Below are 115,343 nucleotides of genomic sequence, written 5' to 3'. Positions count from 1 at the left end.
CGATGAGGAAGGTGACCCGCTGTATGAAGACGTAGGACCGACCCCACGATTCCTCGCCCTGTCGCGCCGGCATCTGCACGAACTTTCCTCGCAGAACGACAAATCCAAACACTGATTCCCTTCACTCCAGGTTGCGGTTTTCCGGCGCGGGGCCTTTCCCACCTACGCCGGGAATACCGCTGCGCGCCTTGAAAGTTCAGCTTTTCTGCCGCTGACCGATCAGTCAGTAATTCTTTTGGCGAATGGCCATCCTCGCTGAACTTTTGAAAAACGCCTCGGGTCACACCGAGTAACCATACTGGAACGGTCGTTTAATAAACGCGCCTTGGCGCCAACACCAAACCAGACGTCATGGCTTCGGTCCCAGCATGGATTTGTCGTTTTTTCAGGAGTTTTCCAATGGAGTTGAAGCCTATGAATACCTGCACTGCCAAACCCTCATCCAGTGGCCTGCGCGGCTTGAAGTTGGCTGCCCTGGCGATCGGTAGCAGCTTCATTCTCGCCGGTTGCGCCGGTAACCCTCCTTCGGAGCAGTACGCGGTGACCCAGTCGGCGGTCAACAGCGCCGTCAGCGCCGGTGGTACCGAATTTGCCGCCGTGGAAATGAAATCGGCCCAGGACAAGCTCAAGCAAGCCGAAATCGCCATGCATGACGAGAACTACGAAGAAGCCAAGCGACTGGCCGAACAAGCCGAATGGGATGCCCGCGTCGCCGAGCGCAAGGCCCAGGCCGCCAAGGCCGAACAAGCCCTCAAGGACTCTCAGAAAGGGGTTCAGGAACTGCGTCAGGAAGGCATGAACAAGGTTCAGTAGACCGTTCACGCCACGACGTACTTCTCATTGATAAAAGGACGACAGACTATGATGCACAAACACTTGATGATGCCCGCCCTGCTCGCTGCCTGCGTAGCCCTGGCCGCTTGCTCCCACGACCCGAACGCCAATCTTGAACAGGCGCGGACCAATTACAACGGCCTGCAAGCCGACCCGGCGGCGACCAAAGTGGCCGCCCTGGAAACCAAGGACGCGGCGGATTTCCTGGCCAAGGCCGACAAGGCCTACCTGGACCGGGAAGACGAAGCCAAGATCGACCAACTGGCCTACCTGACCAACCAGCGCGTCGAAGTGGCCAAGCAGACCATCGCCCTGCGCAATGCCGAAGCCGAACTGAAAAACGCTGGCGACGAACGCGCCCGTGCCCTGCTCGACGCGCGCAACGCGCAGATCAAGCAACTGCAAGACAGCCTCAACGCCAAGCAGACCGAGCGCGGTACGCTGGTGACTTTCGGCGACGTGCTGTTCGCCACCAACAAGTCCGACCTGCGCACCAGCGGCATGACGAATGTGAGCAAACTGGCGCAGTTCCTCCAGGAAAACCCGGACCGCAAGGTGATCATTGAAGGCTACACCGACAGCACCGGCTCGGATTCCTACAACCAATCGCTGTCCGAACGCCGCGCCAGCTCGGTGCGTACCGCCCTGGTAAAAATGGGCGTGGACCCGGCCCGCATCGTGACCCAGGGTTACGGCAAGGAGTTCCCGGTGGCCGACAACACCAGCGTCTCGGGCCGCGCCATGAACCGTCGCGTGGAAGTGACCATCTCCAACGACAACCAGCCAGTGGCCCCGCGCTCGACCATGAGCGCCAACTGATCGGCTGAGTAAAACCAAAAAGCCCCGCCTGATTGAAGTCAGGCGGGGCTTTTTATCGGCCAACACAAATCCCCTTGTGGGAGCGGGCTTGCTCGCGAAAGCGTCCGGCCAGCTACCTATGCAGTGACTGACACACCGCCTTCGCGAGCAAGCCCGCTCCCACAGGAGATTTGTGGTGTCGTTGGGATTGGATTACGGCTGCAGTTTTTGTGGTGTTTCCTGCCCCATGCACCGCACCGCGCGTTTCTTCTCGTTGATCAACACACCGGTCAGGCCTTTCTGCTCGGTGTCGAACAACACCAGCACGCCATCAATGCACTGGGCGACCTGCGGCGCCGGTTCCAAGGAGACTTTGTAATCCTCCCCCGGCACGGTCTTGAGCATGGTGAACTGGTTGAGCAGCAACGCATCCTCGGGCTTGGCGAAATGCAGGTAGCCGTAGTACCACAGCACTGCGACGGTGCCCAGGATGCTGCAGATACCGGTGATGATCAGGGGGATGGCGTTACGTTCTTCGCTCATTGCGGGTTCTCTGGTGGTTCAACGGGTGATTTCGGGTAGTTCGGGACCTCGCCCAGGCGGCGCAGGCCGTCAAAGTGCCGGGGATCGTCGAGGTAGCGCAGCATCACGGTGCGCCACGTCGGGTCGGCGAAGGTCTGCACATGGCCGCCCCGCGTCAACTGCAGGACCCGCGGCGGCGGCGCAGCTTGATACAAGCGGATGCCATTGGAAAGGGGCACGATGGGGTCGTCGAGGCTGTGGTAGATCAACTTCGGCACGCCGTTCAACTGCGCCACGGAGCTGATCGCGCTGTCACCGTCCGGCACCAGCCAGGACAACGGCACCTGGAACGGCCAGGTCAGCCACGAGGTACTCAGGGCAAAACGCCCGACGTCGCGATAGCTGGCGGGCACGCCATCGAGCACCAGGGCCTTGAGCTGCCGTTGGCGCTGGGGATGTTCGACCAGGTAATGCACCGCCAGCGCGCCGCCCAGGCTCTGACCGAGCAGCACCAGCGGCTTGCCCTGGACCTCGGGCGACTGGTCGAGCCATTGGAACGCCGCGTCGATGTCCTGGTAGATCGCCGGCAGGCTCGGCTCGCCTTCGGATACGCCATAACCCCGATAATCGACCATCAACACTTGGTAACCCTGCTCTGGCAACCACCAGCTCCCGCCCAGGTGCCACGCCAGGTTGCCGCCGTTGCCGTGCAAATGCAGGACCGTGCCCTTGATCTCCACGCCTGGTTTGACGGGCAGCCACCAGCCCCGGAGCTTGAGATTGTCAGCGGTGGTCAGGGTGACGTCGCGGTACTCGAGCCTGGCCCGCTCCGGGGTAAACGGCAGGCCGCGTTCGGGGTAGAACAGCAGGGAGCTGCAACCGCCCAGGGCCAGCAGCAGGCAGATGATGCCGAGGGTTCGCATCCGGTGAAGCCTCGCAAAAAATCAGAGTTGGAACACCGTCCTTTGTGGGAGCGGGCTTGCTCGCGAAGGCGGTGTGTCAGTCAATATTATCCTTAGCTGACACACCGCTTTCGCGAGCAAGCCCGCTCCCACAGGGGGACGGTGTTGTGATTAAAGAATATTGGAATAATCCGCTTCGATCCGGTCCAGGCTCAGATGGTTCAGGAAGTTGGAGAAACACATCCAGGCCGACAGGGCGTTCATGTCACGGAACTGCTCGGGCAAATATTTAGGCGGTACGACCAGGCCTTCGTCCACCAACTGGCGCAACGTGCGCATGTCCTCCAGGGTGGTCTTGCCGCAGAACAGCAGCGGCACCTGCTCCAGCTTGCCTTTGCGCACGGCCAACTGAATGTAGTTGTAAACCATGATGAAGCCCTTGAGGTAGGACAAGTCTTTGGTGAATGGCAGCCCGGTGGGCACCGAGCCACGGAACACCCGACTGGCGTTGCCGTAGCTTTCGGCCATTTCAAAACCCTGCTCGCGGAAGAACTCGAAGACCTGCAGGAAATCGGCGCCCTCCTCCACCATATGAATGGCCCGGGTGCGGTTGGTGAGTTTGCGCAGGCGACTCGGGTAGGAGGCGAAGGTGATGATTTCCATCAGGATCGCCAGGCCTTCCTGGGTCACCGTGGACGAGGGCGGGCCCTTGGACAGGAAGGTGCAGATCGGCTGGTTCAAGCCGTTGAGGGTGGTGCCGACGTGCACCAGCCCTTCGTGGACCTCCAGCGCCCGTACGTCGCGCTCGTTGAACATCGCATCGGTGCGGATCTTGATGTAGTCGGCGCCCGCCGCCGCGTCGGCGACGATGCCGTCGGACTCGAACACGCGGATGGTTTCCTCGGCTTCGCCGAACACCCGGTTGAGGCGATGCTGCAACAGGCTGACGGCTTCCTTGGCGCTGAGGACTTTCGGCTCGTCCTTGAGGTCGCCACGGCCATCGATGTTGTTCAGGTAGTCGGAGAGCATCAGGCCTAGGTCGGCCAGGGTCGGGTCGCCGGCGTGGAAGGCATCGGAGGCAGCGCCATAGAGCTCCTGGGAAATCAGCCCGAAATCCTCGGTGCCACGCGCTTCGAGCATGCGCACCACCATGCGGTATTCCTTGCACATGCGACGCATGATCTGGCCCACCGGGTTGAACTGCCCCAGTTGGCGGGTGATGTCACGCTCGATGTTCTGGAACTCCAGCTTTACTTTGCTGGAATCAAAAGACAGGGGCCGGTTGAGGTAATAGTCGCGATCCACCGCAGGCATTTCCTTGCCCTTGGCCTTGAGGAACCCCTTGCGGATGTTCTCGTCCCACTTCACCGCGTCGAGAATGCGAATCGGCGTTTGCGCCAGCACAATGCGATCGGACAAGGTGCGTATCGTCTGCTGGTAATCGTCCACCGAAAACTCCTGTGAAAAAACGTCCGCTTGTTGCAATTATTGGGATTTGGCCAGTCGCTGGTAACGCACGGCTTCCGAAAACACATCGGAATTGGCCGGGTCGTCTAGGTAGTTGAAAACCTTGTTCATGTCGCTGTCCACCAGCACACCGTCGCCTTCTTCGCTCTGGTTCGGCTGGCCGCTGAGGATCTTCTGGTCGATGGCCTGGTTGATCTGCTCCAGGTCCAGGTTGTAGACCACCAGTTCCTGTTTATCGGTCAATTCGAAACCGGCGATCAGGAAATGTCCACCGTAGCGGGCCGGCACCTTGGCCGACAGGTACCAGCGACTGCCATGACGGGAGACGGTCAAGGGGATGGCTTCGCGCTCATGGGGCTGGGCCCTGAAGTAGCTGATGGCCTGGTAGCGGTGCTTGCCGACTTGCGTCAGCTCCAGGTTCAACGGTTCGCCCCAGGCATTGGTGCTGGTCCATTGGCCGAGCAGGCCTTCGGGCGCGGCTTCGCTGTTGGGTAACGGCGCCTTGAAGGACACAAGGCAACCACTGAGCAGTAGCAACGACGCGGCCAGTACAACGGCAGGCCAGGCTTTCATTTGAACTCCCTATGGCACAGGTCGCTTTATCCCCTGTGGCGAGGGAGCTTGCTCCCGCTTGAGTGCGCAGCGCTCACAAAAAAGGGGCTGCTGCGCAGCCCAGCGGGAGCAAGCTCCCTCGCCACAAGGGCTGTGGTGAACCCATCTGGATCACACCGACGCCAGTACCAGGTGCATGTAGCGGGTCAGGATGCCGAGCATGTCTTCATCGGCTACCGGCTCGGCGCCATTGAGCAAGCCCTGATATTCCATCCGTCCGATAATCGCCGTCAACACTTTGGCATCCTGTTGCGGTTCGCGGGAGCCTAAAACCTGGAAAAACTGACACGTGCCATGCAGCAAAATCTGCTGGTGGGAACGCACCAACTCCGCCAGGCGTGGGTTGAGCAGGGCTTCCTGGCGAAAGGCCTGCTCGGCCATCAGGTACTCGCGACGGCTGTCCAGTTGATGCCGCACGTAGTCGGCGGTCATCCGCGCGATGTCGTCCGCCAGTTGCGAGCGCGACTGGGCGCTGCCGTCACCATAGGCGACCATTTCCCGCAGAAGGCCTTCGTTGTTGGCCCACAGCTTGCCCATGAACGCCGCGCTGCGTTCCACATACTGGGCGAAGGTATCGGTGAGCAAATCGTCGATGTCCTTGAAATAGTACGTAGTGGCCGACAGCGGCACGCCCGCTTCGGCGGCCACCGCACGGTGACGCACCGCACGCACGCCATCGCGCACCACGATGCGCATGGCCGCGTCGAGAATCTCCTGGCGACGCTGCTCACTGCCCTGTCGGCTGGCCTTGCGGCCCTGGTACTGAACACTTTCAGCGACAGCCGTGGCGACGCCCGCTGCACCTTCTGAAGCCATTGCACGATTCACGACAGGTCTTCCTCGCTCTTTGAAAAAGTAACCAATTGATACGTTTGTACCAGACAGGCAATAAAAAGCCGCCCATCGAGGCGGCTTTTTATTTGAAACAATTACGCTTGGGGCCGCATGTGCGGGAAGAGGATCACATCCCGGATCGACGGTGAGTTGGTCAACAACATCACCAGGCGATCGATGCCGATACCTTCGCCAGCGGTCGGCGGCATGCCGTACTCCAAGGCGCGCACGAAGTCGGCATCGTAGTGCATGGCTTCATCGTCGCCGGCGTCCTTGTCGGCCACCTGGGCCATGAAACGCTCAGCCTGGTCTTCGGCATCGTTGAGCTCGGAGTAGGCGTTGGCGATTTCACGACCACCGATGAACAGCTCGAAACGGTCGGTCACGCTTGGGTTCTCGTCGTTGCGACGGGCCAGCGGCGACACTTCGAACGGGTACTGGGTGATGAAGTGCGGCTGTTCCAGCTTGTGCTCGACCAGTTCTTCGAAAATCATCACTTGCAACTTGCCCAGGCCTTCGAAGCCGAGGACCTTGGCGCCGGCCTTCTTGGCGATGGCGCGGGCCTTGTCGATGTCGTTCAGGTCATCGGCAGTCAGTTCAGGGTTGTACTTGAGGATCGAGTCGAACACCGACAGGCGCACGAACGGCTCGCCGAAGTGGAACACCTTGTCGCCGTACGGCACGTCGGTAGTGCCCAGGACCAACTGCGCCAGCTCGCGGAACAGTTCCTCGGTCAGGTCCATGTTGTCTTCGTAGTCGGCGTAGGCCTGGTAGAACTCGAGCATGGTGAACTCGGGGTTGTGCCGGGTCGAAACGCCTTCGTTACGGAAGTTGCGGTTGATCTCGAAGACTTTTTCGAAGCCACCGACCACCAGACGCTTGAGGTACAGCTCCGGCGCGATGCGCAGGAACATTTCCATGTCCAAGGCGTTGTGGTGGGTTTCGAACGGCTTGGCCGCCGCGCCGCCGGGGATGGTCTGCAGCATCGGCGTCTCGACTTCCAGGAAGTCACGCTTCATCAGGAAGCTGCGGATGTGGGCGATGACTTGCGAGCGGACGCGGAAGGTCTGGCGCACGTCTTCGTTGACGATCAGGTCGACGTAGCGCTGGCGATAGCGTTGCTCGGTGTCGGTCAGCCCGTGGTGCTTGTCCGGCAGCGGGCGCAGGGACTTGGTCAGCAGGCGCACGTTGGTCATCTCGACGTACAGGTCGCCCTTGCCGGAACGGGCCAGGGTGCCTTCGGCGGAGATGATGTCGCCCAGGTCCCAGGTCTTGACGGCGGCCAGGGTTTCTTCCGGCAGGGTCTTGCGGTTGACGTAGACCTGGATGCGCCCGGTCATGTCCTGGATCACCATGAACGAACCACGGTCGAGCATGATACGACCGGCCACCTTGACTGGAATCGCCGCCTCGGCCAGCTCTTCCTTGGTCTTGTCCGCGTACTTCTTCTGCAAGGCGTCGCAGTACGAATCGCGGCGGAAGTCGTTGGGGAAGGCCTGGCCCTTGGCGCGCTCGGCAGCAAGCTTTTCCTTGCGCAGGGCGATCAGGGAGTTTTCTTCCTGTTGCAGGGCTTGCGGGTCGAGTTCTAGGTCGCTCATGTCTTTAAGGATTCCATCACAGGTTCGTTGCCCCCGGCCCGGGCCGGAGTTTGCGGGCGAGCCGCGCTTTCTGTGCAAGCGTGGCCCGTCCGCCGCATGGGTGTCGCGTTACAGCCCTTGTTTGAGGCTGGCGATCAGGTATTCATCGATATCGCCGTCGAGCACCTTGTCGCAATCACTGCGTTCGATGCTGGTCCGCAGGTCCTTGATCCGCGAGGCGTCGAGCACGTACGAACGGATCTGGTGACCCCAGCCGATGTCCGACTTGGTGTCTTCCAGGGCCTGGGACGCCGCGTTGCGCTTCTGCACTTCCTGCTCGTACAGGCGGGCCCGCAGCATCTTCATCGCGGTGTCTTTGTTGGCGTGCTGGGAACGTTCGTTCTGGCAACTGACCACGGTGTTGGTCGGTACGTGGGTGATCCGTACGGCCGAGTCGGTGGTGTTGACGTGCTGGCCACCGGCCCCGGAGGAACGGTAGGTGTCGATGCGCAGGTCCGCCGGGTTGATCTCGATTTCGATGTTGTCATCGATTTCCGGCGAAACGAACACGGCCGAGAACGAGGTGTGGCGACGGTTGCCGGAGTCGAACGGGCTCTTGCGCACCAGGCGGTGCACGCCGATCTCGGTCCGCAGCCAGCCAAAGGCGTATTCGCCCTTGATGTGCACGGTGGCGCCCTTGATCCCGGCGACTTCACCGGCCGACAGCTCCATGATGGTGGCGTCGAAACCGCGTTTGTCGGCCCAGCGCAGGTACATGCGCAGCAGGATGTTGGCCCAGTCCTGGGCTTCGGTGCCGCCGGAACCGGCCTGGATGTCCAGGTAGGCGTTGTTCATGTCCATCTCGCCGCTGAACATGCGACGGAATTCCAGCTTGGCAAGGTTCTCGTCGAGGCGGGTCAGCTCGGCGACAACATCGCCGACCGCGCCTTCGTCGTTCTCTTCGACAGCCATGTCCAGCAGGTCGCGGCAATCGGCCAGGCCGCTGGACAGCTCGTCCAGGGTCTCGACGATCTGCGCCAGCGCAGAACGCTCGCGGCCCAGCTCCTGGGCGTACGAAGGGTTGTTCCAGACATTCGGATCTTCAAGCTCGCGATTGACTTCGGTCAGGCGCTCATGCTTTTGATCGTAGTCAAAGATACCCCCGAATAGTTTCGGAGCGCTCGGACAGGTCCTTGATGGTGTTAAGGATCGGGTTGATTTCCATGGCGGGCAGCACTCGTTGGCGAACTTTTGAAAGCCGGCGAGTATAACGTAATCAAGCGCCAGCGGCAGCCCGCCTGGCGGCTTTAGGGGCAATGAGGTTCAGCGTCCGGCCCCTGTGGCGAGGGAGCTTGCTCCCGCTGGGTTGCGCAGCAGCCCCAAAACGGCCCCCTCAATCGACCTGGCACACCGAGCCAACTGGTTTCAGGGCCGCTGCGCGCCCCAGCGGGAGCAAGCTCCCTCGCCACAAAGGCATCCCTGCCGACATTCAGATGGTTATTCGACCCCAACCCGATTACGCCCATTGTGCTTGGCCAGGTACAACCCCTTGTCCGCCGCCGAGATCAGCTGACGGCTGTCGCCACCCTGCTGGGGAGTGAAGGTCGAGACGCCGATGCTGATGGTCAGGTTTTCGCCGCCGTCGGGCGTGGCGTGGGGGATTTTCAGGGCGACGACGCTCTGGCGCAGTTTCTCGGCCATCAGCCGGGCGCCGCCTGGCGAGGTGCCGGGCAGCACCAGGGCGAACTCCTCGCCGCCGTAGCGGGCCGGCAGGTCGGACGGCCGACTGCACGCCTCGCGGATGGCCGTGGCGACCTTGCGCAGGGCTTCGTCGCCTTCCAAGTGGCCGAAGTTGTCGTTGTAGGACTTGAAGTAGTCCACGTCGATCATCAGCAGTGACAGTTGGCTCTGGTCGCGCATCGCCCTGCGCCATTCCAGTTCCAGGTACTCATCGAAGTGCCGGCGGTTGGACAGCCCGGTCAGGCCATCGGAGTTCATCAAGCGTTGCAGCACCAGGTTGGTGTCGAGCAATTGCTGCTGGCTGACCCGCAATGCGCGATAGGCCGCGTCGCGCTGCAATAGCATCATGTAGGAACGCGAGTGATAGCGGATGCGCGCCACCAGCTCGATGTTGTCCGGCAATTTGACCAGGTAGTCGTTGGCCCCGGCGGCGAACGCCGCGCTCTTGATCAGCGGGTCCTCCTTGGTGGACAGGACAATGATCGGGATATCGCGGGTGGACGGATGGTTACGGTACTCGCGCACCAGGCTCAGGCCGTCGAGGCCCGGCATCACCAGGTCCTGGAGAATCACCGTCGGCTTGATGCGCACCGCGTGGGCGATGGCCTGGTGGGGATCGGAGCAGAAGTGGAAGTCGATATTGTCTTCCTCCGACAGCCCGCGCCGCACCGCCTCGCCGATCATCGCCTGGTCGTCGACGAGCAGGACCATGGCGGCGTTCTCATCGCGCTTGAATTCGTCGAGCTGCAAATCAGTCATGATGGCTTACCTGGGTACGGCCTGGGGCAAGGCTCGCGGGGTTCTTCATGGGGTCACAATCTCCAACAGCCGTGGCGCAATGGCGTCCAGGGCAAGAATATGGACGGCGGCGTCGATGGCGGCCGCCGCTTTGGGCATGCCGTACACCGCGCTGCTGCGCTGGTCCTGGGCGATGGTCACATAGCCCTGCTGGCGCATGAGTCTAAGCCCTTGCGCACCGTCGCGGCCCATGCCGGTGAGCAATACGCCCACCGCGTCGCCGCTCCAGTACTGGGCGACACTTTCAAAAAACACGTCGATGGAGGGCCGGTAGATCTCGTTCACCGGCTCGGCGGTATAGGCCAGGGTGCCGTCCTTCAACAAACGCAGGTGATGGTTGGTCCCGGCCAGCAACACCGTGCCGCTTTGCGGCGTCTCACCTTGCCGGGCCAGGCGCACCGTGTGGCCCGACACACTGCCCAGCCATTCGGCCATGCCCGCGGCGAACACCTCGTCCACATGCTGGATCAGCACGATCGCCGGGGCAAAGTCTCGCGGCAGGGCCTTGAGCAACACCTCCAGCGCCGCGGGCCCGCCGGCCGACGACCCGATGGCCACCAGGCTCTTGCGCGACACCGCCGCACGCTGGGCCGTCGGGGCGGGGCGCTCACGCTTGTTGCGCTCACCGATCAGCCAACCGATGTTGGTGATCTTGCGCAGCAGCGGCGCCGCCGCGTCCGCCGGGTTACCGACGCCCAGGGCCGGGGTATCGACCACATCCAGCGCGCCATGGCCCATGGCCTCGAACACCCGGTGGACATTCTGCTGGCTGTCTCCCGTCACAATCACGATAGCGCATGGGCTGTCGGCCATGATCCGCCGGGTAGCCTCCACGCCATCCATGATCGGCATGAACAGGTCCATCAGGATCAGGTCCGGGGTGTATTCGGCGCAACGCTGCACCGCCTCGGCACCGTTGGCGGCGACCCAGACCAGTTGGTGCGTCGGCTCGAACGCCAGGGCGCGGCGCAGGGCCTCGACCGCCAGGGGCATGTCATTGACGATGGCGATCTTCAAGCGCGTGCCCCTCCGATCAATTCGACCACGGCGTCGAGCAAGGCGTCGTCGTGGAAACTCGCCTTGGCCAGATAATAGTCGGCGCCGGCGTCGAGGCCACGGCGACGATCTTCTTCGCGGTCCTTGTAGGACACCACCATCACTGGCAGCGATTGCAAGCGGTTGTCGCGCCGCAACAGCGACACCAGTTCGATGCCGTCCATGCGTGGCATGTCGATGTCCGTGATCAACAAATCGAAATCCTCCGAGCGCAATGCATTCCAGCCATCCATGCCATCCACCGCCACTGCTACGTCATAGCCGCGACCCCGCAATAACTTGCGTTGCAGCTCACGCACGGTCAGGGAATCGTCCACCACCAGGATCCGCTTGCGGGGTGCCTGGGCCTGGTTTTGCCGGGCGATGCGCTCCAGGCGCCCGGTATCGAGCAGCTTGTCCACCGACCGCAACAAGTCTTCGACATCGACAATCAACACCACCGAGCCATCGTCGAGCAAGGCCCCGGCGGAAATGTCCTGGACCTTGCCCAGGCGCTCGTCCAGGGGCAGGACCACCAGGGTGCGCTCGCCGATGAACCGCTCCACCGCCACGCCGTAGATCGTCTCGCGCTCGCGGATCACCACGACCTTGAGGGTCTGGCTGCCGTTCTGCGTCGATGGGCGATTGAGCAACTGGCTGGCGGCGACCAAGCCGATATGCCGGCCTTCGTGCCAGAAATGCTGGCGCCCTTCGACCTGGACGATGTCTTCCGGCGCCAGGTCGCACATGCGTTCGATGTGGGCCAGGGGGAAGGCGTACGCTTCACCGCCGACCTCAACCACCAGGCTGCGCACCACCGACAGCGTCAGCGGCACCTCGAGATGGAAACGACTGCCCTCGCCCGCCGTCTGCTCCAGCACCACCGCCCCGCGCAACTGCCGGACCATGTGCTGGACGGCGTCCAGGCCAACGCCACGCCCGGACACTTCGGTGACTGTGTCGCGCAGGCTGAAACCGGGCAGGAACAGGAAGGTCAGCAGTTCCTCCTCGCTCAGGCTGGCGGCGGTTGGCTCAGGAGAAAGGCCGCGCTCGACGATGCTGCGGCGCACCCGCTCCAGGTCCACCCCGGCGCCATCGTCCGCCAGCTCCAAGACCAGCAGGCCGGCCTGATGAGAAGCACGCAGGCGGATCAGGCCTTCGGCGGGCTTGCCGGCCAGTACCCGTTGTTCCGGGGTTTCGATGCCGTGATCCACGGCGTTGCGCAGCAAATGGGTCAATGGCGCTTCAAGCTGTTCCAGCACGTCGCGGTCGACCTGGGTTTTCTCGCCTTCGATTTCCAGGCGCACGTGTTTGCCCAGGCTGCGGCCCAGGTCACGGACCATGCGTGCCTGGCCCGACAGGACATCGGCGAACGGCCGCATGCGACAGGCCAGCGCTGTGTCGTACAGCACCTGCGCCCGCTGGCTGGCCTGCCAGGCGAACTCATCCAGCTCGGCGGTTTTCTGCGCCAGCAACTGCTGGGTTTCGGCGAGCAAGCGGCGAGCATCGCCCAGGGCTTCCTGGGCTTGCAGGCTCAGGGCGTGGTCCTTGAGGTGCAGGTTCAGCTCTTCAAGGGCGCGCAAGCCGGTGCCTTGCTGGCGCTTGAGCCGTTGCATCGCCGCCAGCCAAGGCTTGAGGCGCTGGGTCTCCACCAGGGACTTGCTCGACAGGTCGAGCAAGCTGTTGAGGCGTTCGGCCGTGACCCGCAAGACCCGCTCGCCGCCTTCGGTGACCCGTTTGCGCTTGGGGGCCGGCTCCGTTGCGGCGAGCGGTTCCGGCACGGACGGCTCGACGCTGACGGGTTCGACAGGCGTCTCGATTTTTGTCGGTACCTGCGCTGGTTGTTGTGCAGCGTTGGGATCGAGCAGGCGTCCCATCAACGCCACATAGGCGTCGATGTCCGGCGCGCCAACGCTGTTGCCGGGGGTGGCGATGCGCGTCAGTAAGTCAGTGCCTTGCAGCAAGGCGTCGATGTGCTCGGCGCCCAGCACCAGGCGCCGCTCCTGGGCGCTGACCAGGCAATCTTCCATCACGTGGGCCACGCTAACCCCGGCATCCACCCCGACAATGCGCGCCGCGCCCTTGAGGGAGTGCGCCGCGCGCATGCATGACTCAAGGTACTCGGCCTGGGTCGGATCGCGCTCCAGGGCCAGCAGGCCGGTGCTCAGCACCTGGACCTGGGCTTCGGCTTCCAGGCTGAACAGTTCCAGCAGCGAGGCGTCGCGCATTTGGTCGGGGGTCATGACAGGCTCCGGGCCACGGCGGTCAGCAGCTGTTCTTCATCCAACCAACGCAAGCTGCGCCCCTTATACGGCAGCACGCCACGGGTGTACTTGCCCGCCGACGGCGAAGCGTTCGCCAAAATACGTTCATCGATGGCGTGGATGCCGTCCACCTCATCCACCGGCACCACCACCGGCCCGCCCTTGGCCGCGACGATCAACATGCGCGGCATGACCCGTGTACCGGCCACCGCCGCCGCGCCGGGCTCCAGGTCCAGCAGCTCCACCAGCGACAGGCAGGCCACCAGCGCCCCGCGCACATTCGCCACGCCCAGCAGGGCCCGTGAGCGTTGGTGGGGCAACGAGTGAATCGGCTGCAACGGCGCCACTTCCACCAGGCTGCGCGTGGTCAGGCCCAGCCATTCCTCGCCGAGGCGGAACATCAGCAACGAGCGCGTGACCACATCGTTGTCCACCGGGGCCAGGGACAAATCCCGCTGATCCTGCGGCAAGGCATAACGGTCGAGCAGCCGAGTCGCGGCCGCCGAATACACCGAGCAATTGCGGCAATGAATATGCTCGACCAACAGCGGGCAGGATTTATCGCCATGCACGCCGATGCGGTTCCAGCAATCGTCGATGGCCTGGGCATCGTCATGGGTGATGGTGTAGGAAGCCGAACCGCTCATCGTTTGTGCTCACTGTCTGCCGTGCGCCCGCTGCGGGCGGCGCGTTCCTGCAACCGACGGGCTCCGGCCGCGTCTCCCTGGGAAGCCAGCAGCGCCGCCAGATGCACCAGGGCCTCGGCGTGTTGCGGTTCAAGATAAAGCGCCTTGCGATAAAAACCCTGGGCTTGCAGCGCGCTACCGGCCATGTCGCTGAGCAGGCCCAACCAATAGAACACCTGGGCGTTCGGCGCGTGGCTGCGCAGGTATTCTTCACATGCCGCGCGGGCTTCGGCGCTTTTGCCGCCGTTGGCCAGGGCCGCGATATTGGCCAGCAAGCTCGCGGCGTCGCTGCTCTTGGGTGGGGCAATCGGTGTCACGCTCGCGGCAAACGGCCGCGGCCGAACCACCGGCGGGATGACACGAGGCGCTGGCTGACGAATCGGTAGCGGCGGAGGTATCAAGACCGGCAACGGTTGTGGCTCCGGCGCCCCCTGACGGCTGAAAGCGAACGATTGGGCAATTCCGATCGAGCGCATGCCCAATCGCCCCAGCAGGCTGCCTTCGGCGGGGCCGATAAACAGCACGCCGTCCTGATGGGTCAAGCGCTTGAGCACCTCGAACACCTGCTGCTGGGTCGGCTGGTCGAAATAGATCAGCAGGTTGCGACAGAACACAAAGTCGTAGGGGGCCTCGTTCGCCAGCAAGGCCGGATCCAGCAGGTTGCCCACTTGCAAACGCACCTGTTCGCGCACCCGCTCGCTGAGGCGGTAGCCTTCGTCTTCGGCGTCGAAGTGCCGCTCGCGAAAACCCAGGTCGGCGCCCCGAAAGGAATTCCTGCCGTAACGCGCGTCCTTGGCCCGCGCCACCGACAGCGGGCTGACGTCCATGCCGTCCACCTTGAACTGATGGGCGCCCAAGCCGGCGTCGAGCAAGGCCATGGCGATGGAATACGGTTCTTCGCCGGTGGAGCACGGCAAACTGAGGATGCGCAGCGCACGCAGGTGCTTGATCTCCGCCAGGCGCTTGACGGCCAGCCTGGCGAGGGTCGCAAAGGACTCGGGGTAGCGGAAGAACCAGGTCTCCGGGACGATCACCGCTTCGATCAACGCCTGCTGTTCCGGGGCCGAATGCTGCAGGGCCTGCCAATACTCATCGGCGGTTCGCCCAGGCACGGCACTGATCCGTTGGCGCACGGCGCGCTCAATGATCGCGGTGCCGACGGAGGTCACATCGAGGCCGATGCGCTCCTTGAGAAAATCGAAAAACCGTTGGTCGTTGTTCATGGCGCTGCCTCGAGGTCGTCGAGGCTCAGCGGCGTAGCAGGAAACAGCAGCGCTCGAACGGATTCGTCGAGCAGGTCATTGACCCGCACCCATTGCAGCAACCCAAGGGCATCTTCGCGGACCGGTCCAAGGTACGGCGCCTGCCGATTGTCCAGGCCATAGGGTTTGAAATCGACCGGATCACAGCGCAGGGTGTCGGTCGCCTGTTCCAGGATCAATCCCAGGACTTGCCCGGTTTGTTGTGTATCGCCTTGATAACGCACCAGCACCAGACGCGTGCTGGTCCGGGGTTCGGCGCTCCGGCCGAACGTCAGGGCGCACAGGTCGATCACCGGCACCACGGTGCCGCGCCAGGCAAACACCCCCGCCACCCAGGACGGCGCCCGGGCGATCGGCTTGAGGGGCAGGCGCGGCAGCACTTCCACTACATCGGTGGCCTGCAGGGCGTAACGTTCGTTGCCGATGCAGAACACCAGGAACAACGTCTGGCGGGCCGTCGCTGCGACGCCACGCCGGGTCTCGAGCTCGCCCATCAGACTTTGAAACGCGAGACGCCGCTGCGCAGCCCCACGGCGACCTGGCTCAGCTCGTCGATGGCGGAGCTGGCCTGGCGCAGGGACTCCACGGTCTGGCTGCTGGCATCGCCAAGTTGCACCAGGGCGTGGTTGATCTGTTCGGCGCCAGTGGCCTGGGCCTGCATGCCTTCGTTGACCATCAACACCCGCGGCGCCAAAGCCTGGACCTGATGGATGATCTGCGACAGTTGCTCGCCGATCTGCTGCACTTCGGCCATGCCACGGCGCACTTCCTCGGAAAACTTGTCCATGCCCATCACACCGGCCGATACCGCGGATTGGATCTCGCGCACCATCTGTTCGATGTCATAGGTCGCTACGGCGGTCTGGTCGGCCAAGCGCCGTACTTCCGTGGCCACCACGGCGAAACCGCGCCCGTACTCACCGGCCTTCTCGGCCTCGATGGCGGCGTTGAGGGATAACAGGTTGGTCTGGTCGGCCACTTTGACGATGGTCACCACCACCTGGTTGATGTTGCCGGCCTTCTCGTTGAGGATCGCCAGCTTGGCGTTCACCAGGTCGGCGGCGCCCATCACCGAATGCATGGTTTCCTCCATGCGCGCCAAGCCTTGCTGGCCAGAGCCGGCGGCCACCGAGGCCTGGTCGGCGGCGGTGGAAACTTCGGTCATGGTGCGCACCAGGTCCCGGGAGGTGGCGGCGATTTCCCGGGACGTCGCGCCGATCTCGGTGGTGGTGGCGGCGGTTTCCGTGGCCGTGGCCTGCTGCTGGCGCGAGGTGGCGGCAATTTCGGTGACCGAGGTGGTGACCTGCACGGATGAGCGCTGGGCCTGGGATACCAGCGAGGTCAGTTCGGCCATCATGTCGTTGAAGCCGGTTTCCACGGCACCGAATTCGTCCTTGCGCGCCAGGTTCAGGCGTCCGCTCAGGTCACCGCTGCGCATGATCTCGAGGATCTCGACGATGCGGTTCATCGGCCCCATGATCGCCCGCATCAGCAGCAGGCCACAGAGTACCGCGACGATCAGCGCGACCAGGAACGACAGGCCCATGGCGACCTTGGCCGCCGTCACCGCATCGCCAATGGTCAGGGTGGCGCTTTGTGCCAGCTCGCGATTGCGCTCGATGATCTGGTTCAAGTGTCCGCGACCGTCGAGCCACGCCGTCGTCAGCTCGGTGTTCAGCGCCAGTCGCGCCCCGTCGTAATCCTTGCGCTGATACAGGTCCAGGACCTTCGCCAGGGCCTTGTTGAAGTCCTGGTGGTTGACCTCGAACTCGTCGAAAGAGACTTGGTCGGCCGGGTCCTGGATCAGTTTTTGATAGTTCTGTATTTCTTCGCGCAAGTGCTGCTCGAAACCCTGGTAGCGGGCCTTGTCCTCGGCGGTGATTTCCCGATTCCCGGAAAGGCCGAGGATTTGCTGGGTCAGGACGTAGCTGTCGACCCAGCCACCGCGGATCATCGAGCTGAAATACACCCCCGGAACCGCATCGGACCGGACCTTTTCTCCACTGTCCTGGATCTTCAACAACCGTGAATACGAGACAACCACCATCAGCAGCATAATGGCGATGATCACCGCAAAACTCGCCAGGATGCGTTGGCGCAATGTCCAATTCTTCACAGTAAAACCTCGGGCACTTGAAAATGCTGGGGAGTATAGCCGAGGGCGGCGCGGCGTCTGTATGGCGGCGTGGGAGGATTCTGATTGAGCCGAGGCTCACCGGTACTTGAAGAAATGGAACCCGCCCCTGTGGGAGCGGGCTTGCTCGCGAAAGCGGAGTGTCAGTCAACCATGCTGCGACTGACCGGGCGCCATCGCGAGCAGGCTCGCTCCCACAAGGAATAGCGTTGATGCTGCTTTATACAGTCGCCTGGCGCACCTGTTTTTCCAGTTCCACCTTCAACCCCGGCTCCAGCTTGAGTTGGCGCGCCAGTTCATCGAGGTAGGACTTCTCCATGAAGTTTTCCTCATCTACCAGCATCACGCTGGCGATGTACATTTCCGCGGCCATTTCCGGGGTGCTGGCGGCACGGGCGACGTCGGTGGGGTCCAAGGGCTTGTTGAGTTCAGCATGCAGCCAGTGTTGCAGCTCCTGGTCGTTGTCGAGCTTGGTGAACTCGCCTTCGATCAATTGCCGCTCGCGCTCGTCCACATGGCCGTCGGCCTTGGCCGCCGCCACCAGCGCCTTGAGGATCGCCTGGCTGTGCTGCTCGACCTGCGCCGGGGGCACGCGGTCGAGGGTCTGCGGTTCGGTTTTCGGCGCGTTGCCCTGCTGGGCCTGCCAGTTGCCATAGGCCTTGTAGGCGATCACGCCCAAGGCCGCCAGGCCGCCATAGGCCAGGGCCTTGCCGCCGAAGTTGCGGGCTTTCTTGTTGCCCAGCAACAGGCCCATGGCCCCGGCGGCCAGTGCCCCGCCACCCGCGCCGGAAAGCATCCCGCCCAGGTTGCCGGAGCCGCCGAGCAAACCGCCCAGGCCACCGGACGACTTGCCCTGTGAACCGCCAGCCTTGTTCTGCAACATTTCCTGGCCGGACTTGAGAAGCTGATCGAGCAATCCACGGGTGTTCATTTGTTGCCTCCACATTTTCGGGTCAACGTAAGGCCCCCAGCCTAGATCGAAAGTGCCCGACGCCGTTGGCGAGATTGCTTCCAGATGTTGCCTGACGCCCCCAGCGGTGCACGTTCCTTTCCTTCTAAAAAAACGATATACACTCCAGCACATCGATAAATCCGCCCACCGGTACGCGTCCATGATGACTCTGCGTCAGATCCGCCATTTCATCGCGGTGGCCGAAACCGGCTCCATCTCCGCCGCGGCGCAAACGGCGTTCATTTCCCAATCCACCTTGACCCTGGCCATCCAGCAACTGGAGCAAGACATCGGCGTCAGCCTGTTCAACCGCCACGCCAAGGGCATGACCCTGACCCACCAGGGCCATCAATTCCTGCGCCAGGCCCACCTGATCCTGGCCACGGTCGACAACGCCAAGCGCAGCCTGCAACAAAGCACCGACCAGGTGGCTGGCCAAGTCACCATTGGCGTCACCAGCCTGGTCGCCGGTTATTACCTGGCGGACCTGCTGACCCGCTTCCAGCGCGCCTACCCCAACGTGGAGATCCGCGTGATGGAGGACGAGCGGCCGTACATCGAACATTTGCTGGTCAGCGGCGAAATCGACGTCGGGGTGCTGATCCTGTCCAACCTGGAGGACCGCCACGCCCTGCAGACCGAAGTCCTGACGCATTCGCCGCACCGTTTGTGGCTACCGGCGCAGCATCCCTTGCTGGAGCACGACAGCATCCACCTGGCCGATGTGGCCCGCGAGCCGCTGATCCAACTGAACGTCGACGAAATGGACCGCAACGCCCAGCGCCTTTGGCGCGGCGCCGGCCTGCAACCCAGGGTCACCCTGCGCACCGCCTCGACCGAAGCAGTGCGCAGCCTGGTAGCGGCGGGGTTGGGCGTGTCGATCCAGCCGGACATGACCTACCGCCCCTGGTCGCTGGAAGGCGACATCATCGAAGCGCGACCGATTGCCGACCTCAACCAGACCCTCGACGTCGGCCTGGCCTGGCGCCGGGGCACGGCGCGACCGGCGTCGGTCGACCCGTTCCTGGCGGTGGCCCGGGAACAGCCTCATGGCGGACGCAAGCCATCTATTTAATCGAATGCAGCCTTGAGTATTTCGAATTTGTCGGCATTGTGGCTGAGCACTAGTCTTGCTGCATCGCCGCAATCCATTGTGGGAGCGAGCCTGCTCGCGAAGCGGTGATACAGATAGACCGCTATCGCGAGCAGGCTCGCTCCCACAGGTTTTATGTTGTAACTGATAGCAGTAGTCACCTCTAAAAAAGAGAAGGCGAACATGGCTGGCACGCAAACCCCGTTGTGCACCGCGTTGCTGATCGACGGGGAACTCGTTCCCGGTGAAGGCGTTGTCGAGCCGATCCTCAACCCGGCCACCGGCGAAGTCGTGGCTCACATCGCCGAGGCCAGTACCGAGCAGGTGGAAGCCGCGATCCTCGCCGCCCACCGCGCCTTCGACGGCTGGTCGCGCACCACGCCACAGCAACGCTCGAACCTGCTGCTGGACATCGCCAGCGCCATCGAACAGAACGCCGATGAGCTGGCCCGCCTCGAAGCCCTGAACTGCGGCAAGCCGCTGCACCTGGCGCGCCAGGATGACCTGAGCGCCACGGTGGATGTCTTTCGTTTCTTCGCCGGTGCCGTGCGCTGCCAGACCGGCCAGCTCAGTGGCGAATACCTGCCCGGCTATACCAGCATGGTGCGCCGCGACCCGATCGGCGTCGTGGCGTCCATCGCGCCGTGGAACTACCCGATCATGATGGCCGCCTGGAAAATCGCCCCGGCCCTGGCCGCGGGCAACACATTGGTATTCAAGCCCTCGGAGCACACGCCGTTGTCGATCCTGGCCTTGGCGCCGATGCTGGCCCGGCTCCTGCCACGGGGCGTGATCAATATCCTCTGCGGCGGTGGCGAAGGGGTGGGCAGCCATCTGGTCAGCCATCCTAAAGTGCGCATGGTTTCGCTGACGGGCGATATCGTCACCGGGCAGAAAATCCTCCAGGCAGCCGCAAAAACCCTCAAGCGCACACACCTGGAACTGGGCGGCAAGGCGCCAGTGATCGTGTGCGACGACGCCGATATCCAAGCCGTGGTCGAAGGCGTGCGCACCTACGGCTATTACAACGCCGGGCAGGATTGCACCGCGGCGTGCCGGATCTACGCCCAGGGCGGAATTCACGACCGGCTGGTGGCCGAGCTCGGCGCGGCGGTCAGCAGCCTGCGCTTTGCCGGCAAGCGCGACGCCGACAATGAGATCGGCCCGCTGATCAGCACCCGCCAGCGCGACCGCGTGGCCAGTTTTGTCGAGCGCGCCCTCGGCCAGCCGCACATCGAGCGCATCACCGGGGCGGCGGTGCATTCCGGTGCTGGCTTCTATTACCAACCCACCCTGCTGGCCGGCTGCAAGCAAAGCGATGAAATCGTCCAGCGCGAGGTGTTCGGCCCGGTCGTGACCGTGACCCGCTTCGACGAACTCAGCCAGGCGGTGGAATGGGCCAATGATTCGGAATACGGCCTGGCGTCCTCGGTATGGACCCAGAACCTGGACAAGGCCATGCAGGTGGCGGCGCGGTTGCAATACGGCTGCACCTGGATCAACAGCCATTTCATGCTGGTCAGCGAAATGCCCCACGGCGGCCTGAAACGTTCCGGCTACGGTAAGGACCTGTCCAGCGATTCGCTCCAGGACTACAGCGTGGTGCGCCATATCATGGCCCGTCACGGCCAGCATCTCTAGATAACAGCACTACTCTAATAACAGGCCAACCATGGCGTTTCATCCTGTTCGAACACTGCCCCGACCATAATTAAAGCAAGAGGGATTTCCATGTACGCGCACAAGACCGCATTGCTCAGTGCACTCACCACAGCGCTGCTGACCAGCGTCAGCCTCCAGGCCGCCGAGCCGCTCAAGGCCGTCGGTGCCGGCGAGGGCCAACTGGATATCGTCGCCTGGCCGGGTTACATCGAACGCGGAGAAAGCGACAAGGCCTACGACTGGGTCACGGGGTTCGAGAAGGAAACCGGCTGCAAGGTCAATGTGAAAACCGCCGCCACGTCCGATGAAATGGTCAGCCTGATGACCAAGGGCGGCTACGACCTGGTCACCGCCTCGGGCGACGCCTCGTTGCGGCTGATTGCCGGCAAGCGCGTGCAGCCGATCAATACCGCGCTGATCGCCAACTGGAAAAACCTCGACCCGCGCCTGAAAGATGCGCCGTGGTACGTGGTCAACCAGCAGACCTACGGCACCCCGTACCAATGGGGCCCGAACGTGCTGATGTACAACACCGAGGTGTTCAAGCAAGCGCCCACCAGTTGGAGCGTGCTGTTCAATGCCCAGGAATTGCCCGACGGCAAGCCGAACAAAGGGCGCGTGCAAGCCTACGATGGTCCGATCTACATCGCCGACGCGGCGCTGTACCTCAAGACCGCCAAGCCTGAACTAGGCATCAAGGACCCGTACCAACTCGACGAAGCCCAGTACAAGGCCGTGCTGGAACTGCTTCGGGCCCAGCAGCCGTTGATCCACCGCTACTGGCACGACACCACGGTGCAGATGAGCGATTTCAAGAACGAAGGCGTGGTGGCGTCCGGCGCCTGGCCCTATCAGGTCAACGGCCTGATGAACGAGAAGCAACCGATCGCCTCGACCATTCCGAAAGAAGGCGCCACCGGCTGGGCCGACACAACGATGCTCCACGCCGAGGCCAAGCACCCCAACTGCGCGTACAAGTGGATGGACTGGTCGCTGCAACCGAAAGTCCAGGGTGACGTGGCCGCGTGGTTCGGTTCGTTGCCAGCGGTGCCGGCGGCGTGCAAGGGCAGCGAGCTGCTGGGCGCCGAAGGCTGCAAGACCAACGGCTTCGATCAATTCGACAAGATCGCCTTCTGGAAAACCCCACAGGCCGAGGGCGGCAAGTTCGTGCCGTACAGCCGCTGGACCCAGGATTACATTGCGATCATGGGTGGGCGTTAAACCCCAGCACATAAATGGGAGCGGCCCTTGTGGCGAGGGAGCTTGCTCCCGCTGGTGTGCGAAGCACGCCCAAAACGGACCGACGCGGTATTAGCTGACACACCGCATCGCCTGGTTTTGGGGCGGCTGCGCCACCCAGCGGGAGCAAGCTCCCTCGCCACGGGATCGCCTGCCAATCGTTGAGATTTCATACCCGCCCCGCTTTCTGGAGCCCCGCACCATGACGCTTGCAGTCCAGTTCACCCAGGTATCCCGGCAGTTCGGCGATGTAAAGGCCGTAGACCGGGTCTCCATCGACATCCAGGACGGCGAGTTCTTTTCCATGCTGGGCCCGTCCGGCTCGGGCAAGACCACCTGCCTGCGGCTGATCGCCGGGTTTGAACAACCCAGTGCCGGCTCGATCCGCATCCACGGAGAGGAAGCCACGGGGCTTGCGCCGTATCAGCGGGACGTCAACACGGTGTTCCAGGATTACGCCCTCTTCCCCCACATGAACGTGCGCGACAACGTCGCCTACGGCTTAAAGGTCAAAGGCGTCGCCAAGGCCGAGCGCATCCAGCGCGCCGACGAGGCCCTGGAGATGGTCGCCCTGGGCGGCTACGGCGAACGCAAGCCGGTGCAGCTCTCCGGCGGCCAGCGTCAACGGGTGGCCCTGGCCCGTGCGCTGGTCAATCGGCCGCGGGTACTGTTGCTCGATGAGCCCTTGGGCGCCCTGGACCTGAAGCTGCGTGAACAGATGCAGGGCGAGTTGAAGAAACTGCAGCGCCAGTTGGGCATCACTTTCATTTTCGTCACCCACGACCAGACCGAAGCGCTGTCGATGTCCGACCGCGTGGCGGTGTTCAACAAGGGCCGCATCGAACAAGTCGATACGCCACGCAACCTGTACATGAAACCGGCGACCACCTTCGTCGCCGAATTCGTCGGCACCTCCAACGTGATTCGTGGCGAATTGGCACGGGAACTGAGCGGTTATCCACAGCCGTTCTCGATCCGTCCGGAACACGTGCGTTTCGCCGAGGGCCCGTTGGCCAATGGTGAGGTCGAAGTCCACGGCCTGCTGCACGACATCCAGTACCAGGGCAGCGCCACACGCTATGAGCTGAAACTTGCCAACGGCCAGACCCTGAACCTCAGCCAGGCCAACACACAGTGGCAGGACAACGCAGCCCCGCACCAGGCCGGCCAACAGCTGAGCGTTCGCTGGGCCCGTGAGGCGATGGTCACGCTGCACGACGCCGTCAGTGGCGAGGTGTGAGATGAACACGCTGGCCATCGCTCCAACGCCTGCACCCGGTTCGCCGCTGCGGCGTTTTTCCAACCTGCTGTACCGACGGCCCAACCTGTACCTGTCGCTATTGCTGGTGCCGCCGCTGCTGTGGTTCGGCGCGATCTACCTTGGCTCGCTGCTGACCTTGCTGTGGCAGGGTTTCTACACCTTCGATGACTTCACCATGGCGGTGACGCCGGACCTGACCCTGGCGAACTTCACGGCGCTGTTCCAGCCGTCGAACTTCGACATCATTTTGCGCACCCTGAGCATGGCCATTGCGGTGTCCATCGCCAGCGCCATCGTCGCGTTCCCGATCGCCTACTACATGGCGCGCTACACCCGCGGCAAGACCAAGGCGTTTTTCTACATCGCAGTCATGCTGCCAATGTGGGCCAGCTATATCGTCAAGGCCTATGCCTGGACGCTGCTGCTGGCCAAGGGCGGCGTGGCGCAGTGGTTCGTCCAGCACCTGGGCCTGGGGCCGGTGCTGCAGTTCGTGCTGGGGATCCCGGGCGTGGGCGGCAGCACCTTGTCCACCTCACACCTGGGGCGTTTCCTGGTGTTCGTCTACATCTGGCTGCCGTTCATGATCCTGCCGATCCAGGCGTCCCTGGAGCGTCTGCCGCCGTCGCTGCTGCAAGCCTCGGCGGACTTGGGCGCCAGGCCGCGCCAGACGTTCATGCAAGTGATCCTGCCACTGTCGATCCCCGGCATTGCCGCCGGCTCGATCTTCACTTTCTCGCTGACCCTGGGGGACTTCATCGTGCCGCAACTGGTAGGCCCACCGGGCTACTTCGTCGGCAGCATGGTCTACGCCCAGCAAGGCGCCATCGGCAACATGCCCATGGCCGCGGCGTTCACCCTGGTACCCATCGTGCTGATCGCGATCTATCTATCCGTCGTCAAGCGACTGGGGGCATTCGATGCACTCTGACTCTCAAGACCGAGCCTCGTGGGGCTTGCGGATCGCGGCGTGGGGCGGATTGGTGTTCCTGCACTTTCCGATCCTGATCATCTTCCTCTACGCCTTCAATACTGAAGATGCGGCGTTCAGTTTTCCGCCCAAGGGCCTGACCCTGAAGTGGTTCAGCGTCGCCTTCTCACGCCCGGACGTGCTGGAGGCGATCAAGCTGTCGTTGCAGATCGCGGCCATCGCCACGCTGATCGCCATGGTGCTTGGCACCCTGGCCTCGGCGGCGCTGTACCGCCGCGATTTCTTCGGCAAACAGGGCATTTCGCTGATGCTGATCCTGCCAATTGCCTTGCCGGGGATCATCACCGGCATAGCACTGCTGGCGACCTTCAAGACCCTGGGCATCGAACCGGGGATGTTCACCATCATCGTCGGCCATGCAACCTTCTGCGTGGTGATCGTCTACAACAACGTCATCGCCCGCCTGCGCCGTACTTCCCACAGCCTGATCGAAGCCTCGATGGACCTGGGCGCCGACGGTTGGCAGACCTTTCGCTACATCATCTTGCCTAACCTGGGGTCGGCCCTGCTGGCCGGTGGGATGCTGGCGTTTGCGCTGTCGTTCGACGAGATCATAGTCACCACCTTCACCGCCGGCCACGAACGCACCTTGCCGCTGTGGCTGCTCAACCAACTCAGCCGCCCTCGCGATGTGCCAGTGACCAACGTGGTGGCGATGCTGGTGATGATGGTCACGATGGTGCCGATATTGGGCGCGTATTACCTGACCCGTGGGGGTGAGAGCGTGGCGGGGAGTGGCGGGAAGTAAATGTCACTGTGGAACCGGATCCCTTGTGGGAGCGGGCTTGCTCGCGAAGGCGGTGTGTCATCCAACATTTGCGTCGACTGACACGCCGCCTTCGCGAGCAAGCCCGCTCCCACCCAGATCAAAAGCAAGAATCAAGAGGACATGGACATGCAAACCAAACTGCTGATCAACGGCCATCTGGTGAACGGCGAAGGCCCTGGCCAGGCGGTGTTCAACCCGGCGCTGGGCCGGGTGCTGGTGGAGATCAATGAAGCCAGCGAAGCCCAGGTCGATGCCGCCGTGCGTGCCGCCGACAACGCCTTCGAAGCCTGGTCGCAAATGCCACCCAAGGACCGCTCCTTGTTGCTGCTCAAGCTGGCCGATGCCATCGAAGCCCACGGCGAGGAACTGGCGAAGCTGGAGTCGGACAACTGCGGCAAACCCTTCAGCGCCGCGCTGAACGACGAGATACCGGCGATTGCCGACGTGTTCCGTTTCTTTGCCGGCGCCAGTCGCTGCATGAGCGGTTCGGCGGGCGGCGAATACCTGCCCGGGCACACCTCGATGATCCGTCGCGACCCGGTGGGGGTCATCGCCTCCATCGCGCCGTGGAACTACCCGCTGATGATGGTCGCCTGGAAAATCGCCCCGGCCCTGGCCGCCGGCAATACCGTGGTGCTCAAGCCGTCGGAGCAGACCCCATTGACGGCGTTGCGCCTGGCGGAACTGGCGTCGGAGATTTTCCCCGCCGGCGTGCTTAACGTGATCTTCGGACGCGGGCAAACCGTCGGCAACCCGCTGGTCACTCACCCGAAAGTGCGCATGGTGTCGCTCACCGGCTCCATCGCCACCGGCTCGAACATCATTTCCAGCACGTCCGACAGCGTCAAGCGCATGCACATGGAACTGGGCGGTAAAGCCCCGGTGATCATCTTCGACGACGCCGACATTGACGCGGCCGTGGAAGGCATCCGCACCTTCGGTTTCTACAACGCCGGCCAGGACTGCACCGCCGCCTGCCGCATCTATGCCCAGCAAGGTATCTACGACCGGTTCGTCGAGAAACTCGGCGCCGCGGTAGGCAGCATCAAATACGGCCTGCAAACCGCACCAGACACCGAGATGGGCCCACTGATCACCGCCCAGCACCGCGACCGCGTGGCCGCTTTTGTCGAACGAGCAATCGCCCAGCCGCATATCCGCCTGATCACCGGTGGCAAGGCCGTGGACGGCAACGGGTTCTTCTTCGAACCGACGGTGCTGGCCGACGCCCAGCAGGATGACGAAATTGTCCGCCGGGAGGTCTTCGGGCCGGTGGTGTCCGTCACTCCGTTCCTCGACGAAGCGCAAGTGCTGGCCTGGGCCAACGATTCGGACTACGGCCTGGCCTCATCGGTATGGACCGCCGACATCGGCCGTGCCCATCGCCTGTCGGCACGCCTGCAATACGGCTGCACCTGGGTGAACACTCACTTCATGCTCGTCAGCGAAATGCCCCATGGCGGTCAGAAACGTTCCGGCTATGGCAAGGACATGTCCATGTATGGGCTGGAGGATTACACGGTGGTGCGGCATGTGATGTTCAAGCATTGAGCCAATGCTAATTGCGATTACACCACGACCAAGGGGACGATACTGGTCGTGGTGAAGCGCATCTCACGATGGCACCACCAACTGCACCGAAGGAAAATAACTTCGGTAACGCTTCGCATCACGCGTAAGCAAAGGAAGACGCTTGACAGCCGCATGGGCACCGATGAAGAAATCGGCAAACACATTATTTTTGCTACCGCCCACCTTTCGATAACGCACAAAAGCCTTCCCTGCCAAAAACAACGCTGGACGAGGTACCTCCTGCATTAGCAGCCCCATCTCTTCGACAACCTCATTCAACGCTTCGAAGGTAGAAAATGTCTGGGACAGTTCAGCATAAATAACTGGATTGATTACCAAATTGTGAATTTTGGATTGGGCACGCATCTGCTCGATGGACCAATCAGCCCAAACCGGATCATCTTCCAGCACATCGATCAAGACGTTGGTATCGACCAATATCATCAGTCTTCACCACGCAACAGGGCCATTAGATCGTCTGTGCGCCATTTGATATCCGCCCTGCCACGGACAGCTTCAAAGCGATCACCGATAGCTGCCTCGGCTGTTCCGGGCTTACCTGCATGCAGCACTACCTCGCCCTGTGCATTGATGCTGAACTCTACCGCACAGCCAGGAATCAAGTGCAGCGCGTCGCGAATGGGTTTGGGAATGGTGACTTGTCCTTTGCTGGTCATAGTCGTCGGCACTGTATTCTCCTCAAAGTATTACTTCACATAGAAAAGTAATACTTCACGCTCAGGCCTGCAACCGCCGCTGACGGTAGGCCGATGTGCTTGGCCTCGTTTGAAAATTCCCACTCGTTGGTAGGAAAATTGCGAGGCCATTTAAAGGCTGCAGGGTCTCTGGTCAAAACCGCGAAACACTGCGCATCGCATCCACCAGGTAACGCATGGCGATGCGGTCGTTTTCCGACAACTCCCGATAACGCTCGACCAATCTCATTTCTTCCAGGCTGAGCCGGCGTGTCCTGCGCGGGTGGGTCAGGCCTGGAAAGATCCCCAGCATTTCGGTGATGCCCTGTATTTTTGTCATGAGTTGTCCTTCTTAACGTCGAGGTTGACCTGATAGCGCCGTCTGAAACCCGGGTTGGATCGTCTGTCACGCTAAAGAATAGGGAGGATTCAAAGCGTGAAAAGGGAGTTTTAGAGTAATTAGTCAAAAAAACAGGGAATCGGCATAAAAAAAGAAATAACTGTAAGAAAATTTAACCATGCCACGCTTTCCTATCTCTCCAAGCCTGTATTTCCCCTATGATTTTGCGCCTCGGTGAACCGATCCAGCTCTCAGGCATCTGTTCTAACGTTCGTCGCGTTTGGCCAAAGGCATGTCCGAACTCCTTTATCAGTCGCTGTGGCCAGGATCGGCTCGGGGCTGTTTCGAGAAAGGTTGTATTTATGCACCGCAGGAATCTGCTCAAGGCCTCCATGGCCTTCGCCGCCTACACCGGGCTATCGGCCTCCGGGCTCATGGCCGCACGCGCCTGGGCCGCCGAACAGACCGCCGACGGCGAAGCCCGTCCCTTCGACTTCAACGGTTTGAAGGAACAGGCCAAGCGGCTGGCCGAGAGCCGCTACGTCGACACCAAGCAAGTCCTGCCACCGACCCTGGCCCAGATGTCGCCGCTGCAGTTCAACGCCATCCAGTACGACGTCAACCATTCGTTATGGAATGATCTGGACGGGCGGCAACTGGATGCACAGTTTTTCCACGTCGGCATGGGCTTCAAGCAGCCGGTGCGCATGTACAGCGTCGATCCGAAGACACGTATGGCCCGTGAGGTGCACTTCCGTCCGGAGCTGTTCAACTATGAGAAAACCACGGTCAACACCTCGCAATTGACGGGTGACCTGGGCTTCGCCGGCTTTCGCGTCTTCAAGGCGCCGGAGCTGGATCGGCACGACATCGTTTCGTTCCTGGGCGCCAGCTATTTCCGCGCGGTGGACGCCAGTGGCCAGTACGGGCTGTCGGCCCGCGGCCTGGCCATCGACACCTACGCCAAGAAGCGCGAGGAATTCCCGGACTTCACTAAATTCTGGTTCGAAACCCCGGACAAGAACAGCACCCGCTTCGTGGTCTACGCCCTGCTCGACTCCCCCAGTGCTACCGGTGCCTATCGGTTCGACATCGATTGCCAGCCGACCCGGGTGGTGATGGAGATCGACGCACACGTCAACGCCCGTACCGCCATCGAGCAACTGGGTATCGCCCCCATGACCAGCATGTTCAGTTGCGGCACCGTCGAGCGGCGCATGTGCGACACCATTCACCCGCAAATCCACGACTCCGACCGTCTGGCCATGTGGCGCGGCAACGGCGAGTGGGTCTGTCGTCCGTTGAACAACCCCGCCACCCTGCAATTCAATGCGTTCGCCGACAAGGACCCAAAAGGCTTCGGCCTGGTGCAGACCGATCACGACTTTGCCAGCTACCAGGACACCGTGGACTGGTACAGCAAGCGTCCGAGCCTGTGGGTCGAACCGACGACGGCCTGGGGCGAAGGCTCGGTCGACCTGCTGGAGATTCCGACTACCGGCGAAACCCTGGACAACATCGTCGCGTTCTGGACGCCGAAAAAACCGGTGGCCGCCGGTGACTCGCTGAACTATGGCTACAAGCTCTACTGGAGCGCCCTGCCGCCGGTCAGCACCGACCTGGCCCATGTCGACGCCACCCGTTCAGGCATGGGCGGCTTCATCGAAGGTTGGGCACCGGGCGAGCATTACCCGACCGTCTGGGCACGCCGTTTCGCCGTGGACTTCAGCGGCGGTGGCCTCGACCAACTGCCGCCGGGCACCGGCATCGAACCGGTGGTGACCTGCTCCCACGGCGAAGTGAAGGACTTCAACGTGTTGGTGCTGGATGCGATCAAGGGCTATCGCATCACCTTCGATTGGTACCCGACCGACGACCGTGTGGACCCGGTACAGATGCGCCTGTTCATTCGCACCAAGGACCGGACCTTGAGCGAGACCTGGTTGTACCAGTACTTCCCGCCGGCGCCGGATAAGCGTAAGTATCCCTGAGCCCTGCTGCGTCAGGGATGACGCCTTCGCGAGCAAGCCCGCTCCCACAGTGGGCTTGTGTTATCCACAGAGTTTGTGAGCCACATCCAATCCCTGTGGGAGCGGGCTTGCTCGCGAAGGCGGCAGTACAAGCACCAACGATTCCAGATAAAACAAAAAAAGCCCCGGCCAATCGACCGGGGCTTCCTGTTTTATCGACCCCTTAGTCCCGCAAATCCGACTCATGAATCGGCTGGTCCCGATGGGTGGCCCGCTGGTATTGCGCCGGCCACGTGGCCTTGCGGCCGCCCAGATCATCATCGGCATGCAGGGCCCAGTACGGATCACGCAACAATTCCCGGGCCAGGAAAATAATGTCCGCCTGGCAAGTGCGCAGGATGTGCTCGGCCTGGGCCGGTTCGGTGATCATGCCGACGGTGCCGGTGGCGATTTCCGACTCCTTGCGCACCCGCTCGGCAAAGCGTGTCTGGTAACCCGGGCCGGTGGGAATTTCCGCATTGGCGGCCGTGCCGCCCGATGACACATCGATCAGGTCCACCCCCAGCGCCCTGAAGCGCCGCGCCAGTTCCACGGTTTCGTCCGGGTTCCAACCGTCCTCGACCCAATCGGTGGCGGAGACGCGCACGAACACCGGCAGTTCTTCAGGCCATACGGCCCGGATCGCCTTGGTGACTTGCAGCACCAGCCGGATGCGGTTCTCGAACGAGCCGCCGTATTGATCGCGCCGCTGATTGCTCAACGGCGACAGGAATTGATGCAGCAGATAACCATGGGCCGCGTGGACCTCGACCACCTTGAAGCCGGCCGTGAGGGCGCGCTTGGCCGCCTCCACGAAGGCCTGGATCAGATCGGCGATCTGCCCTTCGTCCAACTGCACCGGCTGGGTGTGTTGCGGATCGAAGGCAATCGGCGACGGGCCGACCGGCACCCAGCCGCCGTCCGCCGGTTTGACGCTGCCATGCTTGCCCAGCCAGGGTCGCCAGGTGCTGGCCTTGCGTCCGGCATGGGCCAGTTGTATGCCCGGCACGGCGCCTTGGGCGGTGATGAACCGGGTGATGCGTTGCAGGGGTTCGATCTGTTCATCGTTCCACAGCCCCAGGTCCTGGGCGGTGATGCGACCGTCGGCGGTCACGGCGGTGGCTTCGGTGAACACCAGGCCGGCACCGCCCACGGCGCGGCTGCCCAAGTGCACCAGGTGCCAATCGTTGGCCAGGCCATCGGTGCTCGAATACTGGCACATCGGCGATACCGCGATGCGATTGGGCAGGGTCAATTGGCGAAGGGTATAGGGTTCCAGCAGCAGACTCATGGGGCACCTCTCGAATCAGTGGGCAGGCTCCAGGGTTCTGTTTGAACAGTCGACGAGTGACAAAAGGTACAACACCCGCCCCCGCGGGCAAAAATTCGACAAGACGTCACAAGGGCTATCAAGCAGTGCTTAGAGCCTAGTCGACAACCCGCGAGGACGGAGGGTTCAGAACTTAAAAACCGACGGTGTGACGCAACGACGTTCGCTCAAGGCTGCTTGCATCTCGTGGCGAGGGAGCTTGCTCCCGTTGGGCTGCGAAGCGGCCCCCTGAGTTCCAGCCATCACATTGCAAGGGGACGCTGTCGCGTCCAGCGGGAGCAAGCTCCCTCGCCACAAAGGCCGATCGGCGTATCGCCTACCGCGGCTCGATATGGGCAATCATCAACTGCACCGTTTCCTGGCCGCGGAACTCGTTGAGGTCGAGCTTGTAGGCCAGCTCCACCCAGCGCACGGTAGGGTTGGGCCAGATCTCGCGGTCGATGCCGAAGGCAATGCCGTCGAGCTTCACCGAGCCGCATTCGCTCTTGAGGATGACCTTCAGGTGCCGTTCGCCCACCACGCGTTGCTCGACCAACTGGAACACGCCATGGAACATCGGCTCCGGGAAATGCTGGCCCCAGGGACCGGCATGCCGCAGCGCCCGGGCCAGTTCCAGATGAAACTCCTCCACCGCCAGGGTGCCATCCGACAACAGCCGGCCGGTCAGGTCTTCTTCGCGCAGTTGCCGGCGCACTTCCGCATCGAACGCTTCGGCGAACAATGGAAAATTCGCCTCCGGCAGCGTCAGCCCCGCCGCCATGGCGTGACCGCCGTACTTGCTGATCAGCGTCGGATGCTGCGCCGCCACGACGCTCAGCGCATCGCGAATGTGGAAGCCCGGCACCGAGCGCCCCGAGCCCTTGAGCAAGCCGTCGCCGGCGTCGGCAAAGGCGATGGTCGGCCGGAAATAACGTTCTTTCATCCGCGAGGCGAGGATGCCGATCACCCCTTGGTGCCACTGCGGATCGAACAGGCACAAGCCGAATGGCATCGACTCCACCGGCAGGTCCTTGAGCTGGGCCAGGGCTTCACGCTGCATGCCTTGCTCGATGGATTTGCGGTCCTGGTTCATGCCGTCCAGTTGCGCCGCCATTTCCCGCGCCAGGGCCGGGTCGTCGGTGAGCAGGCATTCGATGCCCAGGCTCATGTCGTCCAGGCGCCCGGCCGCATTCAGACGCGGCCCGAGGATAAATCCGAGGTCAGTGGAAGTAATCCGCGCTGCGTCGCGCTTGGCCACTTCCAGGATCGCCTTGATGCCGGGCCGGGCGCGTCCGGCGCGAATCCGTTCCAGGCCCTGGTGCACCAGGATCCGATTATTCGCGTCCAGCGGTACCACGTCGGCCACGCTGCCCAGGGCCACCAGGTCGAGCAATTCGCCAATGTTCGGCTGAGGGGTGCTGGCGTACCAGCCCAGGCTGCGCAAACGCGCCCGCAGCGCCATCAGCACATAAAAAATCACCCCGACACCGGCCAGGGCCTTGCTCGGGAACTCGCAGCCCGGCTGGTTCGGATTGACGATGGCGTCTGCCGCCGGCAATTCGAGGCCCGGCAAGTGGTGGTCGGTGACCAGCACCCGAAGCCCCGCCGCTTTCGCCGCCGCCACGCCTTCCACACTGGAAATGCCGTTATCCACGGTGATCAGCAATTGCGGTTCGCGGGCCAGGGCGACTTCGACGATTTCCGGGGTCAGCCCATAGCCATATTCGAAGCGATTGGGCACCAGGTAATCGACATGGGCCGCACCCAGCAGGCGCAAGCCCAACATGCCCACCGTGCTGGCCGTCGCGCCATCGGCATCGAAATCCCCGACGATCAGGATCCGCTGGCGTTGCTCCAGCGCCGTCACCAGCAGATCCACCGCGGCGTCGATCCCCTTGAGCTGCTGGAACGGAATCAAGCGCGCCAGGCTCTTGTCCAGTTCGGCCTCGGACTGCACGCCGCGTGCTGCGTACAGGCGGGTCAACAGGGGCGGCAGGTCACCGAGGAACGGCAGGGTGTCGGGCAGTTGGCGGGGTTCTATACGCATGGGGGACGGACATTTCTCTACTTTTTGGTCCTGGACCGTGGCGAGGGAGCTTGCTCCCGCTGGGCTGCGTAGCGGCCCCCTTGATTGTGGGCGCTGCGTACCCAAGCGGGAGCAAGCTCCCTCGCCACAATGAGTTCACTCAATACCTGTCAATGGCTCAACCGCGTTCGCCCAGCAACCATTGGAGCTGGACTTCATGCTGGCCACGGTCGTCAGTCACGAAAATCGTGCCTTCGCTGATCATCACATCCCACTTGATCACCCGGGGCATGTCCTTGGCCAGGGTTTCGAGCACTTCCTGGGGCACGGCGGCGATGTTGACGTTCTTCAGGTTCTTGACCGCCGGAATCACCTTGCCTTCCCACACCCGCAGGCTGCCGTAGGCCAGCAGGCTGGTGCGCTCGGTCCGGCGCGAGCACCAGGTCAGACGATCGGCATCCGGCTGACCGACTTCGATCCAGTGCAGCACCCGGTCATCCAGGCTTTTTTCCCACAGCGCAGGCTCATCGACGTCTGACAGACCACGACCAAACGCCAGCAGCTCGTTGTACCAGAACGCGTAGGCCAGCAGGCGCACGGTCATGCGCTCTTCGGTTTCCGAAGGGTGGCGGGCGATGGTCTGCTTCACATTCTCGTACACATTGCGGTCGAGGTCGGTGAGGTTCAGTTCAAACTTGTAGGTCGTGGACGGCTGGGCCATGAACGGGCTTCTTGATACGAGGAAAGGCGGCAAGTCTAACCGATGACGCGGGCAATCCACGAATTGCCGACCATCAACCTGCGGCGACCGGCCCTGGCCTATGATAAAACGCTCTATCCGTTCTGCTTTGTCCTACAGGAACCGTCATGTCGCTTACTGCCAAACCCCTTGCCGGCGTCAAAGTCATCGAACTCGGCACTTTGATCGCCGGGCCCTTCGCCTCGCGAATCTGCGGCGAATTTGGTGCCGACGTCATCAAGGTCGAATCCCCCGATGGCGGTGATCCGCTGCGCAAATGGCGCAAGCTGTATGAAGGCACATCCTTGTGGTGGTTCGTCCAGGCACGCAACAAGAAGTCCCTGACCTTGAACCTCAAGCACCCCGAAGGCTTGGCGATCCTGAAGAAACTGATCGGAGAAGCCGACATCCTGATCGAGAATTTTCGCCCCGGCGTATTGGAAAAGCTCGGCCTGGGCTGGGATGTGCTGCACGCACTGAACCCGAAGCTGGTGATGGTACGGCTTTCGGGCTTTGGCCAGACCGGGCCGATGAAAGACCAGCCGGGGTTTGGCGCGGTGGGCGAATCCATGGGCGGCCTGCGCTACATCACCGGTTTCGAAGACCGCCCGCCGGTGCGCACCGGGATTTCCATCGGCGACTCCATCGCCGCCCTTTGGGGCGTGATTGGCGCGTTGATGGCCCTGCGTCACCGCGAGGTCAACGGCGGAACCGGGCAAGTGGTGGACGTGGCTTTGTACGAGGCGATTTTCGCCATGATGGAAAGCATGGTGCCGGAGTTCGACGTGTTCGGCTTCATCCGCGAGCGCACCGGCAACATCATGCCCGGCATCACCCCCTCGTCCATCCACACCAGCGCCGACGGCAAGCACGTGCAGATTGGCGCCAACGGCGATGCGATCTTCAAGCGCTTCATGCAGATCATCGGGCGTGACGACCTGGCCAATGACCCGCAACTGGCCAGCAATGATGGCCGTGACAGCCGGCGCGATGAGCTCTACGGCGTCATCGATCGCTGGGTCAACGGGCTGCCGCTCGACAGCGTTATCGACCAACTGAACCAGGCCGGGGTACCGGCCAGCCGGATCTTCAGCGCCGAAGACATGTTCAGCGACCCGCAATTCCTGGCCCGTGAAATGTTCCTGCAGGCCAAGCTGCCGGACGGCAAGGCGTTCAAGATGCCAGGAATCGTACCGAAACTCTCCGACACCCCGGGCACCTCCGAATGGGTCGGGCCGGCATTGGGTGAACACAATGCCCAGGTGCTCGGCGAACTGGGCTACGACGCGCAGCAGATCGCCAAGCTGCGGAGTGATGGCGCCATTTGACGCACCGCAGGAGGGCAACCACTCAATCAAGCTCGCTCCCACAATTGGATTGGAGTACGACCGGGAGAGCCAGGTCGGCTGTCAGGCCGCCTTCGCGAGCAAGCCCGCTCCCACAATTGGATTGAAGTACGACCGGGAGAGCCAGGTCGGCTATAAAGCCGCCTCGCGAGCAAGCTTTGCTCCCACAGGACCTGCTCAAACAGATCTGAGGGGTGTACGACCATGAGAGTCAGGTCGGCTGTCAGGCCGCCTCGGGGTGGACGTTGATCTCGGGCGCCCCGTTAACCACGATGGCCGAACGCAGGCATTGCGCAGTGGGCATCCCGGCATGGATGCCGGGATAGCCGCGCTGGGCCATGGATGGCCCTTCGCGGCGGCCCACGGAGCAATGCCGGAGTGAGGGCACACCGAGCCTTAGCGAGGTGCCGAGTGGTGGGGCAGAAGCGTTTTGGTTACTTTTGCGCTCTTCAAAAGTGACCCGCCGTCAGGGCGGAACCCTAAGTGGCCGTTACCGCAGCAACGGATATGTATGCAGTCAGGCCGCCTCGCGAGCAAGCTTTGCTCCCACAACGGCGCCAATGCCTGACAAACCACGCTAAAACCACAAACACCGGGCAAAAAGAAACCCCGAGAAGTGGGGAGACGACTCGGGGTTAAACGTAACCAATCATGGTTAGTACAACAAGCGACAAGCACCGGAGCACAATGCTTGCTCTTGCTGGTAAAAGGTCTGACTCATCAGGACGTAGGAAGGTTCCCACAAAACCCGGTCAATTCGCCGCGACCATGACCTTGTCGCGCGCCAGATTGCGCAATGCCGCAATCACACAGGGCTCAAGGCGACCCTCGGCAATCAGCACATCGCGATGCAGGCCATCGACCACGTCGGTCAACTGACGCTTGTCGGCCAATTGGGCCTGATTGAACACTCGCTCGACGATGATGCTCCCGCTGGCATTCCTCAGCGTTACCCGGCATTCGCCCTTGGCACCGGAGGGAGTCAGCGAGACCTGGTACGGGCTCAAGGCTTCATTCAGCAATAGGCTGATACTTTCCATTCGCTCACCCTTCAATAGTCCGAAACAACTGCATGTACACAGTCAATGACCGTGGGCCGCAGCAGAAAGTTCGTCAGCGCACCGAACCGGCACGCCTCAACCTGTTCAACCGAGCATGCGCGTCCAATATGACAGTCAAACAACAGCCTTCTCCGGGCGCCGTTACGGGCTGACGGCCGGCACAGCCAAGCCCCTGTCGCAACGGCGCCACCGGCGCCCGACATCGGTCCAGCCCCCCAGAATGCCACGCAGGTGCCCATCGGCCCCATAGAACGGCACCGACCAATGATAGATTTCCCGCAATCCGCCGCTGAACATCAATTGCCGGTCGACGAACCGAGACTGGCCGGTGCGCAATTGATCCATCACTTCCCCATGCAGCAGCTCGGCGGTGGCCGGCGGGAATGATGCCGAGTCGGTCAGCCGCGTGCCCCGCAGTTTTTCGAAGCGGGTCGCGAACTGCTCTTCATAGCTTTTGTTGCACATGATCAGGCGGCCTTCCAGATCACGGATGAAAATCGGGTCGGGAATGGCATCCATCAAGGCCCGCTGGAGCATCAACTGATCCTTGAGGACCGCTTCGGCGTTGAGGCGTTGGTCGATCTGTATCTGCAGGCGACGGTTCCACAGCAGGGACAAGAGGCCAAACACCACGACCACGGTCACACACCAGTAACCCCAGCTGGACATCCGCGTCCAGATCGTGGGCGCCTGGACTGGGGTCGTGCCGGACAACCATTTCGAACGCAGCGCACGCATGTCCTCGGCCGGGAAGGCTTCCAGGGCTTTATTCAAGATACTCAGCAACACGGTCAGGTCCTGGCGTACCGCCAGGTAATCCGGTTCCCACTTGCCCTCAAGGCCGCTGCCGACCTGCAATTGCCCGGCCGGGTAGAGATGCACCCCGGTTTCATTTTCGATAGTGGCAAAGGCTTCCCGACTCTCTACCAGCGCCCGTGCCTCGCCAGAGGTCTTGGTCGTGCGTAATGTGATCGTCGGGTAATCGCGCCGGATTTCCGCTTCCAATGCATGGCGTGCCGGTAATGCCAGGACTTTCCCTTCGAGCTGCCCCAGCGAATGAAGGGACGATTCCCCGTCTCGGCCGACGAATACCCAGCCGAAACCACCGAACGCATGGCTGAAACTGAGGAAATCCCGACGTTCTTCATTCATCGCCAGCAGGGTCGTCATGTCGGCCTCGCCATTCTCCAGCATCGTCAACAACTCACCGGGGGAGAACGACTCCCGATGCACGAACTCGAGGCCGCTCAGGTGCGCGATACGCTGGAGAATATCGTGGTTCAACCCACTCCACTGTCCCTGCTCATTCTTGAACAAGTACAACGGAAACTGCATGGTGGCCACGATGACCCGGGGGTTCTCCTTGACCCACTTCAACTCTTGCGCGTCCAGCACCAGCCGTTCGCCAGGGTTGCGCGGTGGCGTTTCGAAAGCGCTCAGCGGCGCCGCACCGCCCCCCTGCGTCCAGTACATCAGGGCCAGGACCATTACCCAGCCCAGGGCTGGCTTGCCTTTGATAAAAAACGACATCTGCATTTCCTTCGAGATGACTCGCCCATCCCTCCAAGGGCGAAAACCCGGCCAGTTTGGCATGCAGAAACAAGAAAGCCCGTCAGGAGACGGGCTTCAAAATGTGACAGATTTAAGCGGTCAGAGTGGCTTGCCGCGATTGCCATGCAGGCTGACAAAGGCCTGCACGGCTTTCAAGTCGTTGGGCAACACGGTGCATCGCTCATCTCGCTCAAACAAATCAGAAAGATGCGCAGGCAGTTCGAGCGCTTTTCCTACACCAGCTTTCTCCACCGCTTCCGGGAACTTGACCGGGTGAGCCGTGCCCAGGATCACCATCGGGATGTCCAGGCTGCGACGGCACTCACGAGCGGCCCTGACACCGATGGCCGTGTGCGGATCGAGCAACTCACCGCTCTGCTCGAACACCTCGGCGATGGTTTCGCAGGTCTGCTCATCGTTCACGGCCAGGGAGTCGAACAACTTGCGGGCTTCGGTCCAGCGCTCAGGCTCGACGCTGAAACCGCCGCCCTGCCGGAAGCTGTCCATCAGGCCGGCGATCGCCGCGCCGTTGCGACCGTGCAGGTCGAACAGCAGGCGTTCGAAGTTCGACGACACCATGATGTCCATCGAAGGCGACAGCGTGGCGTGCAGGGTTTCCTTGACGTACTGGTTGCCGCTCATGAAGCGGTGCAGGATGTCGTTGCGGTTGGTGGCGACGATCAATTGGTTGATCGGCAGGCCCATGTTGCGCGCCAAGTACCCGGCGAAGATATCGCCAAAGTTGCCGGTCGGCACCGAGAACGATACGGAACGGGCCGGACCGCCCAGTTGCAGGGCCGCATGGAAGTAATAGACGATCTGGGCCATGATCCGCGCCCAGTTGATCGAGTTCACCGCCACCAGCCGCGTGCCCTTGAGGAAGCTCTGGTCGGCGAAGCTGGCCTTGACCATTTCCTGGCAGTCATCGAAGTTGCCTTCGATGGCGATGTTGTGGATGTTATCGCCAAAAATGGTCGTCATCTGCCGACGCTGCACTTCCGAGACCCGGTTGTGCGGGTGCAGGATGAAAATGTCGACGTGCTCGCAATGCTTGCAGCCTTCGATGGCCGCCGAACCGGTGTCGCCAGAGGTGGCACCGACGATCACCACGCGCTCGCCACGCTTTTGCAGCACGTAGTCCAGCAGGCGACCGAGCAGTTGCAGGGCGAAGTCCTTGAACGCCAGGGTCGGGCCGTGGAACAGCTCCATGACCCATTCGTTACCGTTGAGCTGACGCAGCGGCGCGATGGCATTGTGGGAAAAGACGCCATAGGTCTCTTCCAGGATCTTTTTAAAATCGGCGTCCGGGATGCTGCCGGTGACAAACGGGCGCATGACCCGGAACGCCAGCTCGTGATACGGCAGGCCGGCCCAGGAAGCGATTTCTTCCTGGGTGAAACGCGGCAGGTTTTCCGGCACATAGAGACCGCCGTCCGTGGCCAGGCCGGCCAGGAGGACATCTTCGAAATTCAGGGCCGGTGCCTGGCCGCGGGTGCTGATATAGCGCATAGGGGCAAACCTTCGGTTTGAGCTGCGAGCTGTAAGCTACAAGCTGCAAGTAAAAGCGGATCTGCTTTGACTTGGAGCTTGCAGCTTGAAGCTTGTAGCTGCTTAGTTCAAATGTTCAACGCGGATACGGACCACCGGCCCAACGACACCCTGGAGCGCTTCCAGCGCCGCGATCGCGTCGTTGATGTTCTGCTCGACCACACGGTGGGTCAGCAGGATCATCGGCACCAGGCCGTCGTGTTCCTCGACTTCCTTCTGCATGATCGACTCGATGTTGATGCCGCGTTCCGAGAGGATACTCGCCACTTGGGCCAGCACACCCGGATGGTCCTTGGCCTGGATGCGCAGGTAGTAGGAGCTTTCGCACGCCTCGATCGGAAGAATCGGGTGAGCCGACAACGAGTCTGGCTGGAAGGCCAGGTGCGGCACGCGATTTTCCGGGTCGGAGGTCATGGCGCGAACCACGTCCACCAGGTCGGCAATGACTGAAGAAGCCGTCGGCTCCATGCCCGCGCCAGCGCCGTAGAACAACGTCGAGCCAGAGGCATCGCCGTTGACCATCACCGCGTTCATCACACCGTTGACATTGGCGATCAGGCGGTCGGCCGGGATCAGCGTCGGGTGCACGCGCAGCTCGATGCCGCTGGCGGTGCTGCGCGCCACGCCCAGGTGTTTGATGCGATAGCCCAGGGCTTCGGCGTAGTTCACGTCCGCGGTGGTCAGCTTGGTGATGCCCTCGGTGTAGGCCTTGTCGAACTGCAACGGAATACCGAACGCAATGGACGCCAGGATCGTCAGCTTGTGCGCGGCGTCGATGCCTTCCACGTCGAACGTCGGATCAGCCTCTGCGTAGCCGAGGGCCTGGGCTTCGGCGAGCACGTCTTCGAAGGTGCGACCCTTCTCGCGCATCTCGGTGAGGATGAAGTTGCCGGTGCCGTTGATGATCCCCGCGACCCAGTTGATACGGTTGGCCGACAGGCCTTCGCGGATCGCCTTGATCACCGGGATGCCACCGGCCACGGCGGCTTCGAACGCCACGATCACACCCTTCTCGCGGGCCCTGGCGAAAATCTCATTACCGTGAACAGCGATAAGCGCCTTGTTCGCGGTGACCACATGCTTGCCATTCTCGATGGCCTTGAGTACCAACTCGCGGGCAACGGTATAGCCGCCCACCAGCTCTATGACGATGTCGATCTCAGGGTTCGTGGCCACTTCGAACACATCGTTGGTAATCGCAATACCGGTCGTCTGGAACTGAGGCTTTGGCGTGCGCATGGCAATTTGTGCCACTTCGATCCCACGCCCGGCACGACGAGAAATTTCCTCGGCGTTGCGCTGAAGTACGTTGAAGGTGCCGCCACCGACGGTACCTAACCCACAGATGCCTACTTTGACCGGATTCACTCTTGACTCCCCATGAAACGGCCGACGCAAGGTCGGCCGTGAAATACAGCCGCGAAGCAACGCGACTCTGTGTTTAACGGCCCGACGAAAGTTTTCGCCGAGCCGTGATCTTCAAAAGCGGATCGCCCATGATCATTTCGCGCCGAGGGCCAGTTTGGCCACTTGTGGCGCTGGCTGGTAGCCCGGAATTACCTGACCATCGGCCAAAACAATCGCCGGCGTACCGTTCACACCTATTGACTGTCCGAGGGCAAACTGCTTGGAAACCGGATTCTCGCACTGGGCGGCCTTGATTTCCTTGCCGTCCACCATCTTGTCCATGGCCGCTTTCTTGTCCTTGGAGCACCAGACCGCCTGCAACTGCTCATCACCCGGCGAGCCCAGGCCCTGGCGCGGGAATGCCACATAACGCACTTCGATGCCGCGCTTGTTCAGTTCCGGCACTTCGGCGTGCAGCTTGTGGCAATACGGGCAGGTGGTGTCGGTAAACACGGTGATGTGGGACTTGGTTTCGCCGATGGCCGGATAAACCACGGTTTCAGCGACCGGAATGCCGTTGATCAACTTGGAAATGCCTTGGCGCTCGGTCAGCTCGGTGAGGTTGACCGGCTTGCCGTCCTTGAGCTCGAACAGGTTGCCCTGGACGATGTATTGGCCGTCGGCGCTGGCATAAAGCACGCGGCTGCCCTTGAGCTTGACCTCATACAGGCCGGCCATGGGACTGGCCGAAATGGTGTCGATCGGCACGTCGAGCTGAAGGTTTTCCAGGCTTTTGCGGATAGCCTTGTCGGCCGCGTCGTCGGCGATGGCAAAGGTACTGGCCAACGCAATGGCGGCGGCGGTGAACATCTGGATCAAACGCATGGGGACTCCTGAGGCGAACAAATGAGACGGGAAACACCGACCCGCAGATTCGGGTTCCAACCGCCCACTGTGCAAACCGACAAAGCCTACCACAGAAGGCTGGCGTGACCGAATGCCGCTGACGCAAGACATTGCTGGAGGCTGCCCTGTGGAACTGTCCTGTGGGAACTGTCCTGTGGGAGGTACCTGTGGGAGCAAGGCTTGCCCGCGATGGCCACGCTGCGGTGTAACAACTGAACCGCGTTATCGTTCATCGCGGGCAAGCCTTGCTCCCACAAGCTTGCTCCCAAAGGCTCCCACAGGGGACTTCATTCAGCCGCGGGGATGATGCTTGGCATGCAAGTCCTGCAACCGTGCCCGAGCCACATGGGTGTAGATCTGGGTAGTGGACAAGTCGCTATGGCCAAGCAGCATCTGCACCACCCGCAGGTCGGCGCCGTGGTTGAGCAGGTGTGTGGCGAAGGCATGACGCAAGGTGTGGGGCGAGAGGGATTTGTTGACCCCGGCCACCTTGGCCTGGTGCTTGATGCGGTGCCAGAAGGTCTGGCGGGTCATCTGCTCGCCGCGCAGGCTGGGGAACAGCACATCGCTGGGACGCCCACCCAGCAGTTCATGACGGGCATCGCGCATGTAACGCTCGACCCAGACAATCGCTTCCTCGCCCATCGGCACCAGGCGCTCCTTGCTGCCCTTGCCCATCACCCGCAGCACACCCTGGCGCAGGTTGACTTGCTCCAGCGTCAAGCTGATCAGCTCGGTGACCCGCAGGCCACAGGCGTACAAGACTTCCAGCATGGCCCGGTCGCGCTGGCCGATGGCCTCACTGAGGTCGGGCGCCGCCAGCAACGCCTCCACATCGGCTTCCGACAGGGACTTGGGCAGCGGACGCCCCAGCTGCGGCATTTCCACGCGCAAGGTCGGATCCACCGCGATGAGCTTTTCCCGCAGTAAATAGCGATAGAACCCACGCAAGCCGGAGAGAAACCGTGCCGTCGAGCGCGGTTTGTAGTTCTGCTCCAGGCGCCACGCCAAGTGATCGAGGATCAACTCCCGGCCGGCATTGATCAGTTCCAGGTTATTTTCCTGCAACCAACCGTTAAACAGTGCCAAATCGCTGCGGTAGGCACCGCGGGTGTTATCGGACAGCCCCTTCTCCAGCCACAGGGCATCGAGAAACTGGTCTATCAGCGGATGATCGATGGCAGGCATAAAGACTCTTGAAAGATGCGGGCACACACGGCATCGAAAATGGAAATGAAGCTATGCAGGGTGCTCAAAGCACAAATCGCAGGCAACAAAAAAGCAGCCCGCAGGCTGCTTTTTTTGCATCGGAAGCTGGACTTAAGCCAGTTTTTCCTTGATGCGAGCTGCTTTACCCGACAGGTCACGCAGGTAGTACAGCTTGGCTTTACGTACGTCACCGCGACGCTTGACAGCCATGCTGTCGATTTGCGGGCTGTAGGTCTGGAAAGTACGCTCTACGCCGACACCGTTGGAGATTTTACGAACGGTGAATGCACTGTTCACGCCACGGTTACGCTTGGCGATAACGACGCCTTCGAACGCTTGCAGACGGGAACGGTCGCCTTCCTTCACTTTCACCTGAACGACAATGGTGTCGCCCGGGGCAAAGGTAGGGATTTCTTTGGTCATCTGCTCTGCTTCGAGTGCAAGGATGATTTTGTTAGTCATGCTGTGCTCCTAAGGCAAGTCGTCGGACTCACCATCGATACGTTGTTAACTATCGTCCCGCTCGCGGATGTATTCCTCGAGCAGCTTCTTCTCTTCTCCAGAAAGCGAGCGGCTTTCCAGAAGATCGGCGCGTCGTTCATAGGTCCGACCAAGGGACTGCTGTAAACGCCAACGCCGGATGTGCGCGTGGTTGCCACTTAGCAACACGTCGGGAACACGCTGATCCGCATACACCTCCGGTCGGGTGTAGTGCGGGCAATCCAGCAGACCATCCGTAAAGGAATCTTCCTCGGCGGAATCTGCATGCCCTAAAGCTCCAGGCAGCAGTCGTGTAACCGCATCGATCAGGACCATCGCCGGCAGCTCGCCGCCAGACAGTACATAGTCGCCAATCGACCACTCTTCATCGACATGAGCTTCAATGAAACGCTCGTCAATGCCTTCATAACGGCCGGCAATCAGGATCAATGCATCCGAATTTGCCAGCTCGCGTACCGCCGACTGAGTCAGCTGGCGGCCTTGGGGCGACAGGTAGATCACCTTCGCACCCTCCCCGGCTGCCGTCCTGGCCTGAACCAGCGCATCTTCCAGGGGCTTGATCTTCATCACCATGCCCGGGCCACCGCCAAACGGGCGATCGTCCACAGTGTGATGTCGATCCGTGGTGTAGTCCCGCGGATTCCAACAGGTGAGCTGCAACAGCTCCTGTTTCACCGCGCGGCTGGTTATGCCGTACTCGCTGATGGCGGAAAACATCTCGGGAAACAATGTGATGACTTCAACGCGCAAATTAGCCACGTTTAGAAATCCGCATCCCATTCCACCTTCATCTCGCCTGCGGCAAGGTCGACGGCCAACACGCATTGCTCGGTATAGGGCAACAGGCGTTCGCGATCATCCAGGCTGCCGACGCAAGGCTTGACCACCATGACATCGTTCGAACCGGTCTCGAGCAGGTGATCGATTTTCCCGAGCAATTGCCCGAGGTGGTCGATGACCTTCAGACCCACCAACTGGTACCAGTAGTACTCGCCGTCGGTCAGTTCAGGGAACAGGTTGCGCGGCACGCAGATCTCATAACCGGCCAGAAGACGTGCTTCTTCACGATCATCGAGACCCTTGAGCTTTGCGACCAGGAACTTGTCGTTCCCGCGTCCGCTGACCAGCTCCACCTGTTTCACGCTACCTTCGCGCTTGAGCGTCCAGGTTTTGTACTCCAACAGGTTCTTGATCGGATCAGTAAAGGAATACACCTTCACTTCACCGCGAACGCCATGTACAGAATAGATCTTGCCGACAACGATCAAATCACCGGCATCTTTTGGCGTCGCGTTCATATTGCTCAGGCCGCAGCCTTAGCCGATTCCTTCAACAACTGAGCAACGCGCTCAGAAGGTTGTGCACCAACGCTCAGCCAGTAGGCTACGCGCTCTTGGTTCACGGACAGACGAACTTCCTGACCACGGGCAACAGGGTTGAAGAAACCAACCTGCTCCTTGTGGGAACCGTCACGCGGGTTGCGGCTGTCGGTTACGGTCAGGTGGTAAAACGGGCGCTTTTTGGAGCCGCCAAGGGCAAGACGGATTGTTAGCATGTGAACATCGTTCCTGTAGTCGGTGCTGCAAATCTAAATGCACAGCGGGCATAGGTGCCCGAAAGGCCGCATATTCTAAGGAATATCCGGACTTTTGCAAATGTCTTTTTCCGGCGCCTGGCGCCATGCGATCAAGATTTGCCATAGAGCCGTCATGAAAAACGGCAGGTCAGCTCCCACGTAGCGCGGGTTTGCTGGAGATCCCCGCATCCGTGCGGGGCAACGCCGACATGACAGCCGGCGCAGATTCTTTACATTTTCGGCATGCCGCCGCCGGGCAACATACCGCCCATGCCGCGCATCATCTTGGCCATTCCGCCCTTGGCGGAGAATTTCTTCATCATCTTCTGCATCTGCTTGTGTTGCTTGATCAAGCGACCGATGTCCTGCACCTGGGTGCCGGAACCCATGGCGATGCGGCGTTTGCGCGAACCGCTGATCAGCTCAGGGTCGCGGCGCTCGGCCGGGGTCATGGAGTTGATGATGGCTTCCATCTGCTTGAACTGCTTTTCAGCCGCGCCCTGGGCATTGCCCATCTGCGCCAGGTTCACGCCACCGATGTTCGGCAGTTTGTCCATGAGGCCGCCAAGGCCGCCCATGTTCTTCATTTGTTGCAGCTGGTCGCGGAAGTCTTCGAGGTCGAAGCCCTTGCCCTTCTTCAGTTTCTTGGCCAGTTTGTCGGCCTTGTCCTTGTCGAGGGTCTGCTCGGCCTGCTCGATCAGGCTGAGTACGTCGCCCATGCCGAGGATGCGCGAGGCGATACGCTCGGGGTGGAACGGCTCGAGCGCTTCGCTCTTCTCGCCCATACCGATGAACTTGATCGGCTTGCCAGTGATGGCACGTACCGACAGCGCGGCACCGCCACGGGCGTCACCATCGACCTTGGTCAGGATCACGCCGGTCAGCGGCAGCGCATCACCGAACGCCTTGGCGGTGTTGGCCGCGTCCTGGCCGGTCATGGCATCGACCACGAACAGGGTTTCCACCGGGTTGATCGCGGCATGGAGCGCCTTGATCTCGCCCATCATCTCTTCATCGATGTGCAGGCGACCGGCGGTATCGACGATGACCACGTCGATGAATTTCAGTTTTGCTTCTTTAATAGCCGCCTGGGCGATGTCCACCGGCTTCTGGCTCAGGTCGGACGGGAAGAACGTCACGCCGATGTCGTTGGCCAGGGTTTCCAGCTGCTTGATCGCCGCCGGACGGTAGATGTCCGCCGACACTACCATCACCGACTTCTTCTTGCGCTCTTTAAGGAAGCGCGCCAGCTTGCCGGCTGTCGTGGTCTTGCCCGCGCCTTGCAGGCCGGCCATCAGCACGACCGCTGGCGGTACGGCGCTGAGGTTCAGGTCTTCGTTGGCGGCGCCCATCAGGCTTTCGAGCTCGGCCTGGACGATCTTCACGAACGCCTGGCCCGGCGTCAGGCTGCGCGACACTTCGGTGCCGACGGCGCGTTCCTTGACCGAATTGACGAAGTCCTTGACCACCGGCAGGGCGACGTCGGCTTCGAGCAACGCCATGCGCACTTCGCGCAGGGTGTCTTTGATGTTGTCCTCGGTCAGTTTCGCCTTGCCGGTGACATGGCGCAGCGTCTGCGAGAGACGGTCGGTTAGGTTTTCAAACATGCGCGATCCTTTCAGGCCCAGATGAGACCGGGATAATGGCGGCCCAGACCGTGAAAAATGTGCTCGGCGAGCCTGCGGCGTGGGCAGGTCGCGGATTATAGCGAAGAAGCGTGCGGCGTACACCTTGCAGTGGTCTTTCGTGTGGAGGGGGTTCTATGCCAAACTCAGCGCCTTTCGGGCTTGCCTAACAGGATTTATGCTCCCCTTGTCACCCAGCTTGCTTGCCACCCTCGCCGCCGCTTGCCTTTATGCCGCTGCGACCCTCTATCAAGGCACACGCCTGGCCACCGGCGCCAAGGCGAACAAACGCCTGCTGGTCACGCTTGGCGTGCTGGCCGTGCTCGGCCACGCGGCCAGCCTTTATACCCACCTGATGACGCCGATCGGCCTGGGCCTGGATTTTTTCAACGCCGCCAGCCTGATCGCCGTCGCCGTGATCGCCCTGACGCTGCTGGCCTGCTCGCGCATCCCGGTGGAGAACCTGTTGGTGCTGCTGTTCCCGCTGGGACTGGCCACGGTGCTGCTGGCGCAGTTCGCGCCGTCGGGCACCGTGCAGATCATCGACGAAGAGCCAGGCATCCTCGCCCACATCCTGCTGTCGATCCTCGCCTACGGCCTGTTCACCATCGCCGTGTTCCAGGCCTTGTTACTGCTGGTGCAGGATCACCAGCTCAAGCACAAGCACCCGTCCGGGCTGATCCGCAACTTCCCGCCGCTGCAAACCATGGAAAGCCTGTTGTTCGGCTTCCTCTGGGCCGGCTGGACCCTGCTGTCGCTGTCGCTGATCTCCGGCTGGTTGTTCGTCGAGAACCTGTTCGCCCAGCACCTGGTGCACAAGACCTTGCTGGCGTGCCTGGCGTGGGTCGTGTTCAGCGTGCTGCTGTGGGGCCGCAACCGCCTCGGCTGGCGTGGACACAAAGCGATTCGCTGGACCCTGGCCGGTTTCTGCCTGCTGATGCTGGCGTACTTCGGTAGCAAGCTGGTTCGTGAATACATCCTGCATATCTGACGGACGGCCCTGATGGATACGTTGCCCGTAGCGCCGTTGTTCGCCGTGCTGGTGGTGCTGATCCTCTGGTCGGCCCTGTTCACGGCCATCGAAGCCGCCCAGCAATACCTGCTGGCCCAGCGCACAGCCTCGCGCGCCAGTGACAGACCGCTGGCGGCGCTGACCTTCCCGCTGGCCAGCCTGATCCTGTGCAATACCCTCTGTCGCGCCCTGGCCGTGGTCATCGGCACGTTGCTGGCCATTTTTACCTGGCTGGAAAACGGCCCGTGGGTCGCCTGGCTCGGCACCAGCGCCGCCCTGCTGGTGTTCTCCGACTACCTGCCGCGCACCTTGGCCAGCCGTCAGCCCGACGCGGTGCTGGCATTGGGCAACACCTTGCTGGGCATACCGCTGAAGATCCTCTACCCGTTTGCCTGGTTGCTGAATAGCGCCAGCCAGTTGTTGCTGCGCCCCTTCGCTCGCAAGCCCGGCATGGTGCAGCAGAGCGACGACGAAATGCCCGCGCCACCGCGTAGCGAGCAGGAATCCGAGCACGGCAGCAGCCGGCTGCATCCGATTTCCGGCATCCACGCCCTGGACAACATCACCGTCAACGATATCCTCGTACCCCGTAGCGAGGTCGATGGGATCAACCTCGACGACCCCATCGGCGACATCATCGAACAGCTGCGCCTGAACCGGCGTACCCGCCTGCCGGTGTTTCACAGTGACATCAACCAGGTCGAAGCGGTGCTCAACACCCGCCAGATCCGTCATTTGCTGGCGGACGCGAGCCTGACCAAGGAAGCGCTGCTGACCGCTTCCCACGAGCCTTACTTCGTGCCCGAAAGCACGCCACTGCAGCTGCAACTGTTGAATTTCCACAAGCAGCAGCGGCGCTTGGGCATGGTGGTGGACGAATACGGCGAAGTGCTGGGTATTGTCACCCTGGAAGATATCCTCGAAGAAATCGTCGGTGAATTCGAGAGCGAGCACAGCCTCGACAATCCCCACGTTCATCCCCAGCCCGACGGCCGCCTGATGATCGATGGCGCGGCGTCGATCCGCGAATTGAACCGGACCCTGGGCTGGCACCTGCCTTGCGACGGCCCCAAGACCCTCAATGGGTTGGTGACCGAAGCCTTGGAAACCATTCCCGAAAGTCCGGTCTGCCTGAAGATCGGCCGTTATCGGCTGGAAATCATCGAGACCGTGGACAACCGCGTCAGCCAGGTGCTGGCGTGGCATAACAGCTCGGTGCCCGCGGTTTCCTGAATCCCTGTCTGGACCTGATAGCCCTTGTGGCGAGGGAGCTTGCTCCCGCTGGGCTGCGCAGCAGCCCCAAAAGCAGCCCCCAACTTACCTGATACACCGAGTGATATGGTTTCAGGGCCGCTTCGCAGCCCAGCGGGAGCAAGCTCCCTCGCCACAAAAAAGCTCAGCGCACGCCTCAATATTGTGTACGGGCTCACTTGTTGATTCATTACCCCCCTTCCTATACTCAACCCGCTTACCCAGCCCCGCCCGAACCCCGTGCCTACCCCGCACTTGGCTGGTTCCGGCCAGACCATCGGCAAGATCCGCAGCAACCCTGGGACTGTTCCTACCCGAAACAGCGACGGGATACCCGCCCACATCCCTGGGGGTTCGACCATAATAATTCGCTCCAACGGAGCATATGACTGTCAGGGATAACCGCATGACGACCGCTACCTGCAACGAGGCAGTGACTGCCCAGCCGACCAACTCGGCCACCCGCGTGGCGACCGCGAGCTTCATCGGCACCGCCATCGAGTTCTACGATTTCTACGTCTACGCCACGGCTGCGGCCTTGGTGATCGGGCCAGTGTTCTTTCCGCAAACCTCAGGCACGGCACAGATGCTGTCGTCCTTCCTGACGTTCGGCATCGCCTTCCTCGCCCGTCCGCTGGGTTCGGCGCTGTTCGGCCATTTCGGCGACCGGATCGGGCGCAAGTCCACATTGGTGGCGTCCTTGCTGCTGATGGGCGTGTGCACCACGCTCATCGGCGTGTTGCCCGGCTATGCCAGTATTGGCGCCTGGGCACCGATCCTCCTGTGCGTGCTGCGTTTCGGCCAAGGCCTGGGGTTGGGCGGCGAATGGGGCGGCGCGGCGCTGCTTGCCACCGAGAACGCCCCTAAAGGCAAGCGTGCCTGGTTCGGCATGTTCCCCCAACTGGGGCCCTCCATCGGCTTCCTGGCGGCCAACGGCTTGTTCCTGACCCTGGCCATGAGCCTGGACGACGAGCAATTCCGCTCCTGGGGCTGGCGAATTCCGTTCCTGCTCAGCGCCGTGCTGGTGATCGTCGGCCTCTACGTGCGCCTCAAGCTCCACGAAACCCCGGTGTTCGCCAATGCCGTGGCCCGCCAGGAGCGAGTCAAGGTGCCGCTGGTCGAGCTGTTCAGCCAGTATTGGGCGCCAACGCTGCTGGGCGCGGCGGCGATGGTGGTGTGTTACGCGCTGTTCTACATCTCGACGGTATTCTCCCTGAGCTACGGCGTGTCCACCCTCGGCTACAGTCGCGAAACATTCCTGGGCCTGTTGTGCTTTGCCGTGCTGTTCATGGCCGCTGCGACCCCGTTGTCCGCCTGGGCCAGCGACCGCTACGGCCGCAAACCGATCCTGATCATTGGCGGCCTGCTGGCGATTGCCTCGGGATTCCTCATGGAACCCTTGCTGACCCACGGTTCCACGGGCGGCGTGGCGTTGTTCCTGTGCATCGAGCTGTTCCTGATGGGGGTGACCTTCGCCCCCATGGGTGCCTTGCTGCCGGAACTGTTTCCGACTCATGTGCGCTACACCGGCGCCTCGGCGGCCTACAACCTGGGCGGCATCGTCGGCGCCTCGGCCGCGCCATTCTTCGCCCAGAAACTGGTGGCGATGGGCGGCTTGAGCTATGTCGGAGGCTATGTTTCAGCGGCCGCGCTGCTCAGCGTCATCGCGGTGTTGTGCTTGAAGGAAACTCGTCATAACGACTTGAATCGGGTCGCCTGACGCGCCCCGCTCGTAGGAGCTGCCGAAGGCTGCGATCTTTTAAGCTTTCGCTTGAGACTCAAGCGTCAGGGGAAAGATCGCAGCCTCGCTTCGCTCGACAGCTCCTACGGACCGACGCCCGCCATGAAATAACCGTTAACAATCCCCCACCATTGAAACCACCCCCCACCTGCCCCATCTAAGACCCATACCCCATTGCGCAGGTGCCCCATGAGCGACCAGCACTCTACTGAAGCCACTCACGAATACGCTGACTCCGAACACGTCGAACACACCTCCTCCGGTACCGGCCTGGCCCTGCCCGGCCAGAACCTGCCGGACAAGGTCTACATCATCCCCATCCACAATCGCCCCTTCTTCCCGGCCCAGGTGCTGCCGGTCATCGTCAACGAAGAACCGTGGGCCGAGACCCTGGAGCTGGTGGCCAAGTCCGAACATCATTCCCTGGCGCTGTTTTTCATGGACACGCCCCAGGAAGACCCGCGTCATTTCGACACCTCGAAGCTGCCGCTGTACGGCACGCTGGTGAAGGTGCACCACGCCAGCCGGGAAGCCGGCAAATTGCAGTTTGTCGCCCAGGGCCTGACCCGCGTGCGCATCCGCACCTGGCTCAAGCACCATCGCCCACCGTATCTGGTGGAGGTCGAATACCCGCACCAGCCGAGCGAGCCGACCGACGAGGTCAAGGCCTACGGCATGGCGCTGATCAATGCGATCAAGGAACTGCTGCCGCTCAATCCGCTGTACAGCGAAGAGCTGAAGAACTACCTCAACCGCTTCAGCCCCAACGATCCTTCGCCACTCACCGACTTTGCCGCCGCGCTCACCTCCGCCACCGGCAATGAGCTGCAGGAAGTGCTCGACTGCGTGCCCATGCTCAAGCGCATGGAAAAAGTGCTGCCAATGCTGCGCAAGGAAGTCGAAGTGGCGCGGTTGCAGAAAGAGATTTCCGCCGAGGTCAATAACAAGATCGGCGAACATCAGCGCCAGTTCTTCCTCAAGGAGCAGCTCAAGGTCATCCAGCAGGAACTGGGGCTGACCAAGGACGACCGCAGCGCCGACCTCGAGCAATTCGAGCAGCGGCTGGAAGGCAAAGTGCTGTCGGCCCAGGCGCAAAAGCGTATCGAAGAGGAGATGAACAAACTCTCGATCCTGGAAACCGGCTCGCCGGAATACGCCGTCACCCGCAATTACCTGGATTGGGCGACTTCGGTGCCGTGGGGCGTGTATGGCCAGGACAAACTCGACCTCAAGCATGCGCGCAAGGTGCTCGACCAGCACCACGCCGGCCTGGACGACATCAAGGACCGCATCCTCGAATTCCTCGCCGTCGGTGCCTATAAAGGCGAGATCAGCGGTTCCATCGTGCTGCTGGTGGGCCCGCCGGGCGTGGGCAAGACCAGTGTCGGCAAGTCCATCGCCGAGTCCCTGGGCCGGCCGTTCTACCGCTTCAGTGTCGGCGGCATGCGCGATGAAGCCGAGATCAAGGGCCATCGGCGCACCTACATCGGTGCCCAGCCGGGCAAGCTGGTGCAGGCCCTCAAGGATGTCGAAGTGATGAACCCGGTGATCATGCTCGACGAAATCGACAAGATGGGCCAGAGCTACCAGGGCGACCCGGCTTCGGCCTTGCTCGAGACCCTCGACCCGGAACAGAACGTCGAATTCCTCGACCACTATCTGGACATGCGCCTGGACCTGTCGAAAGTGCTCTTCGTGTGCACCGCCAACACCCTGGACTCGATCCCCGGGCCGCTGCTGGACCGGATGGAAGTGATCCGCCTGTCGGGCTACATCACCGAAGAAAAAGTCGCCATCGCCAAGCGCCACCTGTGGCCCAAGCAACTGGCCAAGGCCGGCGTGTCCAAGGGCAGCCTGAGCATCAACGACAGCGCCCTCAAGGCCTTGATCGACGGTTACGCCCGTGAGGCCGGGGTGCGCCAGCTGGAGAAACAGCTGGGCAAACTGGTGCGCAAGGCGGTGATGAAGCTGATCGAAGAGCCAAAAGCGGTGATCAAGCTCGGGCCGAAGGATCTTGAGACGTCCCTGGGCAAGCCGGTGTTCCGCAACGAACAGGTACTGTCTGGCGTCGGGGTGATCACCGGCCTGGCCTGGACCAGCATGGGCGGCGCGACCTTGCCGATCGAAGCGACGCGCATCCACACCCTCAATCGCGGCTTCAAGCTGACCGGGCAACTGGGGGAGGTGATGAAGGAGTCGGCGGAAATCGCCCACAGCTACGTCAGTTCGCACCTGAAGCAATTTGGCGGCGATCCGAAGTTCTTCGACGAGGCCTTCGTTCACCTGCATGTGCCGGAAGGCGCCACGCCCAAGGACGGCCCGAGCGCCGGCGTCACCATGGCCAGCGCCTTGCTGTCCCTGGCTCGCAACCAGCCGCCGAAAAAAGGCGTGGCCATGACCGGCGAACTGACCCTCACCGGGCATGTCCTGCCCATTGGTGGCGTGCGTGAGAAAGTCATCGCGGCGCGCCGGCAAAAGATCAACGAACTGATCCTGCCGGAAGCCAACCGGGGCAACTTCGAAGAACTGCCGGACTACCTCAAGGAAGGTGTGACGGTGCACTTTGCCAAGCGGTTTGCGGATGTGGCGAAGGTGTTGTTCTGATAGTTATGTAGCGCCTGCGTTACCGCCTTCGCGAGCAAGCCCGCTCCCACAGTGGAATTTGTGTCGTTCACAAAACTTGTGATCCACACCAATACCTAATGTGGGAGCGGGCTTGCTCGCGAAGGCGGCATCAGCAACGACACATGCCCATCTGACACACCCAGTAGCATCTTCGGTTATGCTCGCCGTTCGTCGTAAACGCCGGAGCCGTTACCCTTATGTCCCTCACTCGCCTGCTCGTCCCCCTCAGCCTCGCGCTGCTGAGCGCCTGCGCCACGCAAACCAGCCACAACGTGACCGTGGAAAAACTGAGCCAGTGCCCGGTCAGGCTCAACAACGGACAGAACCTGATCCTGAGCCTGCCCAGCAACCCCAGCACCGGTTATCGCTGGGCGATCCAGGATTCAGCGGGAGGCGTGTTGAAAGGTTTGGGGCCGGAGGTCTATCGCAACCCGGAAGACGCCGGCATCGTTGGCGCCGCCGGTGTCTCGACCTGGCGCTTCCAGGCGTTCAACGCCGGTACCGGGCGCTTGCGCCTGACTTATCAACAGCCTTGGGCGCCGGAAGTGCCGCCGGTGGAAACCTTTGACTGCGCCATTGCGGTGAACTGACCGTGGGTTGGCTGATCCTCGCACTGATGGGTGCGGCCACCTACCTGTACGGCCTGGCCATGCATGCCACGCTGCTGTGCCTGCTGGTCAAGCCCATGCCGGTGCTGGCCCTGCTCGGCTGGCTGCACGATGCGCAGCCGGGCGACTATCGACGCTGGATCAGCCTCGGGCTGATTTTTTCCCTGGTGGGCGATGTGCTGCTGGCCTGGCCGGGGGATCTGTTCGTGTTCGGCCTCGGCGCGTTTCTGCTGGCGCACCTGGCCTACCTGAAAGCCTACCTCAGCGACTGTCGCCGTCCGGCACTGCGGCCGTTGGCCCTGGCCTTGGGCATCGGCGCGGTGCTGTTGGGGATCCTGGTGTCGAGCGGTCTCGGGCCGTTACTGGTGCCGGTGGTGGTTTATGGTTTGGCCATCAGCGCCATGCTCTGGCGAGCGTTGGCAAGATTGGGCACCGATGTACCCAAGCGTTCGGCCTGGCTAGCCGCCGCCGGGGCCCTGGCCTTTGTGTTTTCCGACAGCCTGATCGGCATCAACCGGTTCGTGCAGCCCTTCCATGCCGCGCCTTACCTGATCATCATCAGTTACTGGCTGGGCCAATGGGGCATTACCGCGTCGGCGTTCCCGCAAAAGCAGCACTGAACAAAGATTAATGTGGTAGCAGAGCTCTGTGGGAGCAAGGCTTGCCCGCGATAAAGGCACCGCGGTCTATAGCAAGACCGCATTATCGTTCATCGCGGGCAAGCCTTGCTCCCACAGGCCTTGCTCCCACACAGCCTTGCTCCCCCAGGCCTTGCCCCCACAAAGCTCGCTCCCACAGGTTTTTTGGTTAAAATGCCGGCCTTTTCACCACCCATGCCGCTGGAACCGCCGTGAGCAAAGACCCCGACCGTCTATTCGCCCAACCCCTGGCCCAAGTGCCGGACTTCGCCTTCAACGAGGACGTGGTGCGGGTGTTCCCGGACATGATCAAGCGTTCCGTGCCGGGTTACCCGACCATCGTCGAAAACCTCGGCGTGCTCGCCGCGCAATTCGCCCAGCCCAATAGCGTGCTCTACGACCTTGGCTCGTCCCTGGGCGCCGTGACCCAGGCCCTGCGCCGTCATGTGCGCACCGACGGTTGCCGGGTGATCGCGGTGGATAACTCGGCGGCGATGGTCGAACGCTGCCGTGAATACCTCAACGGCCAGGACTCGATGTTCCAAGAGCTGCTGCCGGTGGAAGTGATCGAAGGCGACATCCTCGCCTTGGCGTTCCAGCCGGCCTCGGTGGTGGCGCTGAATTTCACCCTGCAATTCATCGCGCCGGACCAACGCACAGCACTGTTGAGCCGCATTCGCCAGTCCCTGCTGCCAGGCGGCGCCCTGATCCTCTCGGAAAAGCTACGCTTCAACGACGCCGAGGAACACGCCCTGCTCACCGACCTGCACGTGGCGTTCAAGCGCGCCAACGGCTACAGCGAGCTGGAAATTGCCCAGAAACGCAGCGCCATCGAAAACGTCATGAAGCCCGACAGCCTCGAAGAACACCGCGAGCGCCTCTTGGCGGCCGGGTTCTCGAAAGTCGTGCCGTGGTTCCAGTGTCTTAACTTCGCCTCGTTGATTGCCCTGCCATGATCGATCTGTCCCCCCTCGCCCGCCATCTGGCCGGCACACCCCTGGCCGATTGGGCCGCGACGCTGCAGACGCAACTCGACAGCAAGATGGAAAAGGGCCACGGCGACCTGGAGCGCTGGCAAAGCGCCCTCGATGCGCTGCCGGTCTTGCAACCCACCACCGTCGACCTGCTGAACGGCCTGACGCTCGACGCTGATTGCTCCGACGAAACCCGTGGGCAAATGCGTACCGCGCTGATGGGCCTGTCACCCTGGCGCAAAGGGCCGTTCGACCTGTTCGGCGTGCACGTGGACACCGAATGGCGCTCGGACTGGAAGTGGTCGCGGGTGGCGCCGCACTTGGATCTCAAGGGCAAGCGCATCCTCGATGTGGGCTGCGGCAATGGCTACTACATGTGGCGCATGCTCGGCGCCGGGGCCGACACGGTGATCGGCGTCGACCCCAACTGGCTGTTCTTCTGCCAGTTCCAGGCGGTGCAGCGCTACCTGTCGCAGCCCAACGCCTGGCATCTGCCGTTCCCCTTCGAGGCCCTGCCAGCGGAACTGGAAGGCTTCGACACCGTGTTCTCCATGGGCGTGTTCTACCACCGCCGCTCGCCGATTGAACACTTGCTGGCCTTGAAGGATTGCCTGGTCAAGGGCGGTGAACTGGTGCTGGAAACCTTGGTGATCGAAGGCGACGAACATCAGGTGCTGGTGCCCGAAGACCGCTATGCGCAGATGCGCAACGTGTGGTTCCTGCCGTCGGTCCCGGCCCTGGAACGCTGGCTGCGCCGCGCCGGATTCAGCGATGTGCGTTGCGTGGACGTGAGCCTGACGACCGTGGAAGAACAGCGCAGCACCGAGTGGATGAAATATCAGTCCCTGAGCGACTTCCTCGACCCCGCCGACCACAGCAAGACCATCGAAGGGCTGCCAGCGCCGATGCGGGCGGTGATTGTGGCGCGTAAATAAATCGCCCGAGCCCCTGTGGGAGAACAGCCTGCTCACTTAAGGGCTGCCAATCATTGTGGCGAGGGAGCTTGCTCCCGCTCGGCTGCGCAGCAGTCGTAAAAGCTGCCAACCGATTTTTCCTGATGCACTGTGTTGAATGGTTTGGGGCTGCTGCGCAGCCCAGCGGGAGCAAGCTCCCTCGCCACAAGGGTATGTGTTCAACCTTGCGATTTGGCTCTTCGGGCCTTGAAGAACTCGCTAAGCACCGTACTGCACTCCTCAGCCAACACCCCGCCCTCGAACAGCACCCGATGGTTCAGGAAGCCCTGGCTGAAGAACTGCCCCTGGCTCTGCACGATGCCGGCCTTGGGCTCCAAGGCGCCATAGACGACCCGGGCGATGCGTGAATGGACGATCAAGCCGGCGCACATGCTGCACGGTTCCAGCGTCACGTACAGCGTGCTGCCGGGCAGACGATAGTTGCTCACGGCCTGGGCGGCGGCGCGGATCGCGACCATTTCGGCGTGGGCGCTGGGGTCGTGACCACTGATCGGGCAGTTGAAGCCGCGCCCAATGATTTCACCGTCCTGCACCAGCACTGCGCCCACCGGCACTTCGCCCAGGGCGGCGCCTTGTGCGGCAAGGGCCAGGGCTTCGCGCATGAAGTCCTGGTCACGGCTGCGGTCGATGATCTTGGCGGGGCGAATCTGGCGCATCACGCCACCTCGATGGCGGCCATCAGGCCGGTTTCCATGTGATCGATCACATGGCAGTGGAACATCCACACGCCCGGATTATCCGCCACCAGCGCCACCTGCGCCCGCTCGTTCTTGCCCAGCAAGTAGGTGTCAGTGAAATACGGCACGACCTTGTGCCGGTTCGACGCAATCACCTTGAAGCTCATGCCGTGCAAATGGATCGGGTGCTGGTACTGGGTCATATTCTTCAATTCGAAAATGTAGCTCTGGCCTTTCTTCAGCGTGGCGATCGGCCGGTCGGCGCAGGTCTTGTCGGTGATGTCCCAAGCCTTGCCGTTGATTTGCCACAGGCTTGGCGGTTTGCCGTTGTCGACATTCACCGACACCGAGCCGACCCATTCGAAATTGAAGTTGAGTTTCTCGGCATTGGCCAGGTCCGGCTCGGCCACCGGGTTGGGCGGCAATGCTGGCGGCCATGGCGCCGGCGCGTCACTGTTGGGCACCGAACGCAGCGTCCCCAGGCGCACCGGGCCGTTGCGCAGCGATAACGCCTCGCCAGCCGGCGGTGCCTTGATCGCCAGGCAAATGCGCATGCCTGGCCCCAGCCAGTATTCCTTGCCCAACGGGCGCGGTTCGATGGGGTTGCCATCCAGCGCATAGATCTGCGCTTCAACACCGGGAATGTTGATGCGGTAAGTCAGGGTGTTATCAAGGTTGAGCAAACGCACCCGGGTGATCTGCCCGGCCGGCAGGTCAATCACCGCTTGCGGCACGCCGTTGATAGTCGACAGCCGCCCGGCCGTGCCGCCACGGGCCGCCTCGCGGGGAATGCTGAACGCGACGAACTCGCCCTGCTCATCCACATGCCAGCTCTTGAGGCTCAGGGTCTGCTCGTATTTGAAACCGGTGGGCTCGCGCTCTTCGATGATCAACGGCCCCACCAGCCCACGCCCGAGTTCTTCGCTGCTGTTGACGTGGGGGTGATACCAATAGCTGCCGGCGTCCGGCACACGGAATTTGTAATCGAAATACTCGCCCGGCAGCACCGGCAGTTGCGAGACATAGGGCACGCCGTCCATCTCCAGCGGCAAACGAATCCCGTGCCAATGGATGGTGGTGGCGACCGGCAGATGGTTGATGAAACGAACCCGCAACCATTCGCCCTGGCGCACCCGCAGCTCGGTACCCGGCGCCGAAGGGCCAAACGCCCAGGCCTGGGTCTTGTGCCCGGCCACCAGTTCCACATCCAAGGGCGCGGCGATCAATTCATAGTCGTGACCGGCCTCGGCATCCGTCCTTTTGCCCAACCAGTACCGTGACGCGCCGCCTGCACCCACACCAACGACAACAAGACCGGCCAGGCCACCGAGTATTTGGCGACGGGTAAAGGACATGAACGCAACCACCTATTGAATCCGCGCGAACCGTTGGGCCCGCAAAAGGCGAATACGATACACCCGCAGATGAGAAACGGTAAGGAAACCAAGATGAAAAAAACGTGTAGTGGTCATTTCCCGACAGATGAATGAATCGAGCGCTCAGCGCTTCGCCCCCAGCGGGAGCAAGCTCCCTCGCCACGGTTTTGCGGTGGCGGGAGCGGTGAGGCGAACCTTCAGAATTCCATTACCCGCAAAACAACGAACGCCCCCCACGCCGAAACACGCTCTTGTGGCGAGGGAGCTTGCTCCCGCTGGACTGCGCAGCAGCCCCTCTACAGTCAGCCTTGCAAGCCGGTGATCAGGTGCACTACGCCGTTGTTCAGCGTCATTACCGCCGCCACACCCGCGCCGCTCAACCCGGCCCGATCGATCCGGGCCACATCCCACAGTTCCACCCGCAGTCGCGTCAACGCCACAGGTTGATGGGACTTGAGGTTTTCCGCGCCGCCCAACGCAGCAATGAGGGCCGGCGCCAGCCCGTCAACCGTTGCCGGCCGCTTGGGTTCTTCCGGGACCAGGTCCGGGGTCAAGGCTTTCCAGAAGGTCTGTTGTAGTTTGTCGAACATGTTCAATGCTCCATGGCCAGGGTGGCCGGGGTGGCCGTGGATGAGTGAATACGCAGGAGATCACGCACCTGCTCGGCGCTTTCCTGGCCCAAGGCCTGTTGAGCCAGCGTGCGGCACTCGCTCAGGTTCCATTCACGCACACAGGCCTTGATGGCCGGAATCAACGGCACACTGACCGATAGCTCATCTACGCCCAACCCCAACAACACCGGCACCGCCAGCGGTTCCGATGCCAGCGCGCCACACACCCCGACCCATTTGCCATGGGCGCGAGCGGCCTCGGCGGTACGGGCGATCAGGCGCAACACCGAGGGATGCAGGCTGTCGGCCTGGCTGGCCAAACGTGGATGGTCACGGTCCATGGCCAGGGTGTATTGGGTCAGGTCGTTGGTGCCGATGGAAAAGAAATCCACTTCAGGGGCAAACAGGTCAGCCATCAGCGCCGCCGCCGGCACTTCGATCATGATGCCCAGCTTCGGCGCCTGCGTGAGTCCCAACTGACGGACCTCCTCATCCAGCATTTGCCGCGCCAGGCGCAGCTCCGCCAGGTGCGTGACCATGGGCAGCATGATGTGCAGCCGTGCCAGCCCCGAACAGGCGAGGATTGCCCGGAATTGTTCGCGCAATAACTGGGGTCGCTCCAGGCACAAGCGAATGCCGCGCATGCCCAGGAATGGATTGGCCTCATGCGCCATCGGCACGTAAGCAAGCGGCTTGTCCCCACCCACGTCGAGGGTGCGAACCACCAGGTTGCGCTCAGGTCCGAGAACCCGGGCGACGGCGCTGTACAGGGTCGCTTGCTCGTCGTGGCCAGGTGGGTGGGCGCGATCCAGGTAGAGCAGTTCGGAGCGCAACAGTCCCACACCTTCGCCTCCAAGGGCCATGGCCTGCTCCACGTCTCGCAGCGACCCGACATTGGCACTGACCTCGACTCGATGGCCGTCCAGGGTACGAGCCGCCAGGGCCGACTGCTCCAGGTCTCGCTGATGTCGCTGGCGCTGCCGCTCAGCCGCGACCTGGCGTTGCTCGATCAAGGCCTGATCCGGGTTCACGTGCAGTTCACCGCTATCAGCGTCCAGCAACACCCGAGTGCCGTTCTCCAAGGCCAACACGTCTTGCGCCACGCCACACAACGAGGGCAGGCCCAGCGCACGGGCCAGGATCGCGACATGGCTGGTGGCGCCGCCGCCCACGGTGACAAAACCGGCGATGCGTGAGGTGTCGAGGCTGGCGGTCTGGGAGGGCGTCAGTTGCTCGGCCACCAGAATCGCCTGTTCGGGCAGGTTCCAGGCGTTGTCCTGCACGCCCAGGATCAATTTGAGTACCCGCTGCCCGACATCGGCCAGGTCCGTTGCGCGCTCGGCCAGCAAAGCGCTGCCCAATTGCAGGAACAGCGCGGCGCTTGCCTCGGTGGCGGTTTTCCAGGCGAATGCCGCGCTCTTGCCCGCGGCGATCAAGGCTTGGGCCTGCTCCAGCAAGGTGGGGTCTTCGAGCAATTCTTGATGGGCACGAAAAATCTGTGCCTGGACGCTGCCTGCCGCCTCGCCCTGTAATGCTTTCAAGGCTTGCGTCGCCTGCTCCAGTGCTTGATCCAGGGCCGCCTGCTCGGCCTCGATGCCGACGCCCGCCGCCTCGATGTCCAAGACCTGGGAAGCGATCTGGACCACTTCACCAAACGCCGAGCCGGGCGATGCGCAGACACCCCGCAGCCGGCTGGGCATCGACGGTTCGACGGCAGTGATCGGCTCCAGTGTTAGCGGCGCTTGCACTGTTTCGCCGCACCCTGACAGCAGCAATTGTTCCAGCGCTTCGACGGCCTGCCCAGCCTGGGCACCGGCGGCGCTGATCTGCACACTGTCGCCCTTGGCCGTCCGCAACGCCATGATCGCCACCAGGGATTTGGCGTTGGCGCTGGCTTGCTGCTTATGCAGTTGGATATGGGCGTCGAAGCCCTTGGCGGCCTGGGCGAACACCGCGGCGGGACGGGCGTGCAGGCCACTTTCATTGGGCACGACCAGCCGCCGGGAAAACAGCACCGTGCCCGGCTGCGTCTCATTGATCGCCCCTTGCTCACCTTGGCGCACCTGCAACAGCGGCGCGCCGCTCTCGATGCCAGTGGCCTCGTCCACGAGCAGGCTGAAGGGTTCGCCACTGACCACCAGCATCAGCGTCAACAGACTGCGCGCGTGCAAGGCGATGTAGTCGGCATCGAAATCGATCAGCGGCTGACCGGCCTCGACCCGTTGCCCCATGGTCACCCGCGAGGTAAACCCCTCGCCCGCCAGGTTGACCGTGTCCAGGCCGATATGCATCAGCACCTGGACACCATTGTCAGCGGTGATACTCACCGCATGGGCGCTGTCCTGGAGCGTGCCGACGACACCGGACAGCGGCGCGCAAAGGGTTTGCGAGGTCGGATCGATACAAATGCCATCCCCCACCACACGGCTGGAGAAAACCGGATCCGGCACGCTGTCCAAAGGCATCAAGACCCCGGACAGCGGTGCGAGCAATTGCAAGGATTGCGTTGTGTTCATGACTTCACCTGCTGCTGTCTGTTCTTTTTCGCATTGCGGGCACGCCGATCAGCGACCCGCGCCTGCACGGGTCATTTCCACCAATATTCGACCTGCAGGCCCACGTTGGAACCATGCCGCGCCCCACCAAACGCACCGGTGTCGGACAGCGCCGAGCCGGCCGCCAACTCATTGGCTGCACGCTGGGCCGCCGCGTTCCAACTGGCGTAGGTGTAATAGAGCCGTATTTCCGGGCGCGCCCAGAATTCCGGGCCCTTGGGCGACCAGGTGGGGGCAAAGGTGAATTTGCTCAGCTTGCGTGTTCCATCGTTGGCCTGCACCTGGTCGTGGCCCAGTTCGGCCACCAGCTTGAACTGATCGGTGATGGCGTACGCCGGGCGAACTCCCAACGACAGCCAGTCCTGGTCGGCACCATCGGGGCGGATGTCCTTCTGGTACACCGCCTGCACCTGCCCGCCGAAACGCGGCGTGACCTGCCAATCGAAAAACTCCACCAGACGATAGCTCTTGTTGCTGTCGTCCAGCCCGGTGTCGCCGGTATAACCCAGCCCGGTGCCGGGGCCCTCGCCGTATTGCAAGGCCAGTTTATTCTTGCCACCCAGGAAGTCCTGTTGCACATGCTGGGCGGTCAGGGCCCAACCGCGGTGGGCGTCACGACGGTTCGCCCGGTCGATGAAGCTCAGGCCAAATTCCAGCTCGCCGCCGGGGTTGGTCCTGAAACCGGCGACGTTGAAGTCATGCCGGTTGACCGGGTCTTTCTGGTAGAGGTTGTCCTTGCGCGAGAAGGCGTAGCTGTATTTCAACCCGCCGATCAGCACGTCCTCGATCCCGCCACCGGTGGCGCTCTGGTTCCAGTAGTAGAAATCCGAAATATGGATGTCGTTGCGTTTGTAATACCGCCGGCCGGCCCACAACGACCCGCCGTTCAGGCTGGGCATATTCGACCATTGGGCATACATCTGCGGCATGCGCGCCGCGCCGTTTTCACCCTGGAAGGTCGGCGTGCGGTCGTAGCGGTTGTACAGCGACGCCATGCCGTCCACGCTCAACACCGAGCCATCGTCGAGGGTGAACAGATCCTGGCGCAGCTCCAATTCCCCGTACTGCTCGCACTCGTTGCCCAACCGATATTTGGTCTGCGCCCCAGGCAATTGGAAACAGGATTGGGAACGGCCATTGGTCGCGCTGCCGACGCCACTGCGCAAATAACCGGAAAACTCCAGCGCCTGAACCGGTAACGGCAGCGCCAGGCAGATACAGGACGCGGCCAGGCCACGGTTTATTATTGTTTTCATACGCCTCTCCATTGTTTCTTATTGTTGTTTGCTCCATGACTTCCCCCCTTGTTTGCCGTTTGGCCGGCGACAAGGGGCCCACGATGCGTCTGGCGCAACGTGTTCGCTGTCAGGCATTGCCTGGGTCAAGGGAAGTTTTTTATTCAGTCGCTCAGGTGCAGCACGAACGACTCGTAGGGCCGCAGGCGCAGCCGTCGGTATCGGTGTTCAGCCGCTTCGTAGTTGCCAATCACCCAGCGTTGTTTCGTCTCTTGGGTGAGGATCCCTTCGGGCAGCTCCACCTCGCAGTCGCCGCCATAAAAATGGCTGACCACCAGCAGGCGCTCACCCTGCCCTTCGCGCAGGTACGCCCACACGCGTGGATGCTCAGGCAACAGCAGGCGATAGACGCCGTCCTGGATCAAGGCTTCGCTGCGACGCAGGGCGATCAGCTCGCGGTAGTAATGCAGCACCGAGGTCGCGTCTTTTTGTTGTTGCTCGACGTTGATGAACGCGGCGTTGGCAGGCACGCCAATCCAGGGTTCGACCCGACTGAACCCAGCGTTCGGCCCAGCGCTCCATTGCATTGGCGTGCGCCCGTTGTCACGGGACTTCTGCATGATTGGCGCCATGGCCTCGGCTTCGGGGACTCCGGCGTTGCGCTTGAGGCGATAGATATTCAGGGTTTCCACATCGCGGTATTGCTCGATGTGATCGAAACCCGGATTGGTCATGCCCAGCTCCTCGCCCTGGTACACGAATGGCGTGCCCTGGAGAAAATGCAACGCCGTGGCGAGCATCTTCGCCGAAGGCACGCGGTACTCACCGTCGTCACCGAACCGCGACACCACTCGCGGCTGGTCATGGTTACACCAGAACAGCGCATTCCAGCCGTCACCGGCCTGCATGCCGACCTGCCAGTCGGACAGGATGCGTTTGAGCTCGAGAAAATCGAAGTCGGCCCGCACCCACTTTTGCAGGTTCGGATAGTCCACCTTCAGGTGATGGAAATTGAAGGTCATCGACAGTTCACAGGAGGCCGGGCACGAATAACGAACACAGTGCTCGAGGCTAGTGGACGACATCTCGCCAACGTTGATCAGGTCGAAACCCTCGAAGACTTCCCGGTGCATTTCCTGCAAGTAGCGATGCACATTGGGACCGTCGGTATAGAAACGCCGGCCGTCGGTGTGGTCGTCAGGAAAGTCGGCCGGCTTGGAAATCAGGTTGATCACATCGAGACGGAAGCCCCCCACGCCCTTGTCCCGCCAGAAACGCATCATCTTGAACACTTCGGCGCGGACCTGGGGGTTGTCCCAATTCAAGTCGGCCTGGGTATGGTCGAACAGGTGCAGGTAATACTGTCCGGTCTGCGCTTCGTATTCCCAGGCCGAGCCACCGAACTTGGACTCCCAGGTGTTCGGCTGGTCCCGCCAGATATAAAAATCGCGGTACGGGTTGTCGAGGCTGCTGCGGGCGGCCTGGAACCAGGGGTGCTCGATGGAGGTGTGATTGACCACGATGTCGAGCATCAGCTTGATACCGCGCTTGCGCGCCTCGGTGATCAACAATTCGCAATCGGCCATGGTGCCGTAGCTGGGGTCGATGGCGTAGTAGTCGCTGATGTCGTAGCCGTTGTCCCGTTGCGGCGAACGCAGGAACGGCGTCAGCCACAGGTAATCCACACCCAGCCACTGCAAGTAGTCGAGCTTGTCCACCACCCCCAGCAAATCACCAGTGGCCTGGCCGCCATGGCTGTAGAAACTCTTGGGATATATCTGGTAGATCACCGAGCGTTGCCAGTCTTGCATGTGCAATTCCTTCAGTCTGTTTGGTACTGGCCTTGCGGGCCTCATCGCGGGCAAGCCCGCCCACAGGGTCAGGCCACCCGATACCCCGGCCGGACGATCTTCATGCTCAACGCACAGGTCAGGGCAAAGGGCACGCTCATGGCGATGACCATGCCGACCACGAACATCGGTATGTAGTCAGGCACGATGGAAATGAATCCCGGCAGGCCTCCGACGCCAATCGCCGAGGCCTTGATCTTGTTCAGTGACAGGAAAATGCAACCCAGGGCCGAGCCGGTCAGGGCGCAATAGAAGGGGAATTTGTAGCGCAGGTTGACCCCGAACATTGCCGGTTCGGTGATGCCGAAATAAGCGGAAATCGCCGAGGTGGACGCCATGCTCTTGTCCCGCGCATTGCGGGTCATGTAGAACACCGCCAGCGCCGCGCTGCCCTGGGCCAGGTTGGACATGACGATCATTGGCCAAATGAAGGTGCCGCCCTGGGTCGAGATCAACTGCAGGTCCACCGCCAGGAACATGTGGTGCATGCCGGTCACCACCAGCGGCGCATAGAGCAGGCCGAAAATCGCCCCGCCAATCACCGGTGCCAGGTCGAACAGCGCCACCATGCCTTCGGTGATCAGGATGCCCAGGTGCCGGGTGACCGGACCGATGATGGCGAGGGCCAGCACACCGGTGATCACAATGGTGGTGATGGGAATCACCAGCAGTTGGATGGCGTTGGGCACCCGGGCCCGCAACCATCGCTCGATCACGCTCATGACATAGGCCGCCAGCAGGATCGGCAGGATCTGCCCCTGGTAGCCGACTTTCTCGATCCGGAACCAGCCGAAGATATCGAAATACGGCAGGCTCTGGCCGTCCAATCCCGCCACGGCCTTGCCGTAGTTCCAGGCGTTGAGCAGGTCCGGGTGAACGAGCATCAGGCCCAGCACGATGCCAAGGATCTCGCTGCCGCCGAAACGCTTGGCCGCCGACCAGCCCACCAAGGCCGGGAGAAAGACGAAGGAGGTGTTGGCCATGAGATTGATCAGGCTCCAGACGCCGTCCAGGTTCGGATAGGCATCGAGCAACGTCTGCCCGGCAATGAACATGCCCTTGGCGCCCAGCAGGTTGTTGACGCCCATCAGCAGGCCGGCGATCACCAGGGCGGGCAGGATGGGCATGAACACATCGGAGAGCACCCGCACCAGGCGCTGCATACCGTTGCCTTTCTGCGCGCCCTGGCGCTTGACGTCGGCGATGGTCGCGGCGGCCAGGCCCGTCAGCTCGCGCAGGGCCGCGTAGACCTTTTCCACCTCGCCGGGGCCAATGACCACCTGGAACAGGCCACCGGTGAAAAAGGAGCCCTTGACCAGGTCGATCTGGTTCAGCGTGGCGCTGTCCACCCGGGTCGCGTCCTTGAGGGACAGGCGCAGGCGCGTCACGCAGTGGGCGGCCTGCTCGATATTGTCGACGCCACCCAAGCTGTGCAGCAGCTCGCTGGCGATTCTGGAGTAATCGTGGCTCATGCTTTTTTCTTCCGCGTCATTCTTGTTATTGAGAGTCGACAGCACGTGGAAGAGAAAGTACTCGTCTGTACGAGTTAAATCAACAACTCGTACAGACGAGTTATGTTTTTGTTTATGATGAGCCCCCGACTGTCACGGAAACGTCCTACGCTCCTGTCGTCAAAGAATGACAGCCGAATGGACAAATCCCCCACTTGGCCCGTAAGGTTCCGCCCCGGTGAACAGCGCGGTACAGAGCCCTCTCCATGAGCAAATACAACCAGATCTACAACGATCTGCTGACCAGCATTACCACCGAACGCCTGGAGCGAGGCGCTCGCCTGCCCTCCGAAACCGAACTGATGGACAGTTATCAGGCCAGTCGTGGCACGGTGCGCAAGGCCATCGAACAACTTCAGGAGCGCGGCTTCGCCCAGAAAATCCATGGCAAGGGCACCTTCGTGCTGTCCACCCAGCCCATCGAATTCCAGCTCGGCGGCATCGTCAGTTTCCAGGAGACCTACCCGCGCCTGGGCAATGACGTCAGTACCGAAGTGGTCGAGTTCAGCCAGTTACCGTTGGAAGGCGCGCTGCTCGAGCACATCAAGGCCCCCGCCGGCAGCCAGGTCACCCGCATCAAGCGGGTCCGGCGAATCGACGGCAAGCGCGTGATCCTGGACATCAACCATTTCGTCAGCGACGTTATCCCCGGCCTGACCCGCGACATTGCCGTGCAGTCGATCTACGCCTTCATCGAACAGACCCTGCAACTGCAAATCGCCTACGCCCAGCGCACCATCGAAGCGGTCCGCTGCGGCAAGGACGACCAGCAGCACCTGGACCTCGAAGGCCAGAGCCATGTCATCGTGGTGAGTAACCAGACCTTTCTCCAGGATGGCCGGCAGTTCGAGTACACCGAGTCGCGGCATACGCTGGATAAGTTTTATTTTTCGGATGTGGCGCGGCGGTGAACGCAAAAAAGGCGTGTGGATACGGGTTCACATGGATTTGATTCGTTCACAGTTCTCTAATACCTAAGCCTGAAGGACTTCAGCGGTCGACAGGTTTTCCCGGCCGATATCGATCGATCACAGCAGCACACGCTCCGCCGTCCTCCTCAAACACCCGCGAGACGGCAACAGCGATTTCGACTCATACCCTGAACTGTTGCAGCACGGGCATTCCAGAAATGATGTCGTGCACCTGATCTTGTAGGTAACGGTTATGGTTGTAAAAAAACGATTAGATAAAAAGAGCCGCGCACAAAAACGATTACTCCTGACAACCGGCTCGTCGAACAGAGGAGAGGCTGAGATGTCTGTCACCCAACCAAAGCGTCCAACTCTTCGCAAGCCATGCCAGGTAACCGTCGGCCTTCTTTCGCAACGTTGACCTGCAACGCCACCTGAGCCACATCCAACACATTCTGGGTAAGCGAATAGCTGCCCTTGGCCTGCAGCCAGGTCAGCACGTCCGCCAAATGCCAGATAGAAGCACTCCCCTCGTGCACCGGCGTCGGGAAGCTGCTCGGATGAGCCAACATCAGCTTGCGCATATTCTGCCGAGACACGCCTACGATCTCCGCGACATCGGTCAGTCCGACCAAATCAGGCGCGACCTCGATCAATTTGGCCGACGGCACTGCGCGATGGACGTCGGCCAGAGCGCTAAGCACCGCCTTGACCGCATCAGGCGCCTCGCGGGTGAACTCAAGCGCCAGCCGGCCCGGTTGCCCGATGCCGACCAGAGCATCGTCGCAGCCCGCTTCTCCCAGCCGCTCCACCAGTTCATCCATGGCACAGCCATCGTTAGCAAGCTGATATTTCAAGGTAAAAATATATTCCATTGTTCTATTCCTCAGCATCGCCATCAGCGTCGCGCCGATTGCGATGCGCAGTGCAATTGTCCACGACGCGTCGCAATGCTCGCGCGTGGTTGCCAGGACTCTTCGGCGTGCTCCATATCGATGTGATACAGAATTCGCCACAGCGGCATTCCGCGTCTTTGTACGGGCAATAAACCCGCCCCCAAGCGTGACTGCCACCAGCGTCTACGCGCCACCCCTGCCCTTCGGCATACCTAAGCGTTTCTTCGATTTCTTTCTTCGGGTGCGTTGGACGAATCATCCGTGATCTCCAGTATTCGCATGATCAGCCAGGTTGTCAAATGACAACCTAGCTCATTCTTTCAAACGACGCTCTGCCCAGCGGGGTCACGTTTGCCCGGTCGCAGCATGGATACAGGGGGTACGAGGCGCAATACTTGGCACGCGACAGCGTTTCGCAAGGCGTGCCGGCGAAATTCCCGCAGGGCTTCGCCGTCCGATGATAAGCACTTCTCGGTGCCCGATGAGGCGGGGAATCGTAGCGAAAGGTGACTGAGCCGTCAGGTGCCATTGATGGCTGAGAGCGACGGACAAGCGAGGAACAACGATGGGGAATTGGTGCGTAGCAGATGGGCACAGACCGCTTGGAATCGCCTCTATCCTATGGCGAGGGAGCTTGCTCCCGCTGGGCTGCGCAGCAGCCCCAAACCCTCATCGGCGGTGTGTCAGGTTGACCCTACCCGCTTGGATTGGGGGCGCTTCGCACCCCAGCGGGAGCAAGCTCCCTCGCCACGGTTTTGTGTTTGGCTGGCAATGACGCGGGCCTTTCAAGTCTCATCACGTCAGTGACAAAGTGCTGATCCAGAAATAGAAGGATCTGGAAGCCGACCGCGTGCTGGCGAGGACCGACTACAAGGAGGTGCCGAACCCTAAAACGCCAAAAGCCCGCAACTAAGCGGGCTTCAGGGTGTTACTTGCTAGAGGCTACCGGTCAGCGCCGGACGCCCCATCACTCCCACTCTATTATTAATAGCGAAGTACTGGGCCTTTAAAATGCAGGCATTAATGCCGCGTGCAAGGGTGAAACCATGAAAAATACCATGAGCACGATTTTATTCCCGAGGGGCCAAACTGCTGGAAGCTACGGATTTCAAGTCAACGTGAGTGTTCAGCTGACGAAACACGACAGCCAGCTCATCGCTGTCGCCACCTCTACGGACATCCGCGATTAATTCAATCACATACGACGGATCTCTCTGAAAAAGCTCTGCCATTGCCTCATCGTGACTGCGATCTTTCATCACCTACCTCCGCATTGTGCGCGAGCAAGCCAAATGCTCATTTGATCCTTGTTGATTTTCTTAGCATGTTTGCTCCGTCTCAACGGCTCGCAGACATTGCATTTTAAGCCCGCTATCACAGCGAAAGGCATGACCCACAGCGGTAGACCAATGTCAACGGGCCTCTTTGGCCTGCATAGCTCTACCATCACAGCCCCCTGGGAACGATGCTGCCACAGAAACCTCTGGCATTTCAGCTTCTTAAATGGTGCCAAATTGATATGATCAAACTCCGATCGGTCTCTCGATGAATGTGGCCGATGAGATCCAAACTGATGATGCAGTCGACCTGAATTCTACGGATAGGAGTCGCCCATGTTGAACCACGAAGCCAAACGAATAATCGATGCGGAAATAATCCCGAAAATGGAGACCGGGAACCTAACTCTGTTCTTGGGTGCAGAGACATTCGCTGGCACGCCATCCCTAAATGGCAAAGGAGTTCCGTCCACCGACGAGCTTATAAAGCGAATTTTTGAGTCGGCAGGATATCCTCCAGAGGAAGCCCTGCTAACCGACTTTCCTACTGCTTTTGGTGCGGGCCAGGACGACATCGACGACTTTGATAATTTTTTAACATCAAACTATTCGGTTAGCTCAGTACATACTTGGCAAACGGACATATTCAAACTATGGTGGAAAACAATTTTCACCACGAATATTGACAACATAGCAAACGAAGCATTAGCTCAAAACAAGAGATCAGGACTTAGCTATCCCGATTATAAAATATACAATTACTCAGATAGTGAACCTGTTCATGCACTACCCACCGCACCGCCAATCGTATATCTGCATGGTACAGTAACCGACATTTCAGCCGGTGTAGTGATCGACGGAATTAGCTACGGAATCACCTCTTCCAAACAAAGCGAATGGCTGACCAAGTGCGCATTGAACATCGAATATGGCAACTGCCTATTTATCGGTTCGAAATTCAAAGGGTCAGCTATAGATAGCGCCATTCGATCAAAGAATGCCGCAGACAGTTTTAACAGCAGGGAACCAAGCTGGGTAGTTGGAGAAAGCTTTACACAAATAGAAAAAAGCCACTACCTACGAAAAGGAATAACGCCCCTAGTAGCTAATGCTGGCGATTTTTTTTCGTACTTGAAGTCTCAAATAAGCCACGTATCCCCAGAAAAGTTCTTAAAACGTAAAGCCCCTTACTTAGCAGGCAATGCAAACCGCTCCATCGGATGGTTTTCCGAGAATTTTGAACACATTCCTACAAAGTTAGCCTTAGCTAGTGAAGAAAGTGGTCCATACTCACGATTTTACATGGGCGACTTACCAGAATGGTTCTACGTGTCGCATCATGTGCCGGCAGTACTCCCAGCACACAGAGCCATCGTTTCCGAGGTTAATGCTTTTTTAAATAGTGACTCAAAATGCCGACTTATCGCTGTTACAGGACCATTAGGATCGGGGAAAACAACCGCATGCATGATGGCAGCAGCCGAGATCTCGGTCAACCATCTTAACGTGCATCACTTTAACGGTCTAAATGGTATAGAAATTGAGCATCTCTGGAACACTATTAAAGACACCCGCGGCCTATTCTGTTTAGTAATAGATGCAGCATATGAACATTTCTACGCTATAAATGCCGTTTTTGAAAGGATAATGGATAGAGCAACCTCTTGTAGATTATGCGTTATTATAGAAGAACGAACTCGTCAATATGAAAGAAACAAACATCACTTTATGTCAAGCCAACTTGACAACATTCGCCAAATCAAAGTAGAAAATCTTAATTTAGCAAGTGCCACCAAACTTTATGACAAATCGTTCGAATTGGGGATCAGATTCGAAAAATTAACAGGCAAAACAAGAAAAAATTCAATCAAAGAAATTATTGATTTTGACAAAGGATATAAAGGGGATCTCCTTGCAACCTTGTACGATTTATCATCACGCAAGTCATACCGAGAAAAACTGGCAGAAGAGTATCGAGAAATTGATACCCAGGAAGCCCGCGACGTTTACCAAACAGTAGCATTGGTGACTGCCGCGCGCCTGCCACTACCGCTAAACTTCATTGCTGAGACTCATAACATATCAGTATCAAATTTAGATCGAATAATTTCAGATGGTTTGAGAGATAAAATTCATACTCACGGGGTAGCTCGTGGCGTCTCTGCGCGACATCATTCGATCGCAGAATATCATCTCGCTTATAACATTCCGCAAGAAGATATCAAAACTCGTCTTATTAACTTGATGATATGCCTCGCACCAAAGTTTACAATTGAAGACATAAAACATCACCCTTTGAGTTACAAAATATATCGATCCACACTCTCCTTCCACTATTTAACGGAGACCCTATTCAGAGGGAGAAAGAATTATTCATACATACATGAAATTTATTCGAAATGCCAAAATCTATTTGCGAGCGACGGCGTATTTTGGCTTCAATATGGTCGTTTTCTAGAAAAAGATGGTGATATAGAAGGGGCAATCCACTGCTTTAGAAAAGGTTTGGGACTTTATGACTCATTTCAAGTTCGCCATGCTCTAGGGCAAACTCTGTTAAAAAAATATATCAAGACTGATTATTCAGAACGTGAGCTGTACGAGGAAGGGACTGCCATACTCCTACGGGAGATCGAAATGCGCGGGCACCACGATGTATACCCCTTCACTTCGCTAGGGCAGTGCTTAATTCAGATTGTCGAAAGCAACCCTTCGGACGAAGATTCCTTGAACATGTTAAAAACTGTAGTAAATAGGGGCATAAAACATCACCAAGCCGACAGTGTTTTTATGGATATCTTGAAGCGATACCTCAAATTCAACCCAGACATGACAAACAACTAATCGCCTCCCACAGAGCAACTACAAGTAACTTAGTTGCTCTTTTAAAACTAAAAACCGTCTATTTATATTAGATTACATTGACACGGAAAGCATCATGATTCTTGCTCATATATTTATAGCAGAGCATAAAGCGTTACGTAGAATCAACGTCCCACTTAACGGCAGCTTTCGCTGCACCTTTCACAATAGCATCTTGCATCTTAGCAAACCGAAAAATACCGCTGAATATTATCATGATCGGTATTGCTCAGCTCTGATTGGTCCCAATGGAGTTGGAAAAAGTAGTGTTCTCGATATATTGGAAACATTAAACGGCACCAGTGACTCTAGTGCATTGATAATTTTCTTCGACGAAACCGAAGAAAAATATCACATCTGCCCAATCAACATCTCTCCAAAGGAGATCAAAGAAACAACTTGCGACAAAGAATTCGTATTTGTCACAAACAGTGCCCAATTCTTATCAGACCACAACATAAATTTTGTTAAAATAAATTCAATATCTTCGAGTGAAGATACACTAAACTTCAAAAAAACCAAACACTCCCCAAACATTCACAATCTTACTATATATGAAAATGTCAAAAATAACGCAAGGCAACGTAAATACTTTGAAAAACTGTTGGCATACTTCAGAGACTCCTTCAACAGAGAAGAGTTCATGGAAGAGATTGTTTTCGAATTCGTTTTCTCTAGCTCACCTATTACTATTGCCAAACGAAGTATAGAGGCGATAGCTTCAGAAAAAGAATTTATAGAAAAATGGATAACTTACGAACCTCAATTCGAGTTATCAGACAGCGAAATCTCACACGGCGCAGTATTTCAAAAACTAATTGAACTTAACTTCCTATCGATATCAAGTGCTCTAGCCAAAGCTTCGAACGCCGAAGAAAAGACTCTTCCAAGCATACTCTTTCAGTTTGACAAAACGTATCATGTAAGCGCTATCGGGATGAGCACTGCTAATAGGCTCCGAAAAGCTATCAAAGATTTAGAGATTGCAGATTGGCCCGATTTTGTACAGAACCCAATTAATCAAGGAGAAAGTGAAGAACCATTTTCCAAAGATCAGATTAATTTTGGAAACCTCCAAGCTTTACTTGAGAACTATCTAGAGATTTTCGAAGAAATAGCAACAATTCTATTTGACTATTGCTATGACGGCGAAAAACTTAACCTCAAAAGTGTAAAGACGGACTATTATGATGCTGTGCAGGATTTGACCGGTGCGATTAATCGTCTGCCTTCGAATATTGCCAACAACATCTCCTGGGGTTGGCGTGGCATTAGTAGCGGCGAACTAGCTAGAACCCACATTTTCTCCGAAAGCTATCACTACCTAAAATCAATCGATTCAAAATCTAACACCATTTTCGTCTTTGATGAAGCAGATCTGTACTTGCATCCAGAATGGCAACGTACATTTATCCAAGAAATGCTTGACCACCTGAGATTAATAGAAGCCAGCCGAGATATTAAAACCTCGCAGATTGTCATTTGTACGCACTCTCCAATAATTATCAGTGATTTCCTGCCTGACGACATAGCTTCATTAACAAAAAATGAAGATGGCGATATAGTAGTGACAAACTCATATGGATTCGGCAACAGTATCGTAGATATATATATAAAGGGGATGCATTTAACCTCTACTTTTGGAGAGCATGCACGTCGCAAAATCGAGTATCTTCTTAGAAAAGCAGAACAAAGTGCACTCACCTCTGCTGATAGAGAATTGATCTCTAATATACCAAATCCTAACACAAGAAATTTTCTTTTAAATCATGATAAAGATCAATAAGGCTTTCTCATCCGACTTCAAGGAAACATACGTTCAGTATGCTTTGAACGTAGTTCTTTGGCCCAACATTTCAAAGCTCGTTGAAACTATCCCTCACATTCATAGGAAACTAGCTAAGCAAATATTCAATAAGCGCTTTCTTGAGGTTTTGCTAAGAAGCGAACCCGCGTCATTCGAGGACATCATTCAAAGGCTGTACACGCTATTCCCCTATATAGCAGAGAGATATTGCTACAGCTACCTACTAAAAGAAATTGATATCGCAACAAATATTATCAACATGGCAACAGACTCTCCCTCCGACAGGAGTGAGTTTGACAAACTTGTAAACCGAACAATCCAACAGTTAAAAAGGTTAACCTCAAGATATAGACTATATCTTACCCCATTCATAATCGCCGAGCTTGAATCAAGCATTCCTCGATACAAGAAAAAGAAATACTTGTGTAGATTAGAGAATGCTTTCCGCGGACACTCTCAGATAACTGAGCGTGACCGAGCACTTTTCCCTGCTTGGGTCAACCAACTTCCCAGCTGTTTCGATTATGATGCGGTCTCACAAGAACTTGGTCAAGCCATCACAGAACAGTTAGAAATTACAGTTTGCCCATATTGCGGCCTGGAGTCAATACAAACATACAGCTCCATATCTGTCCGACCAGACTTGGACCATTTTTATCCAAGAACCCGCTTCCCCTTTCTCGCCATATCACTTTATAACCTTATCCCCGCAGGCTCTATTTGCAATCAAAAACTTAAGAGAAACAATTCCATGTTGGGACATATGCATCCTCACATTGAAGGCTTAGATAACGATCCAATGTTTCGGTTTGGCTTCCTTCCGGACGGAGATATACGCAACACTTTCTGTCTAGACATCCTCCAGCAAAATAGCAATGCCAAAAATAACAACTTAAAGCTTTTCAAGATAAAAGGGATGTACAATGGGAATGAAGATCTTCGAGAATGGTACTGTTGCACTTACGAGCTTCGCGAGTTCCTTAAACAAGAAGGAGAGGAGCTGACTAATATTGATTTCATGTCGCCGCTTTATAAAAGCGTAATCGACATACGAAGACCTAATACAAAAGTTTCCGCTCAAAAATTCAAAATCGAAGCCCTGAATGAACTTTTTCACCAAACGTTATGCATCGTTGATCAGCCGATGCTATGAGAGGGATAATTGGCACATATTTAGTAGTTAACAATACGCATTACATACACGAAATCAGATATGCGTATTAACCATAATCTCCACTATATTCATTTTCACTGCCAAGCCGATACAATCTAGAATTTGTATCGGCTTGGCTTTTATATTAAAAATATAAAGTGAGCGACGGAATAGTTCCCCACAATTCGTCTCCGTTAATATCGACCTCCCCCCAGTCATCTTTCTCGGTGTCTAGGACAGAGCAATAAGTCCTAGCCTAACGAACGGTCGCAACGATATAGCGCACCAATCGGGTGGGGCTGTGTGTTCCTTTATCTCTCGGAACCCGTTTGGCGATCATTTGACAACCCGCGACATAATGGCGAGGATTTCGGTCTGCAACTTCCGAAAGTCGTCCATCATCGCTTCAACGTCTGTCGGCCTGGCACCTTGGCCGCGCTTCTCTGCGAGCCAGAGTTTCAGCAGACCGGCGACCCGTCCGAGGTCGCCGTTTACCTTAGCCAAATCGGCCACGGCGGTCAGGTCAACAACAGACCGTATTGGCGAGTTCATCCCAAGGGCGCGAAGGTAGCTAGAACGGGACATTCCAGCCTCGATAGCACGCTCAGTAATCGCCTCCTTTTCCTCATCAGTAACCCAAACCTCGATTGGCTTGCCACGCCGCCGAGCGGGTGCTTTTTCTTTCGTGCCTGGTGGCATGAGCGCTCCTGTTGCTGCTGTGTTTTCGCTCTTAGACGCGTCAGCGGCTGTGGGCTTCGCAGAGCAAGATCCGTTGAGCCGAAGGCGAATAAGGGCAGGTGTTGGGAGGGGGCGGGCTTGCCCGTACCCGTACAACACACATCTTGCCGTCCGAATATATGCAACTCAAATAAATTTAAGGCAGTTTTCGGTTCTTTGCAGCATTACAGCGCCAAAATCTTCTCAAGCCGAATCTTTTATACTTAAGTTGCCTTGAATTGCGTTTAGTTTCACTAAATTGCACTAAATTGCCTTACTTAAAATACTGTCACACCCAATAAAAACTCAGACAAAGGGCGCTTCCCCTCTATTGATTTCGGGACTCTCGAACTAGGTGAAGACGGATAGAAACCTATCCGCATATTTATAACATCTCCATATCAGTGAATAATCAAAGCTCGAGCGAAACAGATGAGGAATTCGATATGGAGCTGGAATCAGAAAAACCCTTGACCTATGCTTCCCCAAAGTTAGGCCGAAACGTAAGGCTCGCTATAGCGATGGCTAGCACATTCTTCGGAGTAGGCGTTTACACTGCGCCCTCTCCCGCTTACGCCATCTATTGCGCAAATTGCTCGACGTTCTATCAACAGATGTTCGAGTATGCCGAACAGGTCAACACGGCACTAAACACAGCCGAGCAACTTCAAACTCAAATTCAGCAGTACCAGAACATGGTCACACAAGGCGTGGGACTACCCAATTCGATGTTCGGAATCATCGCTGCCGACCTTAAAAGTGTGGTCAACATCTATCAACGCTCGCAAGCGTTGGGCCGTCAAATTGAGAACATGGACGCACAGTTCAATACTGCATTTCCAGGCTTCGAATCCTACCTTCAACAAGCGGCAAACTCGGCAGAAACTCCGATGCGTGATCGTTATAAAGAATGGTCGGAGCAAGGCCGCGACAACGCCAAAACAGCAATGGAAGCGGCAAACCTCAATACCAGCACTTTCCAGTCGGAAGACGCCCTGCTAAACCGCATGGTGGCACGCTCGCAAAGCGCCGTAGGACGGATGCAAGCTATTCAGGCGGGCAACGAAATAGCCTCGCAGAACGTGCAACAACTGCAAAAGCTTCGCGATCTGGTGGCCACGCAAATCAATATGCAGAGTAATTACATGGCTCAGCAGGGCGACCGAAAAGCCGCTAGCGAAGCAGCCGAGCAGCAATTTGAATCGCGTGAAAGTAAACGCGGCGGTGTGAAGGGGTACTGAGGATGGTTATCTCGAAATGGCTCATGACCCTCATTTGCGCCGGGGCCGCGATGGTGGGCTCAGTTATCACTGTGGTCATTCAAAACGATAGCGACTGTGCTGTGGCGTCTGAGCAACAGAGGAAGCAGCCTGACGCAGATGCTGCTTTTGAGGCACGTCCTAACTCTCGCGGCGGCGTTAAGGGGTACTGATTATGGAACGTCGCCTGCTGTTGTTTATTGCCATAGCAAGCATGCTCTTGGCCGGAAATTCTATGGCTGCAACAAACCTGTCCCATGCCGACACCTCGGTTCAGGGACTGCTAGATCTTGTTTTGCAGCAGTCTCACCAGTGGTCAGGAAAGCTGTATGACTACGCCATAAGATTATTTTGGCTGCTCGCCACTATCCAGTTCATCTGGACGTTTATGCCTCTGGTCATGAAACAAGCTGATTTGGGCGAGATAGTCGGAGAGCTGCTGCGCTTCATCATGGTGATCGGATTCTTCCTTGCGGTAATGACTTACTCCGTCGAGTGGTCGACAGCCATTGTCGACAGCTTCCGCGACGCGGCCGCATCAGCGAGCGGTCTTGGCCGAGCGTTAGAACCCGGCGATATGCTCGCAGTAGCCCTGGACTTCGGCCGCACCATGGTGGAGGGCATCTCAGTGTTCTCTCCGGGCAAAGGAGTTCTGATCGCAGTATGCGCGGTACTGGTCTTGGCGTGCTTCGCCTTCATCGCAGCGTTTATGTTTGTGACGCTCGTAGAGGCCTACGTAATCATCAACGCGTCAGTGCTGTTCTACGGTTTTGGTGGCTCGCAATGGACACGCGATTTCGCGATCGCTCCCATGCGGTTCACCGTGGCAATCGGCGCCAAATTGTTCGTCTTGACTCTGATCGTCGGGCTGATCGTACAGTCGGCTAAAGAGTGGTTAGCTGCCTACACCAACGACGAAGCCTCATTGATGACAATGGTCGGTTTAGCCTTGGTGTGCTGCTACCTGACGAAGACAATTCCTGACCTAATCGGCGGCATGATTAGCGGCACGTCAATGGGCGGCGGCTCGGCCATTGGTGGGATGGCAGTGGCTGGTGCTGCCGGGGCGGCAGCTGCTGCGGCCACTATCGCCACGGCTGGGGCTGCCGCTCCTGCTGCTGGTGCTCTCAGCGCTTCTGGGACTGGCGTTGCTGCCGGTGCCAATGGGGCTGGCGGCGGTCTGGCCACCTCGATCAACTCCAGCTTTGCCGGTGCGCCTGCGGCGACCGCCTCCAGCGGCAGTGCAACCGCTGGCATCGGTACAAGCACGGGCGGACAAGCAGCAGCCAAGGGGGCAGCGGCGTCTGGTGCTCGATTAGGCGGGAGCGCGGCCACACAGCAAACGGCAAGCAGTGCTAAGCAGGCCACCGAGCAAGCTGGAAAAAACGCACAGGGCAGTAATGACAAAGACCAACAAGCGACACAGCAAGGGAGCGTTGTCAGCTCCGGCAGCGCACTTTCCCAAGCAGCCAATGGCGGAGCAAAGGCACTCGGAGTGATGGCCTCAATGGCCGTGCCGGGCATGGAGAACGCGCACTCTTTTTCTCTTGGTGCCGGCTCTTCATCACCAGCTTCTGATGAGTCCAGTACGACCGTTCCGACCCATAGCGGAGATGCTGCAGAAGCAGAATCCAACCTTATTCGTCCGGCCTCTGAAAGCAATTCCACACTCGGCCAACTGACATCGCTAAATGTGCCAGGAATGACCTCAAGCAACGACCAACCGGAGAAACAACCATGATGGCAATTTTGAAGTTCGCAGGATTCGCCGTGTTCGCATCAACCTCCGCAATTGCCTTGTGGGCGCTCGGTAGGTGGCTACGCAGCAAAGGCCATGGACCATTGCTCGATAGACTGGATCAACAATGGACCGCTTTGCAGCTTCGGTTAAGTCCATTTGCTATGTCAGCTTCCTATCGGATGTTCTGCGGAGCACAAGCCTTGAGTCGCCTACCACTGCTAGGAAGTAAAAATAGTGCCGCGTTGAACCAGCAAGTTCTGACAACTATACGAGTTGCGCAGGAAGCTCAGAGACGGAAGGATCACGACAATAGCTGACCACACAAAACCCCGCTTGAATGCGGGGTTTCTTTTTTCAGACTTCCCCAGCATGAAGGGGCTCCGACTCACCGCTACCTAGTAATACGCACGGACCTGTCTCAGCTCGCCCTATCACACCTGCTGCAAGCCATTAAACTGCCCTCGGCACTGGGGGCTTATGTCACGCGAATACCTCGATCAGCCGGCATCGGGGTGACACAGATACAGAGCGCCCTCTATACCAGCAGAACAGGTACTGACGGCCCCGATCAAAAGCTCAGAGGCTTCGCCATTAGTAATATGGACGGATGTGGGACACCCGCCGAGGCTTTGCCATTAGTAATACGCACGGACTTAGTACACCCATCGCCGCCAACCTGAATCAGGGTGAACGGGCCGCCATCAAAGGCACGGAGGCTTCGCCATTAGTAATACGGACGGATGTGGGACGCTTGGCTTAGCTGCCTAGATAACGCCCTACGGCCGACTTGCTCACCCCCATCTGGGCAGCTATATCCCTAATGCTCAACCCCCTGGTTCTTAGCGCTTGGGCTTGAGCACGGCGGCCTTCTGCCGCTTTCAGGAAGGCTTCGCGGCTGACGGCACCGGCGGCACGCCTACGTGCCTCCTGCCGCTTCCTATCACGCTCTAGCGTTATCTCAGAGCTGATGATGGTTTTAAGCTGCCGCTGCTCATCTGTGGATATCCCAAATAGGTTTATCAACGTGTCATTTTTGGGCGTATATAGCGGCGGGTAGTCCTTGCCCGCGAAACTGACACGCTCCCCTGACTCGAAGGCCTTCGCCTTGCTGAATAAAGTCATGAGCTCCTTGGAACGACTATTCCATTGCGGATCTAGCTCGCGAGCCAGCGCTGAGGCCTCGTGATACATCTGTTTGCTGTTTGTCGCCCCAGACAACAAAAGGAAATTGAGGCGCCAAAACAGATGTTGCATCCGGCTGCCCTCCCCTACCCCGCCGCGCAGCTCGGCCAGCTTGCGCAGATCTTCAAGGCGATCCCAAGCAAGCTGCCTGCCTGAGAAACCGCGCAGATTGTCGACCTTGCCCCCTGACACCAAAAGAAAGGCGTTTTTCGTGGTGCGGCGCTCGGCCTGTTCCTGCCGCTGCTGCTCAATAGTCCAACGGGCGGCCGGTAGCAGCGCCTCGGCCAGATACTCGAAGTTGTAGCGGATCGGCTGGCCGTCATTGCCGCTTTGGACGTGAACCACACGACAGACTTCCCCACTCTTGCTGTTGACCGTCTCCACGGTGCGCAGCACGCGGCTCGCGTCCTTGGCCATGGGGTCGGCGCCGACGTAGGCAAGGCGATCTACAAGGTAGCGTTGGCAGGCGTTCCAGCGGGGTAAGGCTTGGCGAGGTATCGTGCCCTCAAGCAGCCATTTGGCTTGTATGCCCCGGCCGCTGTAGATCAGTATCGAGGGCGCGGGCAACCCCGCGTCGGCGCAAAGGAACAGCACGGAGGCGGCCAGCTCGTCGGGCTTGCGGCTGGCCAAGGCGGGCACGCGGTAGGTATCAAGGTCAGCGAACAGCAGGCCCAGCCGCAACAGATTGACGACGCGCCGATTGGGCCGGATGAACTCAGCCTGCGAAATCCAAGTGTCAATCTTTTTGTCCAACAGACTGAGCACCTTTGGCATGTCAGCTAAGCGATGAGAGGACTGCCGTTTTCCACCACGAGAATCGACGAGCAATGAGAAAAAACCGCTCCTAGTACTATCGTGATACATCTGCGCCTCGTCCCCGGGACTGAACAGCGCAAGCTGCGGGATAGCACCCCGCACTGCTTAGACCGCCCTTCCCGGCCTACGCGCGGGGCCTCCCTCCTTGCATGCATCTATCCAATGCTCAACCTCAGCTAAATCCCAGACGACCTTGCGGCTACTCAACGCAATTCGGCGCGGAAACTTCCCCTTCATCTCAAAGTTATAGATCGTGCGCTCACACAGCGGAATCATCGTCAGGAGCGTCTTTTTGTCGATGAGTTTTCTGTTCAATGTATGCATTGCTAGGCCCTACCAGTCACTGCGAATGAGTGCCTGATCGTGCCTTTGGGTGCCTATTGCTTCGACGGAATGATTGGCTAAAATGGTTGACATGAAAAAACAATCAACCATAGCTATCTGGGAAGGGTGTGACGCCACCATTTCAGAGGCCATAGAACAGTTCGGTGACCGCTGGAGCGCCTACTCCACGGCCTCGAAACGCTATCCCATCACGAGGCTGGTAGAGGAACTCATCGACCCGGCCGTCGCGGCGTACGCCAAAGAAATTCCTGCGCGCTACCAAGGGCATATACCTGGAGCCGGTACAGGCGTGGCGTTCAGTGCGATCATGAAACTGGTAGGGTTTCCCGCCATGATCCGCTTGCAGCGGCAACTGCTACGTGCCTTTGTTTTGACCCACGACCAACAGTCGAAGAAAGATCGCTGCTTTATTGCGACGCTCGAGACGCTGATCGAATTGGTGATGGCATGTAAGCGCAAGAAACCGTCATCTGAAGATGTAGGCGGCTTAAACAACCAGCGCTTGAAAGGCTTTTGTAGGTTCTGTGGCAGTCAAGCCGAGCTAGCATCCTTCGCTACCGGTGAGGGTCAGCGCGACCCCGACGAGCACCTACGCCTGAGCAACCTTTACTGCACAACGCATCGTCCAAAGACGCATGATGGCAGCTGGAATCCTGCGTATAGGCAAGCAAAGAGGGCCGTAGCGCAGTTTGACCTTGAACTGGCGAGATTGAGCAGACAATGCGCGATACGAGCAGAGCCTAAGGCAAAGTCAGGTGACGAGCTCGTCGACGCGTATATCTTTCGATACATGCTTAGCCGAACCCTACACTTAGCGGACGAAGCGGAGCTAAGAAATCTCGCTCGACTAATGGTGGACGTGAAGCTGACAGACCGAAGAAAGCAAATCCTCGTACTGCAAAAATTCGGCTTCAACCAGTCAGAAATAGCTCGCAGACTGGAGATCGAGCGCCAAGCAGTATCCAAAGCTCTTCGCTCAATTCCTGATTGCTTCCGACTTTCGAAAGCATGAGTGAGTCAAACTGCGTCATTGCACACATAAGCTCAAACGTTTGTATTCGACGCGTCCAGTCACTTGCATTTGATCTGACCAGATTTCGCACATGGTTAACGGCAAAACAGTTATCCATGACCAGCAGCCCCCCCTTTTTCCGGCCCTTTTTTCTGAAGAAAAACGGCCGCCTAGTTATTTTCGCGTCCACACTTAATGCGTCATGGCGGCCTCTTACAAAGCCGGAAATTTACAGGACATCTTAGGCATCACAATACAAACCACCTAAATTACACAGAGCGGTTATTACATGGAAAGTGCTAAGGAACTCAACGTAAATTCAGGCTACACAGCAGCGATAGAAGACTTGAAAAGGAGAGCCAAGCGATCTAGGACAGCAAGACTCTATATAGCTTTGGGCTTGTTAATTTTAATGAGCCTTGCAGTGGCGGCTGTGTTTAGCTCGAGTCAGACCAAGACATATTCACTCCGAGAACTTGGCGAGAAAATCTCTTTTAACAAAATGCGTGACCCTGGATTATTTTTACGCAAATCCAACGATCTTCTCGAGAAAATTTATCCTGACAGCATCATTAACATGGGGAGGCGGATGGATGGCGAAGACGTCAAGGAAGAAAGTTTTACAATCGATGAGCGCACCGCCTACATGAGCGAGCTTGAGCAACTGGTGAATTTCTATGAGCGCACCCAGACAGCGTATTCGAAACAGCCATTCATACAAGAAACACCGGAATGGACAAGCTCCGTATCGTCTATGGCGTTTACATTTGGTGCTATAGCTGTTTCAATTCTATTATTCCAGACAGCAGTTTCCTTTATAAGGTATTACTCACAGCTAGCGGAGCTTTATGACTCGCAAGCTAGCGCGCTATTGGCTGCAAATAACGACCCAGAAAAGTTTGTAAAATACTCAGAGATGCTCTCCCCATCAGTCGTTAGTTTCGGAAAGCCTCCTGTGAGTGTTTATGAGCGAGCATTTGAAGCAATAGCGTCAATTAGAGGAAAAGAGACGAAGTAAAGACTGAACACAGAAGAACCCGCCTCTGGCGGGTTCCTTTTGCTACTCATTTGTTTGACGAGGTTTCTTAAGCGTCCATTCATCAACCATATCGGCCCAATCCTGCAACATCGCACGGCGCTGGTCGCGATATTCAGCCTTGTTGTAAACGGCTCGCACACCCTTCTGTTCGTGCGCCAAACACTTCTCGATCCAGTCAGAGTTGTAACCCGCCTCATGCAGCAGCGTGCTAGCTGTGCGGCGTAGGTCGTGGGGGCCGAACTTTCCTAGAGGTACCCCTTCCTTTTGAGCAAGACGGTAGGTCAGCGTCAGTACCTGATTGATCGTGGCCGCACTCATTGGCAAATCAGAGTCGTAGCGTGACGGCAGAACGTACTCAGAACCTCCAGCCAAGGTCTTCAACGCGATAAAGAAATCCAGCGCCTGCCGGGACAGAAACACCAAATGAGGGTTTCGGCGCTTCATCCGCTCTTTGGGGATCGCCCATAGCGCCTCGCTGAAATTGATCTCACTCCACGTCGCGTTGGTCAGCTCGCTCTTACGCACCATCGTCAGCAGCAGGAGTTTGGCTGCGGCACGAACCGACGTTGCCGTTCCGATCCGATCCATGTACTGGTACATCAGCGCAATTTCATCAGGCGTCAAAGCCCGGTCGCGAGGCTCGAATTTGGCAATGCTGGCAGACCTTACTAGATCCGCGGGGTTTTCAACCTTCTGACCACGCTCAATGGCCCAGCGAAAGACCTGTAGCACGACCTCACGCGAATGGACGGCGGTTGCAGGCGCCCCCCGCTCCACTATCGCGTCAGTCAGCGCTCGCAGGTCCTCATGAGTGATTTCAGCCAGCTTCTGATTGCCAAACTTCGGCTTCAATTCGCGCTCATAGACTGACCGGCGCATATCTCGTGTCGAGTCCGCCATTTGATAGCCGCGCAGCCATTTTTCAGCCCAATCATCAAAGGTCTCTGCACCCTTCGTGCGCGCCTTCGCACGCGCCTTCTCCTTAGCTGGCGACTTACCTGCGGCGATCATCTTCTTCGCCTCCCCTAGCCGCTCACGTGCCTCTGCCAGGGTGATCCCGCCCAAGCCATAACGACCGAAGGTGACGGTCTCCTGCCGGCCATTGATGGAGTAGTTGTAGCGAAAGGAGATTGAGCCGGCCGGTGTAACCGCCACGTATAAGCCATCGCGGTCAATCACCTTGTAGAGCTTGTCTTGCGGCTTGAGATTTCGGAGCTTGGTATCAGTGAGCATGGCTTCCACTTTTTCCATGAAAAAATACCATGCACTGAAAAGCGCGGAAAAATGGGTTTAACCCCAGCAAAACCGGGCCTTTTAGCCATCTCGATACCATGCCCATCCTGAAACGATGGACATGGTATCAAGCGTCATGCATGGCATTGAACGCAGTTGGTACCCCGTACCATGCCATAAAAAAACCATGCTTGGCGATGCAGAACGCTACCCGAACTTGCCAGACCCCAAAAGCCAAAAGCCCGCAATTACGCGGGCTCCAGGGCATTTTTTGCTAGACCGTGCCGGGTCGTGCCGGACGCGGGATCATTCCCACTCAATCGTCGCCGGCGGCTTGCTCGACACGTCATACGTCACGCGAGAAATGCCTTCGATTTCATTGATGATCCGCCCGGAGACAGTCTCCAGCAGCTCGTACGGCAGGTGAGCCCAGCGCGCGGTCATGAAGTCGATGGTTTCCACGGCGCGCAGGGCCACGACCCAGGCGTAACGACGGCCATCGCCGACCACGCCCACGGATTTCACCGGCTGGAACACCACGAACGCCTGGCTGACCTTGTGGTACCAGTCGGCCTTGCGCAGTTCTTCGATGAAGATGTGGTCGGCGCGACGCAGCAGGTCGGCGTATTCCTTCTTCACTTCACCGAGGATCCGCACGCCCAGGCCCGGGCCCGGGAATGGGTGGCGGTAGACCATGTCGTACGGTAGGCCCAGTTCCAGGCCGAGGCGACGCACTTCGTCCTTGAACAGTTCGCGCAGCGGCTCGACCAGCTTGAGGTTCATCTCTTCCGGCAGGCCACCGACGTTGTGGTGGGACTTGATCACGTGGGCCTTGCCGCTCTTGGCGCCGGCCGACTCGATCACGTCGGGGTAGATGGTGCCCTGGGCCAGGTACTTGATGTTGTCCAGCTTGCAGGATTCGGCATCGAACACGTCGATGAAGGTGCGGCCGATGATCTTGCGTTTCTTCTCCGGGTCGGACTCGCCGGCCAGGTTGTTCAGAAACTGCTCTTCGGCGTTGGCGCGGATCACCTTGACGCCCATGTTCTCGGCGAACATGGCCATCACTTGCTCGCCTTCGTGCAGGCGCAGCAGGCCGTTGTCGACGAAGACGCAGGTCAGCTGGTCACCGATGGCCTTGTGCAGCAGCGCGGCAACCACCGAGGAGTCCACACCGCCGGACAGGCCCAGCAGCACGTTGTCGGTGCCGACCTGGGCGCGGACCTGGGCGATGGCGTCTTCAGCGATCTTCGACGGGGTCCACAGGGCTTCGCACCCGCAGATGTCGAGGATAAAGCGCGACAGGATCCGGCCGCCCTGCTTGGTGTGGGTCACTTCAGGGTGGAACTGCACGCCGTAGTAGCGGCGGTCATCGTTGAACATGCCGGCAATCGGGCAGCTCGGGGTGCTGGCCAGGATGTGGAAGTCTTCCGGCATCTTGGTGACCTTGTCACCGTGGCTCATCCACACGTCCAGGCCGAACAGGCCATCGGCGTCGACGTGGTCCTCGATACCGTCCAACAGGCGGCTCTTGCCGACCACGTCGACGCGGGCGTAACCGAACTCACGCAGGTCCGAACCTTCGACCTTGCCGCCTAGCTGCTCAGCCATGGTCTGCATGCCGTAGCAGATACCGAAGACCGGCACGCCCAGGTCGAACACGGCTTGCGGGCAGCGCGGGCTGTCGGCTTCGTGCACGGACTCGGGGCCGCCGGCGAGGATGACGCCTTTCGGAGCGAATTCGCGAATCGCTTCGTCATCCATGTCGAACGGATGCAGTTCGCAGTACACGCCGATCTCACGCACGCGGCGGGCGATCAGTTGGGTGTACTGGGAACCGAAGTCGAGGATCAGGATGCGGTGAGCGTGAATGTCGAGGGCCATGACTCATTCTCATGTAGTGAATCAGAAACAACTCGGGGCTGAATGAACAGCCCCGGTGATTAACGTTTTGCTGGAAGCCTTAACCTACACGGTAGTTCGGCGCTTCCTTGGTGATCTGCACGTCGTGCACGTGGGACTCGGCCATGCCGGCGCCGGTGATGCGCACGAATTCCGGCTTGGTGCGCATCTCTTCGATGTCAGCGCTGCCGGTATAGCCCATGGAGGAACGCAGGCCGCCCATCAGTTGATGGATGATGGCGCTCAGGGTGCCCTTGTATGGCACGCGACCTTCGATACCTTCCGGCACCAGCTTCTCGGCACCCGCGGAGGAGTCCTGGAAGTAACGGTCGGAAGAGCCCTGGGCCTGGGACATGGCGCCCAGCGAACCCATGCCGCGATAAGCCTTGTAGCTACGGCCCTGGAACAGCTCGATCTCGCCCGGCGCTTCTTCGGTACCGGCGAACATCGAACCCATCATCACGCAGTAGGCACCGGCAACGATGGCCTTGGACAGGTCACCGGAGAAACGGATACCGCCGTCGGCGATCAACGGCACGCCGGTGCCTTCAAGGGCGGCGGCGACGTTGGCGATGGCGCTGATCTGCGGCACGCCGACACCAGCAACGATACGGGTGGTGCAGATCGAGCCAGGGCCGATACCGACCTTGACCGCGTCGGCACCGGCGTCGGCCAGGGCCTTGGCGGCTGCGCCGGTGGCGATGTTGCCGCCGATCACCTGCACGTCAGGGAAGTTCTGCTTGACCCAGCGAACGCGGTCGATCACGCCTTTGGAGTGACCGTGGGCGGTGTCGACCACCACCACGTCAACGCCGGCATTGACCAGGGCGGCGACGCGGTCACCGGTGTCCTTGCCGGTGCCGACGGCGGCGCCGACGCGCAGACGACCTTGGTCGTCCTTGCTCGCCAGCGGGTAGGCCTTGGCTTTTTCGATGTCGTTGACGGTCATCATGCCCTTGAGGGCGAATTTGTCATCGACGATCAGCACGCGCTCGATGCGGTGCTTGTGCAGCAATTCACGGACGTCGTCCTTGCTGGTGCCTTCCTTGACCGTGACCAGGCGCTCTTTAGGCGTCATCACTTGGCGGACGGAAGCATCCAGGCGGTTCTCGAAACGCACGTCGCGGGAGGTGACGATGCCGACCAGGTCGCCATCGTGCAGCACCGGAACGCCGGAGATGTTGTGCATGCGGGTCAGTTCGAACAGATCCCGGACCGTGGCGTCAGCCTCGATGGTGATCGGATCCTTGACCACGCCAGCCTCGAACCGCTTGACCTTGCGCACTTCGGCGGCCTGCTGTTCGATGGTCATGTTCTTGTGGATGATACCGATACCGCCTTCCTGGGCCATGGCAATGGCCAGACGGGCTTCGGTCACGGTGTCCATGGCAGCGGAAACCAGGGGGATATTCAGTTCGATGCCACGGGTGAGACGGGTTTTGAGACTGACTTCGTTAGGCAGTACCTCGGAATAACCGGGCACTAGGAGAATGTCGTCGAAGGTCAGAGCTTCTTGGCTGATACGCAGCATCGCGGGGGCTCCCGAGCGGGAAAATGGAAGCGCGCCATTATACTCATGCACCCCGTCTGGCTCAATGTAAAACTCTGTCTATTATTGGCGGGGTGATTGACGGGCTGAAACCACCGCCTTCAACCAAACACAGAGAGTGGGGAAATGGTGGCCCCTGTGGCGAGGGAGCTTGCTCCCGCTCGGTTGCGCAGCAACCGCCAAAAGCCGGGGCCGCTTCGCAGCCCAGCGGGAGCAAGCTCCCTCGCCACAGGGTTTGTATTCCATTCCACAAGGGCTGTGTGTTCCTGGCCACAGCGTTTGGGTGTCCTCGCTACAACTCCACCTTCACCCAACTCACCGGCTGATCGAGCCAATCGGCGAATTCATCGATGAACTCCTGCTTGAATCCCGCCTCCAGCCAGTTATTGAAGATGAACCCCAGGTTGGAAAAGCCGCACGGCTGCAGGAACAGGAAGCCATTGATGTCATCTTCATGACCGCACTCGGGACAGGTGAAGTTGTCGGTGCGCCCTGGCATCCAATCTTCCAGGCTTTCGAACAGCGCTTCGCCAATCTCCCGGCGACACTCGGCGCAACCGGCTTCTTCAAGAAAGCCCTTGGCCGGCGTATAGATGCAGCGCTTGGTGATGATCTCCAGGCCATTGACCGGCTCGCCGAACGGCAGTGCGTCGGGATGCAGCACCACGTCGCGGGCACCGGGGGCGATGGCGTGGGCCATGCGATTACCGGTGCGGCCGCAGGTGGTCAGTTGTTCTTCGACGATGTTCTTGCGCACCAGCCAGCGCACGATTGCCCGGGCCCGAGGCTCGTGGACCGGCAGGGTGGAAATTTTCGGGACGATGATGCTTTGCGAATTCATGGCGAGGCCTGGAGGTTTCCCTGGCGGTTCTTATAAAGGGCCGGCAGCTTAATCCCTGGCTGGGCCAGGTCAAGCACTCAGGTAACGCCCGATCAACGCGAGGCCACTGGCGAGCACCAACCAAGTGACCAGGCGCACGAAGGCCTCTCGGGACATTTTCATGGTCAGACGACGCCCCACCCACAACCCCAGCGCCATGGCCGGCAACAAACACAGCGCCAGTACCAACAAGGGTAGCTCGGCATACACCCCGGCGATGATAAACAGGCTCAAGCGCACCACGGTGCTGCAACTGATCAAGGCACTTTGCGTGGCACGGGCCGGGTCCTTGGGCAGGCGACTGTTCAGGTAGATGGCATACAAAAAGCCGCCACTGCCAAACAACGCCCCGAACATCCCGCCCACCGTGCCCATCGGAAACGCCCACAGCGAAGACAGCTGCGTCGGCCGGGTCTTTATCAACAGGCTGTAGATGGCATAAGCGCAGATGAACAACCCCATCAACAACAGCAACACGTCGGACTTGAGGTTGAGCAGGAAAATTACCCCCAGGGTGCAGCCCAGCGCCATGCACGGCAGCAAGCGCAGCAGTTCCGGCCGGGAGACGTCACGGCGCGAGGGCAACAGGTTGCCGAAGGCCGCGACAAAATCGAGCAAGACCAGCAGCGGGACGATTTTCGACAGGGGCATGAACAACAGCAGGATCGGCGCCGCCACCAGCGCCGTGCCAAACCCGGCGATGCCGAACACGATGTAGGCCAGGACAATGGCCGAGGCGATCACCAGCCATTCCATCGGGGCAAATGCCCACTGGCCCAACCATGGGAGAAGATTCATCCGGCACTTCCTTGATGAGGAGAGCGGGGACTTTAGCCAGATGCTGGGGGTTACATCCAGCACTTATGGCGACAGACCTATCGCCTTCGCGAGCAAGCCCGCTCCCACAGGGGATACCAGTGATCTGAAGATTGATGTTGTACCTGTGGGAGCGGGCTTGCTCGCGAAGGGGGCGACTCAGTCTAATTGCCTTGCACACATGGAGATTCCCCTGCGAATGCCCTTATCATGCCGCCCATGATTAAAGATCCCTTTGCCCGACTGGGCCTGGACCGCGAAGTCCTGACTGTCAGCCAGCTCAACGGCCGCGCGCGGGTGTTGCTCGAAGACGTGTTCAGCAACATCTGGGTCGAGGGCGAGATCTCCAACCTCGCCCGCCCCGCCTCAGGCCACGTGTATTTCACTCTCAAGGACAGCGGCGCCCAAGTGCGTTGCGCGCTGTTCCGACAGAACGCCGCACGGGTGCGCCAGGCTCTGAAAGACGGCTTGGCGGTGAAGGTGCGCGGCAAGGTTTCGCTGTTCGAGGGCCGTGGCGACTATCAACTGATCCTCGACACCGTGGAGCCGGCCGGCGATGGCGCCCTGCGCCTGGCTTTCGATGCACTGAAGGAAAAGCTCAGCGCCGAAGGCCTGTTCAGCGCCGAGCGCAAGGTGCCGCTGCCAGCCCATCCGCAACGCATCGGCATCATCAGCTCGCCCACCGGCGCGGTGATCCGCGACATCATCAGCGTGTTCCGCCGCCGCGCGCCGCAGATATCCCTGACCTTGATTCCTACCGCCGTGCAAGGCCGCGAAGCCACCGCGCAAATCGTCCGCGCCCTGAAACTGGCCGATGCCCGCGGTTTCGATGCGCTGATCCTGGCCCGGGGCGGCGGTTCGCTGGAAGACTTGTGGTGCTTCAACGAAGAAGCCGTGGCCCGGGCGGTGGACGCCTGCGTCACACCGATCGTCAGCGCTGTCGGCCATGAAACCGATGTGTCCATCAGTGACTTCGTCGCCGACGTCCGCGCCCCGACCCCTTCTGCCGCCGCCGAACTGCTGGCGCCGGATGCCGGCGACCTGGTACGCCGGGTCGAAAGCCTGCATCGCCGGCTGGTGATGCGCATGCGCGACCGGCTGATGCGCGATCAACTGCGCCTCGAAGGCCTTACCCGACGCCTGCGCCATCCCGGTGAACGCCTGCGCCAGCAGGCCCAACGCCTCGACGACCTGGACATGCGCATGCGCCGGGCCCTCGAACGCAGCCTCAATACTCGCCGCGAACGACTGATCCGCCTGGAAACCCGCCTGGCCGGGCAGCATCCGGGCCGCCAACTGGCAATGTTGCGCCAGCGCCTGGACAGCCTCGCCGAACGCCTGCCCCGGGCCATGCGCGAAGGGCTCAAGACGCGACGCGTGCAATTGCACAACCAGATGCAGACGCTGCACATCGTCAGCCCCCTGGCGACCCTCGGTCGCGGCTACAGCATTTTGCTCGACGAGCGCGGCCATGCGATCCGCAGCGCCGGGCAAACCCAGACTGGCCAGCGCCTGACCGCCAAGCTCGGCGAAGGCGAACTGCTGGTGCGGGTCGAAGACAATCACCTGACGCCGGTCACCCTTTCTTTACTGGATTGATTCATGCCGCGATATCTCGCCCCCTTGTTCTTGCTATGCCTGACCGTCAACGCCCACGCCGACAGTTACATCACCCGCTTGCTGAACAAGCCGGTGCCCGGCGGTGTGGCCGTGGTGGACCTGGGCAGCGCGGCCCAGGCACCCAAAGCCACTTATCAGGGCAAACCGGTGCTGGTGGTCAAGGAACAACAGAACTGGCTGGCGATTGTCGGCATTCCGCTGACGGTCCAGCCCGGCACCCAGCAGATCAGCAGCGCCGGCACTACCCAACCGTTCGTGGTCGGCTACAAGAAGTACCCCGAGCAGCACATCACCCTGAAGAACAAGCGCCAGGTCAATCCGAACCCGGCGGATCTCAAGCGCATCGACGCCGAGCTGGCGGTGCAACTGAAGGCCTATCGCAGCTTCAGCCCGAACATCCCCAGCAACCTGTTGCTGGACAAACCGGTCAACGGCCCGCTGTCGAGCAAGTTCGGCGTGCGCCGTTTCTTCAACGGCGAAGAGCGCAACCCCCACGCCGGCCTGGACTTCGCCGTGCCCGCCGGCACGCCGATCAAGACCCCGGCCGCCGGCAAGGTGATCCTCACCGGCAATTACTTCTTCAATGGCAACACCGTATTCGTCGACCATGGCCAAGGCTTCATCAGCATGTTCTGCCACATGTCGAAGATTGACGTGAAGGTCGGCCAGCAACTGGCCCGGGGCACCGTGGTGGGCAAGGTCGGCGCCACCGGCCGGGCGACGGGGCCGCATATGCACTGGAACATCAGCTTGAATGATGCGCGGGTGGATCCGGCGATTTTTATCGGGGCGTTCCAGCCCTGAGTGTTTGCGGTGAGGCTACTGGCCTCTTCGCGAGCAAGCCCGCTCCCACAGGTACAGCGTTGATTCTGAAATCATCCACATTCCCCTGTGGGAGCGGGCTTGCTCGCGAAAGCGTCAGCCGCATCGCAGTCCATCATCATGGATTGCCAAGCGAGAAACATCGACGCAATAAAATTACAATTACCTCAGCGTCACGCGATTAAATCTCGCAAACCCACCTAAAAACAGAACTTCTCCCAATTTTCCCCGACTGCTTGCAACCCCCCGTCCACGCGGTTAGGGTTGAAGGCATGAAAACCTCTCACACCCTCATCCAGCTTCGCCAGCACCGCAGCCTGTGCCTCGTCAGCGCACGACTGCCGGGCTGAATCGCGGCACCTCGTCCCGGCTGTAGAGCCACCCCCATTCGAACCACCGGCAGGCCGCCTTTTTCCGGCCACGACAATAAGGATTCCGCCCATGAGCATGCTCAAAGACCCGTCTTCGAAATACCGCGCCTTCCCGACCATCAACCTGCCGGATCGCACCTGGCCGTCGAAGACCATCACCGCCGCGCCGATCTGGTGCAGCTCCGACCTGCGTGATGGCAACCAGTCGCTGATCGAGCCGATGGACGCAGTCAAGAAGCTGCGCTTCTGGAAAACCCTGGTCGCGGTGGGCGTGAAGGAAATCGAAGCGTCGTTCCCGGCCGCCTCGCAGACCGACTTCGATTTCGTGCGCACCCTCATCGAGGAAGGCCACATCCCGGACGACACCACCATCCAGGTGCTGACCCAGGCCCGTGAAGACCTGATCGCCCGCACGTTCGAATCCCTGCGTGGCGCGAAAAAAGCCATCGTCCACCTGTACAACGCCACCTGCCCGTCGTTCCGCCGTATCGTGTTCAACCAGGACAAGGAAGGCGTGAAGGAAATCGCGGTGAACGCGGCCAAGCTGTTCGTCAAATACGCCGCCCAGCAGCCGGAAACCCAGTGGCAGTTCGAGTATTCGCCAGAGACCTTCAGCGCCACCGAGCTGGAATTCGCCAAGGAAGTCTGCGACGCCGTGATCGAAGTGTGGAACCCGACCCCGGCGCGCAAGGTGATCCTCAACCTGCCGGCCACCGTGGAAGTCGCCACCCCGAACATCTACGCCGACCAGATCGAGTGGTTCCACCGCAACATCACCCGTCGTGACAGCGTGCTCATCAGCCTGCACACCCACAACGACCGTGGCACCGGCGTGGCCGCTACCGAGCTGGGCCTGATGGCCGGCGCCGACCGTGTCGAAGGCTGCCTGTTCGGCAACGGCGAACGCACCGGCAACGTCGACCTGGTAACCGTGGCGCTGAACCTCTACACCCAGGGCATCAACCCTGAGCTGGACTTCTCCGACATCGACGGCGTGCGCAAAGTGGTCGAGGAATGCAACCAGATCCCGGTGCACCCGCGTCATCCGTACGTCGGCGACCTGGTTCACACCGCGTTCTCGGGCTCGCACCAGGATGCGATCCGCAAAGGTTTTGCCCAGCAGAAATCGGACACCCTGTGGGAAGTGCCGTACCTGCCAATCGACCCGGCCGACATCGGTCGCAGCTACGAGGCAGTGATTCGTGTGAACAGCCAGTCGGGCAAGGGCGGCATCGCCTACCTGCTGGAGCAGGAATACGGCATCAGCCTGCCCCGTCGCATGCAGATCGAGTTCAGCCAGGTGGTGCAGCGCGAAACCGATCGCCTGGGCCTGGAAATGACCGCCCAGCAGATCCACGCCCTGCTGCAGCGTGAATACCTGCAAGCCAACACCCCGTACGCGCTGGTCAGCCATCGCCTGCAGGAAGAAAACGGCAACAGCGCCGTGGAAGTGGAAGTGGCGAGCAAGGGCCAGGGCGAGACCAACCTGCACTGGCGCGGCCGAGGCAACGGCGCCCTGGAAGCACTGGTGGCTGGCCTGCCAATTCCGGTGGAGATCATGGACTACAACGAACACGCCATCGGCGCCGGCACCAACGCCAAGGCCGCGGCGTACATCGAACTGCGAGTCAACGGCGAGCGCGCGGTGCATGGTGTGGGTATCGATGAGAACATCACCACCGCGAGCTTCAAGGCGCTGTTCAGTGCGCTGAACCGTTCGCTGAGCCAGCCAGAGGCCAAGGCGGCTTGATCGGTCGCTGAAAATCAAAAAGGCCCCGGGGTGTGAACCCTGGGGCCTTTTTGTTTGGCTTGGTGTTGGGTTGGCTGTTCCGGCCCCTTCGCGAGCAAGCCCGCTCCCACAGGAGGTTTCTGCCAGGCACAGAGTCTGCGTCCGCCGCAGTTCCACTGTGGGAGCGGGCTTGCTCGCGAAGGAGCCCTCTCAGACGGCCGAGATATCAGGCATGGGTATCGATCGAAATAGTCATCGCCTGCAACAGCGCGGCCTGCAAGGTTTGCAAAGTCGCCTGGGTCGCCATGATCTGGGTCTGGATCGCCATGGTTTCCTGGGCTTTCTGCTCTTCATCGGCCCGGCTTTTTTGCACCCGGGCTAGCTGGGCTTGCTGTTCGGCGAGCAACTTCTGGGTCTGTTCGATCTGCTTCTTCAGTTGCTCGATGACATCGCCGGTGCCGCTGCTGCCACCCGCACCAGCGATATTTGCGCCGCTGGTGTCGACTGCGAGTTTCTTGTCCTTGTCTTCGCTGCTGTCAGTCGGGGCCACTGGACTGACTGCTTTCTCTTCTTCAGCCCCGCGGATGGAGACCTTTGGGGCCGACAATGGATAAGGGTTAACGGTGGTTGCGCTGATACTGGTCATAGGGACTCCTCCTTGGCTGACCCGTTATCGGCACCCGACAGCGTTCCTTGAGGCTGAATCGTTTCAATAAATGAATTCGAAGCGATCAGCATCCAAGTTCGCCGGAAACCGCGTGCGATACGCTGCCAGATCCGCCGCCTTCAAACACACCCTGAACACGCCATCAGCTTCGCCAGCGCTGAGCAAGCTCTCCCCCTGGAAATCCAGTACCTGGCTGTCCCCGGTGTAGGCGAAGCCCTTACCATCGGTACCCACACGATTGACCGCCGCCACGTAGCACAGGTTTTCGATCGCCCGGGCCGGCAGCAGCCGATTCCAGTGCTGACGCCGCGCCCCGGGCCAGTTGGCGGTGTACAACAGCAGGTCGGTGTCCTCGGCATCACGGCTCCACGCCGGGAAGCGCAGGTCGTAGCAGATCAACGGCCGGATCCGCCAACCCTTGAGTTCGAACAGCACCTGTTGGTCACCCGGTGTGTAGTGGTTATGCTCGCCGGCCATGCGGAACAGATGGCGCTTGTCGTAATGCAGCACTTCACCGTCCGGCCGCGCCCACAGCAAGCGATTGCGATGGCTGCCGTCGCCGGCCTGGATGATCACGCTACCGGTGATCACCGCGTCCAGTTTCGCCGCCTGGTCCTTGAGCCAACGGCTGGTGGGCCCGTGTTCAGGCTCCGCCAGGGTCTCGGACTCCATGGAGAAACCGGTGGTGAACATTTCCGGGAGGATGATCAGGTCAGCCCCGCGCGCCTGTTCGAGCAGCGCTTCGAAATGCTCCAGGTTGGCCTCGCGGTCATGCCAGGCCAAGGTGGTCTGGACCAGGGCAATGTCGAGGTCCGGCAACGCGCTCAAATCACGCATAGTTTTTCCGCCGCTTCGCGCAGCGTCTCCTCGCGTTTGGCAAAGCACAGGCGCACCAGGCGCTGGCCTTGCGGTGGGTCCTGGTAGAAGACCGAGATCGGAATGGTCGCCACGCCGTGTTCGCGGGTCATCCACAGCGCCATGTCGACGTCATTCAGGTCCGGGCGGATCTGTGAGTAATCCACCAGTTGAAAATACGTGCCGGTCACGCGCTTGAAACTGAACCGCGACGGGGCCAGCAAATCGCAGAACAGGTCACGCTTGGCCTGGTAGAAGTCCGGCAGTTCGTCGACGTGTTCCGGATGCTCGGCCATGAAGTCAGCCAGGGCGTACTGCAACGGCGTCACGCCGCAGAAGCTGACGTACTGGTGCACCTTGCGCAGCTCCGCGGTCAGCGCCGCTGGCGCCACCACGTAGCCGGTTTTCCAGCCGGTGACGTGGTAGGTCTTGCCGAACGAACTGACGACGAAGGCGCGGCGGTACAGCTCTTCATGGGCCAGGACACTGGCATGGGCGACGCCATCGAATACCAAGTGCTCATAAACCTCGTCGCTGACCAGATAGATGTCGCGGTCGCGAATCAGCGCCGCCAATTGATCCAGTTCGGCGCGGCTGATCAGGGCGCCGCTGGGGTTGTGCGGCGAGTTGAGGATGATCATGCGCGTGCGCGGGCTCAGGGCTTCGCCGAGCTTCTCGAAGTCGATGGCGAAGTCATCCAGGCCCAATGGCACATGCACGCAACGCCCACCGGCCAATTGCACGGAGGGCTCGTAACTGTCGTAGCTGGGGTCGAAGACGATCACTTCGTCACCGCTGTGGACCACCGCTGCGATGGCACAGAAAATCGCCTGGGTCGCGCCAGGGGTCACGGTGACTTCCAGGTCGGCATCGACACTGGCGCCGTAGCTGCGGGCGATCTTCGCTGCGATCTGCTGGCGCAGCGCCGGCAGGCCGGTCATGGGTGAATATTGGTTGTGGCCTTGGGCGATGTGCCGACCAACCGCGTCGCGCAAGGCCTGCGGACCATCGAAGTCGGGAAACCCCTGGGACAGGTTCAACGCGCCCGTCTGCGCGGCGAGCTGGGACATCTGGGTGAAAATCGTGATGCCGACGTTCGGCAACTTGCTGGTGATCATGGAGGGTCCCTGCTCTGCACCCGGCTCTGGCGCGGCGCGGGAGAGCTCGAGGATAGCCCAATCGCCGGGCATGAAAAAGGGTGCCGCCAAGGGGCACCCTTTTCTTGTCACCGAATCGCAGGAAAACTCTGTGGCGAGGGAGCTTGCTCCCGCTGGGCTGCGAAGCAGCCCCTGTGTTTCATCTGATGCACTGCGGTGGCAGGTACATCTTTGGGGCTGCTGCGCAGCCCAGCGGGAGCAAGCTCCCTCGCCACAAAAGCGGTCCTGATTCAGCGCTTGTCGCGGCGCTTCTTGTCGGCCTTCTTGTGGTGCGACATCAAGCGGCGCTTCTTGTTGACCTGGCGGTCGGTGAGCGTGTTCTTGTTGCCTTCGTACGGGTTCTCGCCGCCCTTGAACTCGATGCGGATCGGCGTGCCGACCAGCTTCAGGACACGACGGTAGGTGTTCTCCAAGTAGCGAACGTAGGACTTGGGGACCTTCTCGATCTGGTTACCGTGGATCACGATAATCGGCGGGTTGGCACCGCCCAAGTGGGCGTAGCGCAGCTTGATCCGACGGTTGTTGACCATCGGTGGCGCGTGCTCGCCGACCGCATCTTCGAGGATCTGGGTCAGGCGGTTGGTCGGCCAGCGGGTGACCGCCGACTTGAACGAGTTCTGCACCGAAGCGTAGAGGTTGCCCACGCCCGTGCCGTGCAAGGCCGAGATGAAGTGGATGTCGGCGAAGTCGACGAAGAACAGCCGACGCTGGAGTTCGACTTTCACAAAGTCGCGCTCGCTCGGCGTCATGCCGTCCCACTTGTTGATCGCGATGACCAATGCACGACCGGCTTCCAGGGCGAAGCCCAGCAGGTTCAAGTCGTGGTCGACCACACCCTCGCGGGCGTCCATCACGAAGATCACCACGTTGGCGTCTTTGATCGCCTGCAGCGTCTTGACCACGGAGAACTTTTCAACTTCTTCGTGGATCTTGCCGCGCTTGCGCACACCGGCGGTGTCGATCAGCGTGTACTTCTCTTCGTTACGTTCGAAGGGAATATAGATGCTGTCACGGGTGGTGCCGGGCTGGTCGTAGACGATGACCCGGTCTTCGCCGAGCATGCGGTTGACCAGCGTCGACTTGCCTACGTTCGGGCGACCAATGATGGCGATCTTGATCCCGTCTTTTTCGCTCGGGCCCGGAATGCGCTTGGCTTCCTCGCCTTCGGCAACGATCTCTTCTTCGCCGTCTTCCGGCTCTTCGGCGTCATCCTTGGGGAAACTCTCCAGGGCGATTTCCAGCATCTGGGTGATGCCGCGACCGTGGGCGCCGGCGATCGGGATCGCCTGGCCCATGCCCAACGGGGCGAACTCGGCGCGAGCCATGTCCGGGTCGATGTTGTCGACCTTGTTGGCGACCACGTAGGAACGCTTGTTACGCTTGCGCAAATGCTCGGCGATCATCTGGTCGGCGGCGGTAAAACCAGCCTTGGCGTCTACCAGGAACAGCACCACATCGGCTTCTTCGATGGCGAGCAGCGACTGCTCGGCCATTTTTTCGTCCATGCCGTGTTCATCACCGGAGATGCCGCCGGTGTCGACCAGAATATAGGTACGCCCTTGCCACTTGGCCTCACCGTATTGGCGATCACGGGTCAGACCGGACAAGTCGCCGACAATGGCGTCGCGTGTCCTGGTCAGGCGGTTGAACAAGGTGGACTTGCCGACGTTCGGTCGGCCCACCAGGGCGATTACGGGAACCATGCGGCTCTCCACTTCGTTATTTCAGAAAATACAAAAGCCGCTGCGAGGCAGCGGCTGGTGCTCGGGGCCAACCTGTAGGAGCGGGCTTGCTCGCGAATGCGGTGGCCCAATGAGATGGATGTCAACTGATCCACCGCTTTCGCGAGCAAGCCCGCTCCCACATGAATGAAGCCGCTTGGGAATTAACCCAAGCATAGTCTTACTTGATGGTCAGGGCTTCCAGTTTGCCGCTGTTGCCATACACATAGATCATGTTGCCCACCACCAGCGGACGGGCACGCAGGCCGTCGCTGTCGATGCGCTCACGGCCGACGAAACGACCGTCCACCTGGCTGAGCAGGTGCAGGTAACCTTCCAGGTCACCCACTGCGACGTAGCTGGAGAACACTTCCGGGGCCGACAGTTGACGACGGGCCAGGGAGTCGTTGCTCCACAATGCGGTGGTGGAACGCTCGTCAACGCCTTCGACGGTACCCGAGGACAGGCTCACGTAGACGCTGCCAAAGCCCTGGGCGACACCGGCGTAGCTGGACGCATCGCGCTGCCACAGCGGACGACCGCTTTCCAGGTCCAGTGCCGCGACGCGACCCTGGTAGCTGGCGACGTACAGCGTACCGCCGGACAGCAGCAAGCCGCCGTCGATGTCGACCACACGCTCCAGTTCCGAACGACCTTGCGGGATCGCTACGCGCTGTTCCCAGACCGGCACGCCGTTGGAAATATCCAGGGCAACCACTTTACCGGTCGACAAGCCAGCCACCGCCAGGCGGTTGGTAACGATCGGCGCACTGGTGCCACGCAGGGTCAGTACCGCCGGGGTGCTGTCGTACAACCAGCGCTGGTTGCCGGTGGCGGCATCCAGGCCGATCAGACGGTCATCCTGGGTCTGCACCACCACCACGTCACCGTTGGTGGCGGGCGGTGCGAGCACTTCGCTGGTCACGCGGGCGCGCCATTTCTCTTCACCGCTGCTCGCGTCCAGGGCGACGATCTCACCCTTGAGCGTGCCGATCATGACCAGGCCATAACCCACGCCAACGGCGCCGGAAACAGGCAGTTCAAGGTCCTTTTCCCATTTGACGTCGCCGTTGGTGCGGTCCATCGCCATTACCACGCCGGTGACGTCGCCTGCATAGATGGTGTCGCCGTCGATGGCCGGCACCAGCATGTTGTAGGTTTCACCCTGGCCATCGCCGATGGAACGGCTCCACTGCTTCTGCAGCACGACTTCTTCTTTGAAGTCGGTCAGTTCGGCCGGCGGCAGTTCTTTCTTGCTGTTGCTGCTGCAACCCGCGGCCAGAATGGCCAGGGCCAGCAATGCTGCATGTTTCCAACGAATCACGTCACGCATCCCCTTTGGCCAGGTCGTCCAGCTTGATTTGCAGGCCACCGACCGCGGCTTCATCCGACAGCGCAGCCTTGGCTTTTTGGTAGGCCGCATGGGCCTCATCGGCACGGCCCAGCTGTACCAGCAGGTCGCCCTTGAGTTCTTCGCGGGTCGCCAGGAACGCCTTGTCGGCGTCACCGTCGAGCAGCTTCAAGGCGTCTTCGGCCTTGTTCTGCGCCGCCAGCACCTGCGCCAGGCGCTGACGCGCCACTTCGCCCAGGGTCGGGTTGACCGGCTTGTCGACAATGGCTTTCAGCTCGGTGGCCGCGTCGTCCAGCTTGCCGCTGTCAACCGCCACCTTGGCCACGAACAGGCGACCGTATTGGGCGTAGGCAGTGCCGCCGAATTCCTTGTCCAGCTTGCCGGCCAGGTCCGCCACGCGGGCCGCGTCAGGCTTGCCGTCCGGGGTCAGGGTGGTTTCCAGCAATTGCTGGTAGAGCACCGAGGCGCCTTGCGACTGGTTGCTCTGGTATTTCTGGTAGGCCTGCCAGCCGAACACGATGACCAGCGCCAACAGGCCGCCAGTGACCAGCGGCTTGCCGTTGCGCGTCCACCAGTCCTTCAAATCCGCCAGCTGTTCATCTTCGGTACTCGACACCCCAATACTCCTTAATCGCTAAATCGGCTGTTTGACAGCTTCAACCCTGCACGACGCAGGTGGCCAGGTGTGCAGCAAGCGCATCCCAGGCAATGCTTTGTTGTTCGCCCTGGCCACGCAGGGGTTTGAAACCTACCACTTGTTGGGCCAGTTCGTCGTCACCGAGGATCAGTGCGTACAGCGCACCGCTCTTGTCGGCCTTCTTGAATTGGCTCTTGAAGCTGCCGGCGCCGGCGTTGATCTGCAGGCGCAGGTTGGGCAACTGGTCGCGGATCCGCTCGCTCAGGGCCAGGGCGGCCAGTTCGGCGGCCTCGCCAAAGGCGCACAGGTAGACGTCGACCTGACGGGACAGCTCTGCAGGCACTTTATCCAGCGCCTCAAGCATCAGCACCAGGCGCTCAATGCCCATGGCAAAGCCCACGCCCGGGGTCGGCTTGCCGCCCATCTGCTCCACCAGCCCGTCGTAGCGGCCACCGGCACAGACGGTGCCCTGGGCGCCGAGCTTGTCGGTGACCCACTCGAAGACGGTCTTGCTGTAGTAATCCAGGCCACGGACCAACTTGGGGTTGATCACGTAGGGAATGCCCACGGCGTCGAGGCGTGCCTTCAGCCCCTCGAAGTGCGCACGGGACTCGTCGTCGAGGTAGTCGGCCATTTTCGGCGCGTCCACCAGGATCGCTTGGGTCTCGGCGTTCTTGGTGTCGAGCACGCGCAGAGGATTGGTCTTCAGGCGGCGCTGGCTGTCTTCGTCCAGCTTGTCGAGGTGGGCGGACAGAAACTCCACCAACGCTTCACGGTAGCGGCCACGGGACTCGCTGGTACCCAGGCTGTTGAGCTCGAGCTTGACCGCGTCACGCAGCCCCAGCTCGCCCCACAGGCGCCAGGTCATGACGATCAGCTCGGCGTCGATGTCCGGGCCGTCGAGGTTGAACACTTCGAGGCCGATCTGGTGGAACTGGCGGTAACGGCCTTTCTGCGGGCGCTCGTGACGGAACATCGGGCCGATGTACCAGAGTTTCTGCACCTGGCCGCCGCCAGTGATGCCGTGTTCGAGCACCGCCCGCACGCAGGCCGCCGTGCCTTCGGGGCGCAGGGTCAGGGAATCGCCGTTGCGGTCGTCGAAGGTGTACATCTCTTTTTCGACGATGTCGGTCACTTCACCGATGGAGCGCTTGAACAGCTCGGTGAACTCGACGATCGGCATGCGGATCTGCCGGTAACCGTAGTTATCCAGCAGGCGCGCCACGGTGCCCTCGAAATAACGCCACAGGGGCGTCTGCTCGGGCAGGATGTCGTTCATGCCACGAATGGCTTGCAGAGACTTGCTCACGTGTATTCCTTAATCTTTCGACTTAACCGCGCGCGATGACCGCTGCGTCGGCTTCGACCTTTTCGGCCGCTTTCTGGCGAATCAGCCGTTCCAGCTCATCCACCAGATTGTCATTCGTCAGTTTCTGCGACGGCTTGCCGTCGATGTAAATCAGGTTCGGCGTACCGCCCGTCAGGCCGATATGGGCCTCCTTGGCTTCACCCGGCCCGTTGACCACGCAACCAATCACCGCGACATCCAGCGGCACCAGCAGGTCTTCGAGGCGCCCTTCCAGTTCGTTCATGGTCTTGACCACATCGAAGTTCTGCCGCGAGCAACTCGGGCAGGCGATGAAGTTGATGCCACGGGAACGCAGGTGCAGGGACTTGAGAATGTCGTAGCCGACTTTCACTTCCTCGACCGGGTCAGCCGCCAACGAGATGCGGATGGTATCGCCAATCCCTTCGGCGAGCAGCATACCGAGGCCGACGGCGGATTTCACCGTGCCCGAGCGCAACCCACCGGCTTCGGTGATGCCCAGGTGCAGCGGCTGGACGATTTCCTTGGCCAGCAGACGGTAGGCTTCGACGGCCATGAACACGTCGGACGCCTTCACGCTGACCTTGAAGTCCTGGAAGTTCAGGCGTTCGAGGTGCTCCACATGGCGCAGCGCCGATTCCACCAGCGCCGCCGGGGTCGGTTCGCCGTATTTCTTTTGCAGGTCTTTTTCCAGGGAACCGGCGTTCACGCCGATGCGGATCGGGATGCCCCGGTCGCGCGCGGCATCCACCACGGCACGCACACGGTCTTCGCGACCGATGTTGCCCGGGTTGATGCGCAGGCAATCGACGCCCAACTCGGCCACGCGCAAGGCGATGCGGTAGTCGAAGTGGATGTCGGCGACCAAAGGGACCTTGACCAGTTGCTTGATCTTGCCGAACGCCTCGGCGGCGTCCATGTCCGGCACCGATACCCGCACGATGTCGACACCGGCGGCTTCCAGGCGGTTGATCTGGGCGACCGTGGCGGCCACGTCGTTGGTGTCGCTGTTGGTCATGCTCTGCACAGCGATTGGCGCATCGCCGCCCACGGGCACGTTACCGACCCAGATTTTCCGGGATTCGCGACGCTTGATTGGAGATTCGCCGTGCATGACTTATTGACCCAACTTCAGGCGAGCGGTCTCGCCACTGGTGAACGGAGCGATGTCGACTGGCTGGCCGTTGTAGCTGACCTGCGCGCCACGGGCATAACCCAGGCGTACGGCAAACGGCGGCCTGCCGTTGACGGCCGTGCTGTCGCCCTTGCGCTTGAGGCCGCTGAACAGCACCTTGCCGTTGCCGTCGGTGATTTGCGTCCAGCAGTCGGCGGTGAACTGGATTTGTACCTGGCCATCACCGGGTGCAGGGGCCGAGGCCGCTGGGGTTGCAGGAGCAGCCGGTACGCTCGGCGCAGCAACGGTTGGTGCTGGCGTGGCGGGAACTGGCGCTGGAGCCGCCGGTGCGGCGGGAGCAGCCGGCACAGTGCCCGCGTGGGCCGGCGCGGTCGGCGCAGGAGCTGGCGCCGGAGCGGATGGCACGGTCGGTTCGGCGCCAGCGGTAGCATCGGCTTCGCCGCTATCCTGGCCTTGAGGCAACGCCAGGGCGGTTTCGCCTTCGGCCTGGCCTTCGACAACCGCCTGGTCTTCCGGCTCGTCCAATGGATGGATCTGGGTGGTGCCGTCAGCGCCCTCGACTTCGACGTGCTCGGGGTTCATGGCGACCGGCTCCTTGTTGCGCAAGGAAGCCTGGTCCTGCCACCAGACAAAACCGCCACCGATCACCGCAATCAGCAGCAACAGGCTGACGATTCGCAAAATGGTGTGGGAAACGCGAACCGGCTCCTCGATGCGCCCCAGGCTGTGCACGTTGCTGCCCTGGGCATCGGAACCGGTGTATTGATCGAATTGCTGGACCAGTACGGTCTGGTCCATGCCGAGCAGCTTGGCATAGGCGCGGATATAGCCGCGGGCGAAGGTATGCCCAGGCAGCTTGTCGAACGCGCCCGCTTCCAGGTTGCCCAGGGAAGCCACGGTGAGATTGAGCTTGAGGGCCACTTCGGCCAGCGACCAACCATTGCTTTCGCGGGCTTGACGCAGGGTCTCACCGGGATTTACGCGAGTCGCTGCTACAACTTCGGGATGCGCCGCTTTCATCATTGCTCCGACAGGTATTGCTGATATTCCGGCGTACCGGGATAGAGTCTTTTGAGTTGCAAGCCGTAGCTTGCAGCTTTGTCGCGATCTTCAAACACATGTGCCAGCCGAACGCCGAGCAATAGACTACGTGCATTTTGCTCACTCAGCAGGCTAAAACGCTCGTAGTAGTCACGCGCGGGCACATAATGCCTGTCTTCGTAGGACAACTCAGCCATTTCCAGCAGCGCCCGCGGTTGCTGGCGATTGAGCCGTAGCGCCTTTTCCAACTGCTGGCGGGCCAGGTCACGCTGGCCGAGCTGCGCGGCGGTCATGCCGAGGTTTTCGAACACCCGCGAGCGCTCAGGGTAAAGGGTATCGGCGGCAGCCTGCTCGAAGCGCTCGTAGGCTTCCTTGTAGCGTTTCTGCTCGAAAAGAAAGCTGCCGTAGTTGTTCAGGATCCGTGCGTCTTGCGGCCGGCCAGACAGCGCCTTGCGAAAATGCTGGTCGGCCAGTTCCGGCTCCATCTCGGCCTGGAACACCAGGGCCAGGGCCGCGTTGGCATCCGGGTCGGAATCGTCCAGCTCCAGGGCTTTCTTGAGCGGTACCTTGGCCCGTTCGGTCATGCCCTGTTGCAGGTAGCCGATGCCCAGTTGCACATAGGCCACACGTGCTTCGTCGCGCCCTTTGCTGGTCTTCATCGGGTTGTAGTCACCCGACAGGACACAACCGGAACAAAGGCCGGCCAACAGCAAAACGAGCGCGAAGCGCAGGGACATAGAGATCCTCTCTTAGTGACTGTTCGCAGCGTTTTGCACCGCATCGTCCGCGGCGTTCAACTCACGCACGGCAATGTAGCGTTCGCTGCGACGGGTGCGATCCAGCACCTGTCCTACCAATTGGCCACAAGCGGCGTCGATATCTTCGCCGCGGGTGGTGCGCACGGTGACGTTGAAGCCAGCGTGGTGAAGCTGATCCTGGAAGCGACGAATCGCGTTGTTGCTCGGACGCTCGTACCCGGAATGCGGGAACGGGTTGAACGGGATCAGGTTGATCTTGCACGGGATGTTCTTGAGCAGCTCGATCATCTCGACCGCGTGTTCGACCTTGTCGTTCACATCCTTGAGCAGCGTGTACTCGATGGTCAGCACGCGCTTTTCGCCCAGGGACGACATGTAGCGCTGGCACGACTCGAGCAGCATCTTAAGCGGATATTTCTTGTTGATCGGCACCAATTGGTTACGCAATGCGTCATTGGGTGCATGCAGCGACAACGCCAGGGAGACGTCGATGTGCTTGGCCAGCTCATCGATCATCGGCACCACGCCGGAGGTGGACAGGGTCACGCGGCGCTTGGAAATGCCGTAGCCCAGGTCGTCCATCATCAAGTGCATGGCGGAGACGACGTTGTCGAAGTTCAGCAGCGGCTCACCCATGCCCATCATCACCACGTTGGTGATGGCACGGTCGACGGTCGCCGGGACGCTGCCAAAGGATTTGTTGGCAATCCACACCTGGCCGATCACTTCGGCGGCGGTGAGGTTGCTATTGAAGCCTTGCTTGCCGGTGGAGCAGAAACTGCAATCCAGGGCACAGCCTGCCTGGGACGAAACGCACAAGGTGCCGCGCTTGCCCTGGGGAATGTAGACGGTCTCGACGCAGCTGCCGGACGCCACGCGCACCACCCACTTACGGGTGCCGTCGCTGGAGATGTCTTCGCTGACCACTTCGGGGCCGCGAATCTCGGCAACAGCCTTGAGCTTCTCGCGCAGGGCCTTGCCGACATTCGTCATGGCGTCGAAGTCGTCGACGCCAAAGTGGTGAATCCATTTCATCACCTGACCGGCACGGAAACGCTTCTCCCCGATCGAGTCGAAGAATTTCTCCATTTCCGGCTGGGTCAGCCCCAGCAGATTGGTTTTAACAGTCGATGTAGTCATGGATTCACCTTCACTCTTAAGCCAATGCTTAGCGAGCGGTTACTTCAGTAGCAGCGAAAAAGTAAGCGATTTCGCGAGCAGCGGCGGCTTCGGAGTCCGAACCGTGGACGGCGTTGGCGTCGATGGATTCAGCGAAGTCAGCACGGATGGTGCCGGCAGCAGCTTCTTTAGGGTTGGTAGCGCCCATCAGCTCACGGTTGCGAGCGATAGCGTTTTCGCCTTCCAGCACCTGAACCACAACCGGACCGGAAGTCATGAAGGCAACCAGCTCACCGAAGAAACCGCGCTCGCTGTGCTCAGCGTAGAAGCCTTCGGCTTCGGCCTTGGACAGTTGCTTCATTTTCGAAGCTACAACGCGCAGGCCAGCGTCTTCGAAGCGGGTAACGATCTTGCCGATCACGTTTTTAGCAACGGCGTCAGGCTTGATGATGGAGAAAGTACGTTGAACAGCCATGGTGTAACTCCAGAAACGATAATTTACGAAAAATTAAACCCGCGAATTATACGCGGGTTCTTAGGTATTGCCTAACTGCGTTCGGCGGTAGGAGCTGCCGCAGGCTGCGATCTTTTGATCTTCCGCTCAATATTCAATTGCCTCGGGCAAGATCGCAGCCTCGCTGCGCTCGTCAGCTCCTACACCTCTTCGATCCAGGCCGCTTGGATGGCTTCAAGCACCTTCTCGCCACCACGGGTCGGATCATCGTTGAACTCCGGCAATGCCAGCACCCATTTGTGCAGATCGACGAAATTCACGTAACGGGGGTCTACATCTGGTTTGGATTCAACCAGCTGGATTGCGATTTCCAGTACATCAACCCATTTCAGACTCATTGTAGCTTCCTGAATCAGTGCGGCGCTTCGGCCGCATGGTTAAGCGAATATTTCGGAATTTCGACGGTCAGGTCTTCGGTGCCGACGACAGCTTGGCAGCTCAGGCGCGATTGCGCTTCCAGGCCCCAGGCCCGATCGAGGAAATCTTCCTCCAACTCGTCAGCTTCTTCCAGCGAATCGAAGCCCTCACGAATGATGCAATGGCACGTCGTGCAAGCACAGACGCCGCCACAGGCACTCTCTATCTCGATATGGTGCTCATGGGCCAGTTCGAGAATGGAAGTCCCGGGCTCAGCCTCCACGACCATGCCCTCCGGACAGAATTTCTCGTGGGGCAGAAAAATCACCTGCGGCATCAGTTATTCCTCGATTTCATTCAGGTTGCGCCCCGCCAGGGCGGCTTTCACCGTCGAGTCCAGGCGGCGGGCAGCAAAGGCATCGGTGACCTGCGACAGGCGCTTGGTCTGCTGCTCGATGGCATAACCATCGGTGCCTTTCATCAATTCGGACAATTCTTGCATCTGCAGCTCGATGACCATGCGCTCTTCAGCGTCGAGTAACCGGTCGCCGTCGGTTTCAAGGGCACCTTGCACGGCTTCGATCAGGCGCTGGGCATCAACCTGTTGCTCGCGCAGTACACGGGCGACCTTGTCGTCGCTGGCGTGCTGGAAGGAATCCTTGAGCATCTTGGCGATTTCGCCGTCGGTCAGGCCATAGGACGGCTTGACCTGGATGCTCGCCTCCACGCCCGAACCCAGTTCGCGGGCAGAAACATTGAGCAAGCCGTCGGCGTCGACCTGGAAGGTCACGCGGATTTTCGCCGCACCGGCAACCATGGCCGGGATGCCGCGCAATTCGAAGCGGGCCAGGGAGCGGCAGTCGCTGATCAGTTCACGTTCGCCTTGCAGCACGTGAATCATCATGGCCGACTGGCCGTCTTTATAGGTGGTGAAGTCCTGGGCGCGGGCAACCGGGATGGTGGTGTTGCGCGGAATCACCTTCTCCATCAAGCCACCCATGGTTTCCAGCCCCAGGGACAACGGAATCACGTCGAGCAACAGCAATTCGCCGCCGTCACGCTTGTTGCCGGCCAGGGTATCGGCCTGGATCGCGGCGCCGATGGCCACCACCTGGTCCGGGTCGATTTCGGTCAGCGGCTGGCGGCCAAAGGCCTCGGCAACGGCTTCGCGAACCCGAGGCACGCGGGTCGAACCACCGACCATGACCACGGCCTTGACGTCTTCCAGCTCCACGCCGGAATCACGCACGGCACGGCGGCAGGCCTTGAGGCTACGGGCGACCATGGGCTCGATCAGGGCATCGAAGGCTTCGCGGGTCAGCGCGGTTTTCCACTCGCCATAAGCCACTTCAACCGTGGCGGTGTCGGTCAAGGCTTCCTTGGCGGCGCAGGCGGTTTGCAGCAGATGGCGTTGCGCACCGGGGTCGAGGTCGGCGGACAAGCCCGCCTGCTCGATGATCCAGCCAGCGATGGCATGGTCGAAGTCATCGCCGCCCAGGGCACTGTCGCCACCGGTGGCCAGGACTTCGAAGACACCGCCGGTCAGGCGCAGGATCGAGATATCGAACGTACCGCCGCCCAGGTCGTAGATGGCGACCAGGCCTTCGGCATGCTGATCGAGGCCGTAGGCAACGGCAGCAGCGGTCGGCTCGTTGAGCAGGCGCAGCACGTTCAGGCCGGCCAGCTTGGCCGCGTCCTTGGTGGCTTGGCGCTGGGCGTCGTCGAAATAGGCCGGGACGGTGATGACCGCACCCACCAGTTCACCACCCAACGCCGCTTCGGCGCGCTGGCGCAGGACCTTGAGGATGTCGGCGGAAACCTCGACCGGGCTTTTCGGGCCCTGCACGGTTTCGATGAACGGCATATGGGACTCGCCACCGACGAAGCGGTACGGCAGCTGGTCGCCCAATTGCTTGACGTCGGACAGGCCACGACCCATCAAGCGCTTGACCGAGACAATGGTGTTCAAGGGGTCGGTGGCGGCGGCCAGCTTGGCCGACTCGCCCACTTCGACGCGGTCGACGTGATAACGCACGGCGGACGGCAGGATCACCCGTCCCTGCTCGTCGGCCAGCGGTTCGGAAAGACCGCTGCGCAAGGCAGCGACCAGGGAATTGGTGGTACCCAAGTCGATCCCGACAGCCAGGCGACGCTGGTGCGGTTGTGGACTTTGGCCGGGTTCGGCGATCTGCAGTAGGGCCATCGTAATCAGGACTTATCTGTAATCAGGCGTGCGACCGGAGCGGCACTGGGTTAATCGTCGAGGCGCTCTTCTAACTGGCGCACTTCGTAGGTGAGCTTGTCGAGGAACTGCATGCGCCGCATCAGGCGTTCGGCCTGTTCGCGTTGCGCGGCATCGTTCCAGCAGGCTGCGAAGCTTTCGTTCAGTGTTTGCTGGGCGTCCTTCAAGCGGCGCTTGAATACCGCGACACCGGCCAGGTCGGCGCTGTCCTGCAGGTCCTCGAGCTCTTCGCGCCATTGCATCTGCTGCAACAGAAACTCGGGATCATGGACCGTGACCTCCAGCGGCAACTCATGGCCGCTGATGGCGAGCAGGTAACGCGCGCGCTTGGCCGGGTGCTTGAGCGTCTGGTAAGCCTCGTTGAGGTTCGCCGACTGCTCGAGCGCCCGCCGCTGCTCCGCCTCGGAAGCATCGGCAAAGCGGTCGGGATGGACGCCACGGGCCAGTTCAAGGTAACGCGCGGACAACTGCTCAAGATCCAGCTGGAACGCCGGCTGCATCTGGAACAACGCAAAATGACAAGGAGTACCCACAAGCCGCCTCAGATGTTGAAGCTTTCGCCGCAGCCACATTCACCGCGCACGTTGGGGTTGTTGAACTTGAAGCCTTCGTTCAACCCTTCCTTGACGAAATCCAGCTCGGTGCCATCCAGGTACGTCAGGCTTTTCGGGTCGATAATCACTTTCTGACCATGACTCTCGAACACCTGATCGTCTTCGCCCACTTCGTCGACGAATTCCAGTACATAGGCGAGGCCAGAACAGCCCGTGGTGCGAACACCCAGGCGGATACCCTCGCCCTTGCCGCGCCCCGCAAGGGAGCGCTGGATATGGTTAGCTGCCGCTTCTGTCATCTGGATAGCCATGGAAAACTCCTTACCGTAACGCGGATCAGATCAAGCCTTTCTTCTGCTTGTAATCGCGAACGGCGGCCTTGATGGCGTCTTCGGCGAGTACCGAGCAGTGGATCTTCACTGGCGGCAGGGCCAGTTCTTCGGCCAGCTGGGTGTTCTTGATGGTTTCGGCTTCATCAAGGGTCTTGCCCTTCATCCACTCGGTGGCCAGGGAGCTGGACGCGATGGCGGAACCGCAGCCATAGGTCTTGAACTTGGCATCTTCGATGATGCCTTGCTCGTTGACCTTGATCTGCAGGCGCATCACGTCGCCGCACGCCGGAGCGCCGACCATGCCGGTGCCGACATCAGGATCCTGCGCGTCCATCTTGCCGACGTTGCGCGGGTTCTCGTAGTGGTCGATGACCTTTTCGCTATATGCCATTTGCTTCAATCCTCATCAGTGGAGCCGCTCTGGTGGCGACTTCTCAGTGCGCCGCCCATTCGATTTTCGAGATGTCGACGCCGTCTTTGTACATGTCCCACAGCGGCGACAGAGCGCGCAGCTTGGTAACGGCCTCGCAGACTTTCTGCGCGGCGTAATCGATTTCTTCTTCGGTGGTGAAACGGCCGAAGGTGAAGCGGATCGAGCTGTGGGCCAGTTCGTCGTTGCGGCCCAGGGCGCGCAGTACGTACGAAGGCTCCAGCGACGCCGAGGTGCACGCCGAACCGGACGACACGGCCAGATCCTTGAGCGCCATGATCAGCGACTCGCCTTCAACGTAGTTGAAGCTCAGGTTCAGGTTGTGCGGTACGCGGGCGGTCAGGCTGCCGTTGACGTAGAGTTCTTCGAGGTGCTCGACCTGCTTGAAGAAACGGTCGCTCAGGGCCTTGATGCGTACGTTCTCGGCGGCCATGTCTTCCTTGGCCACACGGAAGGCTTCGCCCATGCCGACGATCTGGTGGGTCGCCAGGGTGCCGGAACGCATGCCACGCTCGTGACCGCCGCCGTGCATGGTCGCTTCCAGGCGAACACGCGGCTTGCGGCTGACGTACAGGGCGCCGATGCCTTTAGGGCCATAAGTCTTGTGGGCGGAGAATGACATCAGGTCGACTTTCAGCTTGGACAGGTCGATGTCGACCTTGCCGGTGGACTGCGCGCCGTCGACGTGGAACAGGACGCCCTTGGAACGGGTCAGTTCGCCGATGGCGGCGATGTCGTTGACGGTGCCGATTTCGTTGTTCACGTGCATGATCGAAACCAGGATGGTGTCGTCGCGCAGGGCGGCTTCGATCATGGCCGGGGTGATGATGCCGTCTTCACCGGGCTCGATGTAGGTGACTTCGAAGCCTTCACGCTCCAGTTGGCGCATGGTGTCCAGGACAGCCTTGTGCTCGATCTTGGAGGTGATCAGGTGCTTGCCCTTGGTGTGGTAGAAATGCGCGACACCCTTGATTGCCAGGTTGTCGGATTCGGTGGCACCGGAGGTCCAGACGATTTCACGCGGGTCGGCGTTGACCAGGTCGGCGACCTGGCGACGGGCGTTTTCGACCGACTCTTCAGCCTTCCAGCCGAACACGTGGGAACGGGACGCCGGGTTGCCGAAGTTTCCGTCGACCAGCAGGCATTCACTCATTTTTTGCGCAACACGCGGATCAACCGGGGTGGTCGCTGAGTAATCAAGGTAAATCGGCAATTTCATGGACTCTCTCCTAAATCAGGCTGGCTGGCGTTCCGCGTGCTCTGCGGCAGTCATTCGACGGCGGACGCTTCAATCTTGTCCAGGTGCAGCGTCTTGCTATTGCAACGACGCTGGTCCTGACGCTGGGCTACTTCTTGCACCTCACGGCGAGTTACAAGGTCAGCCAAGCTGATACCGCTTAGAAATTCGTGGATCTGCAGGCTGAGGTCGCACCACAAGTGGTGGGTCAGGCAAGTATCGCCGCCATGGCAGTCGCCAAGGCCCTGGCATTTGGTCGCATCGACCGATTCGTTCACTGCATCGATCACCTGGGCGACCTGGATGCCCTGCATGTCGCGCGACAGCTGGTAGCCGCCGCCGGGGCCGCGAACGCTGGAAACCAGGTTGCTACGGCGCAGCTTGGCGAACAGCTGTTCAAGGTAGGACAGGGAAATGCCCTGGCGCTCGGAGATATCGGCCAGGGACACCGGCCCGTGCTGCGCATGCAATGCCAGATCAAGCATCGCGGTCACGGCGTATCGGCCTTTTGTAGTCAGTCGCATGGACAATTACCACGGAGTTCGGAATGGGGGCGAGTATGCAATTCCCGAGTATTTAAGTCAAGTATAAGACCTAGTGCTTTACTCAGGTTTACCCGCAAAAGAGCGCGCGAATGATAGCAAAGGTAGGCGGCTAACGACCAGCTATACCGCGTTATCGTTCTTCACGAGCAGGCTCGCTCCCACAGGGGCTTTGGTGGATGCACAATTCGTGTACACCACAGATCCCTGTGGGAGCGAGCCTGCTCGCGATAGGGCCAGCCCAGATATCAGCTAGCCTGAGTCTCATCCTTGTCCTTCACACACGCGAAATCCTCTTCGCGCAGTTCAGGCAGGTCCTTGGCACAGTAATTACTGCCCAGGTCCTTCAGGGCGCCGCACATCCCCTCCAGGCGCCCATCGACGGCTTGCAGGTGATCGAGCAACTGGTTGATGGCGCGGGCGACCGGGTCGGGCATGTCTTCGCCGACACCGTAGGCGTCGAAGCCGATCTTCTCGGCCATGGCCTTGCGGCGGGCGTCCTGCTCGTCGTCGGACTTGACGATGATCCGCCCCGGAATGCCCACCACGGTCGCGCCCGGCGGCACGGCCTTGGTCACCACGGCGTTGGAACCGACTTTCGCCCCCGCCCCGACCGTGAACGGCCCGAGCACCTTGGCGCCGGCACCGACCACCACACCGTCTTCCAGGGTTGGGTGGCGCTTGCCTTTGTTCCAACTGGTGCCGCCGAGGGTCACGCCCTGGTAGAGCGTCACGTCGTCGCCGATCTCGGCGGTTTCACCGATGACGATGCCCATGCCATGGTCGATGAAGAAGCGGCGGCCGACCTTGGCGCCCGGGTGGATCTCGATCCCGGTCAGCCAGCGGCCGAAGTTCGAGACCAGCCGCGCCAACCACTTCCAGCCCATGCCCCACAAAGCGCCGGACAGGCGATGGATCCAGATGGCGTGCATGCCCGGGTAGCAGGTCAGCACTTCAAAGGCATTGCGCGCCGCCGGGTCACGATGGAAAACACTTTGGATATCTTCACGCAAACGTTCGAACATTTTATTTCTTCCGCTTAATCAGCTCGCCACGGGCCGCTTTCTGGGTTTCCGTGAGGATGCCGCGCAATATATTCATCTCCGCCCGGCTCACCGAGCTTCGTCCGTACAACCGACGCAGGCGCGCCATCAAGTGCCGCGGCTTTTCCGGGTCGAGGAATTCGATGTCCACCAGGGTCTGCTCCAGGTGCTCAAAGAATCGTTCCAACTCGTCCATGGTCGCCAGTGTCTCACTGCGCGGCGACGTCACCTCGGTTTTTTCGACTTTGCTGGGCTTGCCTTCGGCCGCCAGCCAAGCCATGCGCACTTCATAGCTCAACACCTGCACCGCCGCCCCCAGGTTCAAGGAACTGAACTCGGGGTCGGAAGGGATATGCACGTGAAAGTGACATCGCTGCAGCTCGTCGTTGGTCAGGCCGGAGTCTTCACGGCCGAACACCAGGGCGATCTCGAAGCCTTGCGCGGCCTCCTCGACCACTTTGGTGCCGCATTCGCGGGGGTCGAGCAGCGGCCAGGGGATGCGGCGGTCGCGGGCGCTGGTGCCGAGCACCAGGTTGCAACCCACCAGGGCATCTTCCAGGGTGGCGACGACCTGGGCGTTGGCGAGGATGTCACCGGCGCCGGAGGCCCGGGCATCGGCTTCGTGATGGGGAAACAAGCGCGGCTCGACCAGCACCAGGCGCGACAGGCCCATGTTCTTCATGGCCCGCGCAGCTCCGCCGATGTTACCCGGATGGCTGGTATTGACCAGGACAACACGAATGTTCTGCAACAAGGGAGGCGCTCTCGAACACGATAAAGGGAGCAAATCTTACATAAGCATCTACCGTTAAGCTATGAAAGCGAACACCAACCTTCTCCTGAGAAAACTTTCTGATAGAATGCGCGGCTTTCTTTAACAACCTTAGGTGACACATCCATGCAGCCCATGCTGAATATCGCGCTGCGCGCCGCCCGCAGCGCCAGTGAACTGATCTTCCGCTCCATCGAGCGCCTGGATACCATCAAGGTCGATGAAAAAGACGCCAAGGACTATGTGTCCGAGGTCGATCGCGCCGCCGAGCAGAAAATCGTCGACGCCCTGCGCAAGGCTTACCCAAACCACTCCATCCTCGGTGAAGAGACCGGCATGCACGCCGGTACTGGCATCGAAGGCGAAGAGTACCTGTGGATCATCGATCCGCTGGACGGCACCACCAACTTCCTGCGCGGCATTCCTCACTTTGCGGTCAGCATCGCCTGCAAATACCGTGGCCGCCTGGAACACGCCGTCGTGCTGGACCCGGTTCGCCAGGAAGAATTCACCGCCAGCCGTGGCCGTGGCGCCCAACTGAACGGTCGTCGCCTGCGCGTCAGCGGCCGCACCAGCCTGGACGGCGCCCTGCTGGGTACCGGCTTCCCGTTCCGTGATGACCAGATGGACAACCTGGACAACTACCTGGGCATGTTCCGCGCCCTGGTCGGCCAGACCGCCGGCATCCGCCGCGCCGGCGCTGCGAGCCTGGACCTGGCTTATGTGGCTGCTGGCCGTTTCGATGCGTTCTGGGAGTCGGGCCTGTCCGAATGGGACATGGCTGCGGGCGCCCTGTTGATCCAGGAAGCCGGTGGCTTGGTGAGCGACTTCACCGGCGGCCATGATTTCCTTGAGAAAGGCCACATCGTTGCCGGCAACACCAAATGCTTCAAGGCTGTACTGACGGCCATCCAGCCGCACTTGCCGGCTTCGTTGAAGCGCTAAGTCGCTCGGCTAGAAAAAGGCACCTTTCGGGGTGCTTTTTTTATGCCTGCTTCACACCACCCAGCCCAGAGGCGGACATTGTAGCGAGGGAGCTTGCTCCCGCTCGGTTGCGCAGCGACCGCAAGACCTTGGGTCTGCTGCGCAGCCCAGCGGGAGCAAGCTCCCTCGCCACAATGGATTACACCTTGGACATGGATGCAGGCTGACCCACCGCCATCGCGAGCAAGCTTTGCTCCCACAG

General features: G+C 60.1%; 105 protein-coding genes and 1 pseudogene (1 of these 106 running past the window's edge). 34 read left to right on the top strand and 72 right to left on the bottom strand.

All coding sequences use genetic code 11. From position 1 onward, the window contains the following. The 3 genes from HU715_RS00515 to lptF form a co-directional block, all read left to right on the top strand. A protein-coding gene (locus HU715_RS00515; protein ID WP_186705470.1) for a pilin assembly protein crosses the window boundary here: on the top strand, window positions 1-115 show its final stretch. 230 nt of this gene lie to the left of the window's left edge; 115 of the gene's 345 nt are visible here — the last part of the coding sequence; its start codon lies off the left edge, out of view; its stop codon occupies window positions 113-115. A 284-nt stretch (window positions 116-399) separates the two neighbouring features. Next, on the top strand, window positions 400-813 hold the full coding sequence (locus HU715_RS00510) for a DUF4398 domain-containing protein (RefSeq protein ID WP_186705469.1): 414 nt from the start codon (window positions 400-402) through the stop codon (window positions 811-813). A 51-nt stretch (window positions 814-864) separates the two neighbouring features. After that, a complete protein-coding gene (gene lptF, locus HU715_RS00505) occupies window positions 865-1,653 on the top strand; it encodes a lipotoxin F family OmpA-related lipoprotein LptF (protein WP_186705571.1) in 789 nt (262 codons plus the stop codon). A 192-nt stretch (window positions 1,654-1,845) separates the two neighbouring features. Here the strand turns inward: lptF and HU715_RS00500 are convergent, their stop codons facing one another. The 15 genes from HU715_RS00500 to HU715_RS00430 form a co-directional block, all read right to left on the bottom strand. Then, a complete protein-coding gene (locus tag HU715_RS00500; RefSeq protein WP_030139524.1) occupies window positions 1,846-2,175 on the bottom strand; it encodes a PA3694 family proteiin in 330 nt (109 codons plus the stop codon). Continuing rightward, a complete protein-coding gene (locus HU715_RS00495) occupies window positions 2,172-3,077 on the bottom strand; it encodes an alpha/beta hydrolase (RefSeq protein WP_186705468.1) in 906 nt (301 codons plus the stop codon). The genes HU715_RS00500 and HU715_RS00495 overlap by 4 nt, the downstream gene beginning before the upstream one ends. Before the next feature lie 150 nt (window positions 3,078-3,227). Beyond that, on the bottom strand, window positions 3,228-4,505 hold the full coding sequence (locus HU715_RS00490) for a flavohemoglobin expression-modulating QEGLA motif protein (RefSeq protein WP_003185001.1): 1,278 nt from the start codon (window positions 4,503-4,505) through the stop codon (window positions 3,228-3,230). Window positions 4,506-4,541: 36 nt separating this feature from the next. Continuing rightward, entirely contained in the window at window positions 4,542-5,096 is a 555-nt protein-coding gene (locus tag HU715_RS00485) for a hypothetical protein (RefSeq protein ID WP_186705467.1), read from the bottom strand. 150 nt (window positions 5,097-5,246) lie between these two features. Beyond that, window positions 5,247-5,963, bottom strand: a complete 717-nt coding sequence (locus HU715_RS00480; RefSeq protein WP_053118752.1) for a TetR/AcrR family transcriptional regulator — start codon at window positions 5,961-5,963, stop codon at window positions 5,247-5,249. Window positions 5,964-6,064: 101 nt separating this feature from the next. After that, window positions 6,065-7,567 carry a lysine--tRNA ligase gene (gene lysS / locus HU715_RS00475; RefSeq protein ID WP_186705466.1) on the bottom strand — a complete coding sequence of 501 codons (1,503 nt, stop codon included), beginning with the start codon at window positions 7,565-7,567 and terminating at the stop codon, window positions 6,065-6,067. A gap of 108 nt (window positions 7,568-7,675) precedes the next feature. Continuing rightward, window positions 7,676-8,771, bottom strand: a protein-coding gene (prfB, locus tag HU715_RS00470; RefSeq protein WP_095963568.1) for a peptide chain release factor 2 whose coding sequence is annotated in 2 segments (ribosomal slippage) — window positions 7,676-8,698 and window positions 8,700-8,771 — 1,095 coding nt in all. Because the reading frame shifts where the segments join, the coding sequence is not laid out codon by codon here. Between the two features lie 272 nt (window positions 8,772-9,043). Beyond that, entirely contained in the window at window positions 9,044-10,045 is a 1,002-nt protein-coding gene (locus tag HU715_RS00465; RefSeq protein ID WP_186705465.1) for a diguanylate cyclase domain-containing protein, read from the bottom strand. A gap of 45 nt (window positions 10,046-10,090) precedes the next feature. Further along, a complete protein-coding gene (locus HU715_RS00460; protein ID WP_186705464.1) occupies window positions 10,091-11,101 on the bottom strand; it encodes a chemotaxis response regulator protein-glutamate methylesterase in 1,011 nt (336 codons plus the stop codon). Then, a complete protein-coding gene (locus HU715_RS00455; protein ID WP_186705463.1) occupies window positions 11,098-13,362 on the bottom strand; it encodes a hybrid sensor histidine kinase/response regulator in 2,265 nt (754 codons plus the stop codon). Before HU715_RS00455 ends, HU715_RS00460 begins: the two co-directional genes overlap by 4 nt. Continuing rightward, a complete protein-coding gene (locus tag HU715_RS00450; RefSeq protein ID WP_186705462.1) occupies window positions 13,359-14,030 on the bottom strand; it encodes a chemotaxis protein CheW in 672 nt (223 codons plus the stop codon). Before HU715_RS00450 ends, HU715_RS00455 begins: the two co-directional genes overlap by 4 nt. Continuing rightward, window positions 14,027-15,292 (bottom strand): CheR family methyltransferase, encoded by a 1,266-nt coding sequence (locus HU715_RS00445; RefSeq protein WP_186705461.1) that lies wholly within the window; start codon window positions 15,290-15,292, stop codon window positions 14,027-14,029. Before HU715_RS00445 ends, HU715_RS00450 begins: the two co-directional genes overlap by 4 nt. Continuing rightward, entirely contained in the window at window positions 15,289-15,825 is a 537-nt protein-coding gene (locus HU715_RS00440; protein WP_186705460.1) for a chemotaxis protein CheW, read from the bottom strand. Before HU715_RS00440 ends, HU715_RS00445 begins: the two co-directional genes overlap by 4 nt. Further along, the gene (locus HU715_RS00435) at window positions 15,825-17,447 is read right to left on the bottom strand and encodes a methyl-accepting chemotaxis protein (RefSeq protein WP_186705459.1); all 1,623 of its coding nucleotides are present in this window, start codon (window positions 17,445-17,447) and stop codon (window positions 15,825-15,827) included. The genes HU715_RS00440 and HU715_RS00435 overlap by 1 nt, the downstream gene beginning before the upstream one ends. 238 nt (window positions 17,448-17,685) lie before the next feature. Then, window positions 17,686-18,396 (bottom strand): tellurite resistance TerB family protein, encoded by a 711-nt coding sequence (locus HU715_RS00430; RefSeq protein WP_186705458.1) that lies wholly within the window; start codon window positions 18,394-18,396, stop codon window positions 17,686-17,688. 181 nt (window positions 18,397-18,577) lie between these two features. On the opposite strand from HU715_RS00430, the gene HU715_RS00425 reads away from it, so the two are divergent. The 7 genes from HU715_RS00425 to HU715_RS00395 all read left to right on the top strand — a co-directional run bounded on the left by HU715_RS00425 (window position 18,578) and on the right by HU715_RS00395 (window position 26,980). Next, the gene (locus tag HU715_RS00425; protein WP_186705457.1) at window positions 18,578-19,492 is read left to right on the top strand and encodes a LysR family transcriptional regulator; all 915 of its coding nucleotides are present in this window, start codon (window positions 18,578-18,580) and stop codon (window positions 19,490-19,492) included. A gap of 201 nt (window positions 19,493-19,693) precedes the next feature. Beyond that, a complete protein-coding gene (locus HU715_RS00420; RefSeq protein WP_186705456.1) occupies window positions 19,694-21,151 on the top strand; it encodes a gamma-aminobutyraldehyde dehydrogenase in 1,458 nt (485 codons plus the stop codon). Window positions 21,152-21,241: 90 nt separating this feature from the next. Then, window positions 21,242-22,393: a putative ABC transporter substrate-binding protein YdcS gene (gene ydcS / locus HU715_RS00415; RefSeq protein WP_186705455.1), complete on the top strand. Its 1,152-nt coding sequence runs from the start codon at window positions 21,242-21,244 to the stop codon at window positions 22,391-22,393. 220 nt (window positions 22,394-22,613) lie between these two features. Then, window positions 22,614-23,651: an ABC transporter ATP-binding protein gene (locus HU715_RS00410; protein WP_186705454.1), complete on the top strand. Its 1,038-nt coding sequence runs from the start codon at window positions 22,614-22,616 to the stop codon at window positions 23,649-23,651. 1 nt (window position 23,652) lies between these two features. After that, complete coding sequence (locus tag HU715_RS00405) at window positions 23,653-24,600, top strand: ABC transporter permease (RefSeq protein ID WP_186705453.1); 948 nt, start codon at window positions 23,653-23,655, stop codon at window positions 24,598-24,600. Then, complete coding sequence (locus HU715_RS00400) at window positions 24,590-25,408, top strand: ABC transporter permease (protein ID WP_186705452.1); 819 nt, start codon at window positions 24,590-24,592, stop codon at window positions 25,406-25,408. Before HU715_RS00405 ends, HU715_RS00400 begins: the two co-directional genes overlap by 11 nt. A gap of 147 nt (window positions 25,409-25,555) precedes the next feature. Then, a complete protein-coding gene (locus HU715_RS00395) occupies window positions 25,556-26,980 on the top strand; it encodes a gamma-aminobutyraldehyde dehydrogenase (RefSeq protein WP_186705451.1) in 1,425 nt (474 codons plus the stop codon). 63 nt (window positions 26,981-27,043) lie between these two features. On the opposite strand, the gene HU715_RS00390 is transcribed toward HU715_RS00395, so the two are convergent. The 3 genes from HU715_RS00390 to HU715_RS00380 form a co-directional block, all read right to left on the bottom strand. After that, entirely contained in the window at window positions 27,044-27,445 is a 402-nt protein-coding gene (locus HU715_RS00390; RefSeq protein WP_186705450.1) for a type II toxin-antitoxin system VapC family toxin, read from the bottom strand. Further along, window positions 27,445-27,690, bottom strand: coding sequence for a type II toxin-antitoxin system PrlF family antitoxin (locus HU715_RS00385; protein WP_186705449.1), 246 nt, complete (start codon window positions 27,688-27,690; stop codon window positions 27,445-27,447). Before HU715_RS00385 ends, HU715_RS00390 begins: the two co-directional genes overlap by 1 nt. Window positions 27,691-27,850: 160 nt before the next feature. Further along, a complete protein-coding gene (locus HU715_RS00380) occupies window positions 27,851-28,036 on the bottom strand; it encodes a hypothetical protein (protein WP_186705448.1) in 186 nt (61 codons plus the stop codon). Between the two features lie 362 nt (window positions 28,037-28,398). Between HU715_RS00380 and HU715_RS00375 the strand changes: the two genes are divergently transcribed. Continuing rightward, complete coding sequence (locus HU715_RS00375; protein ID WP_186705447.1) at window positions 28,399-30,027, top strand: glucan biosynthesis protein D; 1,629 nt, start codon at window positions 28,399-28,401, stop codon at window positions 30,025-30,027. 202 nt (window positions 30,028-30,229) lie between these two features. Here HU715_RS00375 and HU715_RS00370 read toward each other — a convergent pair whose 3' ends face one another. The 3 genes from HU715_RS00370 to HU715_RS00360 form a co-directional block, all read right to left on the bottom strand. Continuing rightward, on the bottom strand, window positions 30,230-31,336 hold the full coding sequence (locus HU715_RS00370; RefSeq protein ID WP_186705446.1) for an NADH:flavin oxidoreductase/NADH oxidase: 1,107 nt from the start codon (window positions 31,334-31,336) through the stop codon (window positions 30,230-30,232). A gap of 355 nt (window positions 31,337-31,691) precedes the next feature. Further along, the gene (gene recJ, locus HU715_RS00365; RefSeq protein WP_186705445.1) at window positions 31,692-33,401 is read right to left on the bottom strand and encodes a single-stranded-DNA-specific exonuclease RecJ; all 1,710 of its coding nucleotides are present in this window, start codon (window positions 33,399-33,401) and stop codon (window positions 31,692-31,694) included. Window positions 33,402-33,558: 157 nt separating this feature from the next. Next, complete coding sequence (locus HU715_RS00360; RefSeq protein ID WP_122568769.1) at window positions 33,559-34,101, bottom strand: YaeQ family protein; 543 nt, start codon at window positions 34,099-34,101, stop codon at window positions 33,559-33,561. A 146-nt stretch (window positions 34,102-34,247) separates the two neighbouring features. Between HU715_RS00360 and HU715_RS00355 the strand changes: the two genes are divergently transcribed. Then, a complete protein-coding gene (locus tag HU715_RS00355; RefSeq protein WP_186705444.1) occupies window positions 34,248-35,447 on the top strand; it encodes a CaiB/BaiF CoA transferase family protein in 1,200 nt (399 codons plus the stop codon). 241 nt (window positions 35,448-35,688) lie between these two features. Here HU715_RS00355 and HU715_RS00350 read toward each other — a convergent pair whose 3' ends face one another. The 12 genes from HU715_RS00350 to ffh form a co-directional block, all read right to left on the bottom strand. Then, on the bottom strand, window positions 35,689-35,853 hold the full coding sequence (locus tag HU715_RS00350; protein ID WP_186705575.1) for a hypothetical protein: 165 nt from the start codon (window positions 35,851-35,853) through the stop codon (window positions 35,689-35,691). 364 nt (window positions 35,854-36,217) lie between these two features. Then, window positions 36,218-36,505 (bottom strand): DUF3509 domain-containing protein, encoded by a 288-nt coding sequence (locus tag HU715_RS00345; protein WP_186705443.1) that lies wholly within the window; start codon window positions 36,503-36,505, stop codon window positions 36,218-36,220. A 162-nt stretch (window positions 36,506-36,667) separates the two neighbouring features. Continuing rightward, a complete protein-coding gene (locus HU715_RS00340) occupies window positions 36,668-38,056 on the bottom strand; it encodes a transporter substrate-binding domain-containing protein (protein WP_186705442.1) in 1,389 nt (462 codons plus the stop codon). Between the two features lie 120 nt (window positions 38,057-38,176). Next, on the bottom strand, window positions 38,177-39,586 hold the full coding sequence (thrC, locus tag HU715_RS00335; RefSeq protein ID WP_186705441.1) for a threonine synthase: 1,410 nt from the start codon (window positions 39,584-39,586) through the stop codon (window positions 38,177-38,179). A 102-nt stretch (window positions 39,587-39,688) separates the two neighbouring features. Further along, the gene (locus tag HU715_RS00330; protein WP_186705440.1) at window positions 39,689-40,993 is read right to left on the bottom strand and encodes a homoserine dehydrogenase; all 1,305 of its coding nucleotides are present in this window, start codon (window positions 40,991-40,993) and stop codon (window positions 39,689-39,691) included. Window positions 40,994-41,125: 132 nt separating this feature from the next. After that, window positions 41,126-41,857 (bottom strand): DsbC family protein, encoded by a 732-nt coding sequence (locus HU715_RS00325; RefSeq protein WP_186705439.1) that lies wholly within the window; start codon window positions 41,855-41,857, stop codon window positions 41,126-41,128. A gap of 312 nt (window positions 41,858-42,169) precedes the next feature. Continuing rightward, window positions 42,170-43,066: a site-specific tyrosine recombinase XerD gene (xerD, locus tag HU715_RS00320; protein WP_186705438.1), complete on the bottom strand. Its 897-nt coding sequence runs from the start codon at window positions 43,064-43,066 to the stop codon at window positions 42,170-42,172. A gap of 132 nt (window positions 43,067-43,198) precedes the next feature. Next, window positions 43,199-43,549, bottom strand: coding sequence for a 50S ribosomal protein L19 (rplS, locus tag HU715_RS00315; protein WP_003175895.1), 351 nt, complete (start codon window positions 43,547-43,549; stop codon window positions 43,199-43,201). A 45-nt stretch (window positions 43,550-43,594) separates the two neighbouring features. Continuing rightward, a complete protein-coding gene (trmD, locus tag HU715_RS00310) occupies window positions 43,595-44,368 on the bottom strand; it encodes a tRNA (guanosine(37)-N1)-methyltransferase TrmD (protein WP_170845966.1) in 774 nt (257 codons plus the stop codon). Continuing rightward, window positions 44,350-44,886, bottom strand: coding sequence for a ribosome maturation factor RimM (gene rimM / locus HU715_RS00305; RefSeq protein ID WP_186705437.1), 537 nt, complete (start codon window positions 44,884-44,886; stop codon window positions 44,350-44,352). The genes trmD and rimM overlap by 19 nt, the downstream gene beginning before the upstream one ends. Window positions 44,887-44,891: 5 nt before the next feature. Continuing rightward, a complete protein-coding gene (rpsP, locus tag HU715_RS00300) occupies window positions 44,892-45,143 on the bottom strand; it encodes a 30S ribosomal protein S16 (RefSeq protein ID WP_003198088.1) in 252 nt (83 codons plus the stop codon). Between the two features lie 251 nt (window positions 45,144-45,394). After that, entirely contained in the window at window positions 45,395-46,771 is a 1,377-nt protein-coding gene (ffh, locus tag HU715_RS00295; protein ID WP_003198085.1) for a signal recognition particle protein, read from the bottom strand. Window positions 46,772-46,967: 196 nt separating this feature from the next. Between ffh and HU715_RS00290 the strand changes: the two genes are divergently transcribed. The 8 genes from HU715_RS00290 to cmoB all read left to right on the top strand — a co-directional run bounded on the left by HU715_RS00290 (window position 46,968) and on the right by cmoB (window position 56,573). Further along, window positions 46,968-47,780, top strand: coding sequence for a cytochrome C assembly family protein (locus HU715_RS00290; RefSeq protein ID WP_053118690.1), 813 nt, complete (start codon window positions 46,968-46,970; stop codon window positions 47,778-47,780). A 12-nt stretch (window positions 47,781-47,792) separates the two neighbouring features. Then, entirely contained in the window at window positions 47,793-49,034 is a 1,242-nt protein-coding gene (locus HU715_RS00285) for an HlyC/CorC family transporter (RefSeq protein WP_186705436.1), read from the top strand. A gap of 424 nt (window positions 49,035-49,458) precedes the next feature. After that, entirely contained in the window at window positions 49,459-50,772 is a 1,314-nt protein-coding gene (locus HU715_RS00280; RefSeq protein WP_186705435.1) for an MFS transporter, read from the top strand. Window positions 50,773-50,982: 210 nt separating this feature from the next. Then, window positions 50,983-53,397 (top strand): endopeptidase La, encoded by a 2,415-nt coding sequence (lon, locus tag HU715_RS00275; RefSeq protein WP_225917537.1) that lies wholly within the window; start codon window positions 50,983-50,985, stop codon window positions 53,395-53,397. A gap of 218 nt (window positions 53,398-53,615) precedes the next feature. Continuing rightward, window positions 53,616-54,008: a protease inhibitor I42 family protein gene (locus HU715_RS00270; RefSeq protein WP_186705434.1), complete on the top strand. Its 393-nt coding sequence runs from the start codon at window positions 53,616-53,618 to the stop codon at window positions 54,006-54,008. Window positions 54,009-54,010: 2 nt separating this feature from the next. After that, window positions 54,011-54,646, top strand: coding sequence for a lysoplasmalogenase family protein (locus HU715_RS00265; RefSeq protein WP_186705433.1), 636 nt, complete (start codon window positions 54,011-54,013; stop codon window positions 54,644-54,646). A gap of 230 nt (window positions 54,647-54,876) precedes the next feature. Further along, window positions 54,877-55,620, top strand: a complete 744-nt coding sequence (cmoA, locus tag HU715_RS00260) for a carboxy-S-adenosyl-L-methionine synthase CmoA (RefSeq protein WP_053118678.1) — start codon at window positions 54,877-54,879, stop codon at window positions 55,618-55,620. Then, a complete protein-coding gene (gene cmoB / locus HU715_RS00255; RefSeq protein WP_186705432.1) occupies window positions 55,617-56,573 on the top strand; it encodes a tRNA 5-methoxyuridine(34)/uridine 5-oxyacetic acid(34) synthase CmoB in 957 nt (318 codons plus the stop codon). The genes cmoA and cmoB overlap by 4 nt, the downstream gene beginning before the upstream one ends. Before the next feature lie 197 nt (window positions 56,574-56,770). Here cmoB and tadA read toward each other — a convergent pair whose 3' ends face one another. The 7 genes from tadA to treP all read right to left on the bottom strand — a co-directional run bounded on the left by tadA (window position 56,771) and on the right by treP (window position 66,388). After that, on the bottom strand, window positions 56,771-57,268 hold the full coding sequence (gene tadA / locus HU715_RS00250; RefSeq protein WP_186705431.1) for a tRNA adenosine(34) deaminase TadA: 498 nt from the start codon (window positions 57,266-57,268) through the stop codon (window positions 56,771-56,773). Beyond that, window positions 57,268-58,644 (bottom strand): multicopper oxidase family protein, encoded by a 1,377-nt coding sequence (locus tag HU715_RS00245; protein ID WP_186705430.1) that lies wholly within the window; start codon window positions 58,642-58,644, stop codon window positions 57,268-57,270. Before HU715_RS00245 ends, tadA begins: the two co-directional genes overlap by 1 nt. Window positions 58,645-58,967: 323 nt before the next feature. Next, a complete protein-coding gene (locus tag HU715_RS00240; protein WP_186705429.1) occupies window positions 58,968-59,255 on the bottom strand; it encodes a PTS sugar transporter subunit IIB in 288 nt (95 codons plus the stop codon). Window positions 59,256-59,257: 2 nt separating this feature from the next. Beyond that, entirely contained in the window at window positions 59,258-61,792 is a 2,535-nt protein-coding gene (ptsP, locus tag HU715_RS00235; RefSeq protein WP_186705428.1) for a phosphoenolpyruvate--protein phosphotransferase, read from the bottom strand. Window positions 61,793-61,863: 71 nt separating this feature from the next. Continuing rightward, window positions 61,864-63,087: a maltoporin gene (locus HU715_RS00230; protein ID WP_186705427.1), complete on the bottom strand. Its 1,224-nt coding sequence runs from the start codon at window positions 63,085-63,087 to the stop codon at window positions 61,864-61,866. Between the two features lie 143 nt (window positions 63,088-63,230). Beyond that, a complete protein-coding gene (treC, locus tag HU715_RS00225; protein ID WP_186705426.1) occupies window positions 63,231-64,877 on the bottom strand; it encodes an alpha,alpha-phosphotrehalase in 1,647 nt (548 codons plus the stop codon). Between the two features lie 68 nt (window positions 64,878-64,945). Then, window positions 64,946-66,388, bottom strand: coding sequence for a PTS system trehalose-specific EIIBC component (gene treP / locus HU715_RS00220; protein ID WP_186705425.1), 1,443 nt, complete (start codon window positions 66,386-66,388; stop codon window positions 64,946-64,948). A 245-nt stretch (window positions 66,389-66,633) separates the two neighbouring features. On the opposite strand from treP, the gene treR reads away from it, so the two are divergent. After that, window positions 66,634-67,338 carry a trehalose operon repressor gene (treR, locus tag HU715_RS00215; protein ID WP_186705424.1) on the top strand — a complete coding sequence of 235 codons (705 nt, stop codon included), beginning with the start codon at window positions 66,634-66,636 and terminating at the stop codon, window positions 67,336-67,338. A 350-nt stretch (window positions 67,339-67,688) separates the two neighbouring features. Here the strand turns inward: treR and HU715_RS00210 are convergent, their stop codons facing one another. Together HU715_RS00210 and HU715_RS27210 are read right to left on the bottom strand one after the other, a co-directional pair. Next, on the bottom strand, window positions 67,689-68,213 hold the full coding sequence (locus HU715_RS00210; RefSeq protein WP_186705423.1) for a helix-turn-helix transcriptional regulator: 525 nt from the start codon (window positions 68,211-68,213) through the stop codon (window positions 67,689-67,691). 4 nt (window positions 68,214-68,217) lie between these two features. Continuing rightward, window positions 68,218-68,493 carry a hypothetical protein gene (locus HU715_RS27210; RefSeq protein WP_225917536.1) on the bottom strand — a complete coding sequence of 92 codons (276 nt, stop codon included), beginning with the start codon at window positions 68,491-68,493 and terminating at the stop codon, window positions 68,218-68,220. Between the two features lie 540 nt (window positions 68,494-69,033). Between HU715_RS27210 and HU715_RS27510 the strand changes: the two are divergent. From HU715_RS27510 to HU715_RS00195, 4 genes and pseudogenes are all read left to right on the top strand, one after another. Then, window positions 69,034-69,117 (top strand): annotated as a pseudogene (locus HU715_RS27510) (winged helix-turn-helix transcriptional regulator); the annotation flags it as partial. 730 nt (window positions 69,118-69,847) lie between these two features. Further along, window positions 69,848-72,355, top strand: coding sequence for a P-loop NTPase (locus HU715_RS00205; protein WP_186705422.1), 2,508 nt, complete (start codon window positions 69,848-69,850; stop codon window positions 72,353-72,355). A gap of 94 nt (window positions 72,356-72,449) precedes the next feature. Then, on the top strand, window positions 72,450-74,159 hold the full coding sequence (locus HU715_RS00200; RefSeq protein WP_186705421.1) for an AAA family ATPase: 1,710 nt from the start codon (window positions 72,450-72,452) through the stop codon (window positions 74,157-74,159). After that, window positions 74,143-75,333 (top strand): hypothetical protein, encoded by a 1,191-nt coding sequence (locus HU715_RS00195; RefSeq protein WP_186705420.1) that lies wholly within the window; start codon window positions 74,143-74,145, stop codon window positions 75,331-75,333. Before HU715_RS00200 ends, HU715_RS00195 begins: the two co-directional genes overlap by 17 nt. A 336-nt stretch (window positions 75,334-75,669) precedes the next feature. Here HU715_RS00195 and HU715_RS00190 read toward each other — a convergent pair whose 3' ends face one another. Next, entirely contained in the window at window positions 75,670-76,032 is a 363-nt protein-coding gene (locus tag HU715_RS00190; protein ID WP_186705419.1) for a plasmid mobilization protein, read from the bottom strand. Between the two features lie 464 nt (window positions 76,033-76,496). On the opposite strand from HU715_RS00190, the gene trbJ reads away from it, so the two are divergent. The 3 genes from trbJ (at window position 76,497) to HU715_RS27200 (ending at window position 79,367) form a co-directional block, all read left to right on the top strand. After that, window positions 76,497-77,291 carry a P-type conjugative transfer protein TrbJ gene (gene trbJ, locus HU715_RS00185; RefSeq protein WP_186705418.1) on the top strand — a complete coding sequence of 265 codons (795 nt, stop codon included), beginning with the start codon at window positions 76,497-76,499 and terminating at the stop codon, window positions 77,289-77,291. Window positions 77,292-77,484: 193 nt separating this feature from the next. Then, entirely contained in the window at window positions 77,485-79,050 is a 1,566-nt protein-coding gene (gene trbL, locus HU715_RS00180) for a P-type conjugative transfer protein TrbL (protein ID WP_186705417.1), read from the top strand. Continuing rightward, window positions 79,047-79,367, top strand: a complete 321-nt coding sequence (locus HU715_RS27200) for a hypothetical protein (protein WP_225917534.1) — start codon at window positions 79,047-79,049, stop codon at window positions 79,365-79,367. The genes trbL and HU715_RS27200 overlap by 4 nt, the downstream gene beginning before the upstream one ends. A 439-nt stretch (window positions 79,368-79,806) precedes the next feature. On the opposite strand, the gene HU715_RS00175 is transcribed toward HU715_RS27200, so the two are convergent. Together HU715_RS00175 and HU715_RS00170 are read right to left on the bottom strand one after the other, a co-directional pair. Then, window positions 79,807-81,096, bottom strand: coding sequence for a replication protein (locus HU715_RS00175; protein WP_225917533.1), 1,290 nt, complete (start codon window positions 81,094-81,096; stop codon window positions 79,807-79,809). A gap of 57 nt (window positions 81,097-81,153) precedes the next feature. After that, window positions 81,154-81,372: a helix-turn-helix transcriptional regulator gene (locus tag HU715_RS00170; RefSeq protein WP_186705416.1), complete on the bottom strand. Its 219-nt coding sequence runs from the start codon at window positions 81,370-81,372 to the stop codon at window positions 81,154-81,156. An 82-nt stretch (window positions 81,373-81,454) separates the two neighbouring features. Between HU715_RS00170 and HU715_RS00165 the strand changes: the two genes are divergently transcribed. Both HU715_RS00165 and HU715_RS00160 read left to right on the top strand, forming a co-directional pair. Further along, window positions 81,455-82,405 carry a LuxR family transcriptional regulator gene (locus HU715_RS00165; protein WP_186705415.1) on the top strand — a complete coding sequence of 317 codons (951 nt, stop codon included), beginning with the start codon at window positions 81,455-81,457 and terminating at the stop codon, window positions 82,403-82,405. A gap of 289 nt (window positions 82,406-82,694) precedes the next feature. Continuing rightward, a complete protein-coding gene (locus tag HU715_RS00160; protein ID WP_186705414.1) occupies window positions 82,695-83,423 on the top strand; it encodes a hypothetical protein in 729 nt (242 codons plus the stop codon). 42 nt (window positions 83,424-83,465) lie between these two features. On the opposite strand, the gene HU715_RS00155 is transcribed toward HU715_RS00160, so the two are convergent. The 5 genes from HU715_RS00155 to HU715_RS00135 all read right to left on the bottom strand — a co-directional run bounded on the left by HU715_RS00155 (window position 83,466) and on the right by HU715_RS00135 (window position 89,806). Then, on the bottom strand, window positions 83,466-84,677 hold the full coding sequence (locus tag HU715_RS00155; RefSeq protein ID WP_186705569.1) for a tyrosine-type recombinase/integrase: 1,212 nt from the start codon (window positions 84,675-84,677) through the stop codon (window positions 83,466-83,468). 306 nt (window positions 84,678-84,983) lie between these two features. Next, window positions 84,984-86,561 (bottom strand): glutamine-hydrolyzing GMP synthase, encoded by a 1,578-nt coding sequence (gene guaA / locus HU715_RS00150; RefSeq protein WP_045155136.1) that lies wholly within the window; start codon window positions 86,559-86,561, stop codon window positions 84,984-84,986. A gap of 79 nt (window positions 86,562-86,640) precedes the next feature. Beyond that, window positions 86,641-88,110, bottom strand: coding sequence for an IMP dehydrogenase (gene guaB, locus HU715_RS00145; RefSeq protein WP_186705413.1), 1,470 nt, complete (start codon window positions 88,108-88,110; stop codon window positions 86,641-86,643). 310 nt (window positions 88,111-88,420) lie between these two features. Then, on the bottom strand, window positions 88,421-88,969 hold the full coding sequence (locus HU715_RS00140; RefSeq protein ID WP_186705412.1) for a sugar ABC transporter ATPase: 549 nt from the start codon (window positions 88,967-88,969) through the stop codon (window positions 88,421-88,423). 69 nt (window positions 88,970-89,038) lie between these two features. Next, on the bottom strand, window positions 89,039-89,806 hold the full coding sequence (locus HU715_RS00135; RefSeq protein WP_186705411.1) for a sulfite exporter TauE/SafE family protein: 768 nt from the start codon (window positions 89,804-89,806) through the stop codon (window positions 89,039-89,041). A 237-nt stretch (window positions 89,807-90,043) separates the two neighbouring features. Between HU715_RS00135 and xseA the strand changes: the two genes are divergently transcribed. The 3 genes from xseA (at window position 90,044) to leuA (ending at window position 94,387) form a co-directional block, all read left to right on the top strand. Further along, complete coding sequence (gene xseA / locus HU715_RS00130; RefSeq protein ID WP_186705410.1) at window positions 90,044-91,423, top strand: exodeoxyribonuclease VII large subunit; 1,380 nt, start codon at window positions 90,044-90,046, stop codon at window positions 91,421-91,423. A 3-nt stretch (window positions 91,424-91,426) separates the two neighbouring features. Next, window positions 91,427-92,248 (top strand): peptidoglycan DD-metalloendopeptidase family protein, encoded by an 822-nt coding sequence (locus HU715_RS00125; RefSeq protein WP_186705409.1) that lies wholly within the window; start codon window positions 91,427-91,429, stop codon window positions 92,246-92,248. A gap of 459 nt (window positions 92,249-92,707) precedes the next feature. Beyond that, on the top strand, window positions 92,708-94,387 hold the full coding sequence (gene leuA / locus HU715_RS00120; RefSeq protein WP_186705408.1) for a 2-isopropylmalate synthase: 1,680 nt from the start codon (window positions 92,708-92,710) through the stop codon (window positions 94,385-94,387). 205 nt (window positions 94,388-94,592) lie between these two features. Here leuA and HU715_RS00115 read toward each other — a convergent pair whose 3' ends face one another. The 22 genes from HU715_RS00115 to trmJ all read right to left on the bottom strand — a co-directional run bounded on the left by HU715_RS00115 (window position 94,593) and on the right by trmJ (window position 114,139). After that, window positions 94,593-95,012 carry a hypothetical protein gene (locus HU715_RS00115; protein ID WP_186705407.1) on the bottom strand — a complete coding sequence of 140 codons (420 nt, stop codon included), beginning with the start codon at window positions 95,010-95,012 and terminating at the stop codon, window positions 94,593-94,595. A gap of 63 nt (window positions 95,013-95,075) precedes the next feature. Further along, window positions 95,076-95,870, bottom strand: a complete 795-nt coding sequence (locus tag HU715_RS00110; protein WP_186705406.1) for an amidohydrolase — start codon at window positions 95,868-95,870, stop codon at window positions 95,076-95,078. Further along, a complete protein-coding gene (locus tag HU715_RS00105) occupies window positions 95,858-97,006 on the bottom strand; it encodes a pyridoxal phosphate-dependent aminotransferase (protein WP_186705405.1) in 1,149 nt (382 codons plus the stop codon). The genes HU715_RS00110 and HU715_RS00105 overlap by 13 nt, the downstream gene beginning before the upstream one ends. A 269-nt stretch (window positions 97,007-97,275) precedes the next feature. Continuing rightward, a complete protein-coding gene (gene der / locus HU715_RS00100; protein ID WP_003185121.1) occupies window positions 97,276-98,748 on the bottom strand; it encodes a ribosome biogenesis GTPase Der in 1,473 nt (490 codons plus the stop codon). 199 nt (window positions 98,749-98,947) lie between these two features. Continuing rightward, entirely contained in the window at window positions 98,948-100,099 is a 1,152-nt protein-coding gene (gene bamB, locus HU715_RS00095) for an outer membrane protein assembly factor BamB (protein WP_053118636.1), read from the bottom strand. Then, window positions 100,092-100,733 carry a YfgM family protein gene (locus HU715_RS00090; RefSeq protein ID WP_186705404.1) on the bottom strand — a complete coding sequence of 214 codons (642 nt, stop codon included), beginning with the start codon at window positions 100,731-100,733 and terminating at the stop codon, window positions 100,092-100,094. Before HU715_RS00090 ends, bamB begins: the two co-directional genes overlap by 8 nt. Window positions 100,734-100,773: 40 nt before the next feature. Continuing rightward, on the bottom strand, window positions 100,774-102,063 hold the full coding sequence (gene hisS / locus HU715_RS00085) for a histidine--tRNA ligase (protein WP_186705403.1): 1,290 nt from the start codon (window positions 102,061-102,063) through the stop codon (window positions 100,774-100,776). Between the two features lie 22 nt (window positions 102,064-102,085). After that, window positions 102,086-103,195 (bottom strand): flavodoxin-dependent (E)-4-hydroxy-3-methylbut-2-enyl-diphosphate synthase, encoded by a 1,110-nt coding sequence (gene ispG, locus HU715_RS00080; protein WP_003185136.1) that lies wholly within the window; start codon window positions 103,193-103,195, stop codon window positions 102,086-102,088. Between the two features lie 3 nt (window positions 103,196-103,198). Then, on the bottom strand, window positions 103,199-104,236 hold the full coding sequence (locus HU715_RS00075; RefSeq protein ID WP_186705402.1) for a RodZ domain-containing protein: 1,038 nt from the start codon (window positions 104,234-104,236) through the stop codon (window positions 103,199-103,201). Next, window positions 104,236-104,994: a type IV pilus biogenesis/stability protein PilW gene (gene pilW, locus HU715_RS00070; RefSeq protein WP_053118628.1), complete on the bottom strand. Its 759-nt coding sequence runs from the start codon at window positions 104,992-104,994 to the stop codon at window positions 104,236-104,238. The genes HU715_RS00075 and pilW overlap by 1 nt, the downstream gene beginning before the upstream one ends. 12 nt (window positions 104,995-105,006) lie before the next feature. Beyond that, a complete protein-coding gene (rlmN, locus tag HU715_RS00065; RefSeq protein ID WP_186705401.1) occupies window positions 105,007-106,155 on the bottom strand; it encodes a dual-specificity RNA methyltransferase RlmN in 1,149 nt (382 codons plus the stop codon). 28 nt (window positions 106,156-106,183) lie between these two features. Beyond that, window positions 106,184-106,609 carry a nucleoside-diphosphate kinase gene (gene ndk / locus HU715_RS00060; protein ID WP_003185145.1) on the bottom strand — a complete coding sequence of 142 codons (426 nt, stop codon included), beginning with the start codon at window positions 106,607-106,609 and terminating at the stop codon, window positions 106,184-106,186. 179 nt (window positions 106,610-106,788) lie between these two features. After that, window positions 106,789-106,986, bottom strand: a complete 198-nt coding sequence (iscX, locus tag HU715_RS00055; protein ID WP_186705400.1) for a Fe-S cluster assembly protein IscX — start codon at window positions 106,984-106,986, stop codon at window positions 106,789-106,791. Between the two features lie 14 nt (window positions 106,987-107,000). Then, window positions 107,001-107,342 carry an ISC system 2Fe-2S type ferredoxin gene (gene fdx / locus HU715_RS00050; RefSeq protein WP_186705399.1) on the bottom strand — a complete coding sequence of 114 codons (342 nt, stop codon included), beginning with the start codon at window positions 107,340-107,342 and terminating at the stop codon, window positions 107,001-107,003. 3 nt (window positions 107,343-107,345) lie between these two features. After that, entirely contained in the window at window positions 107,346-109,208 is a 1,863-nt protein-coding gene (hscA, locus tag HU715_RS00045; RefSeq protein ID WP_186705398.1) for a Fe-S protein assembly chaperone HscA, read from the bottom strand. Window positions 109,209-109,258: 50 nt separating this feature from the next. Further along, window positions 109,259-109,780, bottom strand: coding sequence for a co-chaperone HscB (gene hscB, locus HU715_RS00040; RefSeq protein WP_060739093.1), 522 nt, complete (start codon window positions 109,778-109,780; stop codon window positions 109,259-109,261). A gap of 8 nt (window positions 109,781-109,788) precedes the next feature. Next, on the bottom strand, window positions 109,789-110,112 hold the full coding sequence (gene iscA / locus HU715_RS00035; protein ID WP_003185155.1) for an iron-sulfur cluster assembly protein IscA: 324 nt from the start codon (window positions 110,110-110,112) through the stop codon (window positions 109,789-109,791). A gap of 25 nt (window positions 110,113-110,137) precedes the next feature. Next, on the bottom strand, window positions 110,138-110,524 hold the full coding sequence (gene iscU, locus HU715_RS00030) for a Fe-S cluster assembly scaffold IscU (RefSeq protein ID WP_003185157.1): 387 nt from the start codon (window positions 110,522-110,524) through the stop codon (window positions 110,138-110,140). 43 nt (window positions 110,525-110,567) lie between these two features. Next, the gene (locus HU715_RS00025) at window positions 110,568-111,782 is read right to left on the bottom strand and encodes an IscS subfamily cysteine desulfurase (protein ID WP_186705397.1); all 1,215 of its coding nucleotides are present in this window, start codon (window positions 111,780-111,782) and stop codon (window positions 110,568-110,570) included. Window positions 111,783-111,832: 50 nt separating this feature from the next. Next, the gene (iscR, locus tag HU715_RS00020; RefSeq protein ID WP_018611583.1) at window positions 111,833-112,324 is read right to left on the bottom strand and encodes a Fe-S cluster assembly transcriptional regulator IscR; all 492 of its coding nucleotides are present in this window, start codon (window positions 112,322-112,324) and stop codon (window positions 111,833-111,835) included. Window positions 112,325-112,590: 266 nt separating this feature from the next. Beyond that, a complete protein-coding gene (gene cysE / locus HU715_RS00015; protein WP_186705396.1) occupies window positions 112,591-113,367 on the bottom strand; it encodes a serine O-acetyltransferase in 777 nt (258 codons plus the stop codon). 1 nt (window position 113,368) lies between these two features. Next, window positions 113,369-114,139 (bottom strand): tRNA (cytosine(32)/uridine(32)-2'-O)-methyltransferase TrmJ, encoded by a 771-nt coding sequence (gene trmJ / locus HU715_RS00010; protein ID WP_003185164.1) that lies wholly within the window; start codon window positions 114,137-114,139, stop codon window positions 113,369-113,371. Window positions 114,140-114,283: 144 nt separating this feature from the next. Here trmJ and suhB point away from each other — a divergent pair, with 144 nt between their 5' ends. Then, window positions 114,284-115,102 carry a type III secretion system regulator SuhB gene (suhB, locus tag HU715_RS00005; RefSeq protein ID WP_003185165.1) on the top strand — a complete coding sequence of 273 codons (819 nt, stop codon included), beginning with the start codon at window positions 114,284-114,286 and terminating at the stop codon, window positions 115,100-115,102. Window positions 115,103-115,343 lie beyond the last annotated feature (241 nt).

The organism is Pseudomonas zanjanensis (assembly GCF_014268745.2).
Classification (GTDB): domain Bacteria; phylum Pseudomonadota; class Gammaproteobacteria; order Pseudomonadales; family Pseudomonadaceae; genus Aquipseudomonas; species Aquipseudomonas zanjanensis.
The sequence above is the reverse complement of the archived record's forward strand: the minus strand, read 5'-3'. Positions and strand labels throughout refer to the sequence as shown.

Excerpts from the sequence above, each read along its gene's own strand:
- HU715_RS00430 (WP_186705458.1), bottom strand. The coding sequence starts at position 18,396 with ATGAACACCCGTGGATTGCTCGATCAGCTTCTCAAGTCCGGCCAGGAA.
- HU715_RS00420 (WP_186705456.1), top strand. The coding sequence starts at position 19,694 with ATGGCTGGCACGCAAACCCCGTTGTGCACCGCGTTGCTGATCGACGGG.
- HU715_RS00500 (WP_030139524.1), bottom strand. The coding sequence starts at position 2,175 with ATGAGCGAAGAACGTAACGCCATCCCCCTGATCATCACCGGTATCTGC.
- HU715_RS00425 (WP_186705457.1), top strand. The coding sequence starts at position 18,578 with ATGATGACTCTGCGTCAGATCCGCCATTTCATCGCGGTGGCCGAAACC.
- HU715_RS00375 (WP_186705447.1), top strand. The coding sequence starts at position 28,399 with ATGCACCGCAGGAATCTGCTCAAGGCCTCCATGGCCTTCGCCGCCTAC.
- recJ (WP_186705445.1), bottom strand. The coding sequence starts at position 33,401 with ATGCGTATAGAACCCCGCCAACTGCCCGACACCCTGCCGTTCCTCGGT.
- iscR (WP_018611583.1), bottom strand. The coding sequence starts at position 112,324 with ATGCGACTGACTACAAAAGGCCGATACGCCGTGACCGCGATGCTTGAT.
- ndk (WP_003185145.1), bottom strand. The coding sequence starts at position 106,609 with ATGGCTGTTCAACGTACTTTCTCCATCATCAAGCCTGACGCCGTTGCT.
- HU715_RS00210 (WP_186705423.1), bottom strand. The coding sequence starts at position 68,213 with ATGGAATATATTTTTACCTTGAAATATCAGCTTGCTAACGATGGCTGT.
- HU715_RS00400 (WP_186705452.1), top strand. The coding sequence starts at position 24,590 with ATGCACTCTGACTCTCAAGACCGAGCCTCGTGGGGCTTGCGGATCGCG.
- hscA (WP_186705398.1), bottom strand. The coding sequence starts at position 109,208 with ATGGCCCTACTGCAGATCGCCGAACCCGGCCAAAGTCCACAACCGCAC.
- HU715_RS00075 (WP_186705402.1), bottom strand. The coding sequence starts at position 104,236 with ATGAAAGCGGCGCATCCCGAAGTTGTAGCAGCGACTCGCGTAAATCCC.
- HU715_RS00160 (WP_186705414.1), top strand. The coding sequence starts at position 82,695 with ATGGAAAGTGCTAAGGAACTCAACGTAAATTCAGGCTACACAGCAGCG.
- guaA (WP_045155136.1), bottom strand. The coding sequence starts at position 86,561 with ATGGCCCTCGACATTCACGCTCACCGCATCCTGATCCTCGACTTCGGT.
- rimM (WP_186705437.1), bottom strand. The coding sequence starts at position 44,886 with ATGAACGCGACGCCAAAAGATGCCGGTGATTTGATCGTTGTCGGCAAG.
- HU715_RS00290 (WP_053118690.1), top strand. The coding sequence starts at position 46,968 with ATGCTCCCCTTGTCACCCAGCTTGCTTGCCACCCTCGCCGCCGCTTGC.
- HU715_RS00280 (WP_186705435.1), top strand. The coding sequence starts at position 49,459 with ATGACGACCGCTACCTGCAACGAGGCAGTGACTGCCCAGCCGACCAAC.
- HU715_RS00340 (WP_186705442.1), bottom strand. The coding sequence starts at position 38,056 with ATGTCGTTTTTTATCAAAGGCAAGCCAGCCCTGGGCTGGGTAATGGTC.
- bamB (WP_053118636.1), bottom strand. The coding sequence starts at position 100,099 with ATGCGTGACGTGATTCGTTGGAAACATGCAGCATTGCTGGCCCTGGCC.
- ispG (WP_003185136.1), bottom strand. The coding sequence starts at position 103,195 with ATGCACGGCGAATCTCCAATCAAGCGTCGCGAATCCCGGAAAATCTGG.
- HU715_RS00230 (WP_186705427.1), bottom strand. The coding sequence starts at position 63,087 with ATGAAAACAATAATAAACCGTGGCCTGGCCGCGTCCTGTATCTGCCTG.
- HU715_RS00285 (WP_186705436.1), top strand. The coding sequence starts at position 47,793 with ATGGATACGTTGCCCGTAGCGCCGTTGTTCGCCGTGCTGGTGGTGCTG.
- HU715_RS00245 (WP_186705430.1), bottom strand. The coding sequence starts at position 58,644 with ATGTCCTTTACCCGTCGCCAAATACTCGGTGGCCTGGCCGGTCTTGTT.
- treP (WP_186705425.1), bottom strand. The coding sequence starts at position 66,388 with ATGAGCCACGATTACTCCAGAATCGCCAGCGAGCTGCTGCACAGCTTG.
- HU715_RS27210 (WP_225917536.1), bottom strand. The coding sequence starts at position 68,493 with ATGATTCGTCCAACGCACCCGAAGAAAGAAATCGAAGAAACGCTTAGG.
- iscU (WP_003185157.1), bottom strand. The coding sequence starts at position 110,524 with ATGGCATATAGCGAAAAGGTCATCGACCACTACGAGAACCCGCGCAAC.
- HU715_RS00175 (WP_225917533.1), bottom strand. The coding sequence starts at position 81,096 with ATGTATCACGATAGTACTAGGAGCGGTTTTTTCTCATTGCTCGTCGAT.
- HU715_RS00440 (WP_186705460.1), bottom strand. The coding sequence starts at position 15,825 with ATGGGCGAGCTCGAGACCCGGCGTGGCGTCGCAGCGACGGCCCGCCAG.
- HU715_RS00105 (WP_186705405.1), bottom strand. The coding sequence starts at position 97,006 with ATGATCACCAGCAAGTTGCCGAACGTCGGCATCACGATTTTCACCCAG.
- HU715_RS00455 (WP_186705463.1), bottom strand. The coding sequence starts at position 13,362 with ATGACCCCCGACCAAATGCGCGACGCCTCGCTGCTGGAACTGTTCAGC.
- ydcS (WP_186705455.1), top strand. The coding sequence starts at position 21,242 with ATGTACGCGCACAAGACCGCATTGCTCAGTGCACTCACCACAGCGCTG.
- cmoB (WP_186705432.1), top strand. The coding sequence starts at position 55,617 with ATGATCGATCTGTCCCCCCTCGCCCGCCATCTGGCCGGCACACCCCTG.
- HU715_RS00125 (WP_186705409.1), top strand. The coding sequence starts at position 91,427 with ATGCCGCGATATCTCGCCCCCTTGTTCTTGCTATGCCTGACCGTCAAC.
- HU715_RS00170 (WP_186705416.1), bottom strand. The coding sequence starts at position 81,372 with ATGCATACATTGAACAGAAAACTCATCGACAAAAAGACGCTCCTGACG.
- treC (WP_186705426.1), bottom strand. The coding sequence starts at position 64,877 with ATGCAAGACTGGCAACGCTCGGTGATCTACCAGATATATCCCAAGAGT.
- HU715_RS00240 (WP_186705429.1), bottom strand. The coding sequence starts at position 59,255 with ATGTTCGACAAACTACAACAGACCTTCTGGAAAGCCTTGACCCCGGAC.
- HU715_RS00345 (WP_186705443.1), bottom strand. The coding sequence starts at position 36,505 with ATGGAAAGTATCAGCCTATTGCTGAATGAAGCCTTGAGCCCGTACCAG.
- HU715_RS00405 (WP_186705453.1), top strand. The coding sequence starts at position 23,653 with ATGAACACGCTGGCCATCGCTCCAACGCCTGCACCCGGTTCGCCGCTG.
- rplS (WP_003175895.1), bottom strand. The coding sequence starts at position 43,549 with ATGACTAACAAAATCATCCTTGCACTCGAAGCAGAGCAGATGACCAAA.
- xerD (WP_186705438.1), bottom strand. The coding sequence starts at position 43,066 with ATGCCTGCCATCGATCATCCGCTGATAGACCAGTTTCTCGATGCCCTG.
- HU715_RS00200 (WP_186705421.1), top strand. The coding sequence starts at position 72,450 with ATGATTCTTGCTCATATATTTATAGCAGAGCATAAAGCGTTACGTAGA.
- HU715_RS00465 (WP_186705465.1), bottom strand. The coding sequence starts at position 10,045 with ATGACTGATTTGCAGCTCGACGAATTCAAGCGCGATGAGAACGCCGCC.
- tadA (WP_186705431.1), bottom strand. The coding sequence starts at position 57,268 with ATGCGCCAGATTCGCCCCGCCAAGATCATCGACCGCAGCCGTGACCAG.
- HU715_RS00495 (WP_186705468.1), bottom strand. The coding sequence starts at position 3,077 with ATGCGAACCCTCGGCATCATCTGCCTGCTGCTGGCCCTGGGCGGTTGC.
- HU715_RS00485 (WP_186705467.1), bottom strand. The coding sequence starts at position 5,096 with ATGAAAGCCTGGCCTGCCGTTGTACTGGCCGCGTCGTTGCTACTGCTC.
- trbJ (WP_186705418.1), top strand. The coding sequence starts at position 76,497 with ATGGAGCTGGAATCAGAAAAACCCTTGACCTATGCTTCCCCAAAGTTA.
- lptF (WP_186705571.1), top strand. The coding sequence starts at position 865 with ATGCACAAACACTTGATGATGCCCGCCCTGCTCGCTGCCTGCGTAGCC.
- iscA (WP_003185155.1), bottom strand. The coding sequence starts at position 110,112 with ATGGCTATCCAGATGACAGAAGCGGCAGCTAACCATATCCAGCGCTCC.
- trmD (WP_170845966.1), bottom strand. The coding sequence starts at position 44,368 with ATGGGATGCGGATTTCTAAACGTGGCTAATTTGCGCGTTGAAGTCATC.
- ptsP (WP_186705428.1), bottom strand. The coding sequence starts at position 61,792 with ATGAACACAACGCAATCCTTGCAATTGCTCGCACCGCTGTCCGGGGTC.
- HU715_RS00110 (WP_186705406.1), bottom strand. The coding sequence starts at position 95,870 with ATGCGTGATTTGAGCGCGTTGCCGGACCTCGACATTGCCCTGGTCCAG.
- HU715_RS00270 (WP_186705434.1), top strand. The coding sequence starts at position 53,616 with ATGTCCCTCACTCGCCTGCTCGTCCCCCTCAGCCTCGCGCTGCTGAGC.
- HU715_RS00155 (WP_186705569.1), bottom strand. The coding sequence starts at position 84,677 with ATGCTCACTGATACCAAGCTCCGAAATCTCAAGCCGCAAGACAAGCTC.
- HU715_RS00025 (WP_186705397.1), bottom strand. The coding sequence starts at position 111,782 with ATGAAATTGCCGATTTACCTTGATTACTCAGCGACCACCCCGGTTGAT.
- der (WP_003185121.1), bottom strand. The coding sequence starts at position 98,748 with ATGGTTCCCGTAATCGCCCTGGTGGGCCGACCGAACGTCGGCAAGTCC.
- lon (WP_225917537.1), top strand. The coding sequence starts at position 50,983 with ATGAGCGACCAGCACTCTACTGAAGCCACTCACGAATACGCTGACTCC.
- HU715_RS00135 (WP_186705411.1), bottom strand. The coding sequence starts at position 89,806 with ATGAATCTTCTCCCATGGTTGGGCCAGTGGGCATTTGCCCCGATGGAA.
- HU715_RS00165 (WP_186705415.1), top strand. The coding sequence starts at position 81,455 with ATGGTTGACATGAAAAAACAATCAACCATAGCTATCTGGGAAGGGTGT.
- trbL (WP_186705417.1), top strand. The coding sequence starts at position 77,485 with ATGGAACGTCGCCTGCTGTTGTTTATTGCCATAGCAAGCATGCTCTTG.
- HU715_RS00380 (WP_186705448.1), bottom strand. The coding sequence starts at position 28,036 with ATGACAAAAATACAGGGCATCACCGAAATGCTGGGGATCTTTCCAGGC.
- HU715_RS00410 (WP_186705454.1), top strand. The coding sequence starts at position 22,614 with ATGACGCTTGCAGTCCAGTTCACCCAGGTATCCCGGCAGTTCGGCGAT.
- thrC (WP_186705441.1), bottom strand. The coding sequence starts at position 39,586 with ATGCGCTATATCAGCACCCGCGGCCAGGCACCGGCCCTGAATTTCGAA.
- HU715_RS00395 (WP_186705451.1), top strand. The coding sequence starts at position 25,556 with ATGCAAACCAAACTGCTGATCAACGGCCATCTGGTGAACGGCGAAGGC.
- HU715_RS00370 (WP_186705446.1), bottom strand. The coding sequence starts at position 31,336 with ATGAGTCTGCTGCTGGAACCCTATACCCTTCGCCAATTGACCCTGCCC.
- suhB (WP_003185165.1), top strand. The coding sequence starts at position 114,284 with ATGCAGCCCATGCTGAATATCGCGCTGCGCGCCGCCCGCAGCGCCAGT.
- iscX (WP_186705400.1), bottom strand. The coding sequence starts at position 106,986 with ATGAGTCTGAAATGGGTTGATGTACTGGAAATCGCAATCCAGCTGGTT.
- lysS (WP_186705466.1), bottom strand. The coding sequence starts at position 7,567 with ATGAGCGACCTAGAACTCGACCCGCAAGCCCTGCAACAGGAAGAAAAC.
- HU715_RS00390 (WP_186705450.1), bottom strand. The coding sequence starts at position 27,445 with ATGATATTGGTCGATACCAACGTCTTGATCGATGTGCTGGAAGATGAT.
- HU715_RS00140 (WP_186705412.1), bottom strand. The coding sequence starts at position 88,969 with ATGAATTCGCAAAGCATCATCGTCCCGAAAATTTCCACCCTGCCGGTC.
- HU715_RS00450 (WP_186705462.1), bottom strand. The coding sequence starts at position 14,030 with ATGAGCGGTTCGGCTTCCTACACCATCACCCATGACGATGCCCAGGCC.
- xseA (WP_186705410.1), top strand. The coding sequence starts at position 90,044 with ATGATTAAAGATCCCTTTGCCCGACTGGGCCTGGACCGCGAAGTCCTG.
- HU715_RS00360 (WP_122568769.1), bottom strand. The coding sequence starts at position 34,101 with ATGGCCCAGCCGTCCACGACCTACAAGTTTGAACTGAACCTCACCGAC.
- HU715_RS00195 (WP_186705420.1), top strand. The coding sequence starts at position 74,143 with ATGATAAAGATCAATAAGGCTTTCTCATCCGACTTCAAGGAAACATAC.
- ffh (WP_003198085.1), bottom strand. The coding sequence starts at position 46,771 with ATGTTTGAAAACCTAACCGACCGTCTCTCGCAGACGCTGCGCCATGTC.
- rlmN (WP_186705401.1), bottom strand. The coding sequence starts at position 106,155 with ATGACTACATCGACTGTTAAAACCAATCTGCTGGGGCTGACCCAGCCG.
- HU715_RS00205 (WP_186705422.1), top strand. The coding sequence starts at position 69,848 with ATGTTGAACCACGAAGCCAAACGAATAATCGATGCGGAAATAATCCCG.
- rpsP (WP_003198088.1), bottom strand. The coding sequence starts at position 45,143 with ATGCTAACAATCCGTCTTGCCCTTGGCGGCTCCAAAAAGCGCCCGTTT.
- HU715_RS00445 (WP_186705461.1), bottom strand. The coding sequence starts at position 15,292 with ATGAACAACGACCAACGGTTTTTCGATTTTCTCAAGGAGCGCATCGGC.
- treR (WP_186705424.1), top strand. The coding sequence starts at position 66,634 with ATGAGCAAATACAACCAGATCTACAACGATCTGCTGACCAGCATTACC.
- pilW (WP_053118628.1), bottom strand. The coding sequence starts at position 104,994 with ATGTCCCTGCGCTTCGCGCTCGTTTTGCTGTTGGCCGGCCTTTGTTCC.
- HU715_RS00115 (WP_186705407.1), bottom strand. The coding sequence starts at position 95,012 with ATGACCAGTATCAGCGCAACCACCGTTAACCCTTATCCATTGTCGGCC.
- leuA (WP_186705408.1), top strand. The coding sequence starts at position 92,708 with ATGAGCATGCTCAAAGACCCGTCTTCGAAATACCGCGCCTTCCCGACC.
- HU715_RS27200 (WP_225917534.1), top strand. The coding sequence starts at position 79,047 with ATGATGGCAATTTTGAAGTTCGCAGGATTCGCCGTGTTCGCATCAACC.
- HU715_RS00510 (WP_186705469.1), top strand. The coding sequence starts at position 400 with ATGGAGTTGAAGCCTATGAATACCTGCACTGCCAAACCCTCATCCAGT.
- cysE (WP_186705396.1), bottom strand. The coding sequence starts at position 113,367 with ATGTTCGAACGTTTGCGTGAAGATATCCAAAGTGTTTTCCATCGTGAC.
- HU715_RS00355 (WP_186705444.1), top strand. The coding sequence starts at position 34,248 with ATGTCGCTTACTGCCAAACCCCTTGCCGGCGTCAAAGTCATCGAACTC.
- fdx (WP_186705399.1), bottom strand. The coding sequence starts at position 107,342 with ATGCCGCAGGTGATTTTTCTGCCCCACGAGAAATTCTGTCCGGAGGGC.
- guaB (WP_186705413.1), bottom strand. The coding sequence starts at position 88,110 with ATGCTGCGTATCAGCCAAGAAGCTCTGACCTTCGACGACATTCTCCTA.
- HU715_RS00190 (WP_186705419.1), bottom strand. The coding sequence starts at position 76,032 with ATGCCACCAGGCACGAAAGAAAAAGCACCCGCTCGGCGGCGTGGCAAG.
- HU715_RS00325 (WP_186705439.1), bottom strand. The coding sequence starts at position 41,857 with ATGCGTTTGATCCAGATGTTCACCGCCGCCGCCATTGCGTTGGCCAGT.